We start from the raw sequence: 110,864 nt of genomic DNA on the forward strand, positions 1-110,864 counted from the left end.
GTCTGCGTCACGTGTTCCTCCAGGTGGTCTCGGGGGGGGCCCCCCCCCCCGCGCCGGTTGTGGCATGATGAGCCCGTCACGCCGTGATCGTGGAGAGCCACTGGTTCCAGCCCTGAGGTCGTAGGGGAAGACGTACCTCAACCGGAACCAGGAGGGTCGACATGAGTGGTGCCAGCACCCGCGGTGTCATTTTCGTGCACTCTGCGCCCCGTGCGCTGTGCCCGCACATCGAGTGGGCGGCGGGGACGGTCCTCGACGGACGCGTCACCCTGGAGTGGACGGAGCAGCCTGCCGCGCCCGGACTCTTCCGCGCCGAGTACTCGTGGGCCGGGCCCGTGGGCACCGGGGCACGTCTCGCCTCGGCGCTGCGCGGCTGGACGCACCTGCGCTACGAGATCACCGAGGACCCCGCGCCCGGCATCGACGGCGGCCGCTGGTCCCACACCCCCGAGCTGGGGATCTTCCACGCCCAGACCGACGCCCACGGCAACGTCGTCGTCCCCGAGGACCGCATCCGCGCGGCGCTGGAGTTCGCCGCCGACCCCGCCCGCATGCGGCACGAGATGAACCTCGCGCTCGGTCAGGCATGGGACGACGAGCTCGAGCCCTTCCGCTACGCCGGCGCCGGCGCCCCGGTCCGCTGGCTCCACCGGGTCGGCTGACTCCCGCCACCCTCTCGACGCGCGAGTACGCACGAACGGTCACCCTGGCTCCCTGCGACGGGAGCCGGAGTGACCGTTTGTGCGTACTGGGCGAAGAAGGGGGGCGCCGGCGCGGGGCGCCCGCCGCGTCAGGCGTTGCGCAGGGCCAGGGCGACGTTGTGGCCGCCGAAGCCGAAGGCGTTGTTGACGCCGACGACGTCGCCCGAGGGCAGCTCGCGGGGCGTGTCGCGGACGAGGTCGATCTCGAGGTCCGCGTCCATCTCGGTGACGTTGATCGTCGGGGGAGCGGTGCGCTCCTTGATCGCGAGGACGGTGAAGATCGTCTCCAGCGCACCGGCGCCGCCGAGGAGGTGGCCGGTCATCGACTTCGTCGCTGAGATGGTCACGTGGTCGGCGTCCGAGCCCAGGCCGCGGCGGATCGCGGCGGCCTCGATGCCGTCACCGACGGGGGTGGACGTCGCGTGGGCGTTGACGTGGACCACGTCGCGGCCGGTGACCCCGGCGTCCTCCAGCGCGAGGCGCATGGCGCGCTCCTGCCCGGCGCCGGTGGGGTCGGGCGGGGCGATGGCGTACGCGTCGGACGTCATGCCGACGCCGCAGATCTCGGCGTACACGCGCGCGCCGCGGGCGGCGGCGTGCTCGGCGCTCTCCAGGACGACGATCCCGGCGCCCTCGCCCATGACGAAGCCGTCACGGGTGGTGTCGTAGGGCCGCGAGGCGCCCGCGGGGTCGTCGTTGCGCGTGGACAGCGCCTGCATCTTCGCGAAGGCGGCGAGCGGCATCGGGTGGATCGCGGCCTCGGTGCCGCCGGCGACGACGACGTCGGCGCGGCCCGAGCGGATCATCTCCACGCCCATGGCGATCGCCTCCGCGCCCGAGGCGCAGGCGGACACGGGGGCGTGGGCCCCGGCGCGGGCGCCGACCTCGAGGGAGACGTACCCGGCGGGGGAGTTGGGCATGAGCATGGGCACGGTGAGCGGCATGACGCGACGTGCGCCGCGCTCCTTGACGGTGTCCCAGGCGTCGAGCAGCGTCCACACGCCACCGATCCCGGAGGAGACGACGGCGCCCAGGCGCTCCGGCTCGACCTCGGGAGCGCCGGCGTCGGCCCAGGCCTCGCGCGTGGCGATGACGGCGTACTGGGCGCTGGGGTCCATCTTGCGGGTCTCGTTGCGCGCCAGGACGTCGGCGGCGGGCACGGCGAGCTGGCCGGCGAAGGTCACCGGGATCTCGTAGCGCTCGGACCAGTCGTTCTCGAGGGTGCGCACACCCGAGCGTCCGGCGAGCGCACCGGCCCAGGTGGAGGGCACGTCGCCGCCCAGCGGCGTGGTGGCTCCGAGCCCGGTGACGACGACGGTGGGGGTGGCCATGACAGCTCCTCGGGTGTGGCGGGGGTGGGGGACGACCCGGGCGGCAGCGCCGCCCCGATCGACTCGGTCAGGCGTTCTGGGCGCCCTGGATGAAGGAGACGGCGTCCTGGACGGTCGCGAGGTTGGCGACCTCCTCGTCGGGGATGCGGACCTCGAACTTCTCCTCGGCCAGCGTCACGATCGTCATCATCGACAGGGAGTCGATGTCGAGGTCGTCGGTGAAGGACTTCTCCGGGAGGACCGCGTCGACCGGAAGGCCGGTCTCCTCGTTGACGATCTCCGCCAGTCCAGCCAGGATCTCCTGCTCGCTGTAAGCCATGCGCGTTGCTCCAATTCGGTGTGGGTTGGTCGAGAAACAGTGTGGTCTACGACGTGCTCGTCGCTCCGGGCGACGCGCCCGTCACGGCAGGGCCACCACCTGGGCGGCGTAGGCGAGACCGGCGCCGAAGCCGATCTGCAGGGCCAGCGCGCCGGACTCCACCGCACCCTCCCGCTGCAGCCGCTCGGTCGCGAGGGGGATGGAGGCGGCGGAGGTGTTGCCGGTCTGGGCGATGTCACGCGCGATGACCACGGTCTCGGGCAGCCCGAGCTGCTTGGCGAGCTGGTCGATGATGCGCATGTTGGCCTGGTGGGGGATGAACACCTCGATGTCCTCCGGGCGCAGCCCCGCGGCCTCGATGGCCTCCTTGGCCACCTTCGCCATCTCGAAGCTCGCCCACTTGAACACCGTGGGGCCCTTCTGGCGCAGCGTCGGCCACGAGGTGTCGGTGCCGTCGCGGAAGGTGAGCCAGGAGTGGGTCTGGTAGATCGCGTCGGCCTGACCGCCGTCGGAGCCCCACACCGTGGGGCCGATGCCCGGGGTGTCGGACGGGCCGACGACGGCGGCGCCCGCGCCGTCGCCGAGGATGAAGGAGATCGTCCGGTCGGTCGGGTCGATGAAGTCCGACATGCGCTCCGCGCCGACGACGAGCACGTACTCGGCGGTGCCGGCGCGCACGAGCGCGTCGGCCTGGGCGATGCCGTAGCAGTACCCGGCGCACGCGGCGGAGATGTCGTAGGCCGCGGCCGGGGTCGCGCCGATGCGGTCGGCGATGATCGTCGCCAGCGCGGGCGTCTGCTCGAGGTGGGTGACGGTGGCGACGATGACGGCACCGAGCTGGGAGCCCTCGATGCCCGCGGCGGCCAGCGCCTTGCGGGCGGCCTCCTCGGTCATCGCCGCGATGGTCTGCTCCTCGGTGGCCCGGCGACGCTCGATGATCCCCGTGCGCTGCTGGATCCACTCGTCGGAGCTGTCGATGGGCCCGACGATGTCGTCGTTGGGCACGACGTTCTCGCCGCGTACACCGCCGATGCCGAGGATGCGCGAGTAGGTGGTGGGCTGCGCCGAGCGCAGGGTGGGACGGGTCATCGGGAGCCTCCGTGCTCGCGCACCAGCTCGCGGGCCGCGTCGATCTGGTCGGGGGACTTCAGGGCGAGGGTCTGCACGCCGGGCAGCGTACGTCGGGCCAGGCCGGTGAGGACACCGGCGGGCGCGAGCTCGATGACGGCGGTGACGCCGAGGTCGAGCATGGTCCGGCAGCACAGGTCCCAGCGGACGGGCCGGGCGACCTGCGCGACGATGCGCTCGAGGGCGTCGTCGCCGGAGGTGACGGCGGCGCCGTCGGCGTTGGACAGGAGGGTGGCGCTCGGCTCGGCCGGCGCGATCGCCGCGGCGGCCGCGCGGACCTGCTCGACGGCGGGGGCCATGTGCTCGGTGTGGAAGGCGCCGGCCACCTGGAGCGGGACGACGCGGGCCTTGGCGGGCGGCGCGTCGGCGAGCGCGGTGAGCTGCTCGAGCGTGCCCGCGGCGACGACCTGCCCGCCGCCGTTGACGTTGGCGGCGGTGAGCCCGTGGGCGGCGAGCGTCGCCTCGACCTCCGCGGGGTCCCCGCCGACGACGGCGCTCATCCCGGTGGGCGTGACGGCGGCGGCCGCGGCCATCGCCCGTCCGCGCACCCCGACGAGCGTGAGCGCGTCGGCGGCGCTCAGCGTCCCGGCGACGGCCGCGGCGGCGAGCTCGCCGACGGAGTGGCCCGCGGTGACGCCGACGGCGCCGGTGTCCTCACCGAGCAGGGCCTGCAGCGAGAGCAGGGACGCGGCGACGATGAGCGGCTGCGCGTACTGCGTGTCCCGGATCGTCTCGGCGTCGGCCTGGGTGCCGAGCTGGCGCAGGTCCACCTGGGCGGCGTCGCTGAAGGCCTCGAGGGACGCGTCGAGAGCGGGCAGCTCGAGCCAGGGGCTGAGCATGCCGGGGGCCTGGGCGCCCTGACCGGGGCAGAGGATGGCAAGCACGGATTCCACTCTGCCAACAAAACGACGCCCGTCCACGCCTACGACGCCTACCAACTCGTTTCCGAGGCCTTGTGGAGTGTCCACAAACCCGGGGCTCCGGCGTCGTCGGGGTGCGACGCCGGTCACACGCCCGAGTGGTCACCCGCCCCCGCGGAGAGCCGGCCGACGACGAGCGCCACCTGGAGGACGAAGGCCTCGCGGGGGACCGTCGCGTCCCAGCCGACCACCTGGGAGATGCGGCGCAGACGGTAGCGGACGGTGTTGGGGTGGACGTACAGCGCCCGGGCGGCGGCCTCGAGGGAGCGGCCCTGGGCGAGGTACTCGCCCAGGGTCTCCAGGAGCGGGCCGCCCGAGGTGGCGAGGGGCCGGTAGATCTCGGTGATGAGCGTGCGCCGCGCGAGCGGGTCGCCGTTGACGAGGCGTTCGGGCAGCAGCTCGTCGGCCTCGACGAGCTCGGGCGCGTCCGGCCACGCGGGGGCGGCGATGAGGCCGGCGAGGGCGGCGCGGGCCGAGCGTCCGGCGTCGGCGATGTCGGCCACCTGCGGGCCGATGACGACGGTGCCCGGGCGCAGGCGCGGCATGAGGGAGTCGGCGGCGGCGCGCAGCTCCTCGCCGCCGAGGACGACGACGAGCCGGTCGCCCTGGATGCCGACGAGCGCGTCGTGGGCGGCGCGGCGGCAGGCACGGCGCAGCTCGGCGGTGCTGCGCTCGTCGAGCGGGCCGCGGGTGGTGCCGACGAGGACGACGGTCGAGCCGGTGCCCGACCACCCGAGCGCGGAGGCGCGCGAGCGGAGGGACGCGTCGGTGTCCCCGCGCACGAGGGAGTCGACGACGAGCGCCTCGAGCCGGGCGTCCCAGGCGCCGCGCGCCTCGGCCGCGCGGGCGTAGACCTCCGCGGCGGAGAAGGCGACCTCGCGGGAGTAGCGCAGGACGGCGTCGCGCAGGTCGCGCTGCTGGCCCGGGGCGGCGAGCTGGACGGCGTTGTCCTCGACGACCTCGACGACGAGCCGCACGAGCTGGAGCGTGTGCTGCAGGGAGATGGAGCGGGTGAGCTCCGGCGGCGCCGCCCGGAAGATCTCGGCCGCGTTGTAGGTGGCCGCCGAGGAGCTCTCGTACCAGGTGATGAAGGCCGCGATGCCGGACTGGGCGACGAGCCCGATCCACGAGCGGTCCTCGGCGGCGAGCTCGCGGTACCAGGGGATCTCGGCGTCGAGGCGCTTGAGCGCCGCCGAGGTGAGCAGGTCGGTCCCGCCGCGGAGACGACGGACGACGTCGGAGCTGTCGTGCGCGTCGGCGGAGGTGCTGCCAGGGACCATGGGCCAGAGCATAGGGGAGCGCTTGTGGGAAGCCGACAAGAGCGCCCGGCTGGTGAGAAACGGTGGCCGATGTGGCCGCCGGTGACGCCGTCGGCGTGAGGGGAGAGGCATTCGCCAGTAGGGTCGAGGACATGGCTCTTCTCGCGCGACTGAAGGCGCTGCTCACCCGGCGCAGCCCGATGCGGCGGCCGGGTACCCGGCAGGCCACCACCGCTGCCCGCAGCGAGGACCTCCCACAGGAGGCCACCCTGCGCGCCAAGCTGGTGGACGACCCCAACGACATCCAGGCGTTCCGGGAGCTCGCCGAGCTCGTCCGCCGCCGCGCCGACTCGGTGGAGCCGGTCGACCCGCTCATCGCCGAGCACGAGCGGGCGGAGCACCACATCGGCGCCGACGTCGCCATCTGGGCGCTCGCCGAGGAGCTCGCCGGCAGCCCGCGGGCCTGGTACCCGCTCATCGAGCTCGCCCGCCTGTCCCTCCACGACGACCACGAGGGGGCGATGCGCCGTCTCAACGCCGCCTGCGAGCGGGAGCACACCGGTCTCGCGCTCGCCGAGGGCGTCCGCACGCTCCGCGAGGCGGAGCTGCCGGGCGACGGCCTGGGCCTCGGCGTGGGCCAGTGGTCCCCGCGCGACCACGTCCCCGAGGCCGGCCGGCAGATCGTGCTCGCCGCGCTGGACGCCGAGCGCCCGCTCGACGCGCGCCGCCACCTCGAGGAGCTCAAGTCCCGCGACGACGCCGAGACCCGCGCCGTCGTCACCGAGCTCGAGCCCCGCGTCGCGGCCGCCGAGCGCCTCTGACAGGCGGACGCACCGCCCCCCACCCCTAACGCCGAGAGCCGGATTCCTCCCTGGAGGAATCCGGCTCTCGGCGTTAGGGGTGGGGCTGGAGGAATCCGGCTCTCGGCGTGCATGGGAGGGGCGACGCGGCGGGACATCGGTCCCTCCTGTGCCACCTCCCGTGCTGCTTGACTGGTGGCATCACCACATCCGGTGCACACCCCGAGGGTCATCACCCCCGGCCCTCGGCCACCCGAGGAGGATCCATGCCAGACACGATGCGCGCCGCCGTCGTCCCCGAGCTCGGCCGGCCGCTGACCATCGCGGACGTCCCCGTCCCCACCCCCGGCCCCTACGAGGCGCTGGTGAAGGTCGACTACACCGGCGTGTGCCACACCGACCTCCACGCCGCCCACGGCGACTGGCCGGTCAAGCCCGTCGCCCCGTTCATCCCCGGCCACGAGGGCGTGGGGACCGTCGTCGCCGTCGGCGACCGCGTCGAGCGCGTCAAGGTCGGGGACACCGTCGGCAACGCGTGGCTCGCCAGCGCCTGCGGCGAGTGCGAGTACTGCCAGACCGGCTGGGAGACGCTGTGCGAGTCCCAGCAGAACAGCGGCTACTCCGTCGACGGCTCCTTCGGCCAGTACATGCTCGTCGACTCCCGGTACTGCCCCGTCATCCCCGACGGCGTGGACCCGGCCGCCGCCGCGCCGATCCTCTGCGCCGGGGTCACCGTCTACAAGGGCCTCAAGGTCACCGACACCAAGCCCGGCGAGTGGGTGCTGGTCTCCGGGATCGGCGGGCTCGGCCACATCGCCGTCCAGTACGCCGTCGCCATGGGGCTGCGCGTCGCCGCGGTCGACGTCGACGACAGCAAGCTCGAGCTCGCCCGCCGCCACGGGGCGGAGGTCGTCGTCAACGCCCGCACGAGCGCGGACCCGGCCGCGGAGATCAAGGCCGCGACCGGGGGTGTGCACGGCGCCCTCGTCACCGCCGTCAACGCCCACGCCTTCCCCCAGGCCGTCGGGGCGCTGCGCCGGGGCGGCACGGTGTCCCTCGTGGGCCTGCCGCCGGAGCAGTTCCCGCTCGACATCTTCACCACCGTGCTCTTCGGCCTCACGGTGCGCGGCTCGATCGTCGGGACCCGCAAGGACATGGCCGAGGCGCTGGACTTCTTCGCCCGCGGCAAGATCAGCCCCACCTACACAATGCGGCCCATGGCGGAGATCAACGAGATCTTCGCCGAGATGGAGGAGGGCCGGATCGACGGCCGCGTCGTCATGAGCATGGCCGAGTAACCGACCCGCATACGCCGAGAGCTGGATCCCGCCCGGGCGGGATCCAGCTCTCGGCGTATGTGCGGGGACCCAGAGAAGCGCCGAGCGCTGAGCTGTTCCAGGAACAACTCAGCGCTCGGCGCTTCCTTGTGTGGTGCGGGGGACCTAGGAGTCGCCGCCCGCGGTGCCGGACTCACCGGCGTTGACGTCGGACAGGCGGTAGCGCTCGGCCGCCTGACGCGGGATGTCGGCGTCGATCGTGCCCTGGGCCGCGAGGGCCTGCAGCGCCTTGACCACCATGGAGTGGGAGTCGATGAGGAACTGGCGGCGGGCTGCCGGGCGGGTGTCGGAGTAGCCGAAGCCGTCCGCGCCGAGGACGTGGTAGTCGCCCGGCACCCACTGGCGGATCATGTCCGGGACCATGTGGTCCCAGTCGCTCGAGGCGATGTACGGGCCGCCGGCGTCACGCAGCTTGGTCGTGACGTAGGCCTCGCCGTGGTCGCCGCCCGGCTCGAGCAGCCGCTGGCGCTCGACCTGGAGGGCCTGGCGGCGCAGCTCGCCCCAGCTCGTCACCGACCACACGCCGGCGCGCACGCCCCAGTCCTCGGCGAGGATCTCGCGGGCGTGCATCGCCCACGGGACACCCACGCCGGACGCCATGAGCTGGACCCACGGACCGTCACCCTCGGAGGGGACGATCTGGTGGATGCCCTTGAGGATGCCCTCGACGTCGACGTCCTCCGGCTCGGCCGGCTGGACCATCGGCTCGTTGTACACCGTGAGGTAGTACATGACGTTGGGGTCGCGCGGGTCGTCGGCGCCGTACATGCGCTGCAGGCCGTCGCGGACGATGTGGCGGATCTCGTAGGCGTAGGCCGGGTCGTAGTTGACGAACGCGGGGTTCGTCTGGGCGAGCACGAGGGAGTGCCCGTCCATGTGCTGCAGGCCCTCACCGGCCAGCGTGGTCCGCCCGGCGGTGGCGCCGATGACGAAGCCGCGGGCCAGCTGGTCCCCGGCGGCCCAGAAGGCGTCGCCGGTGCGCTGGAAGCCGAACATCGAGTAGAAGATGTAGACCGGGACGAGCGGCTCGCCGAGGGTGGCGTAGGACGTGCCGACGGTCTGGAAGACCGCGGCCGAGCCCGCCTCGTTGATGCCCATGTGCATGATCTGGCCGGTCTCGGACTCCTTGTAGGAGAGCATGAGGTCGGCGTCCACGGCGGTGTAGTTCTGGCCGTGGGTGTTGAAGATCTTCGCGGTCGGGAAGATGGCGTCCAGGCCGAAGGTGCGGGCCTCGTCCGGGATGATCGGCACGATGCGGTTGCCGATCTGCTTGTCCTTCATCAGCTCCTTGAGGAGCCGGACGAAGGCCATGGTCGAGGCGACCTCCTGCTTGCCCGAGCCGCTCTTGAGCACCTCGTAGGGCTTGTCGTCGGGCAGGGGCAGGGTGCCCTTGTCGCCGCGGCGCTCGGGGACGAAGCCGCCCAGCGCCTTGCGGCGCTCGAGCATGTACTGCAGCGCCGGGTCGTCGTCCTCGGGGCGGTAGTACGGCGCGTTGTACGGGTCCTCGAGCTGCTCGTCGGGGATCGGGATGCGCAGGGCGTCCCGGAGCATCTTGAGGTCCGTCGTCTTCATCTTCTTCATCTGGTGCGTGGAGTTGCGACCAGCGAAGCTCGGGCCCAGGCCGTAGCCCTTGACCGTCTGCGCGAGGATGACCGTGGGCTGCCCGGTGTGGTCCATGGCGGCCTTGTAGGCGGCGTAGATCTTGCGGTAGTCGTGGCCGCCGCGCTTGAGCGCCCAGATCTCGTCGTCCGTCATGTCCTTGACGAGCTCCTTGGTCCGCGGGTCGCGGCCGAAGAAGTGCTCACGGACGTAGGCGCCGTCGTTCGCCTTGTAGGTCTGGTAGTCGCCGTCGAGCGTCTGGTTCATGAGGTTGACCAGCGCGCGGTCCTTGTCGGCGTTGAGCAGGGAGTCCCACTCGCGGCCCCACAGGACCTTGATGACGTTCCAGCCGGCGCCGCGGAAGAAGGCCTCGAGCTCCTGGACGATCTTGCCGTTGCCACGGACCGGTCCGTCCAGGCGCTGCAGGTTGCAGTTGACGACGAAGGTGAGGTTGTCCAGGCCCTGCTGGGCGGCGAGCTGGAGCATGCCGCGCGACTCGGGCTCGTCCATCTCGCCGTCGCCGAGGAAGGCCCACACGTGCTGCTGGGAGGTGTCCTTGATCCCGCGCTCGTGGACGTAGCGGTTGGTGAAGGCCTGGTGGATGGCCTCGGCCGGACCCAGCCCCATGGACACCGTGGGGAACTCCCAGAAGTCCTTCATGAGGCGCGGGTGCGGGTAGGAGGGCAGTCCGCCGCCGGGGTGCGAGTGCTCCTGGCGGAAGCCGTCGAGGTCGTCCTCGCTCAGGCGGCCCTCGAGGTAGGCGCGGGCGTAGTTGCCCGGCGCGGAGTGGCCCTGGAAGAAGATCTGGTCGCCGCCGCCGGGGTGGTCCTTGCCGCGGAAGAAGTGGTTGAGGCCCACCTCGTAGAGCGTGGCGATCGAGGCGTAGGAGGAGATGTGGCCTCCGACGGCGACGCCGGGACGCTGGGCGCGGGTGACCATGACGGCGGCGTTCCAGCGGATCCAGCCGCGGTACTTGCGCTCGGCGGCCTCGTCGCCCGGGAAGTACGGCTCCTCGTGGACGCCGATGGTGTTGACGTAGGGGGTGGTCATCGGGGCCGGCACGGCCACGTTGCGCTGACGCGCGCGACGCAGCAGGTTGAGCAGCATGTACCGGGCGCGGGGGCCGCCACGCTCGTCGATGAGCCCGTCGAGGGACTCGAGCCACTCCTGGGTCTCAGCAGTGTCGATGTCCCTGACCTGGCTCAGCAGACCGTCGATGAGCGGTCCAGATCCGTCCTGTGGACTCACACGTCCTCTTTCCCTCAGGCGTCGGCGCGCCGACGCGCGTGGCTGGTGCTCGGTATCAACCAGACTAGGCCCATTCTGGCGCCCGGTGGCAGTCGAAACCATTGCCTGGGGCGTGCACTGCTATGACCTTCGCAACAGGCGCTGACGCGACGCGGGGCGGTTCGTCTGGGATTGGGAACGTCGCGGCAGTAGCGTTGTGCCCGTCCCCACGTCCGGTGGGGTGGATCGGCGCGATCGAGCGCCACCGAGATGAGAGTGGGAGTACACGTGGCAGCGACCGCTGGCCCTGATGCCGGCAGCCGGTTCGGCTTCAACCCCGGGCAGGAGATTCAGGAGTTCGGGTACGACACCGACGTCGACGAGGCGGTCCGCTCGGCCGTCTCGGACGTCACGGGGACGGACCTCGTGGACGAGGAGTACTCCGACGTCGTCGACGGCGCCATCATCTGGTGGCGCGAGGACGACGGTGACGAGAGCGACCTCACCGACCTCCTCGTCGACGCCCTCGACAACCTGGACGACGCCGGGACGATCGTCGTCCTCACCCCCAAGCCGGGCCGTGGTGGCCACGTCGGGCCCGCCGTCGTGGAGGACGCCGCACGCACGGCCGGCCTCCAGCCGACCGGTTCCGTCGGCGCCGGGGCCGACTGGAACGGGCTGCGTCTGCTCGCCCGTGGTCGCGGTCGCTGACCGGGCGCCAGTCCTCGAGCTGCCCGACACGCACGGCACGCCCGTGCGTGTCGGCGGTGTGCGCCCGCGACCCCAGCTCGTCGTCTTCCTCCCCTTCGCGTTCTCGCGGGTGTGCGGCGGTGAGCTGCGCGCGCTCGTCGAGGAGCCGGTCGGCGGCGCGGACGTCGTCGCCGTCACCTGCGACCCCGTCTTCACCCTGCGCGCGTGGGGGGAGCAGGAGGGCGTGACCTTCCCGCTGCTGTCGGACTTCTGGCCGCACGGGCAGGCCGCGCGCGCCTTCGGCGTGCTCGACGACGCGTCCGGCGCCCCGCAGCGGGCCACCTTCCTCCTCGACGACGACGGTGCCGTGGCCTGGTCCGTGCGCTCGCCCGCCGGGGTGGCGCGGTCCGTCGCCGACTACCGCGCCGCCGTCGCCGCGCTCGCGGGGTAGCGCGCTCGCCGACAGTCGGATCCCGCCCACCGCCGTCGGCGACCGGGCGGGCAGCACGCTCGCCGACAGCCGGATCCGGCCCACCGCCGTCGCCGCGCACCCGGGGCAGCACGCTCGCCGACAGCCGGATCCGGCCCACCGCCGTCGGCGCGCACCCGGGGCAGCACGCTCGCCGACGGCCGGGTCCCGCCCACCGCCGTCGGCGCGCACCCGGGGCAGCACGCTCGCCGACGGCCGGGTCCCGCCCGCCGCCGTCGGTGACAGGGCATGATGCCGACATGGCACACCAGCGGGTCAGGCAGCTACGGGTCGTCGTCGAGGCGGAGGACTACGACGAGGCGGTCCGGTTCTTCCGGGACGTCCTCGGCATGGACGAGCAGGCGGCGTACGCCGAGGGCGAGGACGACCGCGTCGCCATCCTCGACGCCGGCCGGGCGACGCTCGAGATCGCCTCGCCCGCACACAAGCGGGAGATCGACCGCGTCGAGGGCGTGACGGAACCCAGCCCGGGAATCCGCCTCGCCTTCGAGGTGGACGACTCACCGGCCGCGACGGCCGAGCTCTCCGCGGCCGGCGGACGGGTGGTGGCCGAGCCGGTGATGACGCCGTGGCGGTCGGTGAACTCCCGCCTGGAGGCACCGGCCGGGCTGCAGATCACCCTCTTCCAGGAGACCGAGACGCTGGAGGAGCGCAGCGCGCGCGAGGGCTTCGGCACGGACGAGCGGCCCTGACCAGTACGCTTGCCCACGCAGCCGCTCGGCTGCGTGGGGCCTGTAGCTCAGTTGGTCAGAGCGCCGCGTTTACACCGCGGAGGTCGTCGGTTCGAGGCCGGCCGGGCCCACCGTCACGGGGCGAGGCGCCAGCCGGGCCGACACCCGCGCGGTGAGACGCTCCAGGGGCCCCCTCCCGACCAGGAGGGCCCAGACCGTGCACCCGAGGAGCAGACCGGCGGCGAGGGACCAGAACAGGAGCGGCGGCTGGCTCCATCCGCCGGGCCCCGTCACCGCCCAGATGGCGACGACGTGGGCCGTGTACGCCGTCAGCGGCATCGTCCCGACCGCGGCGACCGGCAGGAGGACGTACCGCAACGCCTCGCCCGTGAGGAGCAGGAGGCCGACGAGTGCGAGGGCGAGCCCGCCCGAACCGAGGATCTCCATCGTCCCGCCGGAGTGCGGGCTGCTCGAGAGGAACGCGCTCCGCATGGTCCCGCCGACGTCAGCGGAGGCGACTGCGTCGGCATAGGTCGCCCACCCGCTGCCGTCCTCCTCGAAGGCGAGCTCGTCACCTGCGACGTCGGTGTAGTCGTCCTCCGGGTAGCAGGAGAGGTACCCGTCGCCGTAGTCCTCGCACACCAGGCCGGTGAGGTCCGCCTCGTCACCGGGGACCACCTCGGGCTCGTACCACTCGTCGAGGACAGCCGACTCGCTCCCCGACGAGAACCAGCTGCTGTCGTCCCCGTACTGGTCCTCACCCCAGAACCCGCCGACGGTGTAGCCGACCGTGGACAGCACGACCCCTGCCGCCAGGGCGAGGGCGGCGGTCCTCCTCCGCGTGACGTCGAGCCGGCCGAGGGCGAGCCCGGCAAGCATGAGCGCGGTCCACACGACGATGGAGTAGGTGCCCTCGAGGACGAAGGTGATCCCACTCCCGAACGACGACGGTGCGAGGGCCATGAGCCCGCCGACCAGGGCGGGTCCGGCGACGGCCAGGCTCGCGGCCCAGACCAGGACGCTGGACACGCGCATGCCGACGAACAGGATCGCGACCGCGTACACGGCTCCGTAGAACGTGAGGATCACCGCGATGCTCGTGCCGAGGAGCTCCAGGACGAGGCCGACCACGAAGATCACCAGGCCGCGCGCGACCAGTCGCAGGCGCGCGTGCGCCAGCGCGGCACCGGTCGGGACGCGGGTGCGGCCGGTCATGATCGCGATCGAGATGCCCGCCAGCAGGGCGAACAGGATCGAGGAGCGTCCGTTGACGAGCTCCACCCACGTGGAGGGGGCGTCCCAGCGCAGCTCACCCGGGAGGGCCGCGGTGTGCGCGGCCGCCATCCCGAGCACCGCGATCCCGCGGGCGATGTCGAGGGCCACGACCCTCGGGGCGCGGCCGAAGGTGCGGAGCCTGCCCGCTCGGGGGTGCGCTGCCGGCGGTGCCAGCGATGTCACGAGCGTGTCGGGTCGAGGGGGCAGGGGAAGGGTCGTCGTCATGACTGGTTCCTCGGGCTGGAGCAGACAAGGGGTGGGTCTGCACCGACCTGTGGTCGAGGTCGGGCACGTCCCTGTCACGTGAGTTCCGGATGTTCGGCCGGGCGAACGTGCGCCCGGGCGCGCTCCACCGGAACGCGCAGGTCCAGCCGTGGTCACAGACTGCGCACACAGTACTGCCGAGCGGCACGTCGCGGTGCCACTCGAGCGCCCGCCCACGACCACGGCGCGTCGCCGTCCAGCCGCCGTCAGCGCCGACCCGCGTGGGCGTACCTCCCGGCGAGGAGGGCGCACGCCTCGCGCAGCTCGGCGGGGGCGACGTCGTCGACGTCGGTGTCGAAGCGACCGAGCGAGGCGGCTACTGCGGTCCACGACCACGAGCCGACCGACACCCGGCAGCGGCCGTCGTCCAGCGCGACCACCGTGCCGGCGCCGATGAAGGGGGCGACCTCCTGCGCCGGGAGGGCGAGGGTGGCCTCCCCGCGGCAGCGCCAGTCGCTGCCGCCGACCGCACCGCGGAAGGTCCCCGTCAGAAAGGTCGTGACGTCCCCGCCGGGCAGTGGCCGCGGCGTGAAGGGCACGCCCGTCCGCGTCCGTGGACGGAGCCTGTCGAGCCGGTAGGTGCGCCAGTCCTCCCGGTCGAGGTCCCACGCGACGAGGTACCAGCGCCCCGCGGAGCTCACCACGTGGTGCGGCTCGGCACGGCGCGGGGGCCGGTCGTCGTCGCCCGCGCCGTAGTCGAAGCGCAGCACCTCGTGGCGGTGGGCGGCGGCGCTGACGGCCACGAGCACGGCCGGGGCGACGGCGGGCGCGCCGGCCGGGCGGCCGAGGGCGGTGACGTCGACGGCGTCGACCCGGTGGCGCAGGGCTGCCGGCATGAGCTGGCGCACCGTCGCCAGGGCCCGCGACGCGGCGTCGTCGGCGGCGACGCCGCCTGCCGAGGCGGTGCGCAGCGCGACGGCGAGCGCGACGGCCTGGTCGTCGTCGAAGAGCAGGGGCGGCAGCTCGGAGCCCGCCTCGAGCCGGTACCCGCCGTCGGGGCCCATGACGGCCGTGACCCTGTAGCCGAGCTCGCGCAGGCGCTCGACGTCGCGGCGCACGGTTCGCGGGCTCACCCCCAGGCGCTCGGCCAGGTGCTGCCCGGGCCAGTCCCGTCTCGTCTGGAGGAGGGACAGCAGCTGGAGCAGCCGGGACGTCGGCGTCGTCATGCCTCCACGGTAGGGGAGGCGGAGGACACGATCTGACCGCTACAGGTGACAGCGTGGGCGACGTCCCCGCAGCGGGGACTCGACACACCAGAAGGAGTCACCATGACCGTCGCCGTCACCCCCCACCTCAACTTCCGCGGCCAGGCGCGCGAGGCGCTCGAGCACTACCGGACCGTCTTCGGCGGCGAGGTCGTCACCGTCACGCACGCCGACACCGGCCGCCCCGTCCCGGCGGGGGAGGAGGGCAACATCAGCTGGGGCCAGCTCGTCTCCACGGCCGGCGTGCGCGTCATGGTCTACGACGTCCCGTCCATGGACGCGTGGGACCCGGGCACCGTCCCGTTCTACGTCTCGGTGCGCGGCACCGACGCCGAGGAGGTCCGCGGCTACTGGGAGGCGCTGGCCGCCGACGCCACCGTCGTCGTGCCCCTCGCGCCGTCCCCGTGGGCGCCGCTGTACGGCATGCTCACCGACCGCTTCGGGGTCACCTGGGTGCTCGACGTCGAGATGGCGTGGGCGAACACCTGAGCGCACGAGCGGGCCGTGGCCACCGCGCGGGGTGGCCTCGGCCCGTCGTCGTTCAGCGGCCGAGGAGGCGGGCGAGGAGGCCGCTGTCGGCCTTCTCGTGGCCCTGGCAGCGCTCGGCGGGCGGCACGTCACGCATGACGTCGTCCACGTGCTCGCCGCAGCCGGCCCAGGTCGTCTTCTGGCAGGTCGTGCAGGTCACCGGTCGGCACATCGGGGGTTCTCCTTTGGGTGGTGGTGGTCAGGCGAGGGACAGGAAGAGCTTCTCGAGCTCGCCGGTGGTGAGGCCCTCGCGCTCCTGCGTGCTGTCGGGGTCCACGAGGCACTCCTCCATCGCCGTGGCGACGATGGCGAAGCCGGCGCGGTTGAGCGCGTGGGTGACCGCAGCGAGCTGGGTGAGGACGTCACGGCAGTCCGACTGGCCGTCGACGGCGGCGATGACGCCGTCGAGCTGGCCGCGCGCACGACGGAGGCGGTTGAGGACACGGCGCCGGGCGGCGTCGTCGGGGGTCTTCACGGGTGGTCTCCCTCTGCTCAGGCGGGCTGGTGGACGCGGGGGGCGAGGAGCGTGCGGGCACGCTCGCCGAGGACGGCGCGCAGGGTGAGTGTGCCGCCGGACAGCGACGCGGAGTCGAACCCGGCCTGCGCCAGGACGCGGTGGGCGATGGCGGAGCGCACGCCCGAGGCGCACATGACGCGCACCGGGCGGCCGGCCGCGGCCTCCCGGACCTCGTCGAGGCGCCCGCGCAGCTCGGTGTGCGGGACGTGGAGGGCGCCGGGCAGCATGCCGGTCGCGACCTCGCCCGCGCTGCGGACGTCGAGGACGAGCGAGCCGGCGAGGACGTCGTCGACGTCGCGGGCGTCCCACAGCCGCAGCGTGCCGTCCAGGACGTTCGCGCCGACCATGCCGACGAGGTTGACCGCGTCCTTGGCCTGCCCGTAGGGCGGGGAGTAGGCGAGGTCGAGGTCGATGAGGTCGGCCACCTCCGCGCGGTGGCGGATCGCGGTGGCGAGGACGTCGATGCGCTTGTCGGCGCCGTCGGTGCCCACCGCCTGCGCGCCGAGCAGGAGGCCGTCCTCCTCGCGGACGTGGACGACGAGGTGGATCTGGTCGGCGCCGGGGAAGTAGCCGGCGTGCTGGTTCGGGTGCAGGTGGAGGGTGCGGTAGGTGATCCCGGCACCGTCGAGGGCCGCGCGGTTGGCTCCCGTCATCGCCGCCGTCAGCCCGCCGACGCGGACGATCGCCGTGCCGAGCGGCTGGGGGACCGGGCGGGCCGTGTGCGGGCGCAGGATGTGGTCGGCGACGAGGCGGCCGGCCCGGTTGGCGGGTCCGGCCAGGGCCACCGGGCGGCGCACACCCGTGACCGGGTCGGTGCTCACGGTCGCGTCACCGACGGCCCACACGCCGGGCAGGGACGTGCGGCCGTGCTCGTCGACGACGACAGCGCCGCGCTCGGTGGCCACACCGGCGCGCTCGAAGGTCGCGGTGTCGGGGCGGACGCCGACCGACAGGACGACGAGGTCGGCCTCCAGACGGGTGCCGTCGGTGAGGACGACGACGTCGTGCTCAGCGCCGGGGACGACCTCCTGGGCGCCGGTCCCGGCGTGGACGGTGATCCCGAGCCGGCGCAGCTCCTCGGTGGCCAGCCACGCGAGCTCCGGCTCGAGCGGCGGCAGGACGTGCGGTGCGAGCTCGACGAGCGTGGTGTCCAGGCCCTGCGCGGCGAGCGCCTCGGCGGCCTCGACGCCGATGAAGCCGGCTCCGAGGACGACGGCGCGGCAGGCGCCCCCGTCGACCTGCCTGCGCAGGGCGACGGCGTCGTCGACGGTGCGCAGGGTGCGCACGCGCGGGGAGTCGAGGCCGGGCAGCGGGGGACGGACGGCACGGGCGCCGGGGGACAGGACGAGCGCGTCGTAGCCGATGCGCTCCTCGCCGCGGGCGGTGCGCACGACGACCTCGCGCGCGTCGGCGTCGAGCCCGACGACCTCGTGGCCGGGGCGCACGTCGAGGTCGAGAGCCGCGCGCAGCCGCTCGGGTGTCTGGACGAGGAGGTCGTCGGCCTCGGCGATCTCGCCGCCCACGTAGTAGGGCAGACCGCAGCTGGCGAAGGAGACGTGCTCCCCGCGCTCGAGGACGATGATCTCCGCGCTCTCGTCGAGCCGGCGCGCGCGGGCGGCGCAGCTCATGCCGCCGGCGACGCCGCCCACGACGACGATCCGGGTGGGGGAGGAAGTGGTCATGTGACGACGATATACCCCCAGGGGTATCCGGTTGTCGTCGGTGGGGCATGACGTCCGCCACGTCCCCGTCGAGCCGGCCGTGCGGCCCGAGCCGTGGGACGGGGAGGCCGGGCGGACCAGGATGCGAGACGTCCCCGCGGACGAGACCGGGCCGGTGAGGGCAGGGACGAGGATGGGCGCAGCGGCCAGGCCGGCCGCGAGACGTGCCCAGCCACCGAGAGGCCGCACCATGAGCGTCACCGACGAGCTCCTCCGCAACGCCGAGGCCTACGCCGCCGGCTTCACCAAGGGCGACCTGCCGATGCCGCCGGCGCGTCACGTCGCCGTCGTCGCCTGCATGGACGCGCGGCTCAACCCCTTCGGCCTGCTCGGGCTGGAGGAGGGTGACGCCCACGTCATCCGCAACGCCGGAGGGGTCGTCACCGAGGACGAGGTCCGCTCGCTCGTCATCAGCCAGCGGCTCCTCGGGACCCGGGAGATCATCCTCATCCACCACACCGACTGCGGCATGCTCACCTTCACCGACGACGAGCTCAAGGCCCAGATCGAGGCCGACACGGGCATCCGCCCGCCGTGGTCGCCCGAGTCCTTCCGCGACCCCGCCGAGGACGTGCGCCAGTCCCTCGCCCGGATCGCCGCGAACCCCTTCGTCCCGCACAAGGACCAGGTCCGCGGCTTCGTCTACTCGGTCACCGACGGGACGCTCACCGAGGTGGAGTAGAGCGACGGCGAGACCGGCAGGACTAGCCTCTGGTCATGACCCGCACGGTGGCGGAGAAGATGGGTGTGCGAGCGGGATCCCGCGCGCACGTCGTCGGGGCGCCGGAAGCGGCGCTCGCCGCACTCGACCTCCCCGAGCTCGACCACGCCCAGGGCGGCGACCTCGACTACGCCCACCTCTTCGTCACCCGCCAGGACGAGATGCGCGCGGCCTTCCCGCCGCTGCGCGACCGGCTGGCCCCGGGCGCCACGCTGTGGGTGTCGTGGCCCAAGGGTGGGCGGCTGGGCACCGACCTCACGATCAGGTCGGTCATCGCCATCGGCTACGACCTGGGCCTCGTCGAGAGCACCTGCCTGCGCGTCGACGACACGTGGTCGGCCCTGAAGTTCACCCGTCCCAAGCCCGGGAAGGCGTACGCCAACAGCTACGGCACCCTGCCCGGCGGCTGAGACCGCCCGCTCAGCCGGCCAGGCGGTCCGCCCAGCGCCGTCCGGCGTCACCGCCCCACGCGTCCCAGGCCACGCGTCCGGGGGAGGGGAAGCCGGGCGTGTTGCCGCGGAAGCCGGGGGCGTCGCGGTCGACGACGTGCCGGGCGAAGTAGGCGTGCATCTTTGCGAGGTCCTCCTCGCTCACGTCCTCACCGCGCGCGAGCTGGTAGGCGCGGCCGCGCCCGACCTCGGTGAAGCCCTTGCCCGCCCTGCCCTCCTCGATCCAGCGGACGGCCCTGGCGGCGGCCTGCTGGACGCCCTTGGGTGGGGTGGCCACGGCTCAGCCCTCCTTCGTCAGGGCCTCGGGCCGGTGCGCGGCCCGCTTCTCGCTCTTCTCGGACTCGACGATGTGCATCGGCTCGTCCTCGCTGGCGGTGAAGTGCTGGCCCGCCAGCTGGAAGTCCTTCGTGCGGGTGTCGACGACGACGCCGTGGGTGACCCCCTGCGGCGTGTTCCACGAGACGCGGTCGCCCTGGGACAGTGCCATGGTTCCTCCGTTCCGTCGGGGCGACCACGGTGGCACAGCGACCGGCCGCCGGCACGCCCGCGAAGGCGCGCCGGCGGGTGACGTGCCACCGTGTCCAGGCCGAGAGGTGCAACCGACACGTCAGGGAGAGCGGATGAGCGAGGAACGACGCCGAGAGCTCGGCGAGAGCGACTTCCCCGTGGAGCAGGAGCTCAAGGACGCCTTCGACAAGGTGATGGACGAGGGCGCCCAGCGGTTGCACCGCACGATCCGCTCGGTCCTCATCACCGGGCTGTTCGGCGGGATGGAGGTGGGCCTGGGAGTCATGGCCTTCCTCGCCGTGCTCCACGAGACCGACAACCACCTCCTCGCCGGGCTCGCCTTCGGTGCCGGCTTCATCGCCGTGCTCCTCGCGCACAGCGAGCTGTTCACCGAGGACTTCCTCGTGCCGGTCATGGGGCTGGTGACGCGCCAGGCGAGCTTCTGGCAGCTCGTCAAGCTGTGGGTGGGGACGCTGCTGGCCAACCTCGTCGGCGGCTGGGCCTTCATGTGGATCGTCGTGCAGGCCTTCCCGCAGTGGTGGGGCACGCTCGAGGAGTCCGCCCGGCACTTCGTCGACGCGCCCTTCACGCTGCAGACCGTCTGCCTCGCGGTGCTCGGTGGCAGCACCATGACGTTGATGACCCGCATGCAGAAGGGCACGGACTCCGACATCGTCCGGGTCGTCGCGGGCCTCACCAGCGGCTTCCTGCTCGCCGGGCTGCAGCTCTTCCACTCGATCCTGGACTCGCTGCTGATCTTCGGCGCCATCCACGCGGGGGCGGACATCGCCTTCCTCGACTGGCTCGCGTGGTTCGGCTACACCGTGGTGTTCAACGTCGTCGGCGGCATCGTCCTCGTGACCGCGCTCCGCGTCGTGAGGTCCAAGGAGCTGGTCGTCCACTTCCGCGAGCGGGCGCCGGAGGACCCGGACTCCGCACACGAGCGCTGACCACGGCTGGAGCACGACGGCGCCCGACCGCCACCGGTGGCGGGTCGGGGCGCCGGGTGGCTCACCAGCGCGGGTGGATGGACTCCCGCAGGTCGCGGTCGTAGATCGTGCGGACCACGTCGTCGAGCTCGGCGGGCAGCTCCAGGGAGCCGGCCGCGGCGTTGGCCCGGGCCTGCTCGGGGTTGCGCGCACCGGGGATGACGGAGGAGACGCCGTCCTGGGAGGCGGCCCAGGCGAGCGCCACCTGCGCCGTCGTCGCCTGCGGGACGAGGAGGCGGGCGACCGAGGCGAACTCGGTGGCGGCGCGCACGCCCGTCTCGAAGTCGACGCCGGAGAAGGTCTCACCGACGTCGAAGGCCTCGCCGTGGCGGTTGAAGCTGCGGTGGTCGTTCTCCGCGAAGGTCGTCTCGGGGGTGTAGCGGCCGGACAGGAGGCCGCTGGCGAGCGGCACCCGGGCGATGATCCCGACGCCGGCCTCGCGGGCCGCCGGCAGCACCTGCTCCAGCGGCTTGAGGCGGAAGGCGTTGAGGATGATCTGGACGGTCGCGACGTTCGGGCGCGCGATCGCGGCCAGCGCCTCCTCGACCTTCTCCACGCTCACGCCGTAGGAGGCGGTGACGCCGTCCTCGACGAGCGTGTCGAGGTCGTCGAAGACGCGGTCGATGCCGTACACCGCGGTGGGCGGGCAGTGGAGCTGGACGAGGTCGAGGGTGTCGACGCCGAGGTTGCGGCGCGAGCGGTCGGTCCACGCCCGGAAGTTGTCCATCGAGTAGTTCTCGGGCTCCTGCGGCAGGCGCCGGCCCATCTTCGTCGCGACCGTGACGTCCGTGCCGGGGTTGGCGCGGCGCCACTGGGCGACGATCGACTCGCTGCGGCCGTCACCGTAGACGTCGGCCGTGTCGAAGAAGGTGACGCCGGCCTCCGCGGAGGCGTCGAGGACGGCGAGGGCGTCGGCCTCTGCGACGTCCCCCCAGTCCGCGCCGAGTTGCCAGGTGCCGAGTCCGACGGCCGAGACGGTACGGCCGGTACGGCCCAGGGTGCGCGTCTGCATGCTTCTCCTTCGATGCGGGTGGAGGGTTGCCTCCAGGCTACCGGCGCCCCTGCGATGTGCTCGTGGCGGCGCTGTGGTGGGATGGCGGTGTCGGCGCAGTTCCGGCGCCGCCGGCCCCCGGGCCGCCCCGTGTGCGAAGGAGAGACCCATGCCCAACCCCGTGGTCAACAAGGCGAGCACCGAGTGGAAGGGCGAGCTGTTCACCGGCTCCGGCACCACCACCCTGGAGACCTCCGGCAAGGCGACCTTCGACGTCGCGTGGCAGTCCCGCGGTGAGCAGCCGGGCGGGACGACCACCCCGGAGGAGCTCATCGCCGCGGCCCACGCGACCTGCTACGCCATGCAGTTCTCCAACATGCTCAAGGAGAACGGCACCCCGCCCACGCAGCTCAACACGAGCGCCGCGGTCACCTTCGTCGCCGGTACCGGCATCACCGGCATCGAGCTCACCGTCCGCGGGACCGTCGAGGGCATCGACGCCGGGAGCTTCGACGAGCTCGCCCGCAAGGCCAAGGAGACCTGCCCGGTGAGCCAGGCGCTCGCCGGCACGGAGATCACCCTCGCCGACGTCCAGCTGGCCTGACCGACACCTCACTTCCCAGCTGCGCAGCCGGAAAAGGGACGTGTGCGCGAGACGTTAGATTGCTCCACCTGCCGGAGCAATCTAACGTCTCCGCGCCACGTCTCCCCGTGGCCCGTCCGCGGCGGCCGGTGGCACCGGACGGCACGTGGTGTGCCGGCGAACGGGCATGTCGCCGCGGCCCACGGCGCGTGGCGGGGGACGTCGGCGGGCACCGATAGCCTGGGCGGATGGCGAGCACCCTGACCGTGGCCGACGTCGTCGGCCTCCTCGAGCAGCGATACCCGCCGCGGACGGCGGAGGGCTGGGACGCCGTCGGGCTCGTCGCCGGTGACCCGGACGCACCGGTGCGGACGGTGATGTTCGCCGTCGACCCCGTCCAGGCGGTGGCCGAGGAGGCGATCGCGGCCGGCGTGGACCTCCTCGTCACCCACCACCCCCTCTACCTGCGCGGGACCACCTCGGTGGCCGCGACGACGCCGAAGGGCCGGGTGGTCCACGACCTCGTCCGCGCCGGCTGCGCGCTGTACACCGCGCACACCAACGCCGACTCCGCCGCCGGGGGAGTGGCCGACGCGCTCGCCGACCTCCTCGACCTGCGCGAGCGCCAGCCGCTCACCCCGCACGGCGGCGCTGCGCTCGACACACTCACCGTGTTCGTCCCGCGGGAGGACACCACCGCCGTGCTCGACGCGCTCGCCGCGGCCGGTGCCGGCGACATCGGCGACTACGACCGCTGCGCCTTCACCGTCGCCGGCCAGGGCACCTTCCGCCCCGGCGCGGACGCCAACCCGACGATCGGGGAGCGGGGGGAGGTCGCCGAGGTGGCCGAGGACCGCCTCGAGATGACCCTGCCGCGCGAGCGCCGCGCCGCCGTCGTCGCCGCACTGCGCGCCGCCCACCCCTACGAGGAGCCCGCCTTCTCCGTCGTCGAGCACGCCACCCACCCGGCGGGGACGGGCATCGGCCGCATCGGCACCCTGCCGACGCCGACGACGCTGCGCGCCCTGGCCGAGCGCGTCGCCGCCGTCCTGCCCGCCACCGCGCAGGGCATCCGCGTGGCCGGGGACCTCGACGCCGAGGTGAGCCGGGTCGCCGTGTGCGGCGGCTCGGGCGACTCGCTGCTCGGCACCGTGCGCTCGCTGGGCGCCGACGTCTACCTCACCGCCGACCTGCGCCACCACCCCGCCTCCGAGGCGCTGGAGGCGGGTCCGCCGTACCTCGTCGACGCGACCCACTGGGCCAGCGAGTGGCCCTGGCTGCCCGTCGCGGCGGCCCGGCTGGAGGAGGACGCGCGCGAGAGCGGCGCGACCCTCCGCACCCACGTGAGCACGATCGTCACAGACCCGTGGACGCTGCGCCTCGGCGCCCCCGACAATGGCACCACGACCGACAACGAGGGAGTCACCCCGTGACCACAGCCCCGGTGGCCGACCAGCGCCGACTGCTCGACATCCAGACGCTCGACACGCGCGCCGCGAAGCTGGCCCACCAGCGCCGCAGCCTGCCCGTGCTCGAGACGATCGCCGAGCTCGAGGGCCGGCTCGAGGACCTGCGCAGCGCCCAGGTGGAGGAGCGCACCGTCGTCGGTGACATCCGCCGCGAGGTCGCCAAGGCGGAGTCCGACGTCGAGCAGGTGCGCCAGCGCGCCACCCGCCACCAGGCGCGCCTCGACTCCGGCGCCGTCTCCGCCAAGGAGGCCCAGGCGCTGCAGTCCGAGCTCGAGCAGCTCGCCCGCCGCCAGGGCGACCTCGAGGAGACCGAGCTGGAGGTCATGGAGCGCCTGGAGGAGGCCGAGGCCCGCCTCGCCGAGCTCGGCGAGCAGGAGGCCGCCATCGCCGCGGACATCGCCCGGCACGTCGCGGCCCGCGACGCCGAGTGGAGCACCATCGACGGCCAGCTCGAGTCGGTCGCCCGGGAGCGCGCCGCCGCCGCGGAGCGGACCGACGCCGGTCTCCTCGCCCTGTACGACCGTGTCCGGGAGCGCACCGGTGGCCTGGCGGCCGTCGCGCTCTACGGGTCGCGGACCGAGGGCACCCAGCTCGACTTCTCGCTCACCGAGCTCGACGCCATCCATGCGGCGCCCGCCGAGCAGGTCGTCCAGCACGAGGACTACGGCTACATCATCGTGAGGATGGAACCGAAGTGAGCCAGGCCAGCCTCTTCGACGCCGAGCCCCTCGCCACCGCGGCGGAGGGCACGGCCGAGCGGGGGCTGGTCGCCTCCGGTCGCGTCCTCGTCGTCGAGGCCGACGGCGGCTCCCGTGGCAACCCCGGCCCGGCGGGCTACGGCGCGCTCGTCCGCGAGGGCGAGTCCGTCCTCGCCGAGCGGGCCGAGTACCTCGGGGAGTGCTCGAACAACGTCGCCGAGTACAGCGGCCTCATCGCCGGCCTGCGGGCGGCCGCCCGGATCGACCCGACGGCGCAGGTGGAGGTCCGGATGGACTCCCGGCTCGTCGTCGAGCAGATGTCGGGCCGCTGGAAGATCAAGCACGCCGACATGCGGCGCCTCGCCGACGAGGCCCGCGCCATCCTGCCCGCCGGACAGGTCACCTACACCTGGGTCCCGCGCGCCGAGAACGGCGCCGCCGACGCGCTCGCCAACGCCGTCATGGACTCCCGCGGCACCATCGCCACCGACCACACCGACGGCGCACCGCCACCCGGGAGCGCAGGTCCGGTCGACAGCTCAGCTGTGACCGGAGACCCCCTTCCCGCCGACAGCTCAGCTGTGACCGGAGACCCCCTTCCCGCCGACAGCTCAGTTGTTACTGGGAGCCTCCCCGCCTCCTCCGACGACGACGACGACGAGGAGCCGCCGGTCCCCGACGTCGACACGGAGGCGCCCTCGCTCGCGGACCCCGACGCGATCACCCTCGTCCTCGTCAGCCCGGGCTGGACCCCGCGCGACGGCGAGGAGGACCCCGAGCTCACCGACGAGGGGATGGAGCTGGCGGGTGCCGCGGCCGCCGTCGTCGACACGATCGGCTTCACGCTGTGGCCGCACCTGGCCCGTCCGAGCGTGCTCCTCGCCTCCCCGCTCGTGCGGGCCCAGCAGACCGCCGAGCTCATCAGCGAGGTCGCCGACCTCGGCATCCCCACCGTCGACGACGACTTCGCCGCCGCCGCGCCCGGCGAGTCCCGCGCGGAGGTCGCGGTGCGCGTCGAGCGGGCGCTGGCCCGGCTGGACGAGACCTGCGGCGGCTGCACGGTCGTCGTCGCCGCCCACGCCGACGTCATCGCCGCGGTCATCGGCACGGTCGTCGAGGCACCCACCGAGGCCTGGGACGTGTTCCGCATCGCGCCCGGCACGATCAGCGTCGTGCGCCGGTGGAGCGGACGCGGCGAGGTCCACGTCATGGGCTGCCCGGCGCAGCTGGTGGGCACCGAGGTCGGCTAGACTCGGCGGGCGGATGAGTCGGCCAGGCGGTCGCGGCGCCCCTCGGGGCGACGAGGAACGTCCGGGCTCCGCAGAGCAGGGTGGTGGGTAACGCCCACCCGGGGTGACCCGCGGGACAGTGCCACAGAAAGTAGACCGCCGTCGCAGCCTCCGGGCCGCGGCGGTAAGGGTGAAAGGGTGGTGTAAGAGACCACCAGCGTGCCGGGTGACCGGTGCGGCTAGGTAAACCCCACCCGGAGCAAGACCAGACAGCAGGCGCCTGAGGGCTGCTCGCCCGAGCCTGCGGGTAGGTCGCTGGAGGCGTGCGGCAACGTACGTCGTAGATGGATGGCCGCCACCGCGGACCGGCAACGGGCCGCGGGACAGAACCCGGCGTACCGGCCGACTCATCCGCCCTGCGGGCCGGTCCGCGACCACGCAGCGACGCGTCGTCCACAGGTCTCCCCCGTGCTCGCGTCGTCCACAGGCCGCGCTCCGGCGGCCACGCGCGTCGGCGGGCCGCGACATCCTGGGTCTCACCGGCGGTCTGTCCGCCGTGATCCGCAGGAGGTCCCATGCGAGTCCGCCCAGCCACCGTCACGGTCATCGCCCTCGTGCTCGTGCTCGCCGGGTGCGGTCCCGGACCCGAGCCCCCGTCGGAACCGCCGTCCCCGACGTCGAGCCCGAGCCTCAGCGTCGAGCCGCCCACGACTCCGCAGCCAGAGCCGGACACCGCCGCCGGTCCCGAGGGGCCGACCCTGCCGCCGGAGCTCGCCGCACGCATGCCGCCCGAGGAGGAGATCGACGGCCTGGTCCTGGAGGCCGAGGCGGCCTACGTCGACCACCGTGCGGCGTACGACGCCGCGGCGAGCACGGGGTTCACCGACCCCGACCTGGTCGAGACGCTCTTCGCCACGGCCACCGGTGACGTCCTCGACGCCCTGGAGGCGGAGGCCACCGCCCTCGCCGGGGTCGGCCGGGTGGTGGACGGTCGCGCCGAGGTGCTCGGCACGGAGCTGCACTCACTCCTCGTGCCGGAGGAGGACGGCACGGGGTTCGGTGTCGCGCTCGGCGTGTGCCTCCACATCGAGGGCGCCCTGGAGGAGAGCGACGGCTCCGTGGTCTACGAGCTCGACGGCGAACCGGTCCATCTCGTCGTGCGGCTCACCGTGCACGAGGGGACCTGGCGCGTGGCCACCCAGAGCGTCCAGGAGGGCCCGTGCCCCGAGGGACTCGGTCCGTGACCGCGGTGGGTGCTGCAGTGAGCGGGACGCTCGGCCGTCGTGGTCCGCGCGCCGCACGCGCGCCGCGCTGCGGGCGCGCGACGGCACGCACCCGCGACTACCGTCGACCACGAGCACCGCCTGGACCGGGGAGGAGACATGCGCACGGACCTCGTCCAGGACGCCGCAGCGACCGTGGTCGCCGGCGTGGGCGCCTCCTGGGTGATGAACCGGACGACGACCGCCTTCCAGTCACGGCAGTCCGCGGAGTCGAGGCGACGGGAGGAGGAGGCGAGCAGCGACGTCGCCTACGCGGCGCTCGTGCAGCAGGCTGCGGGCCTCGTCGGCAGACGGCTCAGCCAGGGGGCGGCGGAGCGGCTCGGCCTCGCCTTCCACTACGCCATGGGGACGGTCCTCGTCCCCGGCTACGTCCTCCTGCGCCGTCGGCTCGGGCTGCGGCCGGTGGCGGCGGGGCTCACCCTGGGCCTGTCCGTCTCCGTCGTCGTCGACGAGGTCGCCAACCCGCTCGTGGGCTCCGCGGCGCCGCCTCAGGACTACCCGCTCGCGTCGCACCTGAGAGGGCTGGTCGGGCACATCGCCTTCGGGCTCGCCGTGCCCGCGCTCTACGAGGCGACCACAGCGGTGCTCCGCCGGCTCAGGCGTCCTTGACGGCGGTGATGCTGTAGGTGGTGGGCACCTTCTGCCGCACCGGTTCGGGGAAGGCCCAGTCCGGCCCGACCGGCTCCATGAGCGGGTGCCCGAGCCACGGGCACGTCTGCTGCTCCCCGAAGCTCGTGAGGCACAGGCCCGCACCCAGCAGCGCCTCGATGACCTCGCTGAGGGAGTGCGGGTACTCGTAGGTGCGCGGGTGGGCGATCGCGCGGTCGTCACCGGTGTAGGACGTCTCCTCGTCCCACACCTGCGCCAGCCCGGTGGGGAAGTAGCGGTAGCGCACCTCGAGGAGGTCGTCGCGTGCGTCGTCGAGCGTGTAGAGCATCGGGTGCCCGTCCCGGACGAAGAACGTGCCGCCCGGGCGCAGCAGCCGGGCGACGCTGCTCGCCCACGCCGTGAGGTCGCGCAGCCACGTGAGCACGCCGATGCTCGTGTAGACGACGTCGAAGTCGGCCGTGACGGCGTCGGCCGCGTGCTGGGCGTCCGCCTCGACGAAGGTGGCCTCCAGCCCGCAGCGGTCGGCCAGGTCGCGCGCGATCTCCAGGCTGCGCGGGGACAGGTCGACGCCGGTGACCCGGGCTCCGAGCCGGGCGAGCGACAGCGTGTCCGTGCCGACGTGGCACTGGAGGTGCACGACGTCCAGGCCGCGCACCGTGCCGCCCGGCAGGTGCGGCCCGAGGATGGCGAGGTCGTCGCGGGCGACGTCGCTGATCCGCTGCGGGTCGGCGACGAAGCCGGGAAGGTCGTACATCGCGGAGGCGGCGTGGATGTCGGCGCGGTCGTCCCAGTTGGCCCGGTTGGCGAGCAGGGCGTCCTCGGGATCGACGCCGACGTCAGCGCCCGCCAGGGCGTCGGAGGGCCGGTCGCCGGCCGGCGGCAAGGTGCTCATCGCCGGGACGGTACAGCCACGGTGGCCAGCCACCCAGCGGTTTTCGCCGCCCGGTGGCACAGGCCTCGCACGACCTCAGCGCGCACCGGCCGGCGCGGTGAACCGGGCGAGCGTCACCACGTGCTCGCCAGCGTCGTCGTCCAGCTGCGTCCACGCGAGGAAGGGCCCGCCGCAGACGGTGGTCCCGTCCCCGGGGACCGTGGGCAGCGCGCTCACCTCTCCGGTCGCGGGGTCGAAGACGTAGGTCGTGGACGGCCCGTCGGCGGGGGAGGCCGCCCACACGACGCGCTCGGCGCACACCGCGAGCGACCAGGGCACGACGCTCGTCCCAGGCACCGCGAGGAGGCGCTGGACCTCCGGCCCCTCGGTCGTGCCGACGAAGACGTCCGCCTCGTCCGTCCAGGCGACGACCTCCCCGCCGCCGGCGGCGAGCTCGAGGACCGGGGCGCCGTCGAGCTCCACGAGGGTCCGAGCGTCGCCGCCCGGCGTGACGTGGTCGATGCTCGTCCCGGCGGCAGGCTCCTGCGCGTCGCCGTCCTCGTCCACGCCGACGACGTCCCTGTCCTCCAGGCGCAGCGTGACCCAGCCGTCGGCGACGCCGGCGGGCATCGTCGCGAGCTCCGCCTCGACCCGCAGCTCCCCGCCGGACACCGGCACGGACACGAGCCGGGTGCGCAGGGTGCCGTCCTCCCGCGCCTGCACCGTCTCCCAGCCGACACGGTCCCCGGACGCGGTGAGGCGCGGGTGGCCCGCGAGACCGGCCCGCTCCGTGTCGGGGACCACCTGCTCCGAGCGGGCCAGGAGCACCGGGGCACCGCCCGCGCTCGCGAACACGCGCCAGTCGGTCGTGCCGACCTGCACGCCCGTGGTCTCGTGCCACGCCGGGGACTCCCCGGCGAAGGTCCCGCTCACCACCTGCCGGTGCGCGTCGCCGGCGACGAGATCCTCCGTGCTCCCCAGGGGGTCCAGCCCGTCCTCGGTCCACAGGTGCACCGGCGTCGTGGCGAGCAGCTCGAGCGCGCCGGCGTCGAAGGAGCCGGGGGCGAAGGTCGAGACGAGCACCTCCCCGGACGGGGAGACGGCGCTGGGCGTGACGGTCGGGTCCTCGCCCTCGCGGTAGGACAGGGTGCGGACGACCTCGACACCGGCCTCGGGGGCGTCCTGCGGCGCCGGGAGGCTCAGCTCGGTGACTGACAGCGGGGACCCGTCCGGCCCGGAGAAGCCCGACGCGGCCGGCGCCGCGCTCCGCTCCGGGGCGACTGCCGCCGGCTCCGCGCCGTCACAGGCGCTGACAGCGAGGACGGCGAGCGCCCCCAGGGCCACCAGGCGGTGTCGTGGCACGTGCTCCCCCTGTCGTCGGGGCGCCGGCGGCGCCTCATCGGCACAGTAGTGCTGCGAGCGCGCCGCAGGGGCCGGTTCACGACGGCGGCCTGCAGCCGGCCCACCTCGACGCCGACGGCCGGCGCGGTGCGGGATACGTCCGCGTGGGCGTCCCGCGCTGTGTCACGATGAGCCGCACCGACCCCCCACCGGCAGGAGCTCACGTGACGAGCGACGTCGCCCACCGCCCCGCCGAGCCGCGCACGGGCTCCCCGGTCCTCGAGGTCACCGGTCTCGTCCGCCGCTTCGGTGACCTCACCGCCGTCGACGGCGTCTCCTTCCGGATCGCGCCGGGGGAGACCTACGGGCTGCTCGGCCCCAACGGCGCCGGCAAGACGACGACGATCTCGATGGTCGCCGGCCTCCTCGCGGCCGACGACGGCGAGGTGACCGTGGGCGGGCGCCGCATGGGGCCGCGGGAGGTGGAGCCCAAGCGCTACCTCGGCCTCGTCCCCCAGGACCTCGCGATCTACCCCGAGCTCACGGCCCGGGAGAACCTCCAGTTCTTCGGGCGCCTCCACGGCCTGGGCGGCGCGGCCCGCAAGCGCCGCACCGCCGAGGTGCTCGACCTCATCGGCCTCACCGACCGCGCCAAGGACCAGACGAAGGAGTTCTCCGGCGGGATGAAGCGCCGGCTCAACATCGGCATCGGACTGCTCCACAGCCCCGAGCTCCTCATCCTCGACGAGCCCACCGTGGGCGTGGACCCGCAGTCCCGCAACGCGATCCTCGAGTCCGTCGAGGCGCTGTCGACCGAGGGCATGGCCGTCCTCTACACGACCCACTACATGGAGGAGGCCGAGCGCCTCTGCGACCGCATCGGCATCATCGACGCCGGTCGCATCCAGGCCGAGGGCACCCGCCAGGAGCTCATCCGGATCATCGGTGAGCTCGACGAGATCCGTCTCGTCGGCACCGGGGACGCCGCCGCCGCGGCCACCGCGCTGCGTGAGCTGCCCGCCGTCGAGAGCGTCGTCGCCGAGGGACGCGCCCTGGTCCTCCACCTGCGCGAGGCCCCGACGGCGGTGGCCGGGGTCGTCACGACCGCCGGCCGCAGCGGGATGGAGCTGTCGGACGTCGAGATCACGCGCCCCGACCTCGAGTCGGTCTTCCTCCACCTCACCGGCAAGGCACTGCGGGACTGACATGCGACCGCTCCTCACCATGGCCGCCAGCGACCTGCGCCAGCGCGTGCGCGACCGCTCGGTCCTCATCATGGGCGTGCTCGTGCCGGTGGCCCTCATGTTCGTCATGAACCTCGTCTTCTCCGGCAGCGACGCCCCCGAGCTCGGGGCCGTCACCGTCGCGGCCGCCGTCCCCGCCGAGGACGAGCTCGCCGCCACCCTCCTCGCCACGCTCGAGGAGATCGAGGACTTCGAGGTGACCGTCGAGCCCGTCGCCGCCGACGACGTGCGTCCGCTCGCCGAGTCCGGTGACGCGGCGCTCGGGATCGTCGTGCCCGAGGGCTTCGGGGAGGCCGTCACGGCGGGTGAGCCGGTCACGGTCGAGCTCGTCGAGGGCGACGGCGCGGGGCTGGAGACCGACGTCCTGCTCCTCGTCGTCCGCGGCGTCACCGAGCAGATGACCGCCGGGACCGTCGCCACGCATGCCGGCGCCGCCGTCGGGCTCCCCGACGAGGCGGTGGGCGAGGTGGGCCGGCAGGTGGCCCAGGCGCCCCCCGCCGTCACGACCGTCGAGGGCACGACGGCGACGGAGCAGCTGGACCCGGCCGCCACCACCGTGGCCGGGCAGGCCGGCCTGTTCCTCCTGTTCACCGTGGGCTTCGGCGTGCTCGCCCTCGTCAACGAGCGTGAGCAGGGGACACTCGCGCGGCTGCGGTCGATGCCGATCCGCCCGGGCCTCATCGTCGGGGCCAAGGCGCTGTCGAGCTACGTCCTCGGGGTCGCCTCCACCCTCGTCCTCCTCACGGCCGGGACGCTGCTGTTCGAGGTGGACTTCGGCTCCGAGCCGGTCGTCCTCGTCCTCGTCCTCAGCGTCGTCGCGGCGGCCACCTCGCTCATGTTCGTCGTCGCCCGGGTGGCGCGCACCGCCGAGCAGGCCGGGGTCGCGCAGGCGATCCTCGCCGTCGTCCTCGGGATGGCCGGCGGTGCGTTCTTCCCCATCGCGGCGGGCGGGCTGGCCGCCACGCTCCTCGACCTCAACCCGGTCTCCGCCTTCACCCGCGCGCTCGGCATCACGGCCGGCGGCGGGGGACTGGCCGACGTCGCCGGGCCGGTGGGCATGATGCTCGCCTTCGCCGCCGTGCTCGCGCTGCTCTCGCGGCTCGTGCCCGACCGCGGGGTGACGTCATGAGGGCGCCGCTGGCGATCGCCGGCACCGAGCTGCGCCGCTTCGCACGGGACCGCTCGAACATCTTCTTCGCGCTCATCTTCCCGCTGCTCCTCGTCGTCGTCATCGGGCTGCAGTTCGGCGGCGGCGGACCCTCGGGCCGGGTGGCCCTCACCGGCAGCGGCGGCGAGCTGAGCACCGCGCTCACGGCCGAGCTCACCGACGCCGGCGGCACGGTGACCGCGACCGACCCCGAGGAGATGCGCGAGCTCGTCGCCCGCGGCCGGGTGGACATCGGCCTGCTCGTCGACGCCGACGCCGAGGAGGCCTTCGCGGCCGGCGCCCCCGCCGAGGTCGAGCTCATCTCCTCCTCCGACGCCGGCTCCCCGGCGGCCGCCCAGCTCGTGCGCACCGCCCTGCAGACCCTGTCGCTGGACCGCGCCCAGCTCACCGCTCTGGCCGACGCCGGCGTCCCCGCGGCCGAGGCGGACGCCGCGCTCGCCGAGGCACGGGAGGCGGTGGCCCCGGTGGAGCTGCGCGCCGTCGACGTCGACGAGATCGCCCAGGAGCTCGGCGGCCTGGGCCAGTTCGACCTCGGCGCCGCGACGATGGTGCTGCTCTTCGTCTTCCTCTCCACGCTCGGCAGCGCGGTCACCCTCATCCAGTCCCGCCGCCTCGGCGTCCAGGGGCGGGTGCTCGCCGCGCCGGTGTCCGGCGCGCAGGCGATCCTCGGCCAGGTCCTCGGCCGGTGGGTCATCGCGAGCTTCCAGGGCCTGTACATCATGGTCGCCAGCGTCCTCATCTTCGGCGTCGACTTCGGGGACGTCGGCCTGGCGCTGCTCATCGTCCTCGTCTTCGGGCTCGTGGCCACGGGCGCGGCCATGGTGCTCGGCTCCCTCATGGACCACGAGGGCGCGGCCAACGGGGTGTCCGTAGGACTGGGGCTCGTCCTCGCCGCGCTCGGCGGGTGCATGTTCCCCCTCGAGCTCATGCCCGACACCCTGCGCACCGTCGCCCACGCCACCCCGCACGCCTGGGGCTACGAGGCCTTCGCCGAGATCCAGCGCCACGACGGCGGCCTGGCCGACATCGCGCCCCAGCTCGGCGTGCTCGCGGCGATGGCCGTGGTCCTCATCGTGCTCGGCGCCTGGGCGCTGCGCCGCAGCGTCGCCCGGGCCATGTAGCCGGCGCCGGGCCCGCGTAGCATCGGTCCATGGCCGAGGACTCCGTGCGCGTGGACAGCTGGTTGTGGGCGGTGCGGATCTTCAAGACCCGCAGCCAGGCCCAGGCCGCCTGCCGCGGCGGGCACGTCCGCGTCGACGGTGACCGTGCCAAGCCCGCGACGCTCGTCGGCGTCGGCACCCGGGTGGTCGTGACCGGCGGGCCGCTGGAGCGCACCGTCGTCGTCCAGCGGCCGCTGCGCAAGCGCGTCGGCGCTCCGGTCGCCGCCCAGGCGATGATCGACGAGACCCCGCCGCCCCCGCCGAAGGTCGAGCAGGCGGCCGTCCCGGTCCGTGAGCGCGGCGCCGGCCGACCCACCAAGCGCGAGCGGCGCGACCTCACCCGGCTGCGCGGCTACTAGGGGGAGTTCTCCCCATGGGGAGAACCGTCCCGGCGCGCCCGGGTGCGGTAGAAATGTCGCAGCACGTCCCGACGGCGCGAGCCGTCCCGACTCGAGGATTGGCAGGACATGCCCGACGTACAGGTAGACACCGAGCTTCTCAAGGAGGCCGGTGCACAGCTTCGCAACGTCGTCGAGACCTTCACCTACGCGAAGGACGACGCCCACGCGCTCGCCGACCACGTCGGCCACGGCGGCCTGGCCAAGCGCGTGCGGAACTTCGCCGACAACTGGCAGAGCCGCCGCCAGGACATGCTCGAGACCATCGGCACGCTCGGGGACGTCTCCGAGGGCGTGGGCATCGCCTTCGAGGAGTGGGACGCCGAGCTCGCCCGGGCGATCACCGTCGACGTGGAGACCACGGCCGGTCCGGTGGTGGCACCGTGACCGACTGGAGCCCGCTCGGCTGGTACGAGAACCCGGTCCCGGGATCTCCCGACCTCGTCGAGGACGGGGCGGCCGCGATGGCCGACGTCGCGACGACCATCTCCGAGGCCGCCAAGAACCTGCGCAGCATCGCCGACTCCGAGGGCCAGGTGAGCCTCGCCGTCGACGCCTTCCGCGAGCGTGCGCTGGAGGTGGCCGGGCAGATCGAGCTCGTCCACGACCGCTACTCCGGCGCCGCGGACGCACTGTCCGGGTACGTCGAGCCCCTGCGGTCGGCGCAGAGCCTCGCCCGTGAGGCCCTGGAGGAGGCGACGGCGGCCCGCACGGCGCTCATGACCGCGGAGACCGACGTCTTCAACGCCGAGCAGAGCCTCGCGTACACCGAGCCGGACGACATGGACCGCGCCAACGAGACGCTCAGCGACGCCTACACGGCCCGCGCCGGGGCGCAGCAGGCCCTGGACGACGCCGTCACCAAGCTCAACACGGCGATCGGGAACCGCGACACCGCCGCCGAGAGCGCGATGGCGCTCATCGACGAGGCGCTGGAGGCCAACGGCCTGGACGACAGCGGCTGGCGCCAGTTCCTCAACAAGAACGCCGAGCTCCTCGACGGGATCGCCAAGGGGCTCGCCATCGCGGGTGCTGCGCTCGCGGTGGTCGCCATGTTCATCCCCGGCGTCAACATCCTCGTCGGTCTCGGCATCGGGCTGGGAGCGGCCGCGATCAACTTCGCCCTCGCCGAGAACGGCAACAAGGGCTGGGAGGACTTCGCGTGGGACGTCGTCGGGCTCGCCACCCTCGGGGCCGGCAAGCTCGTCGGTGTCGCCATGCGCGGCCGGGCCGCCGCCCGCGCCGCCCAGGTGAGCAGCAGCCGCTCCAACGTGCTCGCGGGACCGGCTGTCCCGCGCGGCCGGACGATGCCCCACGGGCGCCACCGTCCCGGCGGGCGGGCACGCAACCGCCAGCGCAGCCAGCGCATGGCGGCGGGACGCCAGGCGCAGGCGGCCGAGTACGCGCAGATGACGTCCCGGCCCTCGTGGAGCGTCCTCCAGCCGTCCTCGATGATGAGCGCCGCGCGGCACAACATCTCCCAGAACGGCTGGAACGTCCTGCGCGCGGGAGGCGGCGACGCCTACCAGATGTCCTACTACAACGCGATGCGCGCCCCCGGCATGGGAGGCGGTCAGGCGGCGGCCGGCATGTCGCAGATGGCCACCGTCAACGGCACCCTCGCCAACGCCGCGACGGCCCACACCCTCATCGGGGCGGACCTCTCCGGCTTCCCGCGCCCCGGCGCGGACTGGGTGGGCGGGCAGCTCGACTCGCTCATCAGCGACCAGCCGCTCCAGGACGACGTGACGAGCCGCCGGTGACCCGCGCCCTGCGCCGGCTGCTCGCCACGCCCACCCGCCAGTTCCAGGTGGTGGGCGTGCTCGTCGTCGCGGTCTTCGTCTGGGTGTCGCTGCCCGTGCACGCCGGCTCCGCGTGGCTGCCGCGCGGTGGGCTCGCGGAGACCTTCGCGGACCTCACGGCGGGGGACCTCACCACCCGCTTCGTCTCCTTCTACCTCTACCTCGTCGTGTGGGGCGGCATCGTCGCGAGCTGCGCCCTGGCCGTGTGGGGCGCCGCGCTCGGGGTCCACTCGGCCGTGGGTGCCTGGCGCCAGGCCGTCACCGGCGGGGTCCCGAGCGGTGAGGACCACGTGCCGCCGATCCTCGCGTTCTGGGGCTCGGTGGTGCTCGGGGTGCTCACCCACCACGTCTCGGCCAACGTCGCGCCCGTGAGCACCGCGCCGTTCTGGGACGACGTCTACGGCGCATCCCTGCCGGCCGTGCTCCTGTGGGCGGCCACCGCGCTGCTCACCGCCCTCGCGGCGCTGCACCGCGCCGTCTTCAGCCGCCAGGGCGAGCGCGAGCGTGAGCGGCGCCGCGCGGAGGGACGGGAACGGGCCGCCGAGCGCCGTGCCGCCGCGAAGGACGCCCGCCGCGTGGGGCGGGACGGACGATGACCGCCACCGCCCAGCAGGGCCGCTTCACCCTCGTGCTCCCGCCCGGATGGTCACGCATCCCCCTCGGGACCGGCTCCGTCGCCGCCGTCCGCGCCGTCGTCGACCGTGCGGTGGCCGGCCTGGACGACCGGCGCGCCGTCGACGTGCGCCGCCGTCTCCACCAGCTGCTCAGCGAGCAGGTGCAGGCGGCGCGCGCCCAGTCCGGCGTCGAGCTCTACCTGCCCACCGAGCAGGTCCACGGCATCAGCGTGCCCGCCTCCGTCGTCGTCAGCCTGCCGCCGGTGGGGTCCGACGCGGACCCCATGGACCTCCTCCTCGCCGTCGCCGCCAGGCGCCCGGGCGCCCAGGTCGTCGACGTCGGCGGCAAGCCGGCCGTGCGGACCGAGGAGCGCCAGGCGTCCGCCCCGCTCGGCGAGTCCTTCGCGGAGACGCAGGCCGCCGCCCGGCAGATCGTCCACTTCCTCGCCGACCCCGACGACCGCAGCCGCTACGCCGTCGTCTCCGCCACCGTCCTGGAGTCGACGGCGGAGGGGGGCGCCGCCGTGGCGGACGCCGTCACCGAGCTCGTCGACGCCCTCGTCTCGACCTTCCGGTGGGTGGGCTGATGCGCACGCTCGTCCTGGGCGTCGACCCCGACCCCGAGCTGTGGGTGCGGGTGCCCTCGCGCTACCCCGACGACGACGCCGCCACCCCCGAGGAGTGGGCCCGCACCGTCGCCGTCGAGCGGGGCGCCGACTCCGCCGAGCTGCTCGAGCGGCTCCTCCTCGACCTCGCCCTCAGCGAGCAGCGGACCGCGGACGGCACCGCGTACCTCTACCTGCCCCCCGACGGGGCCCCGATGCAGAAGGTGCGGCTGCGCGCGCTGCCGACGGCCGAGCTCGGCGCGGCGCTGCCGGGCTCGCCGCTGGACACCGCCGAGGACACCGTCGAGGCCGAGCACCTCGGCCGGGGCACCCGCAGCATCGTCGCCGGACTGGCGCACGAGAGCACCGCGGACCTCCTCGTCACCGTCGTCTACCGGTGGGACGTCGAGTGGGTGAGCGTCCTGCTCACCATGGCCACCCTCAACCCCGGAGAAGCCGTCGCGATGATCGAGACCCTGGACGAGCTGGCCCACGACATCTGGGTCGAGGACGAGAGCGGGGAGCTCGTGACGGTGACGGAGGCGGCCGGTGCCTGAGCGTCCGGACGAGAAGGCGGGCAAGCTGCCCTACGACGTGGCGGCCGCGGCCGTCCGCGCCGGGGATACGGCGTACCTCACCGACGACGAGAAGGACATGGTCGGCGCCGGCGGGGGCGGGTGGACCATGGCCGCGCTGTTCCTCGGCATCTTCGGGCTCGGCCCCCTCGGGCTGGTGGCGGGCGTCTACGCGCTGCGCCAGCAGCGGACGTCCTCGTGGCTGGCGACCGTGGGCATGCTCCTCAGCGGGGTCCACACCGTCCTGCTCGCGCTCGCCCTCGTCCTGGCGGTCGCGACCGGCTAGCGCCTCTCCGCGCCCAGCCGCGCCGCCTGCGCCACGTGCTCGGCGCGCACCCGCGGCTCGCCCAGCCGCGCGTCGAGCGGGTCGACGCCGGCCGTGAGGTCGTCGAGGTAGCGGTGGTCGGCGTCGATGCGCCGGCTCGCCTCCGCGCCGTCGGCCACCCGCCCGTGCCCCGGCACGACGACGTCGCAGCTGGCCACGACGTCCGCGAGCCGCTGGAGGGACCGGCGGTAGGCGTCCACCGCGTCGTCGTCGTCGTCGAGGAGCGGCACCTCGACGTCGGAGAGCATGTCCCCGGCCACGAGCACGCCCTCGCCGGGCAGGTGGAGGCTCGCGTGCCCCGGCGCGTGACCGGGAGTCGCGACGACGGCGGCGCGCAGGCCCGTCCACGGCAGCTCGGTCGTGTCCGGCGGCAGGGGCGTCGTCCCGCCGACGACGTCCCACCGGTGGCCGGGCAGGTCGCGGGCCGCCTGCGCAGCGAGCTCCTCGTCCGTGCTCGCGACGGCGGCCCCGGGCGTGGCCCAGCGCGGCACGTCCGGCAGCGCCTCGGACCACAGCACGTGGTCCCAGTGCGGGTGGGTGGAGAAGGCGGCGGCCACGTGCCAGCCGCGCCCGGTGAGCTCGCCCTGGAGCGAGACGAGGTCCGCGGGGGTGAGGGCGGGGTCGACGAGGAGGCACGCGCCGTCGTCGGCCACGACGACGCTCGAGGTGGTGAGCCAGGTGGGGGAGGTGGTGACCCAGACGCGCGCGGAGACCTGCTCGAGCACGTCAGCGGTGGTTCGCGGCCGCGAGAGCGGCGGCGCCGACGATCCCGGCCTGGTTGCGCAGCGCGGCCGGCACGATCGGCGCCTGGAGCTCGAGCAGGGGGAGGAACTGGTCGGACTTCTTGCTCACGCCGCCCCCGACGACGATGAGGTCGGGGGAGAAGAGCATCTCGATCGTCTCGAAGTAGCGTTGCAGGCGCTTGGCCCACTTCGCCCACGACAGGTCCTCGCGCTCGCGGGCGGAGTCGGCGGCCCGGCTCTCGGCGTCGTGCCCGTCGATCTCCAGGTGCCCGAGCTCGGTGTTGGGCACGAGGGTGCCGTCGACGATGAGGACCGAGCCGATCCCGGTGCCGAGGGTGGCGACGAAGACGACGCCGTCCACCCCCTTGGCCGCGCCGTAGACGGCCTCGGCGTACCCGGCGGCGTCGGCGTCGTTGACGGCGACGACGCGGCGGCCGATCGCCTCGCTCATGAGCGCGGGCACGTCCACGCCCTGCCACGACTGGTGGAGGTTGGCGATGAACGGCACGACGCCGTGCTTGATCGGGGCGGGGAAGGTGAGGCCGATCGGCACGTCGGGGGCGAGGTCGAAGCCGGCGACGAGCTCCTCGACGACGGCGGCCACGGCCTTGGGTGTCGACTTGGCCGGCGTGGGGATGCGCACCCGGTCGCCGATGAGCTCACCGGCGGCGAGGTCGACGGGCGCGCCCTTGATCCCGGACCCGCCGATGTCGATGCCGAAGGCGGTGGGCGTGCTGGGCGTGGGCATCTCGACTGCTCCGGGGGTCGACGGCGGGAGGCGGTTCGGAGCCTACCGCCAGGCCGTCACGCCGGCTGGTCGAGCGAGGCGCGCCACGCGTCCAGCCCCTGCTGGACCTCCTCGTCCGTGCGGTGCTCCACGCGCGTCATGAGCGTCCACCGCACGCCGTAGGGGTCCTGGACGGAGGCGAAGCGGTCCCCGGTCACCGCGAAGTCCGCCGCCTCCTCCCGCACGCGTGCCCCGCGCTCGCGGGCCAGGGCCAGCGCGGCGTCGACGTCGGGGACGTAGACGGCGAGGGAGAAGCTCGCGTCGTCGCTGCCGGGGTCGCCGGCGACGGCGTGGAACTGCGGGTTGGGGTCCATGACCGTCATCCGGCCGTGGCCGAGGTCGAGCTCGCAGTGCCACACCGAGCCGTCCGGCCCGTCCATGCGGGTGACGACCCGCGCGCCGAGGACGGCGCGGTAGAAGTCGATCGCCTCGTTCGCCGGGGAGACGACGACGAGCGGGCTGAGGGAGGTGTAGCCCTCCGGGAGGTGTGTGCTCATGCCCCCAGCCTCCCTAGAGTGCTGCGCGTGGGGCTTGAAGATCCGCGCCAGGGTGGCGACGGCGCCGTGCTGTGGCCGGCGGCGGGCACGGACGTGTTCGACACCGGCCGCCTGCCCCTGCCGGCGCCGCTCGACGAGGTCGCCGCCTACTACTGGTGGGTGACGTGGCGCCGCGCGGAGCGGGTGCCGTTCCGGCAGCAGGTGCTGTCCCACCCGGTCACCCACCTCACGGTCGAGGCCGCCGAGGGCGGCGTGCTCCACGGCCTGCCCGTCCCCGCCGCGCTCGTCCACGGCCTCGTCACCCGGGTGTTCACCGTCGACCTGCCCGTTGCCGGCCGCGTGGCCGGGATCGCGTTCCACCCCGGCGGGCTGGCCGCCCTGCTCGGGCGCGGCGTCGGCGACCTCACCGACGCGGTCGTGCCCGCGGGGGAGGTGCTGGGCGACGTCGTCGGCCCCCTCACCCGCGACGTGCTCGGCGAGGACGACGACGGCGCCCGCCGCGACGTCGTCGTCGGCCACCTGTCCGGGGTGCTCGCGCCACGGCTCGACGCGGTGCGCGCCGACGAGGGCTACCGCACGGTGCGCGAGGCGGTGGCGCTCATGCGGCACCGGGAGCACGTGACGCTCGCGCCGGTGGCCGCGGAGCTGCACGTGTCGGTCCGCACGCTGCAGCGGCTCTTCGCCCGGTACGTCGGTGCTTCCCCGCTGTGGGTGCTGCGCCGCCACCGGCTGCAGGACGCCGTCGCTGCTCTCGACGCGGGGGAGGGGCAGGACCTCGCGGCGCTCGCGGCCTCCCTGGGCTTCGCCGACCACGCGCACCTCACGCGGGCCTTCACCGCCGTCGTCGGCGTCCCGCCCTCGCGCTACCGCAGCGGGTAGGGCGGCCCGGCGTCCGCCCCGCCGTCTGGGACGCACATCCGGTCCACCGAAGGGTGGCGGGAGGTGCGTCCAGGGGACCGGAGGGGCGTCCCAGGCGAAGGGGGAGCGGGACTACGGCAGGGTGAGGATCTCGGCGCCGTCGTCCGTCACCAGGACCATGTGCTCGAACTGGGCGGTGCGGCCGCGGTCGGTGGTGACGGCGGTCCAGCCGTCGTCCCACAGGTCCCACTCGGGGGAGCCGAGGGTGAGCATGGGCTCGATGGTGAAGACCATGCCCGGCTCCATGACCTCGTTGTGCTCGGGAGCGGCGTCGTAGTGCGGGACGATGAGCCCGGAGTGGAAGGCACGGCCCACGCCGTGGCCGGTGAACTCCCGGACCACGCCGTAGTCGAAGCGCTTGGCATAGGCCTCGATGACGCGGCCGATGACGTTGATCTCGCGGCCGGGCTTGACGGCCCGGATGCCGCGCTCCATCGCCTTGCGGGTGCGCTCGACGAGCAGGCGGGACTCCTCGTCGACGTCGCCGACGAGGAAGGTCGCGCTGTTGTCGCCGTGGACGCCCTCGCGGAAGAGGGTGATGTCGACGTTGACGATGTCCCCGTCCTTGAGCACGGTGCTGTCGGGGATGCCGTGGCACACGACCTCGTTGACCGAGGTGCACAGACCCTTGGGGAAGCCGCGGTAGCCGAGGGACGAGGGGTAGGCGCCGTGCTCGAGGGCGAACTCGTGACCGATGAGGTCGAGCTCGTCGGTGGTGATGCCGGGGCGGACGGCGGCACCGACGTGCGCCAGCGCCTGGGCGGCGAGGCGGGCGGTGCGGCGGATGCGCTCGACGGTCTCGGCGTCGTTGACCTCGCTGCCCGTGAAGGGCTCGGGCTCGGGCCGGTCGACGTACTCGGGGTGCTCGACGGAGGTGGGGACCGGCCGCCGCGGGGAGATCGTTCCGGGTGTCAGGGTGCCCAGCGGGGCGCGATCGGCAAGCATGGGACGAGTCTACGTACGGCCCGACGAAGGAGGCGCCATGGCCAGTGTCAACGAGCCCGCGGAGGACCGCGAGGACCGCATCGAGAAGGTGACCAAGCCGCACGACCTCGGTGAGTACTACCTCAACACCCGCACCGGGGAGATCGAGGAGGGCAAGGTGTCCGGCTCGCTCAACCGCATGGGCCCCTACCCCTCGCGCGAGGCGGCGGCGGAGGCCTACGAGAACGCCGCGAACCGCAACGAGGCCTGGGACGAGGCCGACAAGGCCTGGAACGACGACGAGTAGCGCCGCCCCGCGCGTCGCCGCCCGCTGAGCTCCCCGGTTCTCCTCCGAGCTCCCGCCTCGCAGCGGGTCTCGCCGAGGGGAACCGGGGAGCTCACGTCCGTCGGCGTGCCGCTACTCGGCGAAGGTGTGCTCCGGGCCGGGGAAGGTGCGCTCGCGCACGGCCCCGGCGTAGGTGCGGGTCGCGGTGTACAGCGCCGCCCCGACGTCCCCGAACTTGCGGGCGAAGCGCGGCGCCCACGCCGTCATGCCGGCCATGTCGGTCCACACGAGGACCTGGCCGTCGCAGCCCGGTCCCGCGCCGATCCCGATCGTGGGGATGTGGAGCACCTCGGTGGCGCGCTCGGCCACCGGGGCGGGCACCATCTCGAGGACGACGGCGACGGCGCCGGCCTCCTGGAGGGCGACGGCGTCCTGGACGAGCCGCTCGGCGGCCTCGTCGCCGCGGCCCTGGACCCGCGCGCCGCCGAGGCTGTTCTCCGACTGCGGCGTGAAGCCGAGGTGGCCGACGACGGGGATCCCGGACTGGGACAGCAGGCGCACGTGCTCGGCGATCCGCTCCCCGCCCTCGAGCTTGACGGCGTGCACCCCGCCCTCCTTGAGCATCCGCGCCGCCGAGGCGAAGGCGTGCTGCGGGGAGGCCTCGTAGGAGCCGAAGGGCAGGTCGGCGACGACCATCGCGCGGTGCGCGGCACCGGTGACGGCGCGCGCGGCGGGGATCATCTCGTCGAGCGTCACGGGGATCGTCCCGTGCAGGCCGAGCATGGTGTTCCCGATGGAGTCCCCGACGAGGAGCATGTCGATGCCGGCCTCGTCGAAGATCCGCCCGGTGACGGCGTCGTAGGCGGTGAGCATGGTGATCGGCTCACCGCGCTCCTTCATCTGCGCGAGGTGGTGGACGCGCACCCGCTTCGGCACGGGCACGCCGCCCGGCGTGCCGCTCGCGGCGGGGGTGGAGGCTGGGGTCTGCTCGCTCATCGTCGTTCGTTCTCCAGGTGGGTGTACCGGTGCCCCGACCCTACGCGCCCCGCACCCGCGCGGCCCCACGCACGGCCGGCCGCGGTCAGCCCCCGGTGAGGGGACCGGGGTCGTCGGGGACGTCGACGGCGTGCTTGAGCAGGGCGAGACGGTCGACCACCTCCAGGGCCCGTTCGTGCGTCGCGGCGAGCACGACGGGTGCCGCCGTCCCGGCCCGGTAGGACTGCAGCCAGCGGGCGGCCATGACGCACCAGCGCATGCCGGGCTCGAGGCCGGGGAAGGCGAGCTCCGGGCGCGCGGTGACGAGGTCGTTGCCGAGCTGCCGCTGGTGCTCGAGGAACTCGGCGCTGACGACGACGCACACGCTGTGACCGCCGGGGTGGCCGGCGCTCGGCACGCAGCTGCCCGTCCGGTAGTACCCGGTCACCGGGTCCGTCCCGCACTCCTCGAGCGGTCCGCCCAGGACGTTGCGCTCCGTCATGCCTCGATGATGGCAGGACGGCGGTCCGCGGGCAGGGCACTCACCGTCGTGCGTCCTGTGCCAGGATCACCGTGGACCCGGCCCGACCGTCGAAGGAGACCTCCCATGCCCGTCCTCACCGACCTGCTCGCCGCGCTGCGGACCGGCGCGGTGGAGGTCGTCGACCTCACCGCGCCCCTCACCTCGCAGACGCCGATCCTCGAGCTGCCCGAGCAGTTCGGCCAGACCGCGCGCTTCGAGCTCGAGGAGATCTCCCGCTACGACGACCGCGGGCCGGCCTGGTACTGGAACAACTTCCGCACCGGCGAGCACACCGGCACCCACTTCGACGCCCCCAACCACTGGGCCAGCGGCCGGGACCTCGCCGACATCGCCTCGGTGCCCGTCGGGGCGCTCGTCGCGCCCGCCGTCGTCCTCGACGTCACCGCGCAGGTGGCCGCCGACCCCGACTTCCTCATCGAGCGCGAGCACATCGACGCCCTCGTCGCCGAGCACGGCCCGCTGCCCGAGGGCGGCTGGCTGCTGTGCCGCACCGGCTGGTCGGCGCGCACGAGCCAGGAGGACATGATCAACCGCGCCGACGACGGCCCCCACAGCCCCGGCATGTCCGTCGAGGCGGCGCGGTGGGTCGCGGAGGAGAGCCCGCTGCAGGGCATCGGGGTGGAGACCGTCGGGACGGACGCCGGCGCGGCGGGCGGCTTCGACCCGCTCTTCCCGTGCCACCACTTCCTCCTCGGCAACGGGAAGTACGGGCTGTCCCAGCTGCGCAACCTCGACCGGCTGCCGGTGACCGGCGCGATGGTCGTCGCGTCCCCGCTCAAGATCGAGGGCGGGTCCGGGTCTCCCACGCGCGTCCTCGCGCTCGTCGAGCACTAGCCGTGGTGCGCGTAGCGGAGGTCGTCGGACGGACGCTCGTGGCGTGCGGGGTCGACCACGTCTTCGGCGTCGTCGGCTCGGGCAACTTCCACGTGACCGGCGCGATGATCGACGCCGGTGCCCGGTTCGTCGCGGCGCGGCACGAGGGCGGGGCGGCGACGATGGCCGACGGCTACGCGCGCACGGCCGGGGCTCCCGCGGCGCTCACCGTCCACCAGGGCTGCGGGCTGACGAACGCGCTCACCGGCATCGCCGAGGCGGCCAAGTCCCGCACCCCGCTCGTCGTCCTCGCCCCCGAGGCCGTCACGCTCACCTCGAACTTCCACGTCGACCAGGAGGCGCTCGCCTACGCCGTCGGCGCGGTGCCGCTGCGCATCACCGACCCGGCCACGGCCGCGGAGGAGACGGCCGCCGCCGTCGCCATGGCGTGCCACGAGCGCCGCACCGTCGTGCTCAACCTGCCGCTCGTCGTCCTGGACGCGGAGGTCGAGGAGACCCCGCTGCCCGGGCCGAGCGTCCCACCGCCCGCCCGGGCCGTCGCCCAGGGCGACCTCGAGCGCCTCACCGCCGCCGTGCGGGCCGCGCGCCGGCCGGTGTTCGTCGCCGGGCGCGGCGCCCGCTCCGGGCCGGCCCGTGACACGCTCGTCGCGCTCGCCGACACGTCCGGCGCGCTGCTGGCGACCTCCGCCGTCGCCAAGGGGCTCTTCCACGACCAGCCGTGGTCCCTCGACGTCTCCGGCGGCTTCTCCTCCCCGCTCGCCGCCGAGCTCATCGCCGGCGCGGACCTCGTCGTCGGCTGGGGCTGCGCGCTGAACATGTGGACGATGCGCCACGGGCGCCTCATCGGGCCGGGCGCCACCGTCGTCCAGGTCGACGACACCCCCGAGGCGTTGGGCATGCACCGCGAGCTGAGCTTCGGCGTCGTCGGGGACGTCGCGGCCACCGCCCGCGGGGTCGAGCGGCTCCTCGGCAGCCACCGCAGCGAGGGCTACCGCAGCGAGGAGCTGCGCGAGCGTCTCGACACCGGGCTGCGGTGGCGCGACGTGCCGTACACCGACACCTCCGACGGCGAGCGGATCGACCCGCGCACCCTCACCTCCGCGCTGGACGACCTCCTGCCGTGCGACCGCGTCGTCGCCGTCGACTCCGGCAACTTCATGGGCTACCCGGCGATGTACCTCGAGGTCCCCGACGAGGAGGGCTTCTGTTTCACCCAGGCCTTCCAGTCCATCGGCCTGGGCCTGGCGACGGCGATCGGTGCCGCCCTCGCCCGCCCCGACCGGCTGCCCGTCGCGGCCCTCGGGGACGGCGGGGCCCTCATGGGGGCCGCCGAGCTCGACACGGTGCGCCGCCTGGGGCTGCCGATGGTCGTCGTCGTCTACAACGACGACGCCTACGGCGCCGAGGTCCACCACTTCACCGGTGAGGACCACGCGACGGTCACCTTCCCGCCCACGGACATCGCCGCCGTCGGCGCCGGCTACGGCTTCGAGGCGGTGACGGTGCGCGGGGTCGAGGACCTCGCGGCGGTCCGCGCCTGGGTCGACGGGCCGCGGGACCGGCCGCTGCTCATCGACGCGAAGGTCGTCGCCGACGAGCCCGCGTGGTGGCTGGCGGAGGCCTTCGGGCACTGACGCCGGCCGTGGGACGATTGGCGCACCCACGTCAGCAGGAGGACCGATGGATCGCGCAGAGCTCGCGACGTCCGGCGGCACGCGCGCCGCGATCGCCCAGGCCGTCACCCGCCACGCGGAGGCCGTGGTCTCCCTGAGCCGCGAGATCCACGAGTGGCCCGAGCAGGCCTTCACCGAGCACCGGGCGGCCGGGGCCATCACCGCACTCCTCTCCCGCGAGGGCTTCACCGTGAGGCACGGGGTGGCCGAGATGCCCACCGCCTTCACCGCCACCACGGGGCAGGGGCCGCTCACCGTCGCGCTCTGCGTCGAGTACGACGCCCTGCCGAACGTGGGCCACGCCTGCGGGCACAACCTCATCGCGGGCGCCGGCGTGGCCGCCGCGCTCGCCCTGCAGCCCGTGGCGGCCGAGCTGGGGCTGCGCGTCGTCGTCGTCGGCACCCCCGCCGAGGAGCACGGGGGCGGGAAGGTGCTGCTCCTCGAGCGCGGCGTCCTCGACGACGTCGACCTCGCCCTCATGATTCATGCCCTGCCCGCCGGCCACGGCTTCAACCCGCAGGGCACGACGACGCAGGCCGTGGGCCGCTACCGTGCCACCTTCAGCGGGCGCGGCTCCCACGCGGCCGCCGCGCCGCACCGCGGGATCAACGCGGCCGACGCCGCCGTCGTCGCGCAGGTGGCGATCGGGCTGCTGCGCCAGCAGATCCCCGGCGACCACCGCGTCGCCGCCGTCGTCGCGCACGGCGGGGACGCGACGAACATCATCCCCGAGACCGTCATCGTCGACTTCGAGTGCCGCGCCTTCACCATGCCCGAGTACGAGAGCCTGCTCGAGCGGGTGCGCCGCTGCTTCGAGGCCGGGGCGCTCGCCACCGGCGCGACCCTCCAGATCGCGCCCACCGAGCCGGTCTACGAGCCCCTCGTCCACGACGACGTCCTGTGCCGCCACTGGGCGGGCGCACTCGAGACGATCGGCTACGACGCCACCCCGGGCAGCGGACCGCGCGGCGGGTCCACCGACATGGGCAACGTCTCGCGCGTCATCCCCTCGATCCACCCGTGGGTCAGCCTGCCGAACACCGAGGCCCCCATCCACACCGCCGACTTCGCCCGCGCCGCCGACGAGGACGCCGCCTACGACACCATGCTCGACGCCGGGACGGCGATGGCCCTGACCGTCGCCTCCGTGGCGGCGTCGCAGGAGGACGTCGCCGCGCTGCGCGCGCGTCGCGCCGAGCTCGCTCAGGCGGCCGCCGGAGCCATGTAGAGCACCTCCCAGATGTGGCCGTCGGGGTCGGTGACGGCCGCGCCGTACATCTCCTCGCCCTCCGGGCCGGCCATCTCCGTCGGCTGCACCGGGTAGGTGTGCCGGGCGCCGCCGTGGGCGAGGGCCGCCGCGACGAAGGCGTCGGCCTCCTCGCGGGTCTCCATCGACAGGCAGCTGATGAGCTGGGTGGTCGCGCGGGGGTCGGCGATGGGCGTGGTGACGAAGTCGGCGAAGCGGCTGTGGTCCAGCGCCATGACGAAGATCGTGGGGGAGACGACGACGCACAGGCAGTGCTCGTCGGAGTACGTCTCCTCGACCGCGAAGCCCAGGCCCGTGTAGAAGCGGCGCGTCGCCGCGAGGTCCCGAACGGGCAGGTTGACGAAGATCATGCGGTCCATGGCGGTGTCCTCCTCGGCGGGCGGCACCGTGCCGCCTCACCCATGACCGACCCCGGCCGCCCCCGGAACTCGTCTCGGGCGCCGGCGATGAGTTCCGCCGTCGTCGCCGGTCGGTAGCGGGGAGGAGAGAGGAGCACCCCGTGCCCGAGATGAGTACCTGCCTGTGGTTCGACACCGAGGCCCTGGAGGCCGCGGAGCTGTACGTGTCCGTCTTCCCCCGCTCGGAGGTCCTCGAGGTCGTGCGCTGGGACGAGAACAACCTCGAGCTCACCGGGCAGCCGCTGTCGGTCACCTTCCGGCTCGACGGGCGCGACTTCGTCGCCCTCAACGGCGGCCCCGGACGGCCCTTCACCGAGGCGGTCTCCATCATGGTCGGCTGCGCGGACCAGGCGGAGGTCGACCACTACTGGTCGCGCCTGCTCGCGGGCGGGGGCCGGGAGTCGAGGTGCGGCTGGCTCGCCGACCGCTACGGGCTGTCGTGGCAGATCGTGCCCACCCGGCTGCTCGAGCTCATGAACGACCCCGACCCCGCACGCGCCGGCCGGGTGGCCGCCGCGATGATGCAGATGGTCAAGATCGACCTCGCGGAGATCGAGCGGGCGGCCGCATGAGCACCGTCGTCGGCACCCGTCGGACAAGGCCCGGAGGGGTGACAGCCGCCGACGGCGGGCTCTACCGTCGGGGGATGGCCGCCTCACAGACCGAGCAGCCGACGACGGCGCTCGCCGACGCGCCGCCGCAGCGCCCCGCCGCCACGGCGGGGGACGTCGCGGAGCTGCTCGAGCCGCTGCGCCGCGAGATCCTCGCGCACTGCTACCGGATGACCGGCTCGGTGCACGACGCCGAGGACCTCGTGCAGGAGACCTACCTGCGGGCCTGGCGGGCCTACCACGGCTTCGAGAACCGCTCCTCACTGCGGACCTGGGTGTTCCGCATCGCGACGAACGCCTGCCTCACCCACCTCGAGGGCCGCAAGCGCCGCCCGCTGCCCACCGGCCTGGGCGCGCCGGCCGCCGACCCGCACGAGCGGCCGCTGCCGGAGGCCGGCGTCTCGTGGCTCGAGCCGATGCCCGACGACCTCCTGTGGTCCCAGGGCCAGCCCGACCCCGCCGCGCAGGCGGTGAGCCGCGACAGCGTCCGGCTCGCCTTCGTCGCCGCGCTCCAGCACCTCACCGCCCAGCAGCGCGCCGTGCTCCTCCTGCGCGACGTGCTCGCGTGGCGCGCGCGGGAGGTCGCCGGGGCGCTGGACCTCACCGTGGCCGGGGTCAACTCCACCCTGCAGCGGGCGCGCGCCCGCCTCGCGGACGTCGACCCGGAGGAGCCGCCGCGGCTGCCCGACGACGAGCGCCGCCGGGCCCTGCTGCGCGCCTACGTCGCGGCCTTCGAGGCCTACGACGTCGCCGCGATCGTCGACCTCCTCGCCGCCGACGTCGTGTGGGAGATGCCGCCCTACCCCGAGTGGTACCGCGGTGCGGGGGCGGTGGGCACGCTCATCAGCCGGTGGTGCCCCGCCCAGCGCGCCGGCGACATGCGGATGCTGCCGACCTCCGCGAACGGCGAGCCCGTCCTCGCCCTCTACATGCGCGAGGACGACGGCGTGCACCGCGCCTTCCAGCTCCAGCACGTCGTGCCCACCTCGGACGGTGTGGCCCGGGTGACCGCCTTCTTCGGCCCCGAGCTCTTCGCCCACTTCGCCCTCCCGCCGGAGCTGCCCCCGAGGTAGGGGACGGCGTTGCCGCCCCGGGACGCCCCACGCCCGGCGGCTCCTGCCGCGATCACCTCCACCTCCTCTGGTTCGGACCTCCGGTACTCCGGAGGCGTGCCGGAGGTGCGTCGAGATGCCCGGAGGGGCGAACCAGGCGGGGGGATGGGGATAGCCGGGGGTCCTCGACTCCCTCCAGGTGATGCGCCGCCACCTCACCGACGGGAGACGTGTGCGGGAGACGTCAGATTGACCCACCAGGTGGATCAATCTGACGTCCCGCGACGAGGTCCCCTCCTGCGGGTGAGCGACCGGTTCTCGTCGGCTGGTCGCGGGCTCAGCCGGCGGTGCGCGGGGCGTACATGATGACGGCGACGCCGGCGAGGCACAGGAGCGCGCCGGTGACGTCCCAGCGGTCGGGGCGGAAGCCGTCGACGACCATGCCCCACACGAGCGAGCCCGCGACGAACACCCCGCCGTACGCCGCGAGGATCCGCCCGAAGTTCGCGTCCGGCTGCAGGGCGGCGAAGAAGCCGTAGATCCCCAGCGCCACGACGCCCGCGCCGATCCACACCCACCCGCGGTGCTCGCGCACGCCCTGCCAGATGAGCCAGGCGCCGCCGATCTCGAAGAGCGCGGCGCCGCCGAAGAGCGCGACCGAGCGCAGCAGGTCCACGGCTCAGCCCGTGAAGGGCAGGACCGGCAGCCCGGGCACGTCCACCGCGGCGGCGTAGACCGAGCCGGCGCCCGGGGTGTCGTCGCCCTCGCGTGAGGTCGTGACGAACAGGTCGGTGAGGCTCGGCCCGCCGAGGGTGCAGGCGGTGACGCCGGGGACCGGCACCTCGACCGTCTCGAGCAGCTCACCGTCGGGGGAGTAGCGGCGCACCTGGCCGGCGCCGTTCATCGCCACCCAGAACGTGCCCTGGGAGTCGACGACGAGACCGTCACCCACGCCGTCGTCGTCCTGGAAGGAGACGAGCGGACGGCGCCCGCTCAGCACCCCGCCGTCGACGTCGAACACGTCGATGCGGCCCGGGCCGCTGTCGGCGTAGTAGGCGAGGGTGTGGTCGGGGGAGAAGCCGAGGCCGTTGGAGACCGAGACGGGGTCGAGGACGACCTCCGTGCCGCCGTCGGGCATGACGCGGTAGAGGCGCCCGCCGTCGTCCGAGCCGTCCCACGCCATCGAGCCGACGTAGAGGCTGCCGTCCGGGGCGGCGCCGCCCTCGTTCATCCGCTCGTTCTCACGGTCGGTGAGCCGGATCGAGCGGGTGGGCTCGGCGGTGACGTCGTCGGCCAGGGCGATGCCCTTCTCGGTGGCGACGACGTAGCCCCCGTTCGCGCGCGGGCGCACCATGGCGGCGACCTTGCCGACGGTGATCCGGTCGACCTCGCCGTCGTCGCGCAGGGTGAGGACCCCGCCGGCCAGCATGTCGACGAAGCGCAGCCCGCCCCACTCGAGGGACCACACCGGCCCCTCGCCGTGGAAGGTGACGACGTCGGTGATCCGCTCCACGTTTCGCATGCCGCCAGTCTTCCCGACACCGCCGCCCTTGTCAGGGCGTGCCCACGCCAGGGGCTACCGTGGCGCGGTGAAGCACCGCCTGCTCGACGTCCGCCCGCTGCGCGTGAGCCCGGCGTACCGGCGGCTGTGGCTGGGGACCTCGCTGTCCGCGGTGGGCGGGCAGATCGCGTCGGTGGCCGTCCTCTTCCAGGTCTGGGAGATGACGCACAGCCCGGTGTGGACCGGCGCGGTGGGACTCGCCCGGGCGGTGCCGCTCGTCCTGCTCGGGCTCGTGGGCGGGGCCCTCGCCGACTCCGTGGACCGCCGCGTGCTCGTGCGGTGGACGATGCTCGCCCAGCTTGTCGCCGCCCTCGGCCTCGCCGCCCAGGCGCTGCTGCGCGTGGACTCCCTCGGCCTCCTGCTCCTCCTCGTCGCCACCCAGGCGGGCTTCGGGGCGCTCGGTGCCCCGGCCCAGCGCACCTTCCCGGTCCGGCTGCTCGGCCGCGAGCTCGTCGCCGCCGGGATCGCGCTCCAGCACCTGAGCTTCCAGGCCGCGATGCTCGTGGGGCCGGCGCTCGCCGGTGTGGTCCTCGGGCAGTGGGGGCTGACCCCGGCCTACCTCGTCCAGGCGGTCGCCTCGCTCGCCGCGCTCTACGCCGTCGTGCGGCTGCCCGCGATGCCGCCCACCGGGGCGCCGAGCGGACGCGGGCCGCGCGCCGTCGTCGAGGGGATGCGGTACATCGCTCGCAGCCGGGTGGTGAGCGGCCTGTACGTCACCGACCTCGTCGCCACCCTGCTCGCCATGCCGATCGCCCTGTTCCCCGTCATCAACGAGGAGCGCTTCGGCGGGAACCCGGAGACGCTCGGCCTCTTCCTCAGCGCGGTCGCGGTCGGTGGCGTGCTCGCCGGCTTCGCCTCCGGCACCGTCACCCGCTCCGACCGGCCCGGCGCCGTCCAGCTGTGGGCGGCCGGGACGTGGGGCGCGGCGCTGGCGGTCTTCGGGATGGTGGGGCCGCTGTGGTCGGCGCTCGCGGCGCTCGTCGTCGCGGGAGCGGCCGACACGGTCTCGGTCATCTCCCGTGGCGCTGCGGTCCAGCTCGCGACGCCGGACAGCCACCGTGGGCGGGTGACCTCGGTCGAGCACGTCATCGGCGTGGCCGGGCCGGAGATCGGCAACTTCCGCGCGGGCGTCGTCGCCGGGGCCACGAGCGCGGCCTTCGCCGCGACGTTGGGCGGGCTCGCGTGTCTCGTCGGGATCGTCGTCGTCGCCGCGACCAACCGCGAGCTGCGCCGCTTCCGCATCAGCCGCGACATCCCCACCCCCGACGACGCCGCATAGCGTCCCCGCCTCGGGGCGAGTTGGCCCCGCCCACTTTCGCCGAGAGCGGGATTTCTCCAGGGCAGGGTCGCGGAAGAATCCGGCTGTCGGCGGAGGGGTGGTACTCCGTTTGCGCAGAGAGCTGGATCTCTCCAGGGCAGGGTCGCGGAGGAATCCGGCTGTCGGCGCATGTGGTGGCGGGTCGGCGCGCGCCTACGATCGGACGGTGAGCGGCGAGACCCTCGAGATCGAGACGACGCACGGGCCGGCGCGGGTGCACCTGCACGGCGCCCCGGGCGCCCGCGGACTGCTCGTGCTCGGGCACGGTGCCGGGGGCGGGGTCGAGGCACCGGACCTGCGCACCGCGACCACGGTCGCGACCGGGCTCGGGTGGGGCGTCGCACTCGTCGAGCAGCCCTACCGGGTGGCCGGCCGCCGGGCGCCCGCGCCCGCGAAGCAGCTCGACGCCGCATGGACCGACGTCGTCCACCACCTGCTCGCCGGCCCCGGCGCGGGTCTCCCGCTCGTCCTCGGCGGCCGCTCCTCGGGTGCGCGGGTCGCGTGCCGCACGGCCCTGCCGCTCGGCGCCGTCGGCGTCCTGTGCCTGGCCTTCCCGCTCCAGCCGCCGGGGAAGGCGGAGCGGCCCAGCCGGCTTCCCGAGCTCGACGGCGCGGGCGTGCCCACCCTCGTCGTCCAGGGCGAGCGTGACGCCTTTGGGGTGCCGCCGGAAGGACCCGGCCGGAGCGTCGTCGTCGTCGCCGGGGACCACAGCCTGAAGAAGGACCAGCCCGCCATCGGCGAGGCCGTCCGCACCTGGCTCACCGGGCTCGCGCCGTCGGCGTGAGATGCCCGCTCGCCCGCCTCGGGTGAGACTCGTCGGGAAGCCGACGGAAGGACGTGCCATGCCCATCCACGTGGAGCCGGGGACGATCGTGCTCTACTCCGACGTCGCCTGCGGGTGGGCCACCCTGGCCCTGCACCGCTTCTACGCGGCCCGCGCCGAGGCGGGGCTGGAGGAGGAGGTGCGGGTGGACCACCGCCTCTTCCTCCTCGAGGACGTCAACGCCTTTCCGCTGCCGCTCGACTTCGTCTCCGGCGAGGTACCGGTCTTCGCCGATCTCGCCCCCGACTTCGGCTTCCGGACGTGGCAGGGCAAGGAGTCGGAGTGGCCCGTCACCACCCTGCTCGCCAACGAGGCCGTCCACGCCGCGAAGGCGCAGGGCCCCGCCGCCTCGGAGGAGCTCGACCTCGCGCTGCGGCGGGCGCTGTTCGCCGAGAGCCGCACGGTGAGCATGCTCCACGAGATCCTCGACGTCGCCGGCTCCTGCCCCTCCGTGGACGCCCACGCGCTGCGGGAGGCGCTCGACGACGGCCGCGCGCGCGGGCCGATGATGCGCGACTACCGCACCCACCGCGAGGACGTGCAGGGCAGCCCGCACTTCTTCCTCGCCGACGGCAGCGACGTCCACAACCCCGGCATCGAGTTCCACCTCGAGGACGAGGTCCCCGTCGTCGACAGCGACGACACCGGCGCCATGGCCGCGCTCGTGCGGCGCGCCGCCGGCCATTGACCAGCCCGAACCGTGAAGGAGACCGTCATGAAGCTCGGCTACAAGCTCGCCGCCGAGGCCTACGGGCCGCAGGAGCTCATCCGCCAGGCCGTCCGCGCCGAGGAGGTGGGCTACGACTTCGTCGAGATCAGCGACCACTTCCACCCGTGGCTCGACAACCAGGGCCACAGCCCCTTCGCCTGGTCGGTCCTCGCCGCCATCGCCGCGCGCACCGAGCGCATCGGCCTCGTCACCGGCGTCACCTGCCCGACCTTCCGCTACCACCCGGCCGTGATCGCGCAGGCCGCGGCGACGACGGCGCTCATCTCCGAGGGCCGCTTCACCCTCGGCCTGGGCTCGGGGGAGCGGCTCAACGAGCACGTCGTCGGCAAGCCGTGGCCCTCCGCGACGGAGCGCCAGGCCATGCTGCGCGAGGCGCTGGAGATCATCCGGCTGCTGTGGCAGGGCGGCTACCAGAGCTACGACGGGCGCTACCTCCAGCTCGAGGACGCGCGCATCTTCGACCTGCCCGAGGAGCTGCCGCGCATCGCCGTCGCCGGTGGCGGTCCGCAGGCGGCGCGCCTCGCCGGGGAGCTCGCCGACGGGCTCTTCGTCACCGAGCCCGACCCCTCGCTCGTCGAGGCCTTCCGCGACGCCGGCGGGGACGGCCCGCTCTACGCCGAGGCGCCGCTCGCCTACGCCGCCACCGAGGACGAGGCCGCCGCGCACGCGTTGGAGACCAGCCGCTGGGCGCTCACCGGCTGGAAGGTGATGTCCGAGCTGCCCAACCCGGTGAACTTCGACGCCGCCGCGGCGACGGTCCGCGAGGAGGACGTGCGCGAGCAGTTCGCCTGCGGTCCCGACGTCGAGCGGCACCTCGCGACGATCCGGCAGTTCACCGACGCGGGCTACGACCACGTCGTCGCGATGAACGTCGGCCCGGACCCGGACGCGTTCCTCGACTTCTTCGGCTCCGAGCTGCGGCCGCGCCTGCTGGGCTGAGGGGGACGCCGGCGCGGGGCGGCCGGGGTCCGTCGGCGGGAGGTGTCGCTGAGCCGCACCGAAGTCCGCGACACGCCCGCGACACGCCGGGACAGGTGTCGCTCAGGACGCGTGCCGCGGGCTTCGGTGCAGATCAGCAGCACTCGCGACGGCGGTGGGCCCTCAGGGCTCGACGTCGTCCGCGTCCTCGTCCCCGGCGCCGGTGAGCACGCGCTCACCCAGTGCCGTCTCGAGGCTCTCGAGGAGGAGGTAGACGACGCCGGCGAGGAAGGGTGCCAGTGCCCACACGGCCGGGTGGGACAGGAGCGTGCCGGCGAGCCAGGTCGCCCCGAGACCGCCGAGGACCGACACGAGGTTGAGGCTCGTGCCGACGGCCAGGACGTTGCTGCGGTGCTGCGGCATCGGCCGCCGGAAGCCGCGGGAGAGCACCGCCTCGAGCAGGGTGAAGGACAGCACCGCGCCGGTGGCGAAGAGGAAGATCGTCCCGACGTCCGGGGTGCCCTCGGTCACCTGGAGCATCCCGAAGCTCACGGTGACGAGGATCGAGAAGCCGAAGGTCGTACTCTCCCGGCCCACCGTGCTCCGCAGCCCGCGCACGACCGTGCTGCTGCTCCGCCCGTCCTCGTCGTCCTTCGCCATCCCGCGCTCCCTCCCGTCGACCGCTGCGAATGACGGCAGGCTCGCACCGATCACGCCGTGCCGCCCGCCGGCCGCACCGGACGTGGGGAGGACCGTCGGACGGGCTAGGCGACCCGCGCCGTCGTCAGCGGCCGCTCGAGCGGGGAGCCGCCGCCCACGGGGAGCTCGAAGCTGCTCGGCACCGGGAAGTACCGCTCGAGGAAGTCGCCGAGGAGCTCGCCCCGGCCCACCTCACCGACGGCGGGGGAGTCGTTGAGGCAGAAGACGTCGAACTCGCGGCGCCGCAGCAGCCGGCGCAGCCGCGCGGCGGCCCGCGGGTGGGCGAGGTCGAGGTAGAGGTACGCCAGGCGCCCCGGCACGGACCTGCCCAGCGCGTAGGCGTAGTAGTGGTGCAGCGCCGAGCTGATCGACAGGTCGTCCGGGTGGCGGAAGGTCGAGGCCGCGACCTGGGCGAACAGCGCGGGGTGCTCGGCCTCCATGTGCTGGAGCACCGAGCGCAGCTGGGGGTGGGGCGTGTGCTGGAACAGGTGGGTCACCCGCCGGCCGAAGACCTCGGCGATGAGGGCGCGGTTGTTCTTCGCCGCGCTCGTCACGGGGGAGTCGTCGGGCTGGTGCCCGCGCGCGTCCATGAGGGCGGAGGAGGTGAAGAACGTCGCCAGGCCGTTGCCCTGGAAGAACAGGCTCGGCGACACGGGCCGGCCGAAGAACACGTCGTCGTTGAGGTAGAGGTACTGCTCGGCGAGGCCCGGGATGTGGTGCAGCTGGGACTCGATGGCGTGGGAGTTGAACACCGGCAGGACGCCCGGGTCGGTGAAGATGTCGCGGTGGTCCACGACGCGCAGCCGGGGGTGGTCGGTGTCGAGCCAGTCCGGCACCTGCCCGGCCGTGACGACGTGGACGCGGCGCACCCACGGGGCGAACATCTCGAGCGAGCGCAGGGAGTAGCGCAGCTCGTCCTGCGAGCGGAACCGCGCCGTGTGCGTCGCCTCGGGGGTGTGCCGCTGGTCGGCGGGCACCCCGAGGGCGGCGAGCCGCGCGGCGTTCCACTCCGGGTCCTCACCGTCCACCCACGTGTAGACGACGTCGATCGGGCCGGTGGGCTCGAGCAGGTGCGGCAGCGGGCCGACGTCGACCGACCCGGTCTCGGTGGCCTGCCGCCACTGCGCGGCGTTCAGGTGCGTGGTCCAGGTCTGGCGCCGCGGTGCGACGAGGGTGCCGTGGGTCTCCGAGGGGAGCTCGCCGGGCCCGGTGGGCGTGGAGACCGCCTCCGGCCACGTCTCGACGTCGACACCCACCTCGGGCCCCATGAGCGGGCGTGCCGGCCCTGGGACGTCGCGGAAGACCCGGAACCCGTCACGGGTGGCCACGGCGCGGGCGAGGCGGCGGGTACGGAGGGCGCGGGGACGGGCCCCGCGCGCGTCGAGCGGCACGACGCGCCAGGTGCCGTCCAGGCCGGCGGCGAGGGCGGCGACGGCCCGGGCACGGTCGCTGCGGCGGACGACGACGGCGGCCGGCTTGCCCGCACCCGCGGGCATGACGGTCGCGCCGACCCCGGCCGCGCGCAGCACCGCGAGCACTCGTTCGCGGCGCGCGGCCTCCTCGGTCGCGCTGTCGTAGCGGCCGACGTCGGCCGGCCCGTCGGCGCGGCCGCGCGCCGCCACGGGGGCGAGGGGACGCGCGTCCGGGCCGGGGCGGCGGCCGAGCGTCTGGACCCGGGCGACCCGGCGCGCGAGCCCGGCGCCCAGGCGCCGAGGGAGGGCGGAGACGACGCGGCTGCCGAGCACCGCGGCCCGGTCACGGGCGCGCTCCCGGCGCGAGACGGTGTCGCGGTAGAGCAGCAGCTCGTTCCCGACGGCGTCCACGGTGCGCTTGAGCTCGTGGGCGCCGGGACGGCCGTGGTCCTCCACGACGAAGGACGGGTCGAGTCCGGCGAGCGCTCGAGTACGTCGGGGCACGGGAACCGCCTCTCTTGTTGTCGGTGCGCGCGGTGAGCTCGGCCCGTCGGGCGTGCTCGAACCGCGGCGCGGTGGGGGGCCGGGCGGTGGTTCCGCGCGGGACGCCGGGCGACCGCGCGCTCCTTGCGCTGCGGGTCCGCTCCGTGCCGGCCGTCGCCGGCAGGTACCGGCGGGGAAAGGGTCAGTATAGCCCCACGGACTGGTCATCCCTCGGTACGGCGTCGTCGTCCGGGAGGAGCGTCGTGCTGCCCGTAGGCTGTGGGGCGGGCTCGGGAGCCCGTGGCCGGTCAGTCGTGGAATGGGTGAGGCATGTCGTCAAAGGGTGCTGCGCGCAGCCGGGGTCAGCAGCTGGCGTGGATGGTTCCGACGGCGCTGGTGGCGCTCGTCGTCGTCGTGCTCGTCGCGCGGTGGCTGCGTGAGGTGCCGGCGGTGACCGGCTTCGTCACCGACTACCCGGGCACCACCGAGCTGCCGGAGACGGCGCCGGTCGGGCTGCCCGCGTGGGTGGGCTGGCAGCACTTCCTCAACGCCTTCCTCCTCGTCTTCATCGTCCGCAGCGGCTGGCTCATCCGCACCACCCAGCGCCCCAAGGGCCACTGGCAGCCGAAGAAGGCCGCCCGCGGGAAGAAGCCGGTGCGCATCAGCCTCAACCTGTGGCTCCACCTCGCCGCGGACCTCCTGTGGGTGCTCAACGGCCTCGTCTTCGTCGTCCTCATCGTCGTCACGGGCCACTGGATGCGGCTCGTCCCGACGAGCTGGGACGTCTTCCCGAACGCCCTGTCCGTCGGCATCCAGTACCTCTCCCTGGACTGGCCGGCCCACGGCAGCTGGGTCAGCTACAACGCCCTGCAGGTGCTGTCCTACTTCGTCACCGTCTTCGTCGCCGCGCCGCTCGCCCTCGTCACGGGGCTGCGGATGTCGCCGGTGTGGCCGGCGAGCTGGCGCTTCGTGCCGATGAGCCTGGCCCGCGCGCTGCACTTCCCGCTCATGGTCTACTTCGTCGCCTTCACCGTCGTCCACGTGACGCTCGTGCTCGCCACGGACGCGCAGGGCAACCTCAACCACATGTTCGCGGCCCGCAACGACGGCAGCTGGCTGGGCCTCGTCTACTTCGGCATCGCCCTCGCGCTCATGGTGGCGGCCTGGGTGGTGGCCAAGCCGGTCTTCACCCAGCCCGTCGCCGCGCTCACCGGGAAGGTCACGCGGTAGCGAGGACCACCCGGCCGCGCGGGGTGTCGAGGACCGCGCGCAGCGCGACCCTCGGCCCGGCGGTCACCGTCAGCGGCGCGCCGAGCGCCGCGAGCATGCGGGTCGCCGCGGCGACGTCCGGGGCCTCGGCCGAGAGGTCGAGCAGGGTGAGCGCCGGCAGCCCGCCCTGCGCGGGGTGCGGCGTGTCGCGCCAGTCGATGAGGAAGGGGCGGATGCCGCCGGCGCCGGGCGTCATCCGCCAGCGCAGCAGCCGTCCGTCCGGCGTCGTGCGCTCGGTGGCCCGCACCTCGCCGACGTCCACACCCGCGGCCGCAGCGTCGCGGACCGTCTCGTCGAGGTCCGCCGGGCGGACGGCCCACGTGTGCAGCGAGGGCTCACGCACGTGCCCGACGCCGAGACCCACCCGGTCCGCGGGCAGGCCCTGCTCCGGGTCGGGCCCGATGAGCTCGAGGTAGGTCCGGCGCGGGCCGGTCGTGCCCGGCACGTCGAGGGCGAGGAGGTGGTTGGCGGTGCCCAGCCCCGGGTGGGCGCCGCCGCGCACGGCCTCGACGCCGGTGAGCCCGGCGAGGTGGGCGACCCCGTCGGCGAGGTCGGGGACGGCCCACAGGAGGTGGTCGAGGGTGGCGGGGACGGTCATGGTTCTCCTCCGGTCGTGCGTAGGCTGCTCATCGATGACTCCTGATCCTGCCCGTCGTGTCCTGGTCACCGGCGCCGCGCGCGGCATCGGCCGCGCCGTCGCCGAGGCCCTCACCGACCACGAGCTCGTGCTGACCGTACGCCGCGACGAGGACGTCGCGCGCCTCGCGACGGAGCTGCCGGACGCCCGGGTCCTCCTCCTCGACCTCGCCGACGCGTCCGCCATCGCCGAGCGGGTCGCCGGGACCGAGGTGGACGCCGTCGTGCACTGCGCGGGCGTCGAGGGGGTGGCCCCGGCCGCGGAGCTCGACCCGGACCGGCTCGCGGCGGTCCTGGCCGCGAACCTCGCCGGACCGGTCGAGCTCACCCGCGTGCTGCTGCCGGGGCTGCGCCGCCGCGGTGGGCACGTCGTGTTCGTCAGCTCCACCGCGGTGCTCGGCGCCTTCCCGGGCTGGGCCGCCTACGCGGCGTCCAAGGCCGCGCTGCGCGCGTACGCGGACACGCTGCGGGTGGAGGAGCCCGGTGTCCGGGTCACCAGCGTCCTGCCCGGCCGGACCGACACGGGGATGCAGCGCCGCATCCACGAGCAGGCCGGCCGGGACTTCGACCCGGCGACGGCGATGGCGGCGGCCAGCGTGGCCGCCGCCATCCGGTCGGTGCTCACGGCGCCCGGGGACGTCGAGATCCCCGAGCTCGTCCTCACCCCGTTCACCCCTCCGGGCGGATGAAGATCTCCTCGTAGTTCGGCTCCTCGCTGATCATCCCGTGCTCGACCGCGGCCGCGGCGATCACCTTGACGCTCTCCTCGTCGAGCCCGGGGGCGAAGACGTGGAGGTTCGTCTGGTCGACGAGCTCGGCGTCGATCTGGAGGTTCTCGACGATCGTCTCGCGCACCCGGTCGGGGTTCTCCGTGGCGAACTCGTTCGAGCGGTCCATCGCGCGCTGGAACGCCGCGACGACCTCCGGGTTCGCCTCCGCGAAGGCCCCGCTGGTGATGTAGTAGCCGATCGTCGTGTCCGGGAAGGACTCGACGAAGTTCGAGATGAGCGGGGTGAACCCCCGGCTCTCGGAGATCGCCCGGTGCGGCTCGACCGACCAGATCGCGTCGACGTCCCCGCGCTCGAGCGCGGCCGGCATGTCGGAGTAGTTCATCGGGGTGAACTCGACGGCCGAGGTGTCCACGCCGTTGTTCTCCAGGGCCACCTCGATCGTGAGGTCACCGAGGTTGTTCACGGAGTTCACCGCGATGTTCGCGCCCGCGAGGCCGGCGACGTCGGTGATCTCGCTGTCGGGCAGGACGAAGATGCGGGACGTGTCCGCCTCCGGGTCCGCTCCCACGGCGCAGCAGTTGGCGACGAACTTGACGTCGAGCCCCTGGTCGATGGCCTGGAGGTCGCTCACGGCGTTCGCGTAGCCGATGGGGCTCTCCTGGTTGACGACGGAGGGCACGATGGCCGAGCCGGCCTCGGCGATGCGGACCTCGACGTCCAGGCCCTCCTCCTCGAAGAAGCCCTCCGCGACGCCGAGGTGCAGCGGGCCGGCGTCCATCGTCGTGATCTGCATGACGGTGAGCGGGGTGAGGCCGTCCTCGCCGGCCTCGAGCTCGTCCCCGCCGCCGCCGCACGCGGCGAGGAGCAGGGCGGTGGTCGCCGCCAGGGCGAGGGTGGTCGTGCGCGCTCTCATGGTGTTCCTCCGTCAGATGACGTACTCGGGGCTGGTGGGTCCGTCCACGTCACGCACGCGGTTGCGGATCTCGGCGAAGACCTCGGAGCGCAGCTGGCTGAAGCGCGGCAGCTCCTTGGTGGCGATCTGGTCCCGCTCGCGCGGCAGGTCGATGTCGACGACCGTCGTGATGCGGCTCGGGGACTTGGACACGACAGCGACGCGGTCGCTGAGGTAGACGGACTCGTCGACGTCGTGGGTGACGAAGACGACCGTCATGCCGAACTCCTCGCGGAGCGTGAGGACGAGGTCCTCGAGGTCCGCGCGGGTCTGGGCGTCGACCGACGCGAAGGGCTCGTCCATGACGAGCACCTCGGGCTGGTAGGCGATGGCGCGGGCGATGGCCGCGCGCTGCTGCATGCCGCCGGAGAGCTCACCGGGGTGCTTGCGGGCGGCGTCCCCGAGCCCGACGTCGGCGAGCGCCCGGGCGGTGCGCTCGGCGATCTCCGCCTTGGCCAGGCCCTGGGCCCGCAGCGGGAGGGCGACGTTCTTCTCCACGCTGTACCAGGGCAGCAGCGAGCGCGAGTAGTCCTGGAGGACGACGGCGAACTCGCGCGGCACGCCGCTCACCGCGCGTCCCTGGTACTCGACGGTCCCGGACGTGGGCTCGAGCAGGCCGGTGAGGCAGCGCAGCAGCGTCGTCTTGCCCGCCCCCGAGGGGCCGACGATCGTGAAGAACTCGCCGGCGGCGACGTCGAAGGTGATGTCGTCCAGGGCGCGGAAGGAGCCGTAGTCCTTGGCGAGCCGGTCGACGTGGAGGATCGGTGGTGTCTGTGTCATCTCAGGCCCGGTGGTAGCGACGGTCGGTGAGGCGCTCGACGGCGCCGAAGAGCAGGTTGAGCACGAGGCCGAGGATCCCCAGCAGGAGGATCGCCCCCCACACGGCCACGATGTTGAAGCTGGTCTGCGCGGTCCACAGGACGAACCCGATGCCGATGCGGCTGCCGGTCATCTCGCTGGTGACGACGAGGATGAGCGCGAGCGGGATCGCGATGCGGATGCCCGCTGCGGCGCGCGGGTAGATCGCCGGGGCCACGACGTGGAGCTGGCGGAACCAGCCGGTGATCCCGAAGCTGCGGGTGGTGTCGAGCAGCGTCGCGGGCAGCTGCCGGCAGCCGTCGATGACGTTGAGGAGGATGGGGAAGAAGCAGCCGAGCGCGATGATGAAGATCTTCATCGACGTCCCCAGCCCGAAGAGCACCATGGCGAAGGGGATGAGTGCGGTGGCGGGGATCGCGCGGACGAACTCGAAGGTCGGGGCGACCGCCCGGTCCAGCCACCGCACCTGGCCCACGAGCATGCCGAGCCCGATCCCGAGGACGACGGCGACGGAGAGTCCGACGGCGAGGTTGCGGACGCTGTCGAGGAGGTGCTCGGTGCCGGCCCCGCCGAGCCAGTACTCGAGGAGGTTGTCCAGCACCTGCGGCAGCGGCGGGTAGTAGGGGTTGGTCGAGCCGGCCGACGTCGCCCACCACACGGCGAGGGCGAGCACCGCGCCGAGGAGCCCGAGCAGGGTGCGGCGGTTCATCGGCGGGCCCCCTGCCAGCCGACGACCCGCCTGGCCAGCACGGTGAGGACCGTGTTGATCGCCAGGCCGACGATGCCGATGACGACGACGTAGGCGTACATCCGGGTGAGGTCACCGGCGCTGCGGGCGAGGTTGAGCCCCTGGCCCAGGCCCGGCACGCCGCCGAGGAGGATCTCGCTGGTCACCGTGATGATGAGGGCGGTCGCCGAGGCGATCCGCACGCCGGTCACCAGCCCGGGCACCATCGCGGGCAGCGTGAGCCAGCGGACCGTCTGCAGCCGGGAGAGGTTGTACGCGCGGGCGGTGTCGCGGGCCACCGGGTCGACGGCGCCGGTCGCGTAGATCGCGGCGACGAGCATCTGCCACACGGCGGCGTAGGCGGCGAGGAAGACCGCGCCGTCGCGGGCGCCGCCGATGGTGAGGACGACGAGCGGGATGAGCGCGATCGAGGGGATGGGGCGGAGGAACTCGACGACGGGCGTGAGGAGCCACTGGACCCAGCGTACGCTGCCGAGCAGCATGCCGACGACCGTCCCGAGCACGACCGCGATCCCCAGCGAGACCGCCCACCCGACGAGCGTGCTGCCGATGTCGGCCCACAGCGCCGGGCCGGCGAGGAGCCGGCCGAGGGCGGCGAGCACCTCGGTGGGCGGCGGGGCGTAGCTGCGGGGCAGGACGTCGGTGACGGAGAGCATCTGGAGGAGGGCGAGCAGGCCGACGACGACCGCCGCCGGCAGGGCCACGGCCTGCAGCCGCGACTCGCGGCGCGCCGTCGTCACGGCCGTCACGGGGCCCCCAGGAGCCGGACGGCGCGGGCGGCGAGGCCGTCGCGGTCGGCCTTGTTCGTGCTCGAGAGCGGGATGTCCTCCAGCACCCAGACCCGGCGCGGGTGGGCGAAGGGCTCGAGGTGCTCGAGGACGTGCGCCTTGAGCTCCTGCTCGCCGGCCTGCGTGCCGGGCCGGAGGGTGACGAAGGCGACGGGCTTGGCGCCCTTGACGTCGTCGGGGACGGGCACGACGACGGCCTGGTCGACGGCGGGGTGGGACTCGAGGACCTGCTCGACCGAGCGCGGGAAGACGTTCTCGCCGCCGGAGGTGAACATGTCGTCCTCGCGGCCGGCGAAGAAGTAGAAGCCGTTCTCGTCGACGCGGAAGACGTCGCGGGTGTGGTGGAAGCCGTCGGGGGTGACGGGCACGGCGACGTCGGGCCGGTTGTGGTAGCCGGTGAGCAGCGCCGGGTTGCGGATCTCGAGCACGCCGCGGCCCTCGACGGGCCGCCCGGCGCCGTCGACGAGCCGCAGCTCGACGGCGGGGTTCGCGACCCCGACCGAGCCGTCGGGCGTGGGCAGCCCGCCCGGGTGCGGGGCGAAGACGACGGGCCCGGACTCCGTGGTGCCGTAGCCGAAGGCGATCTCGGCGTTGGGGAAGGTCGCCCGGAGCTGGTCGAAGAGCGCCGGGGCCGCGGGCGCGGAGCCCATGTAGATGCCGCGGACGGAGGAGAGGTCGCGGCCCTCGAGCAGCTCGGGCCGCTGGAGGAGCATGGCGAACATCGGCGGCACGCCGCTCAGCTCGGTGACGCGGTGGGAGGTGAGCGCGTCGACGAACAGGCCGGGCCGGAACCCCGGCAGGAGGACGATCGTCGCCCCGGAGGCGAGCGAGCGCTGGGAGTTCGTCAGCGCGTTCATGTGGTAGAGCGGGGCGGAGATGAGCACGCGCGTGCTGCCCGGCTCCACCGTCCGCGCCGTCTGGTCGATGACCCACAGGTGGCTCGCCTGGGAGAGCAGCACGCCCTTGGGGCGGCCGGTCGAGCCCGAGGTGTAGAGGATCATCGCCGTGTCACCCGGCTCGGGCACCACGCTGGTGAAGGACGACGGCGGGGCGGGGGTCCCGAGGTCGAGGATCGGGACGTCGGTGGTGACCAGGTCCCGCGTGTGGTCGTCGACGAGGAGCAGCGTCACCGCCGCGTCCTCGAGGACGTAGCCGAGGGTCTCGGCCGGCATCTTGTGACTGACCGGGACCGGCACGCCGCCGGCGCGCTGGACCGCGTAGAAGGCGACGAGCCACTCGGGGGAGTTGTGGGCGAGGATCCCCACGGTCTGGCCGGGCCGGAGGAGGGCGTGCAGCTGCGCGGCCCGGGACTGGACCGCGGCCTCGAGCTCGCCGTAGGTGAGGGTCGTGCTGCCCTCGTCGGTCACCCCGATGACCGCCGGGGTGTCGGGGCGGTCGCCGATGATCCGGTCGCCCTGGTTGCGACTCATGAGCGCGGTCCCTCCGTCGTCGTGCTCGGCGCGAAGCTCGCGTAGGTCCCGCGGCCCACGGCCACCTGTTTGCCGGCGCCGTCGAGCACCTCGGCCTCCGCGACGGTGAGCGAGCGGCCGAGCTTGACGGGCCGGGCGACGACGAGGAGGTCGCCCGGCGCGGCCGCCCGCAGGAAGTGGGTGGTGAAGTCGATGGTCGGCGCGGGGGTGCCCTGGCTCGCGACGAGCGCCCAGTCCGCGGCGAGGTCGAGCAGGGCGGCGAGGATGCCACCGTGGGTGACCCGTGCGGTGGTGCCGTTCTCCCACTCCTCGCGCCAGGTGGCGCTCAGCCGCAGCTCCTCCGGGCTCACCGAGACCACGCGCAGCCCGAGCCACCGGTGGAAGGGGGAGGTGAGGATGCGCTCCTCGAGCTCGGCCGCGGTGATCACTCCCCGCTCCAGGGGGTGACGACGACCTTGCCGAGGACCTCGCGGTCGCGGACCTTGCGCAGCCCCTCGACGGCCTGGGACAGCGGCAGGACGTCGCTGACCGGCGGGTCGATCGTGCCGGCCGCCACCATGGCGAGCAGGGCCTCGAAGTCCTCGGTGCCGAAACCGTTGGAGCCGATGATCTGCAGCTCGAAGGACCAGATGTAGCGCAGGTCCTCGACGGGGTCGAAGCCGGCCGTCGCGCCGCACACGAGGATGCGCCCGCCGAGCTTCGTGCTGCGCAGCGTCGGGTGCCAGGTGTCCCCGCCGGTGAAGTTGATGACGACGTCCATGCCGGTCTCGTCGCTCCACCGGGCCGGCTTGCCGTAGTGCTCCTTGACCCACTGGTAGAAGTCGACCTCGCGGTAGTTGAGCACCTCGTCCGCGCCGATCTCGAGCAGCCGCTGGGCCTTCTCGTCGGAGCCGGCCGCCGCGACGACGTGCGCGCCGAGCTGCTTGGCGAGCACGATCGACGCGGTCCCCACGCCGCCGGAGGCACCCAGGACGAGGACCTTGTCCCCGGCGTGGATGGCGCCCTTGCCGACGACCATGCGGTGTGCCGTCCCGTACGCGACGGGCAGCGCCGCGGCCTGGACGTCGGTGACGCCGTCGGGGATCGCGATGAGCTGGGTCGCCTCGACGAGGCTGTACTCGGCCATTCCGCCGTCGCGCTGCTCACCCATGAGCTTCCCGGCGGAGTCGAGCGGGTGGACGAGCACGCGGTCGCCGGGCCGCCAGCCCGTCACGTCGTCGGCCACCTCCTCGACGACGCCGACGACGTCGAGGCCGATGACCACGGGCAGCGGCAGCCGGATCCCCGGCATCCCGGTGACCGTGAAGATGTCGTGGTAGTTGAACGAGCTCGCGGTGACACGGACGACGACGTGCCCGGCCACGAGCTGGGGGCGGGGGTAGTCGTCCTCGAGGCGGAGCGCGTCGAGCTCCCCGTGCTCACGGAGCACGAGGGCACGCATCGTCTGGGTCAAGGCCGGGGTCCTTCCTGAAGGCTGCTGCTGCACACGTCGGACGTGAGAGAGGGCGACAGAGAGGTCGGCAGGCGGTCGTCTGGGCGGCCGGGTGCCGTGTCGCCTAGGACCGACAGATCATCGTGTGCACCCGCGCGAGGTCGATGTGCCTCCGCGAGGTCAGGTGCAGTCGGTACATGTCCACCATGGTCCCACAGCGTCCGAGCCGCGACAGCGCCGGGTCCAGGCGACGAGACGGTGGCCCGGGCGGCTGCTCGCTGTCCGGGCACGTCGTCGGGCTGGGGTCGGTCATGCTCCGTGCGACGGTACCGGTCGTGACGGCCGCCCTGGCGGGGTGCCCGCGGTCATCGTCAGGCTGCGCCGCAGCTCACGGACCGCATCCGGGAATGCGGCGGCGGGGTCCGTGGTTGGAGCAGGTGACCGGCCCGGTTTCACACCCCCGGGCTCCAACACGAGCCGCTTTGAGCGGCCACTCGCCGTGAGGCGGTTGGCCGGGCCGGTCGCCACTACTCGCAGCCCACGCCGTCACCGTCGCGGTCGAGGTGGCTGCCGTAGCCGGGCTGGCCCACGCGGACCGGTGCGGCGCCGGCGTTGCGGGCCGCCGTGCAGTTCTCGTAGTAGGCGCTCCCGCCGGATCCCGACGACGTCTCCTCGGCCTCCGCGGCGCGCTCGGCCGCCTCCTCGGCGCGGGCGGCCTCCTCGGCCTCCCGCGCCGCCTCCTCGGCAGCCGCGCGCTCGGCCTCCTCCTCGGCTGCTCGGCGCTCCGCCTCCTCGGCCGCGCGCCGCTCGGCCTCCTCGCGCGCGACGCGCTCCTCCTCGGCGGCGCGCTCGGTCGCGATCGTCTCCTCGACGGCGACGACGCGCGCGTTCCACTCCTCGACGTCCTCGCGCAGCGTCCAGTGCTCACCGGTGTAGGCGACGAGCGGGAAGGCCGTGTCGTCGCCGTCGAGCAGCGTGAGGAGGGCGGCGCCCGTGGCGGCGGCAGCGGCCGCCTCGGCGGACCAGCCGTCGAGCTCGGCGATCGTGCCGGCCCCGACGGCGGCCTCCAGCTCCGTCACCTGCTCCCCGTAGGCGAGCACCTGGGCGGGCACGGTGCACCCGACGGTCTCGGAGGACAGGCCCAGGCCCTCGACCTCGGCGGCCCGCTGGGCGGTGAGGACCGCGTCGTAGAAGCGCCGGTTGGGCTCCTGGACGACGGCGACGCCCAGTCCGGTCCGCGCGATCTCCTCGTTGACGAGCGAGCCCTCCTCGAGGACGCCGGCGAGCAGGTGGCCGGCGTCGTCGTGACGCTCCTCGTCGAGCTCGAGGTCCACCTCGGTCCCGGCCGGGAGCCGCTCGGTGAGGAAGGCGGTGGCCTCGTCGCGCAGGCACTCCTCGGGGGTGGCGACGTTGAGGAGGCGCACCCGCTGCTCCTCGCCGTCGACGACGACGTCGATCGTCTCGCCGTCCACGACGGCCGCGACCGTCGTCACCGTCTCCGGGCTGCCGGCCACGGCGGCGCCGCCGGCGAGGAGGAGGGCCGCCGTGACGACGCCGATGCCGACCTTGTGGTCGCGGAGGAACGTGAGGGCGTCGGACATGGCGGCCTTCCGGGAGGGGCGCGGCGGGCACCGGTCGTGCGGCCGCATCACCCGCACGATCGGCGGCGTGGGCGGTGAGATGAGGAGTCACCGGCGAGCCGCTCGGACCTACCCTGCAGGCGTCCCCGCCGCCGTCCGCAGGAGCGCCCACGTGATCGATCTCGTCGTGTCCCAGGGCCGGGTCGCCGACCGTACCGCCGGTGCCATCCCCGGCGCCCTGCTCACCGCCGAGGCCCTCGCCGAGCGGACCGGCCGCGCGCTCCGGGTGGTCGGGGAGCCGTCGGCGGCACTCACCGACGACTGGAGCGAGGCGCTGCCCGCCGCGGCCGCCACGCTCACCGGCCTGCGGGACGCGGTCGCGGAGAGCCTCGCGGCAGGACGCACCCCGGTCATGGTGGCCAACACCTGCGCGGCCAGCCTGGCCACGCTGCCCCTCGTCGCGCGGCACCACCCGGGCGCCGTCGTCCTGTGGATCGACGCGCACGGCGACTTCAACACCCCGGCCACGACGTGGTCCGGGTACCTCGGCGGCATGGTCGTCGCGGCGGGGTGCGGGCTGTGGGACAGCGGCCACGGCGCCGGGCTCGACCCCCGCAACGTCGTCATCGTCGGTGGCCGCGACATCGACGACGCCGAGCAGGAGCTCCTCGACGCGCACGGGGTGCGGGTGCTGGACCCCGGGGCGAGCACGCCCGAGCGGGTGAGCGAGGTGGTCGGGGACCGCGAGGTGTGGATCCACATCGACTGGGACGTCCTGGAGCCGGGCCCGGTCCCCGCCGCCTACCGGGTGCCCGGCGGCCTGCTCCCCGCACAGGTCGGCGCGATCCTCGGGGCGCTGCGGCCCGAGCAGGTCGCCGGCCTGGAGATCGCCGAGCTCGAGGCGACGGGCACACCGGCGGACGCGAGCGCCGTCGCCACGATCCTCGCGACCGTGGAGCCGCTGATCAGCGCCCTGTGAGTCATGTGTAGCGTGCGGGCATGTCCCGCCAGCTCCACCTGCTCCTGGCCACCGCCAAGCCGCGCCGCTCCATCGGCCTCGACGTCCTCGCGCCGTCGACCACCACCCTGCGGGTGCTGCCCACCGACCTGGACCTCTACCTCCACGTCAACAACGGCACCTACCTGCAGATGATGGACGTGGCCCGCAGCAACTACATCGCCGACCTCGGCGGCTTCCCGCGCCTGAACGAGAAGCGCTGGTACCCGGTCGTCGCGGCGTCGACGATGACCTACCGCCGCTCCCTGCGGCTGGGGGACCGGGTGGAGATCGCCACGCGCGTCGTCGGCTGGGACGAGCGGGTCGTCTACCTCGAGCAGGTCTTCACCCGGCGCGGTGAGCGCTGCGCACGCGGCGTCGTCGCCGGGCGCTTCCTCACCCGCGGCTCGGGGGAGCGGGTGCCCGCGCCGCAGGTCGTCGCGCACCTCGCCGGGGCCGAGCTCGCCTCGCCGGAGATCCCCGACGACGTGCTGCGCTGGGCGCGCGCCGTCGACGTCGCCCACCGCGGCGCGTGACATCGCCCACGCCGAATGGACGCGGCACGGCCGGGGTGCAGGGGTAGGGTGAAGGCGTCGCGGTGGTCAGCCGACCGGGTTGTTCCGGTGGTGGACCTGCTGCAGCGAGACTCTCGGCGAGACTGGACCATCTGACGTCCGTCGCCCCGGGTGCTGCGTGCGGGCCTCCCGCCGCGATGTGTGTCGTCACTCCGGAGGAGGAGTCAGTGGCTCGAGGAGCCCAGCGCCCGTCGGGCGCTCGCCGTACTGCCCCGCGCAGCACGCAGAAGCGCAAGCACCAGGACAACAGCGGGATCATCCCGGTGCTCGCCCGCGCCGTCCGCGAGGTCGAGGGTGCGGTCAAGCGCGAACGGGTGGTCCCCTCCACTCGCACGAAGTTCCAGGCCATCGCGCTGCTCGTACGCGAGGAACGTGCCCGCCTCAAGGCGGACACGACGCTCAACGAGGCCCGCCGCGGCGAGGAGCTCAAGCGCCTCGACGGCATCGCCACCATCCTCGCCGTCACCGCCGCCCGCGACCCGCGCCTCCTCGCCCTCATCGCCGACGAGGCCGTCGTCTCGCCCGAGGCCCGCGAGCTGCGCCGCGAGATGCTCCTCGAGGCCGGCTTCGACGTCCCCGAGGAGGAGGAGCCCGAGGCCGCGGAGGCCCGCGAGCCCTCCGCCGTCGAGCAGCGCCAGGTCGTCCCGCAGGCCGTCATCTCCCGCCAGATGTCCAACCCCTTCCTCGAGCCGGACTACGACGCCGTGCGCAAGCCGCCGGCCCGTCCGCGCCGGCTCGCCGGCTGGGAGCTCATCGAGCCGCTGCTGCGCTCCTTCGAGTACGGCGGCGAGGCCGCGTGCATGACGCTGCCCCCGCCGAACGGCACCCGCGTGCCGCCCGGGCTCAAGCTCATGCCCCACCAGTCCCGCCTCGTCGAGGCCGCCGCCGAGGGCCACCGCACCTTCCTGCTCGCCGACGAGCCGGGCCTGGGCAAGACCGCGCAGGCGCTCCTCGCCGCGCAGGCCGCCGACGCCTACCCGCTCCTCGTCGTCGTGCCCAACGTCGTCAAGACGAACTGGGCACGCGAGGCGGAGCGCTGGACGCCCGCCCACCGCGCCACGGTCGTCCACGGCGACGGCGAGGACATCGACGCCTTCGCCGACATCATCGTCATCAACTACGAGATCCTCGAGCGGCACGTCGGCTGGCTCGGGAGCCTCGAGCTCGGCGTGCGCGGGATGGTCGTCGACGAGGCGCACTTCATCAAGAACAAGAAGTCTCAGCGCTCCCAGCACGTCCTGGGCCTGTCCGCGCAGCTGCGCTCGCGCCCGTGGGCCCCGCTCCTCATGGCGCTCACCGGCACCCCGCTCATCAACGACATCGAGGACTTCACCGCGATCTGGCAGTTCCTCGGCTGGATCGACGAGGAGAAGCCGCTCGGGGACCTCATGGAGGCGCTCGAGGAGACCGGCCTGGTGCCCTCGGACCGCGGCTTCTACGCCGCCGCCCGCAGCGCCGTCATCGAGCAGGGCATCGTGCGGCGCCGCAAGATCGACGTCGCCGCCGACCTGCCGGCCCGTCGCATCGCCGACGTCTTCGTCGAGCTCGACGACGCCGCGGGCCGCTCGATCCGCGACGCCGAGCGGGCCCTGGCCCGCCGTCTCGTCACCCGGTACCAGAAGGCGCTGGAGGTGCGGCACGGGGAGAACGTCGTCGAGGGCATCGACCACGAGCTCGTCCGGCAGGTCGCCGTGTGGGAGACGACGAAGACCTCGGAGAAGAAGTCCGAGGACAACGTCTTCACGATGATGCGCAAGCTCGGTTCGGCCAAGGGCGGGGCCGCGGCCGACTACGCCGCCCAGCTGGCGCGCAACGTCGGCAAGGTCGTGTTCTTCGCCAAGCACATCGACGTCATGGACGCCGCGGAGGAGCTCTTCACCCAGCGCGGCATCCGCTTCGCCTCGATCCGCGGGGACCAGACCTCCACCGCCCGGCAGCGCAACATCGACGCGTTCACGAACGACCCCGAGGTCTCGGTCGCGGTGTGCTCGCTCACCGCGGCGGGCGTGGGACTCAACCTCCAGGTGGCGTCCAACCTCGTGCTCGCCGAGCTCTCGTGGACCGACGCCGAGCAGACCCAGGCGATCGACCGCGTCCACCGCATCGGCCAGCCCGAGCCGGTGACCGCGTGGCGGATCATCGCCGCCCAGACCCTCGACACCCGCATCGCCGAGCTCATCGGCTCCAAGGCGGGCCTCGCGGCCCGGGCCCTGGACGGCTCGGACGAGGAGGTCGTCGCGGACGTCCAGGTGGAGATGCTCGTCGCGCTGCTCACCGACGCGCTGACCCCCGCCCCGGCCACCGTCTGACCCGGGCCGCCGGCCGGGGGAGACCCGGCCGGCCGGCCGGTCAGGTGCGGCGCAGGACGACGGCGGTCGCGTCGTCGTCGGAGTGCGGGTCGCGGACGGCGGTGATGAGCGCGTCGAGGTCCCCGGCGACCGGCCCGCTGAAGGCGTGGCGCAGCCGCTCCAGCCCCTCGGGCAGGGGCTGCCCGCGCCGCTCGACGAGGCCGTCGGTGAACAGCACGATGCCGCCGCCGTGCGGGATGTCGACGACCTCGGTGGCCGGTTCCCCCCGGCCGTAGCCGATGGGCAGGGCGCCGGGGTCGGTGTGCCAGGCGGCGCTGCCGTCCGCGCCCAGGAGGAGCGGGGGCAGGTGCCCGGCGCGCACGTACTCCATCCGGCCCGTCACGGTGTCGACGACGGCGAGGAGCAGCGTGGCCATCTCCCCGGCCATCGTCCGCTTGGCGAGCGTGTCGAGGCCGAGCGTGGCAGCGGCCGCGGAGCTCTCGCGGACGAGCAGCGCCCGCAGCCCGTTGCGCATCTGCCCCATGACCGAGGCAGCCGGCATGCCGTGCCCCGCGACGTCCCCGACGGCGATCGCGAGCCGGCCGTCCGGCAGGCACAGGGCGTCGTACCAGTCACCGCCCACGCGTCCGCCGTCGCCCGGCGCGTAGCGCGCGTCGATCGACCAGCCCGCGGCGCGGGGGAGGCTGGTGGGCAGCGAGGAGCGGTGGAGGATCTCGGCGGCGCGGCTGTCGGCCAGGCCGCGCAGGTAGAGCGCCTCGACGGCGTGGCGCCGCAGCAGGGTGGCGGTGTCGACCTGGTCCTCGGTCCACGGCAGGCTCGAGCCGCGCACGACCTCGCGCCACCGCTCGAAGGACTTGCGCGGGGACAGTCGGACCTCGTCGCCCTCGAGGCGGGCGATGGCCTTGTTGTGCGGGTCGCCGCCCCAGTCGACGGCGGTCGCGACCTCGCGGCGCAGCCAGACGATCGCGTCGCCGTCGGCGAGGTTGACGACGAGGGCGCCCGCGTACGGGCTGCCGGGCACCGCGCCGCCGAGGGAGTCGGTGGCGACGAGCTCCTCGCCGGTGCCGGCGGCCCAGCGGAGCAGCGCCTCGGCGTCGTCGGGCTCGATCCCGACCCGGGCGGTGCGGCCCTGGGCCCGCACGACCACGCCGTCGGCCGCCATGAGCGACAGGAGGGCGGGCTGCTGGACGAGCGCCTCGGTGAGCGGCAGGTCCTCGTCGCGGCTCGCCGCGACGAGGCCCGCGAGGTCGCGCGCCACCCGCCGGGCGGCGGTGATCCGGTCCTCCTCGACCTGGGCGATGAGGCGCAGGGAGAGGACCGAGCCGAGGAACTCCGCGGCGGCACGGGCCCCGTAGGAGGGGGCGTGCGGGCCGGAGTAGTGGTGGCAGGCGATGAGCCCCCACAGCGTGCCGTCCTTGAGGAGGGAGATCGACATCGAGGCCGTCACGCCCATGTTCTGGAGGTACTCGACGTGGATCGGGGACACCGAGCGCAGCGTCGCGTAGGTGAGGTCGAGGGCGGCGCCGGTGACGGGGTTGAGCTGGGGCACCAGCGGGCTGGGGGTGTAGCCGATGTCCGAGATGAGCCGGATCCAGTTGAGCTCGTACAGCGCCCGCGCCTGGGCCGGGATGTCCGTGGCCGGGTAGTGCAGGCCGTGGAAGGCGTTGAGGTCCGGGCGCTTGGCCTCGGCGACGACCTCGCCGTTGTAGTCGGCGTCGAAGCGGTAGACCATGACGCGGTCGAAGCCGGTGAGGTCGCGGACCTCACGGGCGGCGACGTCGTAGAGCTCCGCGAGGGAGCGGGCCCGGTTGAGCTCGCCCAGGCTCCCGCGGACGAGCTGGAAGGTGTTGGCGTAGGCGAGCGGCCGCGGCCCCTCCGCCGGCTCGAGCTCGAGGACGAGCAGCTGCTCCGCGCCGGGCGGGTGGTGGACGATCGCGTCCCAGGCACCGCCGTCGGGCAGGTGGACGAGCACGGGGTTGCGGTCGCGCACGTCGCCGGGCAGGCGGACATGGGCGGCGACGACGGCGGCCGCGCTCGCGCCGACGACCTCCTCCAGGGTCCGCCCGACGACGTCGTCAACCTCGCGGGCGAGGAGCTCTGCGGTGCTCGCCGAGGCCTGGACGACGACACCGTCGTGGAGGGCGAGAAGGACACCGCGCGGCTGGACGGACCCGGGCACGTGGATCGGCTCCCGCGCGCAGTTGTCGAGGTCGACGGGGACGTCCGCGGCCAGCGTCAGGTCATCAGTCATGCAGGTCTCTCTCCTCACGGCGTGAGCCCTCAGTCTGCCAGGGCAAAGCCCTCACGCTGACGGCCCGCGCCCCCCACACTGGGTCCACGCTCGGACCCGCGGAAGGGGAGACATGGACGAGGAGCTGCAGGAGACGCCCGTCGTGGCGGTCGAGGTGGACCGGCGGCCGGAGCCGTGCGCGAACTACCTCGTGGGAGGCCTGTCCGTCACGCTCGTCGGCCTCGGGGCCCTCGTGTACGGCTTGTACGTGTACGCCGGCCTCGACGGCATGCCGGGACATGTCGGTCTGCTGGTGCTGGGAGCGATCATCACGGTGACCGGGGTGTCGCTGCTCCTTGCCGGCATCTCCCGCGCCGCCGTGGCCCTGGACTACCTCGTCGACGCCCGGCGGCCGACGACCCTGTTCCGCGACGACCCCGGCCTCACCGCCGAGCGCTGACACCCCGCCGCCGCGCCGCACGGCCGCGAGTCGACGTTCTCGCCTGCCCGCCTCGCGCGGCCGAGCCGACGTTCTCCTTCGACGCCCGTCTCAGCCGATCGCGGCGAGGAGCTCGGAGCAGGCCTGCTCGCAGGCGCGGCACGCCTCGGCGCAGATCCGGCAGTGCTCGTGGTGGTCGGCGTGGGAGGCGCACTCGTCGCCGCACGTGCGGCACACCTGGATGCACGCCTGGAGAAGAGCGCGGGTGACGTCGGCGTTGTACGCGGTCTGCCGGGACAGTACCCGCGCGGTGGTGTCGCAGAGGTCGGCGCAGTCGAGGTCGGTGCGGATGCAGGCACGCATCTCGGCGACCATCTCCTCGCTCAGGCACGCGTCCGCGCAAGCGGTGCACGTCTGCGCGCAGGCGACGAGCGCGTCGATCGTGCGCGCCAGGAGCTCGGGGTCGACGCCCGTCCGGGCAGGTGAGCTGGCGATCATCTCGGCGGTCCTCATCGCGTCCTCCTGTGGTCGGGTCGGGGAGCGCGGGGGTCGCGCGCCCGTTCCTCGACGCTACAAACCACTCCGGTCGGCCGCACCTGCGCGCTACGGTCGAGCTCCACGGCCGCAGCCGGCGGCACGCTGGAGGGTTAGCGATGGTGCGCAGCAGTCGGAGGCTTGCGGGGTGTCTCGTGCTGGTCGCGATCTCGGTCGCGGCGTGTGCCGAGGACACGGTGGTGTCGGGCGCGCCCGCGTGCGAGGCCCCGAGCCTGCGAGTGGAGCCCGCAGCGGTGGCCCGCGGCGAGGAGCTGACCTTGAGCGGGACCGCGTTCATGGACGGCTGTGCGGACAACTGCAGCGTGGACGAGGACACAGGGCACCAGTCGTGCGAGGCGGCGTCGCCCTACCGCGGCATCACGGTCGAGCTCCTTCCCGACGACGGTGAGCCCGTGGAGCTCACCCGGGTCGACGCGGACGAGGACGGCGCCTTCACCGTCGCGGTCACCGTGCCGGCCGACGCGCCCGAGGGCCGGGCGTCGGTCACCACGGACGTCGTCTCCGGTGAGCCCGTCGAGGTGACGATCCGCCCGTGACGCTCCCGGCGTACGGTCACCCCCGGGCGGCCTCCATCTCCTCGATCACCGCGGGAAGGACCGTGATGAGGACCGGGGAGGCGTAGAAGGTGTCGCCCTCACGGGTGACGATGCCGATGTCCTCGAGGGCGAGGAGGTCGTCCCGGACGGCGAGCCGCAGGTCCTCGTAGTCGTCCTGCTCGTCAGTGGCCTCGGGGACGGGCAGCCCGTCCGGGGCGACGGCGGACATGAGCGCCATCGCGGTGAGCGGAGGCGCGATCGCCGCGGAGACACCGTCCTGCTCCTCGAAGAATGCGCCCAGGGTCGTGGCGTAGAGGATGCGGCCGGCGACGACCCGCTCCTCGGGGGCGGCGTCCGGCCACGCCCAGGGCGCGACTCCGGCCGCGGGGACGAGCCGACCGTCACGGAGGGCGAGGAACCCGCCGCCGACCAGGCCCGCGACGAGCGCGCTGACCGGCGGGGCGTCCCACGTGGTCTCGACGTCGGCCCCGGCGTCGCAGCCGAAGTGCCCGAGCAGCTCGAGCGTCGTCGCCCGCCCGAAGCCCTCGTCCGGGTCGAACGGGTGCGCGGGTCCGACGGCGCGCATGAGGATGTCGGCCCGCCGCATGAGCGGCGCGTCGACGAAGAGGGCGTGCTCGTCGACGTCGGCGAGCACGGCCTCCATCGTCTCCTCGTCCGGCATCCGGTCGAGGAACGGCGGCAGGAGGACGTCGTCGTCGAGGTCGTCGTCCTCCTCGACGTCCTCCCGCCAGAGGCCGTCACTAATCATCACGCGCTCCTCCAGCGGCAGGGCGTTGTACATCTCCATGTACGCCGCCAGCTGAGCCGGGTCCGAGACGTCCACACCCTGCTCCACCGCGTAGTCGACGACGTTCGCCCCCAGCGTCTCCCCGGCGGGCGGTCGGCGGTGCTCCGGGCGTCGCGCGGCCGGCTTACGAGGGCGGCGCTTCTTCTTCGGCATGCCCCTCAGTGTGGCAGCCGCCACCGACACCAGCGGAGCAAGCGTCGCGGAGGAATCCGGCTGTCGGCGAGGGGGAGGGGGAGGGGGGCGCGGGCGGGAGCCCTCAGTGGGCCGCGGTGGCGGGGACCTCGTTCGCCGGCTTCCTCACGAGGAAGGAGAACGCGACGGCGACGACGGCCAGTGCCGCGCCGCAGAGGAACGCGTCGTGGATGCCCCCGGCCTGCGCCTCGACCGCGCCCAGGCCCTCGGTGACGCCCGCCGCGGTGCGCGTGGTCATCACGGTGATGAACAGCGCCGTGCCGGCGCCGCCGGCGAGCTGCTGGAGGGTGTTGAGGATGGCGCTGCCGTGCGAGTACAGCGCCGGCTGCACCGAGCCGAGCGCCGAGGTCATGAGCGGGGTCATGAGGAATCCGAGGCCCACGCTGAGGAGCACGTGGATCCCCACGACGTGCCAGGTGGCGCTGGTCGCGGAGAGCAGGGTCATGAGGCTCAGCGCGGTCGCGACGATGACGGAGCCCGGGATGACGAGCGGGCGCGGCCCGATGCGGTCGTAGAGCCGGCCCACGAGCGGGGCGATGAGGCCCATGGTGAGCCCGCCCGGCAGGAGGACGAGCCCGGTCTGCAGCGTCGTCAGCCCCATGACGTTCTGGAGGAACATCGGCAGCAGGATGAGCGTGCCGAACAGTGCGCCCATCGAGATGAGCATCATGAGGAGGCTGACGGTGAAGGTGCGCGAGCGGAAGGGACGCAGGTCGAGCAGGGCGGCGTCCTGTCGCTGCAGGCCGAGCTGGCGCCGCGTGAACAGTGCGAGGGACACCGCGCCGATGACGAGCGGGACCGCCGGGGAGACCGCCGCCCCGCCCTCGGTGGCCTCACCGATGCTGCTCAGCCCGTAGATGAGTCCGCCGAAGGCGGCGGCGGAGAGCACGATCGACAGGACGTCGACGGGGACGGCCCGCGGCGTCGTGATGTTCTTGACGAGCGAGCCACCGACGACGAGCGCGATCGCCGCGACCGGCAGCACCGTGAGGAACATCCAGCGCCAGCCGAGGTTGGCGAGGATGAAGCCGGAGAACGTCGGCCCGACGGCGGGCGCGACGGCGATGACGATCGAGATGAGGCCCATCGTCCGGCCGCGGCGGGAGACCGGCACGAAGGTGAGCACGGTGGTGATGAGCAGCGGCAGCATGACGGCGGTGCCGCTGGCCTGGACGACGCGCGCGGCGACGAGCACCGGGAACACCGGGGCGACGGCGGCGAGCGCGGTGCCCGCGGTGAAGGTGCCCATCGCGGCGAGGAAGACCGAGCGGGTGGAGAAGCGCGTGAGGATGAGGCCGGTCGTCGGGATGACGACGGCCATGGTGAGCATGAACGCCGTCGTCAGCCACTGCGCGGTGGCCGCCGTGACGGTGAACTCCTCCATGAGCCGCGGGATGGCCACGCTCATGACCGTCTCGTTGAGGATCATGACGAAGGAGGCGACGAGCAGGATCCCGATGACGAGCTTGATCTGCCCGGGGATCGTGTCCTCCGCCTCGGTGATGGTGGCGGGGGTGGTGCGCTCGTCGACGCTCATGGGCAGCTCCTGGGACGTGGTTCGGACGTACGCGGTCCCACGGCGCACGGTCGCTCCCGCGGGGGCAACCTCGCGCACCGGCGGCCGAGTCTATGTCGAACAAGCGAGTGGGACGGAGCCTTTATTCCGTGCTCCGTCCCACGCGGCCCAGGCTGGTGTCAGTCGAGCTGGACGGTGCCGGAGTCCCCGCCGTCGTAGCGCTCACCGGCGACCTTGGACTTGATCATGCTGTAGAGCTGGACGACCTTGCCGCCGGGGGTGTCCCAGTACTGGGCGGCGTGGGTGTCCACCTTGAGCAGGACGACGCCGGGAGTGTCGGGGCCGTCGGGGAACCACGCCTCGACGAAGCTGTTCCACAGCTCCTCGGACTTCGCACGGTCGCGGACGACGGACGCGTTCCCGGTGACCGAGACCCACGAGTCGCCGGAGCTGAAGGAGACGTTGACCGCCGGGTTGGCGGCCACCTCGGAGACGGCGTCGGAGCGGTCGTCGGCGAAGAACCACAGGTCGCCGTCGAACTCGACCTCCTGCAGGCCCATCGGCCGGCTCACCAGCCGCCCGTCGGCGTCGACCGTCGTGAGCATGGCGATGCGAGCGTCCTTCATGAGCTCGGCGACCTTCTTGATTCCCTCGTCAGTCATGTGTCCTCCTCGTGGGCAGCCGGCCCTCACGGCCGGGACCTTCCCACCGAAACACGCGCTGCCGGGCCGCGCGACCGGAGGTGGGCTACGCCGTCGTGAGGTGCTCGCGCACCGCCGCGGCGACGGCGTCCGGGTCCAGCCGGTGGTCGGCGCCCGCCACCACACGGTGCCGGCCGCCGGGGAAGGCCTCCCCGACGGCGACGGCGGAGGCACGGAGCATCGGCCACGTCCCCTCCCCGTGGAGGGCCAGGACGGGCACGTCGACCGGCCCGAAGGCGGCCACCTCCGGGTAGCGACGCGACAGCGCGGTGTCGTAGACGGTGCTGGCCGCCAGCGCCTCGCGCTCCGCCCAGTCCGGCAGCCGGCGCATCTGCGCCACCACCTCGGCGGGCAGCCCGACGGCGGCGGTGAGGAACAGGGCGGCGGCGTCGCCCCGCCGGCCCTCGCCGATGAGGGCGTGGAGCTGCTCGGGCAGGTCGGGCGGCGCGGACAGCGGGAAGCCCGGGGTGGCGAGCGGCGGCTCGAAGACGACGACCCGCGCCACGGGCAGGCCCGTCGCCGCGGCGGCGAGCGCGAGCAGCCCGCCGGAGGAGGAGCCGATGACGCTCACGCCGCTCCCGCCGTCGTCGTCCGCCTCACCGAGCGCCGCCTCCACCACCGCGGCCAGGTCCGCCAGCTCCCGCTCGACGGCGCCCTCGACGCCGGGGGAGCTGTCCCCGCTGTGCCCGCGCGAGCGCCGGTCGTAGACGGTGGTCCGGAGGTCGCCCGCCAGCGCGAGGGCCAGCGGCAGCGCGGAGGAGTGCTCGCTCAGCGCCCCGTTGACGACGACGGCGGGCGGCCCCTCGCCGACGCTCCGGCAGGCGATCGCCGTCCCGTCCTGCGACGTCACGTGGTCCACGGGGCTCCCCTTCCTCGAGGCAGCCGCCCGGCACGGCCGGCTGCCGTGGTCGGGGCACAGCCTGCCACCGGCCCGTCCGCGACGGAAGGGGTGACGCATCACTCGTCTCACGGGCCCGGTCCGGGCGGCGGTGCGGGGGCCCGCGCTCGTAGTGTTGACAGCGAGCCGTCACGCCGTCGGCCGCGTGCCCGTCCGCCGCGGCCGCGTGCCCTCCCGGCCGGCTCTCTTCCGCGTCACCGAGGAGTCTGCCTGTGCCCATCGCCATCCTCGCCCTCGCGCTCGGCACCTTCGGGATCGGCACCACCGAGTTCGTCATCATGGGGATGCTGCCGATCGTCGGTGCGGACCTGGGCGTGGACGTCCCGACCGCGGGGCAGTACGTGTCCTCCTACGCGATCGGCGTCGTCGTCGGTGCGCCGCTCCTCACCGCGCTGACCGTGCGCCTGGCCCGCCGCTGGACCCTGGTCGGCCTGCTCGTCCTCTTCACGCTCGGCAACCTGCTGTCCGCGCTCGCCCCCACGCACGAGGCGCTGCTCGCCACGCGCTTCCTCACCGGGCTGCCGCACGGCGCGTTCTTCGGGGTCGGGGTGCTCGTCGCGGCCTCGCTCGTCGCCCCGGGCCGCCGCGGCCGGGCGATGGCCACGGTGGTGCTCGGCCTCACGGTCGCCAACGTCGTCGGCGTCCCGGCGGGCACCTTCATCGCCCAGCAGCTCGGGTGGCGCTGGACCTTCGCCGCGATCGCGCTCGTCGGGGTCGTCGCGACGGTCGCCGTCGGCGTCCTCGCCCCGCGCGGGGAACGGGACACGACCGCCGCCGGCTCGCTGCGCGCGGAGCTCGCCGCCTTCGCCCGCCCGCAGGTGCTCCTCACGCTCGCCGTCGTCATCTTCGGGCTGGGCGGCCTGTTCGCCAGCTACAGCTACGTGACGCCGATGCTCACCGACGTCGCGGGGCTCGCGGAGTCCTCGGTGCCGTGGGTGCTCGTCCTCGTGGGCGTCGGCATGACGGCCGGCTCCTTCCTCGGCGGGCGCATGTCCGACCGCAGCACCCTCGCGACCCTCGCCGGCGGTCTCGTCGTCGTCATCGCTGTGCTCCTCGCCCTCACCGCGTTCCTCGACAGCCCGGCCGTCGCCGTCGTGCTCCTCGTCCTCCTCGGCTTCGGCAGCCTCGCCCTCGGCCCGGCGATCCAGATGCGGATCGTCGAGCAGGCCGGGGGTGCGCCGACCATGGTCTCCGCCGGCGTGCAGTCCGCCTTCAACATCGCCAACACGATCGGCGCGTGGCTGGGCGGCGCCGTCATCGCCGCCGGTGCGGGCCTGCGTGCCCCCAACCTCGTCGGTGCGGCGCTGGCCGTCGTCGGCCTGGTCATCCTCGGCGCCTCCGCGCTCCTCGAGCTGCGGCAGCGCCGGACGACGACGACGGCGCAGCCCGAGCCGGTCCCGGCCGCGGCGTAGCGCTCGCCTCAGGCGGGCAGCAGCCAGTCGTTGGGGGCGAAGAGCTCGTAGTGCACCCGTGCCGGGGGCACGTGGGCCTTGTCGAGCTGGTCCCGCACCGCCTGGAGGAAGCCGCTGGGGCCGCAGACGAGGATCTCGGCCTCGGGGTCGAGCGTGACGGCGCCGAGGTCCATGAACCCGGTCCGCGCCCCGGGGGCGGTGCCCTGCTCGAACCACGTGTGCAGCTCGGCGCGGGCCAGCCGGCCCACCACCGCGCGCAGCTCGTCGACGAGAGCGGCGTCGTCGGCGTCGCGGTCGGCGTGCAGCAGGGTGACCGGCCGGTCGGCCTCCCGGTCGGCGAGGTGGTGGAGGATCCCGAGCATCGGGGTGAGGCCGATGCCCGCCGACACGAGGACGACCGGCCCGCTGCCGGCCTGCTCGACCGTGAGGTCGCCGAAGGGCAGCGTCACCTGGAGGTCGTCACCGGCGTGCAGGTTCGCGTGCAGCCACGTGGAGACCTCGCCGGCCGGGTCGCCGGCGGTGGGGGCGACGCGCTTGACGGTGATCCGCCACCGCCCGGTGCCGGTGGGACCGGACAGGCTGTACTGACGCAGCTGGCGGGCGCCGTCGGGCAGGGGCACGCCGACGGAGACGTACTGCCCAGGCACGAAGTCCGGGAGCGGTCGGCCGGTGTCGGGCGAGGCGAGCACGAAGGAGGCGACGTCGGTGGACTCCTCGACGCGCTCGACCACCCGCGCGGTGCGGAAGACGTCACCGGGCGCGACGCCGGCGCCCGCGTAGAGGTCCTCCTCGAAGGCGATGAGCGTGCGCGCCATGATCCAGTAGACCGAGTCCCACGCGGCGGCGACCTCGGCCGTGACGACGTCGTCGCCCAGCACCTCGACGATCGCCGCGAAGAGGTGCTCGTGGACCACCTGGTACTGCTCCGGCGTGATGCCGAGGGAGGCGTGCTTGTGCCCGATCCGCTCGAGGAGCTCGCGCGGGCTGGGGGAGTCGGGGGTGACGAGGAGGGTGGCGACGGTGGCGACCGAGGCCGCGAGCGCCTTCTGCTGGGCGCCCTGGGCCTGGTTGCCGCGGTTGAAGGTGTCGCGCAGCAGCTCCGGGTGGGCGGCGAACATCCGGCGGTAGAACGTCGGGGCGATGTCACCGATCCTGCTGCCCACCAGCGGCAGGGTGGCCGTGACGACGGCCTCGTGCTCCGGGCTCAGGCGCTCCTCGACGGTGGCGGTCGGGATCTCGAGCTGTGCGGTCATGGTGTCCCCTCGTGTCGTGTCCGTGGCGACAGCGAGAGGCGGTGCGGCCGGCAGCCCCCCGGTGCCTCCCCGACCCTAGGGACGTGCGTGCGTGCCCGAGCCGGGACCAAGGTCCTCGCACGCCGGCGGGGCGGCGCCCGTCGATAGGGTGGTGACGCGGCCGGCGCAGGCCGCGGTGTCGACCCAGGGGAGTGACCGGCATGACCGCAGCGACCACCACCGTCCGCGTCCCCGACGGCGACATGCCCGCCCACCTGTGGCTCCCGCCGTCGGGAACCGGGCCGGGTCTTGTGCTGCTGCAGGAGATCTTCGGGGTGTCGGGGTACATCCGCTCGCGCGCCGCGGACCTGGCCGCGCTCGGGTACGTCGTGCTGGCGCCGGAGCTGTACTGGCGCGCGGAGGGGAGCGTCGACGAGTCGAGCGAGGAGTTCCTCGAGCAGGGCATGGCGCTGGCGGCGCAGCTGGACTGGGAGACGACCGTGGCCGACGCCGCCGCCTCGGTGGGGGCGTTACGCTCGCGGCCGGAGGTGGCCGGCGGCGTGGGGGTGCTCGGCTTCTGCTTCGGCGGGGGCGTGGCCTTCAACGTGGCGGCCGTGACGGACGTCGACGTGCTCGTCGCCTACTACGGCTCCGCGCTGCCGCAGCTGCTCGGCCTCGCGGGCAGCGTGAGCGCGCCGAGCCTGCACCACTTCGGCACCGCCGACGCCTACATCCCGATGGTGACGGTCGAGGAGATCCGCACGGCGGTCGCCGGGCCCGAGGTCGAGCTCCACCTGCACGACGGCGCGGGCCACGCCTTCGACAACCCGAACCCGCTGTTCCACCACGAGCGGGCGAGTGCGGACGCCTGGCGGCTCACGACCGAGTTCCTCGCCCGGCGCCTGCCCGTCTGAGCCTCGCACCTGACTGCTCCACAGAGCGGCCTGGTGTCCTGGCCTCGCGGCGGCCTGTGGAGGGCGGCCGCACCGGCCATCGACCGCGAGCGATCCTCGGTGTGGCACCGCAGCCGCGGGCCGGGACCGAGGGGAGAGACCCATGGCAGAGACGCCGATGGAGGAGATGGAGCCGTGGGAGCGCGACGTCGGGTTTGCCCTCGAGGAGCCGGTGACGGTGTGGCCGCGGCGCCCTGCGCCCGCGCGTGAGCAACCGCCGAACGCGGGGCAGCCGTGGACGGACGCGGAGTACGAGGAGATCCTCGCCGCCGCCCGGGAGGGCGTCACCGACATGGACCACGTCGCCACGCGGCTCGGGCGCTCGCGGAACCCGACGCTGATGAAGGCGAGACGGCTGCTGCCACCGGCCGAGCGCTCGGCCCCGCCGGACCGCGTCATGCGGATGCTGCGCGAGCACCTCGAGGAGCCGGACTACGACTGGGAGCGGGTCACCCTGGAGGAGCTGCCGCCGCGGCCGGTCATCAACCCGCCCGCGCTCACGGGGATCGCGGGGGTGGACCGGGAGGACCTCGTGCGGATCTGCTACGCCCTGGCGCTCGCTGGCGGCGTGGCGGGTGAGGACCTCATGTCGCGGGTGACGCGAGAGGTGCTCAAGCGCGGGCTGACGTTCGCGCTCATCGAGCTGCGGGTGGACCGGCTGCTGCACCTGGGGGCGGAGGTCACGTGGGACGAGGCCCGTGCCGACGCCGGTCGCTGGGTCAACACCGTCCTGTCGCCGGTCGCGCCCGAGTGGCCCTACCTGGAGGAGGAGCACGTCGTGCCGCCCTACTGGTGAGCGGCGGCTGCGGCGGGGCGCTGCGCCGTCGTCCATGATGGACCGAGCCCCCGCCCGACCGACCGACGGAGCCCTCGCCGTGAAGATCCTCCTGCCCGACTCGCTGCCGCTGGACCCGACGCTGCCCGACGGCGTCGACGCGGTCACGTACGACGCGTCGCGTCCCGTGCCGCCCGAGCACCGTGACGCGGAGGCGCTGGTCGTGTGGGGCGGCTCGCGGGAGCACCTGGCGGAGGTTGCGGGGGAGATGCCCAACCTGCGCTGGGTGCAGTCTTTGGCTGCCGGGCCGGACTCGGTGCTCGCCGCGGGTTTCCCCGACGACGTCGTCATCACCTCGGGTGCCGGGCTGCACAGCCCGACGGTCACCGAGCACGCGCTCGCGCTGGTCCTCGCGCTGCTGCGGCGTCTGCCGCAGGCGGCGGAGGCCCAGGCCGCGCACCGGTGGGACCGCCGCATCGGCGGGGTCCAGCCGCTGCACCCGGAGGGCGCGGTCACCACGCTCATCGGGGCGCGGGTGCTCGTGTGGGGCTTCGGCAACATCGGGCAGACCCTGGCACCGGTGCTGAAGTCGCTCGGCGCGACGGTGCGCGGCGTGGCGAGGAGCGCGGGGGAGCGGGCCGGCTTCGAGGTGGTCGCCGAGGAGGACGTCGAGGCGGAGCTGGCGCGGACGGACGTGCTCGTCATGATCCTGCCGTCCACGCCGGCGACGGACAAGGCACTCGACGCGCGGCGGTTCGCCGCGCTGCCGGAGCACGCCTACGTCGTCAACGTCGGGCGCGGCTCCACCGTCGACGAGGACGCCCTGCTCACCGCCCTCACCGACGGGTCGATCGCCGGCGCCGCACTGGACGTCACCGCCGTCGAGCCACTGCCCGAGGACTCGCCGCTGTGGGACGCACCGAACCTCGTCATCACCCCGCACGGGGCGGGTGGCCGGCCGGTGGGTGCCGACGAGCTCGTCACCCACAACCTGCGCGCGCTCGTCGAGGGCCGGGAGCTGCGCAACGTCGTCGAGCGGTAGTGCCTCAACCTTCCGCTCGGCCTGCCGATAGATCGGAGGACGAGGGGAGACAGGTATGGACGGGGTGCTCTCGATCACCCAGCGGATCGCGGGGATCCAGGCGCAGCTGACGGCACTGTCGACGCCGCCACCGGCGACCGTGGACACCTCCGGCATCTTCGACCGGCTCTTCTCGCAGGCGGCCGGGGAGTTCGCGCCGGTCACCGCAGCCGCGGCCCCTGCTGTCGCCGCTCCGACCGGTGTGCTCAACGCCCAGGGCGTGCCCGCCGACCTCGCGATGTACGACAACGGCAAGATCCCGGCGCAGGCGCTGGCCCCGATCGGCACGACCGGTCACAGCATGTGGGCACCCGCGGCGGCGAACTTCGAGAAGCTCCTCGCGGACGCCAAGGCCGACGGCGTGGACATCGGCATCAACGACTCCTACCGCACCTACGAGCGGCAGGTCGAGCTCGTCGACCGCCTCGGGCTCTACAACGACGGCGGGCTGGCCGCGGTCCCGGGCACGAGCAACCACGGCTGGGGCCGGGCGGTGGACCTCCACCTCAACGGCGAGGCCCTCACCTGGATGCGCGCCAACGGTGAGAAGTACGGCTTCGTCGAGGACACCCCCCGTGAGACCTGGCACTGGGCCTTCTACCCCGACCGGGTGCAGTCCCCGTAGCCCCGGGCGATCGCCTACCGTGGCCGGATGAGCGTCACACCCGATCTGCAGCCCGTCCTGCCCCCGCACGAGGTCCGACTGGGCCTGGACACCTTCGGCGACATGACCGTCGACGAGGACGGTCGTCCGCGCACCTTCGGCCAGGTGCTGCGCGAGGTGGTGGAGCAGGGCATGCTCGCCGACGAGGTGGGAGTGGACGCCATCGGCCTCGGTGAGCACCACCGGGACGACTTCGCCATCTCCGCGCCCGAGATCGTGCTCGGCGCGATCGCCTCGCGGACGAGCCGGATCCTGCTCGGCACCGCCGTGACGGTGCTCAGCTCCGACGACCCCGTCCGCGTCTACGAGAAGATGGCGACCCTCGACGGCGTCTCCGGCGGTCGCGCCGAGGTCACCCTGGGCCGCGGCTCCTTCACCGAGTCCTTCCCGCTGTTCGGGCTCAACCTCTCCGACTACGAGCGGCTCTTCTCCGAGAAGCTCGACCTCTTCGCGCTGCTGCGCAGTGAGGAGCCGGTCAGCTGGGAGGGGACCCTGCGCGGTCCGCTGCGTGACGCCCAGGTGTACCCGAAGACCGAGGCCGGGACGCTGCGGACGTGGATCGGCGTGGGTGGGTCGCCGGAGTCGGTGGTCCGCGCGGCGCGGTACGGCTTCCCGATGATGCTCGCCATCATCGGTGGGGAGCCCTCGCGCTTCGCGCCCTTCGCCGACCTCTACCGCCGGGCGCTGACGGAGCTGGGCCGGCCCGAGCTCCCCGTGGGCGTGCACGCGCCCGGCTTCGTCGCCGCGACCGACGAGGAGGCCCGCGAGCTGATGTTCCCGCACTTCAAGGCGAACCGTGACCGCATCGGCGCCGAGCGTGGCTGGGGGCCCACCACCCGTATGCAGTTCGACATGGAGGTGGAGAACGGGGCCGTGTTCGCCGGCTCGCCCGAGACCGTCGCCCAGAAGATCGCCAAGACCGTGCGCCAGCTCGGGCTCAGCCGCTTCGACCTCAAGTACAGCAACGGACCGATGCCCCACCGCCACAGCCTCGAGGCGATCCGGCTGTACGGCACCGAGGTGATCCCGCGGGTGCGGGAGCTGCTCGCGGGCTGAGGGATCGCGGGGGCTCGTCGCTCGCCGCCACGCGTCGCGCGTCGCGTGTCGCGCGTCGCCACTCGCTGGCGCTCGCCGTCGCTCGCTGGCGCTCGCCGTTGCGCGCCCTGCTCGCCGTCGCTCGCGTCGCTCGCGCCGCTCGCGCGCGCTGCTCGCCGCCGCTCGCCGGTGGCCCGTGTTCGGGGGCGAAGGCCGGGGGCCGACGTCAGTGTCCGGTCAGAACGGAGGCTCGTCGTCCGCGCCCCACGCCTGGTCCGCCTCGCCGTCGCCGCACTCCGGCAACGAGCGCTGAGGCAGCGGCGGTGGCGTCCATCCGCCCGTCACGGCGCTTCCTGCGGCGACCTCGGCCAGGACCGTGTCGACCACCTCGGCGGGCACGCTCCTGCCGGTCCGTCGCATCTCCTTGCCGATGCGACGCAGCCCTGCTGCGGTCTCGCGCGGCATGGTGACGACGGTGCCGTCGGTGCGCCGCAGGTAGCCGTGGCCGGTCATGGTGGTCCAGGCGTAGGTGCCGTCTGAGGCTCGCGCGACGGTGAACCCGCCCTGGCTCTTGACGGCGTGGACGCGGGTGCACTGGGGACCCAGGTTCCACACCGAGGTCTCCCCACCGTCCTGCCACTCGTGGATGTGGTCGAGCTGGCAGTGACGGGCCGGGGTCGAGCAGCCCGGCTCGATGCACGTCCGGTCGCGCTCGCGGACGAGGTCCGCCATGGCGGCGGGCGGCTCGTACCGGGTGCGGCCGACGTCGAGCACCTGCCCGGTCACAGGGTCGCTCACGATCCGCCGCCACTGGCCGCCGGCGGCGAGTGCCCGGGCGACCTCCGGGGCGATGGGGCCGTAGCCCTCGAGCTCGGCGACGGGCTCGGGATCCCGCTCGAGCGCGTTGCGTGCCGGAGCGTTGAGGTCAGGCAGTGCCACGGCGAGCGGGACGTTGAGGCGGACCTCGACGGGCAGCCCGCCGATGGTGCCGAGGCGCACCGCGGGGAGCCGACCACCGGGCAGACGCTGCCCCGGGACCGGCGGCGCCGCTCCGTAGGGCACTTCGGTGCCCTTCCCTCGTCCGGCTCGCTTGGCGCCAGGAGCTGCCTTCGCCCCTGCGGGCAGACCTGGCCCCTCGGATTCGGGGGCTGAGTCGTCTGCGGGCACACGAGGGCCCTCGGAACCGGGAGGCCGATCGGCCGCACGCCTCGCTGGCACATCAGCGACGGCTCCGGTTGGCTCCGCCGCGCCGCCGGCGCCGTCGTCAGTCTCCGCGGCCGCCGACGGGGCGAGCTGCTGCTCGGGCAGTACCCCGATGTACCCGTTGGCGAGGGCGCCGTACGCCATGAGCGAGAAGGCATCGGCACGCAGCTGGTCGATGGTGCGGCCGTCGCCCGCGTGCTTGGCGGCGCGGGCAGCGCTCTCGAGCGTGAGATCGACCGCGACGGCGTCGGCCGCGGGCAGGACGGCGGTCATGCTCGCCATGCCGTCGGGCAGCGCCCGCGGGTGGTAGACCGTGCGCTTCTGACGTGCGGCCCGGTGACGCGCGTCCGCTTCCTCGGGGTCGACGGAGATGACCGCCTTCTCGAGGTCCTCCTTGAGCTGGCGGAGGGTACGGCCGGGCGCCGTCTCGATGACCTCCCACTGAGCGGCGAGCGCGACCTCCGGCGGCAGACCATCGAGCGTGGTGAAGATGACCTGCGCTCGCGGGTAGTCGATGAGGCCCTGCTCCAGTGCCTCACCCGTGGCCTCCAGCAGGTTGCCGAACGCCCGACCGCTGGCGGCCATCCGGGTCGCGGCGACCTTGCTCATCTTCAGCCGCATCGCGAGCTCGTGGCCGGCGAGGCACTCGCCCCGGGTTCGGCCGCGCAGGGTGCCTGGCCAGTCGGGGTTGAGCGCCGGTCGCTCAGCCAGTTCCGCCGCCACCTGTGCGGCGTGCGCCGCGGCGTACGACTCCATCCGCTTGTACGCGGCGGCCAGCTCCACGAGCGAGTACTCGTCCACCTCCGCCGGATCGATCGCGGCGAGCAGGATGCCCAGCCGCGGCCCGGGAGGCAGGGGAGCGAGGTAGTCACCGAGGGCCCCCTCCACGGGAAGCAGCTCGGCGAGGCGGTCGGTGGGCCAGGAGGTCGACCCCGTGGGGCCGAAGAGCTCGTCGGCCGCGTTGGGCACGGGGAGAGGGGCGGTGGGGGCCTCGGGCACCGGCTTCCAGTCGCCGGGCAGCATCTCCTCGAGGTGCTCGGCCGGCGCGGGAGCGATCGCGTCAGGCTGCCGTTCCGGCTCGGTCCCGTCCCCCTCGAGGTTCATCTCGTCACCTCCCCGTCACGGCGAGAACCCCACTACTCGAACCCTCTCACCGACCACTGACATCCGGCGGTGGGGTCCCCTGGACAGGGATGGCTAGGGCCGACGGCGTGTGGCGGGCGGGTGCGGGTGGCGACGGCGGGTGGTGGGCGGGTGCGGGTGGCGACGGCGGGTGGTGGGCGGGTGCGGGTGGCGACGGCGGGTGGTGGGCGGGTGCTGGTGGCGACGGCGGGTGGTGGGCGGGTGCGGGTGGCGACCGCGGCCGGCGACCGCGGCCGGCGGGTGCAGACGGTGCCCGGGTCCCGACGACGACCGCCGGGTGTCCCGCCACCCCGACCCCCGCCGTCGGCCACCACCCGGCTCGCCGGTGTCAGTCCCCAGTGCCACGATGTGTCCCACCTCGTTCTGCACCGTTGCCGAGGGGAGCTGTGATGGGCCGGACAGGACTGGCGAGGGCTGCCGGACTCGCTGCTGCCGTGAGCGCAGCAGCCGCGCTGGCAGGGTGCGCCGCGTCCGCGGACGAGCCGGTCGAGATCGTCTTCTTCCAGTTCAAGCCCGAGGCCACGGCGTTCTTCTCCGATGTCGCCGCCCGCTTCCAGGAGGAGAACCCGGACGTCCGGGTGACGGTCGACAACGTGCCGAGCGCGGAGACCGCGATGCGGATCCGGCTCGTCAAGGAGGACCCGCCCGACGTCCTCACCTTCAACGCCAACGGCACCTTCGGGGAGTTCGCCTCGGCCGGCGTCTTCCACGACTGGGCCGGCAGCCCTCTCCTCGACGGCGTCCAGGAGGCCTACGTCGAGGTGGTCCAGGCACTGGGCGCAACCGAGCCGGGCGCCGTGAACGGCATCCCCTTCGCCGCCAACGCCTCCGGTGCCCTCTACAACGTCGAGCTGTTCGAGGAGCACGGCCGCGAGGTCCCCACCACGTGGGAGGAGCTCCTCGAGACGGCGGAGTACTTCGAGGGCGAGGGCATCGTGCCCCACTTCGCCATGCTTGCCGACGCCTGGACCGCCCAGGCCCCCATGGCACCCCTCACCGCCCAGACCCAGCCGGAGAGCTTCTTCGAGGACCGCTTCGCCGGGGAGGCGACCTTCCAGGAGGGCTGGCGGGAGGCCTTCGAGAAGCAGGCCGAGCTCTTCGAGCTCACCCAGCCGGACCCCGCCGCCTACGGCTACGAGCAGGGCACGCGTGCCTTCGCGGCGGGCGACGCCGCGATGCTCCTCATCGGCAGCTACGCCGTCCCCCAGATCCGCAGCTTCGAGCCGGACTTCACCGTCGGGTCCTTCGCCCTGCCCGCCACCGACGACCCCGAGCAGACCACGCTCGTCTCCGGTGTCGACATCGTCCTCGCCGCCCGCGCCGACGGTCCGCACCAGGAGGAGGTCGAGCGCTTCCTCGAGTACCTCCTCCAGCCGGACGTCGTCCAGGAGTACGCGGAGCAGCAGGTCGCCATCCCCACCCTCCAGGACCAGCAGAACGACGACCCCGCCCTCGCCGGCATCCAGCCGTACATCGACGAGGGACGGATCGTCGGCTTCACCGACCACCAGTTCATCCAGGCGATCCCGCTCGGCCCGCTGCTCCAGCAGTTCCTCCTCGACGGGAACCTCGACGCCTTCCTCTCCGAGCTCGACGCCAACTGGGACCGGGTGGCCGAGCGCCGCACCTGGGGCCTCGGGGCGGTGGAGGAGCAATGAGGAACGACGGCCGGAAGATCGACCGCGCCTACTACTGGATGGTCCTGCCCGCCTTCGTGCTCTTCTTCGTCCTCCACACCATCCCGGTGCTCCAGGGCATCTTCTACAGCTTCACCGACTCACCCGGCTACGGGACGTGGAGCTTCGTGGGCCTGTCGAACTACGCGGCGCTCTTCCAGGACCCGCGCGTCGTCGACGCCTACCTCTTCACCTTCCGCTTCGCGATCGTCACGACGATCCTCGTCAACGTCATCGGACTGGCGATCGCCCTGGGCCTCAACGCCCGCATCAAGCTGAAGAACACCCTGCGCGGGATCTACTTCATCCCCTACGTGCTGGCCCTGCTCGTCATCGGCTACGTCTTCTCCTACCTGTTCAACTTCTCCCTGCCCTCCGTGGGGCAGGCGCTGGGCATCGACGCGCTGAGCAGCTCGCTGCTCGCGGACCCGGAGCGGGCGTGGATCGGGATCGTCGTCATGACGGTCTGGCAGGGCGCCGCCTTCACGATCATCATCTTCCTCGCAGGCCTGCAGACCGTTCCCGAGCAGCTGTACGAGGCCGCCGCCCTCGACGGCGCCACCCGCTGGCGGCAGTTCTGGAGCATCACGCTGCCGATGATCTGGGGCTTCTTCACGATCAACGTCGTCCTCGCGCTGAAGAACTTCCTCCAGGTCTTCGACCAGATCATCGCGATGACCGGCGGCGGCCCCGGCACGTCCACCGAGTCCATCGGCGTGCTCATCTACCGCGGCGGCTTCGAGGGCGGCGAGTTCGGGTACCAGACCGCGAACGCCGTGATCTTCATGATCGTCATCGTCGCCTTCGCCTTCTTCCAGCTGCGCATCCTGCGGCGTGAGGAGGTGTCGGCCTGATGTCCGCGGACGCCGTCACCATGCCCCCGCCGCGCGAGCGTCGTCGACGACGGCGCAAGCCCAGTGGCGTCAACTGGTGGCTCACCGCCCTGCTCCTCGTCCTGTCCCTCACGGTCCTCGTCCCGCTGTACTTCACGGTGGTGACGGCGCTCAAGACGCCCGACCAGCTCGGCGGCACCGGCTTCGCCCCGCCCACCGAGTGGGCCTGGGGCAACTTCGCCGAGGCCTGGCGGACGATCGACTACCCGGCGCGGCTGCTCAACACCGGGCTCATCACGGTGGGCGCCGTCGTCCTCACGCTGCTCACCAACTCGATGGTCGCCTACGCGATCGCCCGCCAGATGCACCGGCGCCTGTTCAAGGCGCTGTTCTACTACTTCATCGCCGCCCTGTTCATCCCGTTCCCGGTGCTCATGCTCCCCGCGGCGAAGCAGGCGGCGATCCTCGGGCTGGACAACCAGGCCGGCCTCATCCTGCTGTACACGGTCTACGGGCTGTCCTTCAACGTCTTCCTCTACACCGCCTACGTCCGCTCGATCCCGGCCGAGCTGGAGGAGGCCGCCCGCATCGACGGCGCGAGCACGTGGGGCGTCTTCTGGCGGGTCGTCTTCCCGCTCCTCGCGCCGATCAACGCGACCGTCGGCATCCTCACCTGCGTGTGGGCGTGGAACGACTTCCTGCTCCCGCTCGTCATCCTCTCCGACCCCGACGCCGCCACCATCCAGCTCGCCCAGTACGTCTTCCAGGGCCAGTTCTCCGCCGACTACACCCTCGCCTTCGCCTCCTACCTCATGGCGATGGCGCCGCTCCTCGTCGTCTACGTCGTCGCCCAGCGATGGGTGATCTCCGGGGTCACGCGCGGCGCGATCAAGTAGCCGCGCCTTCGGCAGCGGACGACGACGACGGCGGCCGGGTCAGCCCGACCAGCTCGGCGCTGCGGTCCCACAGCCGGGCCGCGAGACCGGCGTCGGAGGCCTGCGGGTTGGTCCTCGCGACCCTGCCCTTCTCGTAGTACTCACCGGACACCCAGTCGCGTCCCGGGGTGCCCTCGGCGAGGTCGACGAGGAGCCGGGCACCCTGCTCGGGACCGACGACGCCGCTGAGGTACCGCAGGGGCGTGCGGTACACGAGCCGCATGAGGCTGGTCGTGTCCGAGGCGAAGTTCGTCCGCACGACCCCGGGGTGGAAGGCCGCCGCGGAGACGCCGTGGGACGCGAAGCGGCGGTGGAGCTCCTTGGTGACGAGGATGTTGGCGAGCTTCGCGTCGCCGTAGGCCTTCCTCGCGAAGTACCGCGCCTCGTTGTCGAGGTCGTCGAGGTCGATCTTCCCGAAGAGCCGAGCGGCGGCGCTCGAGGTGGTGACGACCGACGCGCCGCTCGCCGTCAGCGTGTCCATGAGGAGGTTGGTGAGCAGGAACGGGGCGAGGTGGTTCACCTGCAGGGTCTTCTCGAAGCCGTCGACAGTCCGCGTCCTGTCCCCGAAGATGCCGCCGGCGTTGTTCGCCAGGACGTCGATGCGTGGGTAGGTGCTCGCGAGGGTGGCCGCGAGGGAGCGGACCTGGGCGAGCTCGGTGAAGTCCGCGAGGAAGTGGTCCGCCCCCAGCTCATCGGCAACCGCCCGGGTCTTCTCGGCGGACCGGCCCACGAGCGCAACGGTGTGCCCGTCCGCGACGAGTCGGCGAGCGGCCGCCGCCCCGATCCCGTCACTGGCACCGGTGAGGACGATGGTCTTGCCCGGCATGTGGCCTCCGAAGGCGTGGGGAGCGTGCTCGACGGTCGATCAGGGCCTCATCGAACAGTCGGTCCGTGCCCGCCGCCAGCGGAGGACGACGTAGACGAAGGTCGAGCGCCGTCTGGTCGAACCTCTCTTCAGCCGGGGCAGGTGCCCGCCGAAGACTGGTACCAGGCGGATGCCCCAGCGCACCGCTCACCCGGGTTCCGAGCCTTGCCTCAACGTGAAAGGAACTCCCATGTCCGTTGCACTCACCGATCTGCCCGCGCAGCTCTCGACGACGCTGGTCGAGAAGCAGCACCAGCTCATCGACACGGCCAAGAACCGGTTCGACGACGCCGTCGTGCGCTACGACGCCTGGTTCCTCGTGTTCGTCGCCGTCCTCCTCGCGCTCGGCTTCGTCCTCGTCGCCGGTGCCGCGATCTGGTGCCTCACCCAGGCGGGTGGGCGCAAGTTCACCGGCGGCATGACCTGGAAGAACGGCTTCTCGCTCTGGATCGAGTGCCGGTGACCTAGCCACCGGGCCGGCGGCAGCACCCTCGGTGCCGAAGGCGCTGCCGCCGGTCCACCCCACCCACACCCAAGGAGGCCGCGCATGAGCAACGTCCTGGAGGTCCGTGACCTCACCTACTCCTACGACGGCGTCGTCAACGCCGTCGAGCAGGTGTCCTTCGACGTGCCCGCGGGGCGCATCGTCGGCCTCATCGGCCCCAACGGGTCGGGGAAGTCCACCCTCATCAAGAACGTCTTCGACCTCCTCAAGGCGCAGTCGGGACGGATCACCGTCAACGGCAACCAGCACACGACGATCGAGGCCAAGCGCGACGCCGTCTACCTCTCGAGCAACGACTACCTGCCGGAGTTCCTCAGCCCGCGCGAGTACTACACGATGCTCGGCAAGCTCTACGGCGTGCGCCTCGACCACGACCGGGCGCGCGCCTACTTCCGCGACTTCTCCATGCCGGGCCGCTACGACGACCTCATCTCGGGCTTCTCCCACGGCATGCGCAAGAAGACCCAGCTCGTCGGCGCGCTCGTGCTGCGCCGCCCCCTCACCGTGATCGACGAGACGCTCAACGGCGTCGACCTCGAGGCCATGCGCATCGCCGAGCGCGAGCTGCGCGCCCTCCACGAGGACGGCCGCGCGGTGCTCCTGTGCAGCCACGACCTCACCCTGCTCGAGCGGCTCACCGACGACGTCGTGTTCCTCGACCTCGGCATCCTCGTCCTCGACGGCCCCACGAAGGAGCTCGTCCGCGAGGGCGGGTCGCTGGAGTCGATCGTCTTCGCGCACATCGAGTCGGAGGTGAGGTAGGCCGTGCGCCTGTCCCACGCCCTCGTCGTCGCGCGGATGCTGCTCGCGTTCTTCGGCCGGCGCGTCCTCAGCGTCGGGGCCCTGCGCCTGCGGTCGGTCCGCTTCGCGGCGCTGGGCACCGCCGTCGTCCTCCTCGTGTCCCTCACCGCCGTCGCCCGGCAGTTCCTCCAGCCCTACGCGGCCGACCGGGAGGTGTGGGACCTGCTGTTCTCGACGTCCACGGTCTCCCTCGTGCTGTGGGTGATGGTCGCGTTCATCTTCGTCAAGGTGCTCTTCCTCAGCTCCGACGGCGTGCTCGAGCTCACCTACCAGCTCCCGTTGACGAACAAGGAGCGCTCGGTCGCCTTCCTCCTCTTCGAGGCCGCCATCACCCTGGGCGTGGCGCTCGCGACGGCGGTGCCCGTGATGACGAGCGCGGTGCTCCTCGTCGGCCCCTCCGCCGTCGGGCAGATCCTCACCTCGATGCTCCTGCCGATCGTCGTCGCCTACCTCGCGCTCAGCCTGTGCCACGTCGTCGCGACCCGGCTGCTGTCGGCGATGCGCACTCGGCCCGTGGCGGACCTGCTCGCGCTGCTCGGCATCTTCGCGCTCATCGTCGTCTACGCCGGCCGGATGACCGACCTCATGTGGCACATGACCGACTCCGCGGCGAACGGCTCCCTCGTGTGGCCGACGGCGATCGCCTGGCTCGCGCAGCGCGCCGGCCTGGGAGCCGCGCTGGCCGCCGTCGCCGTCGTGTGCGCCGTGCTGCTCGTCGCGATCGTCCACGTCATGCCGAGCCGGCACCTCGGCACCGCGAAGTACCTCGACCTGCGCCTCCCGCGCCGGGTGGCCGCCCACCTCACGCCCTACGACTGGTGCCTGCTGCGCAGCCAGCACACCTTCATCGGGACGGTCGTGGGGGTCGCGCTCTTCGGCTACCTGCTCGCCGAGACCGACCTCAACCCGCTGTGGAGCCTGTGCACCCTCACCATCGGCGGGCTGTACCTGTTCAGCGCGACCGCGCCGCTGCGCGCGATGACCGGGCAGCGGCAGCCGGCGTGGCGGATCTACCTGCTCTCGCTGCGCCCCCAGCTGCTCCTCATCGGTGCGGTCGGGGCGCCGGCGCTGCTGCTCGCGGCGGCGTTCGGACGGGCCGAGGGCACCGTCGTCGTCGTGCTCGGGGCACTCATCAGCGCCGCGCTCACCACCTGTCTCGGGATCATCGTCCCGAGCGAGAAGGACAACCCGCTGGCGGCCTTCGTCGGGCTCGCGGCCACCGCGGTGGTCCTCACCCTCATCGCGCTGGGGCTCGGGATGCTCCAGCTGCCCGTACCCGCCGGTCTGCTCGGCGCCACCGCCCTGTTCGTCGTCTACGCGATCGAGGGCATCCGTCAGGACGAGAAGAGGAGACGCAATGAAGAAGGCAATGCTGGTCATCAACTCGGTCGTCGGAGGGACGCTGCTGACGCTCGCCGTCGTCGTCCTCTCCCTGCTGTTCCTCATGTTCTCGGTGGGTGAGGGGCTCGGCCGCCGCGAGGGGCTGTTCGGCTCCCTCTACTTCGAGGCGACGAGCGTGAGCGGCGGCGTGGACGCGACGATGGGCGTCAACAACACCGTCGGCATCGTCGGCGTGCTCCTCGTGTGCATCGCGCTCATCGCCCTCGTGCAGCTCGCCTACCTCGGGCTCAAGCGGTACCGCGCGGAGCTCATCCGCGAGCGCGCGCAGCCGAGCGGCAGTGCCTGACGTCCGGGTCCACCCGCGCGAGGAGGTGCCGGTGTGGGCGGCCGCGCGGCTCGTCGTCGTTCAGGTCTGGCCGCTCCTGGCGCTCGCCGGGCTGTCCGTCCTCGCCTCCGCCGTGGTGGCGGTGACGACCGGCGGCCTCGCCACCGCCCAGGCCGCGTGGTGGTTCGTGCGGGTCGCCGTGCTCGGGCTCGTCGGCTCCTTCGTGCTCCACGAGACGATGCACCTCGTCCTGGTCCGGCGGGTGGCGACGGTACGGCTCGTCGTCGTGGCCCGGGCGGGGTGGCGGGTGTCCGTCACGCCCGTCGGGGCGATGACGCCGCGTCAGGTGGCGACGACGGCGCTCGCCGGGCCGGGGTCGTGCGTGCTCCTCGGGCTGGTGCTGCTGCCGGTGGACGCCCTCGTCGCCACCGTCCACCTCGCCCACGTCGTCCAGCTGCTCCCCGTGCTCGGTGACGGCCGGGCGCTGGTCCACGCGGCACGGGGCCGCGGCCTCGTGGACGACGACGACGGCGCCCTCGTCAGTCCGTCCCCGTCGCCACCGGGCGGGCCGGGTCGGTGATCCAGTGGGACCACGAGCCGGGGTAGAGGGCAGCCTCGAGCCCCGCCTCGTGGGCGGCGAGCACGAGCTGGGCCGCCGTCACGCCCGAGCCGCAGTAGGCGGCCACCGGGCGGCCGGCGTCCACGCCCGCCTCGGCGAGCAGGCTCCGGAGCTGCGCGGCGGGCAGGTAGCGGCCGTCCGCGTCGAGCAGCCGGCTCGTGGGCAGCGACCGCGCGCCGGGGATGTGACCGGCCACCGGGTCGACCGGCTCGACCTCGCCGCGGAAGCGCTCGGCGGCCCGGGCGTCGAGGAGGACGCCGTCGTAGGGGAGGAGCTCCTCGGCCGTCACCGTCGGCATCGTGGACGACGACGGCGGCGCTGCGGCCTGCGTCGGCCCGTCACCTGCCGTCGTTGGCACCTCACCGGCGGGGCTGCCAACTGCCGTCGTCGTCACCTCACCGGCCGGGCCGCCGTCCGTCGTCGGCACCTCACCCGACTCGAGCTCACCACCCGCGGCGACCCAGGCCGGGAGTCCGCCGTCGAGCACGCGCACGTCCTCGTGCCCGAGCCAGCGCAGGCACCACCACGCGCGCGCGGCCGCAGCCGCGACCCCGCCGTCGTACGCGACGACGCGGCGCCCGGGCCGCATGCCGAGGCGCTCCATCGCCGCGGCCAGTGCCTCCCGCGGCGGCAGCGGGTGGCGGCCGCCGGTGCCGGGCGGGCCCGCGAGGTCGGCGTCGAGGTCGCAGAAGACGGCACCCGGCAGGTGCCCGGCGACGTAGCCGGCGCGGTCGGGGCCGGCGAGCGTCCACCGGACGTCGAGCAGCAGCGTGTCGCCACGCTCGGACAGCAGCTGCTCGGGGCTCACGAGTGCGGTCATGGCACCAACTCTTCCACGCGACCGCCCGTCCGAGCGGCCAGGTGCGCGCCCGCCCGCCATGATGGACGGCAGGTGTCCGCTGCCGCGGCGCCCACGCTCGGAAGGGAAGTCATGGCTGAGACGGTCCACGCCGCCCGCGAGGAGATCCGCACCCTGCTCGTCCTCGGAGCCAGCGGTGACCTTGCCGGCCGCCTCCTGCTGCCGGGCCTCGGTCGCCTGCTCGCCACCGGACGCGCCCCGGAGCTGCGGCTCGTGGGCTCCGGCGTCGAGGACTGGGACGACGCGCAGTGGCGCAAGCGGCTCACCGAGGCCTTCGCCGTCCAGCCGAGCATCGAGATGGCGCCGTGGGAGGCCTTCCCCTCCCTCGCCCACGAGCCGGGCGAGGAGACGCTGCGACGCCTCGAGCGTGAGTCCGTCTACGTCCAGGCCGACGTCACCCGGGCCGACGAGCTGCGCGGGGTGCTCGAGCAGTGCGAGGGACCCATCGGGATCTACTTCGCCCTGCCGCCCGCCGTCACCGAGCGCGCCTGCCTCGCCCTCGAGGAGATCGGGCTGCCCGAGGGGACCCGACTCATCATCGAGAAGCCCTTCGGGACGGACGGGGAGTCCGCGCGGCGGCTCAACGCCGTCGTCGGCAGGCTGGTGCCCGAGGAGGAGGTGCACCGCGTGGACCACTTCCTCGGCAAGAGCACCGTCCTCAACATCCTCGGGTTCCGCTTCGCCAACCGGATCTTCGAGCCCATCTGGCGCGCCACGCACGTGGAGAGCGTCGAGATCGTCTACGACGAGGACCTCGCGCTCGAGGGACGCGCCCGCTACTACGACGGCTCCGGTGCGCTGCGCGACATGATCCAGAGCCACCTCCTCCACGTCCTCGCGCTCGTCGCCATGGACCCGCCCACCACGCTGGGGGACCGCGACGTCCGCGACCGCATCGCCGAGGTGCTGCGCGCCACGCGTGCGGGCGAGCCCGAGGAGTACAGCCGCCGCGCTCGCTACGGCGCGGGCCGCATCGGCGTCCGGGAGGTCCCGGCCTACGCCGAGGAGCCCGGTGTCGACCCCTCGCGGGAGACCGAGACGCTCGCCGAGGTCACCGTCTTCATCGACAACTGGCGGTGGAAGGGCGTGCCCTTCACCCTCCGCAGCGCCAAGGGCATCACGCCCACCCGCAAGGAGGTCGTCGTGACCTTCAAGCCGGTCCCGCACCTGCCCGTCGGGCTGGAGGGCACCTCCCAGCCGGCGCGGGTCCGCATCGGCCTGGGCCCGGAGTGCCTGGACCTCGAGCTCGACGTCAACGGCTCCGGCGACCCGTGGTCCCTCGACCGCGTCACCCTCTCGACGACCTTCGGCGGGGCGGAGCTGCCCGCGTACGGCGAGGTCCTCGCCGGCGTCCTCGAGGCCGACCCGCTCCTGTCCGTCCGCGGTGACGTGGCCGAGGAGTGCTGGCGCGTCGTCGAGCCGGTCCTCGCGGCGTGGAGCGAGGGGCGGGTGCCGCTGGGGGAGTACCCGGCCGGCTCGCCCGCCACCGCGGCGACGGCGAAGGCGGAGACTTCTGTCATTCCTTGACGGCCAGGTACGCCGTCGTTAATGTCCGACTCAACGGGGGGCCTTGCGAGGCCAAAGTAGGCCGTTGCCGTGTGGTGATGTCGCCGCACGGCGGCCGGGCTGTGCACCCCGGAATGTCGGCAGTCCGCATGGGGGTGTGGAACCTGGTGTCCTCGACGTCTTTTCCCGCGTCCCCGCGTTCTCGAGGGGGTGAACGGCGCTTTCTTCTCACCGTGGAGTTGACCACGCAGGCCTGAGCAGAAGAGGACAAGACATGCAACGTTCCGCAGTACGTGACAGACGCAGGATCGCGGTGGTCGGGGCCGCCGGCGCCGCACTCCTCGCCTCACTGGTGGCGACGCCGCCGTCGGTGGCGCAGGTGCAGGAGGCGGCGGTGAGCGGGCTCGAGGTCGAGCAGGAGATGGGCTTCGCCACGCTGACGTGGGAGCCGGTCCCCGGGATCACCGAGTACCAGATCGAGCGCACGCCGGTCGACGAGAGCAACGAGCCGGTCGGCGAGCCGGTCATCACCGGCATCTGGCGGCCCAACCGCCAGGTCGACCAGAGCGTGCCCGCCTTCGCCGACGCGAACTTCGACCCCGGCGACCGCTTCCGCTGGCGCGTGGGCATCGAGGGGGACTTCTCCGAGCCGGTCTACGACACCACCCTGCCGCAGTGGGGCGACCTCGACGTGCCCGGCGAGGGTCTGCGCACCGGCTGGGAGCAGACCTTCGGCGAGCGCTTCACCACGGACGTCGAGGAGGCCGAGTACACCGAGGAGCTGGACGAGCTGAGCGACCGGGTCCGCGTCGTCGAGATCGGACGCACGCTCCAGGACCGGCCGATCAACATGTTCGTCATCGGCTACCCCAACCCGCCGGAGACGGCGGAGGGGGTCGCCGCCGGCAAGACGGCGCTGGTCAACTGCAACGTCCACGGCAACGAGCCGTCCTCGCGCGAGGCATGCCTCATCATGGCGCGCCAGCTGGCCTTCGGTGAGGACGAGCGCACGCTCGACCTCCTGTCCGAGGCCACCATCCTGCTCGTCCCGTCGATCAACGCCGACGGGCGCGCCCTCAACCGGCGCGGCAACGCGACCGGCCAGGACCTCAACCGCGACTTCTCCCTCCTGCGCCAGCCGGAGACCTTCGCCTTCACCGCGATGCTGCGCGACTACCAGCCGGACGCGGCCTTCGACGGCCACGAGTACGGCAACAACCAGGCCGGTGACCTGCCCATCCTCTTCTCCCGGCACCTCAACGTCCCCGAGGTCGTCCACCTGCAGAGCAAGGACCTCGTGGAGAACTGGCTCTACGAGCGCGGCTCGGAGGACGGCTGGTGGTTCTGCCCCTACGGCTGTGAGGGCGGCAGCACGGTGGGCCAGAGCCAGGAGACGATCCTGCGCAACACCCTGGGACTGAAGAACATCGTCGGCGTGCTCCTCGAGGCCCGCAGCTCCGGCGGGGAGACCCGTCCTGCCGACGGCGGCTCCCAGACCCCCGAGGCCCGCAAGCGCAAGACCTACTCGGCGATGTACACCTTCGAGCAGTTCTTCGACTACTTCCACGCCAACAAGGAGCAGATCGAGGCGGCGGGCGAGCAGGGCCGGCAGGAGCAGGCCCGCAACCGCGGGGACATCGTCTTCCGCGGGTCCTACACCGTCGAGCCGTTCCCGGCCCCGCACCCCGGTGAGGCACCGCCCAACCCGGAGATCCCGGGACCCGAGCAGATCCTCTCGGCGCCGGTCTGTGGCTACCTCCTCACCGAGGAGCAGTACCGCGGCGTGCGGGAGGACAGCCCGGAGGGCTTTGCGACGACGCTCGAGGACCGCATCGAGGCGCACGGCTGGCGGGTCCAGGAGCGGGCACGCGGGTACATGGTGCCGCTCACGCAGGAGCAGCGCGGGCTCATCCCGCTGCTCCTCGACGGCCAGGCCGCCGAGCCGTGGACCAGTGCCCAGCGGCTCTACGGTCCGGCGAACGCCCGCGTCACGCTGCCCGACAGTGCGTGCGGGAAGGTGACCGAGCCGCCGTCGCGTCGTCACCCGACGACGGCGGAGCTCAGCTACGCCGGCGACTGACAGCTGCGGAGACGGCCGGCGCGCCTCGGGGACTCGTTCCCCGGGGCGCGCTGCGCTGTCCTAGGACGGGTACTCCGCGCGGGTGAGGTCGCAGGAGTCGGTGATGAGGAAGCGCAGGATCTCCTCGTCGACGTCGTCGAGGCGCCTGAGGTAGAGGCACGCGTTGCCCGGCTTCCAGGGGCCCAGCCTCGCGAGCTGCTCGGGGTAGCGCTCCTGGTAGCCGCCGATGAGGTAGACGACGAGGTTCGCCTTGCGCGGGCTGAACGCGGCGAGCGGGGCGTCGCCCTCGCGCCCGGACTCGTAGACGTAGTGGTAGCTGCCGAAGCCGATGATGCTCGGCCCCCACATCACCGGCTCCTCGCCCGTGACGTCCCGCATGATGTCGACGAGACGCGCGGCGTCCGCCCGGCGGGTGGCGTTCTCGACGCCGGCGATGAACTCGCGCGGGTCGACGTCGGTGGGCTGCATCGTGCGACTCCTTCGGCTCCGGTGCCGCCACGATAGTCCGCCCCGGGCGGCGCCTGGCAGGGGGCCGCCCGGGGCGGGGCCTGGTGCTAGCGGGCGAGCGCCTCGGCGATGGGGGTGTCGCCGTCGGCGAACTCGATCATCTTGCCGACGGTGGCGGGCTCGTCGAGGGCGGCGACGATGACCCGGGCGACGTTCGCGCGCGAGGTCTTGTGCTCCCCGCCGTCGTCCGCCGTCACGAGGTCGATCGAGCCGGTGGGCTCGTCGAGGGTGAGGGCGCCGGGGGCGACGATCGTCCAGTCGAGGCCCGAGTCGCGCACGTGGTCGTCGGCGTCCGCCTTGGCCTGGGCGTAGGTGTAGAAGGAGTTGTCCTCCGGCACGCCGTGGTCCTGGCGCGCGCCGACGAAGGACACCATGACGAAGCGGCGCGCCCCGGCGAGCTTGGCGGCGTCGACGGTGCAGATGGCGGCGTCGCGGTCCACCGCCCACGTGCGCTCGGGGCTCCCGCCGCCCGCACCGGCGCTCCACACGACGGTGTCGGCGCCGCGCAGGACGTCGGCGAGCTCCTCGGTGGAGAGGTGCTCGACGTCGGCGACGACGGCGCTCGCGCCGGTCTGCTCGACCTCCTCGCGGTGGTCGGGGTTGCGGAAGACGCTGGTGACGGCGTCCCCTCGCGCGGAGAGCAGGGGCGCCAGCAGGAGCGCGACCTTGCCGTGGCCGCCGATGATCGTCACGTTCGCCATGGGGTTCTCCTCCGGAGGTGCGGTGATGGGTGAGCCCTCCACGCTAGGTGGGCCGGGCCGTCCGGTCGCGTCGAAGGTCGGGCTACTCGACTGCCAGGACAGCCTCGGCCGGCCGGCCACGTGTCGCACGCCAGGCCGGCAGGAGCATGGCGGCAAGGGTGAGGAGCACAGTGAGGGTGACCGTCACGACGTAGATCCACGGAGATCCAGCAGGGATCACGGAGCCGAGGCGCTCCTCGCTGACGGGCACGACGATCGCGGCGGCGGCCGCGGTGCCGAGTGCCACGCCGCTGAGGGCGACGATCGCGCCCTCCAGGCCGACCATCCTCATGACCTGGGCGCGGGTCGACCCCGCGAGCCGCTGCAGACCGAACTCGCGACGTCGGGCGCTCACGCTCGACGCGAGGGTGTTGACGACCGTGATGGCCGCGTACCCGCCGACCATGAGCACCATGATGTAGATCGCGACGTTGGCGGTCCTCTTCTGCTCGTCGTACTCCGCGAGGAGGACGTCCCGGCCCGACACAGTGAGGCCGCCCTCGTCCGCCGCCCACTCGGTGAGGAGCGCCTCGAGCTGGGCGGGGCTGGTCCCGGCGTCCGCGGTGACGAGGATGCGCGTGGGCACCCCCTCGGTCGTGTGCTCGGCCAGGACGTCGGCGGGCAGCAGGAGGGTGTCGTAGTCGTCCGGCGCCGAGAACAGCGCGACCACCTCGACGTCGGTGGCGGTGTTGTCACCCATGCGCAGGGTGATGGTGTCGTCGACCCCGACCCCCAGCGTGGCGGCGTGCTCGTCCCCGATCGCGATCGTGTCGCCCTCGAGCGCGGCGAGGCTGCCCTCGGTGACCTCGACGGGCGTCGTCGCCGCGGCGCCCTCGGCACTCACACCCTGGAGGGTCCAGCCCTCGTTCATCGGTGAGCTGTCCTCAGGACTCTCGATGAACCCGAGACTGTCGACGTACTCCGAGGCACCGGCAGCTCCGGGCAGGTCACCGATCCGCCCCGCGACGCCGGGGTCGACGCCGTCCTCGGCGCTCACCACGGCGTCCGCGACGAGGTTGTCGGCGAACGCCTGCCGGTCGGCGTGGTCGCTGGTCGACTGGAGGTACAGCAGACCGGTCGACACCGTGGTCAGCAGGATGACCGGGGCCATGACGGCCGCCATCCGACCGCTGCGTCCGCGGGCGTTGAGCACGGCGAGCTCGCCCGTCACACCACCCAGCGCACGGACGGGCCACTGGACCACGAAGGTCGTCACCTTGGTGAGCACGGGCGCGAGGAGCGCGGCGCCGATCGCCAGCAGGATCACCGCCGGCGCGCCGGTCGCCGGCATGAGCGGCCCGCTCATCGCGGTGACGGTCACCGTGGTCAGCACGAGGCCCGCCGCGAGGACGACCACCGCCAGCAGCAGCCGGCCGCCGGCCATCACCCTGCCGTTGACGGCGACCTCCGCGAGGGCCTGCGTCGGCCTGATGCGTGCCGCCCGCCGTCCGGCACTCGTGGCCCCGGCCAGGGCGGCGAGGATCGCGACCGCCGTCGCCGCCACGGTCGGGACCCAGCCCTGCTGGAAGACGACGTGGTCGGACGCGATCCCGCGGGCCGCCAGCTGGTCGAAGACGAAGCCACCGAGGAGCTGTCCCGGGACGTAGGCGGCGGCGGTGGCGACCAGGGACAGCACGAGGGTCTCGCGGACGATCAAGCGGCGCAGCTGGCGCGGGGTGGCGCCGACGGCGCGCAGCAGGGCCAGGTCACGCTGGCGCTGGGTGATCGACAGCGCGAGCATCGACGCCACCCCGAAGATCGACACGAGCAGGGCGAAGGCGGTGAGGACCCCCGCGAGGGCCATGACGGTGGTCCCGCTCGCCGCCGCGTCCCGGAGCTCGGCCCGCCCGCGCTCGTCGCCCACGAGAGTGACCGTCCGCGCGTCCAGCACGGAGTCGATCCGGTCCCGCAGCTCCTCGACGTCGGTCCCCGGATCGGCGGTCACGCCGATCGCGTCGACCGTCCCCGCCGGGGGATCGCCCTCGAAGACGTGGCTCTCCGTCGCACGCACTCCCGGCAGTGCCGAGATCGCCGCCTCGAGCCCGGCGTCGACACGGACCCGTTCGGGCAGGGTCGGCGGCTCGTCGGGGTCGCCGCCGGAGTCGTGGTAGGCCTGGTCGCCGGCGACGACGACGTCGGCCGAGCTCAGCTGCTGCGGCGGCACCGCCGTGCGGATCCCCGTCTCGATGAGCCCGCCGCAGGCCATGACGATGGCCGCGGCGAAGAACATGGCCACGAAGGCCGCGACGAACAGGCCGGCGCGGAACCGCAGGGTGCGGAGGACGAGCGTGAGCATCAGCGCTGCCCCTCTCGGTTCGTCCCGGCGCGCGAGAGCGGCCGCTCGTCGGTGAAGGCTCCGAGACGGGTCATCCGCTCGGCGACCGACTCGGCCGTCGGCGCGCGCAGCTCGCCGGCCAGCCTGCCGTCCGCGAGGAACAGGACCCGGTCGGCGTACGAGGCCGCGACGGGGTCGTGCGTGACCATGACGATCGTCTGGCCCGCGTCCTGGGCGGACCGCTGGAGCAACGCGAGGATGTCCCGTGCGGTCCTCGTGTCCAGTGCACCGGTCGGCTCGTCGGCGAAGATGACGGCGGGGTCGGTGATCAGCGCCCGCGCGATGGCGACGCGTTGCTGCTGGCCGCCGGAGAGCTCCGAGGGGCGGTGGTGGCCCCGCGTGCCCAGGCCGACCTGGTCCAGCGCCGCCGACACCCGGCCCGCCGCCGGCCGGCGGCCGGCGAGCCGCAGGGGGAGCGTGACGTTCTGCCGCACGGTGAGGACGGGCAGGAGGTTGAAGGACTGGAAGACGAAACCGATCCGCTCGCGGCGCAGCGCCGTCAGCTCGGTCTCGTCCATCTCGCTGAGCTCGTGGTCCTCGAGGAGGACCGAGCCCGACGTCGGCTGGTCGAGCCCGGCAGCACACTGCAGCAGCGTGCTCTTGCCCGAGCCCGACGGGCCCATGATCGCGGTGAACGTCCCTCGGCCGAACCGAGTCGTGACGCCGTCGAGGGCCACCACCTCGTTGTCACGCCTGCCGTAGACCTTGCGGACGGCCGTCAGCCGTACCGCGTCGGTCATTACTCCGGTGTTCTGCAACGTCTCGTCCTGCCACTCCGTCGTCCGGCCCGGTGCCGAACGATCCAGTGACAGCCTGTCGACGGCCGACGGGCCACACATCGTCCGTGGACACCGTTCGGCCCTGGTGCGGGCGGACCAGTGACCACGGCGACCTGGTGCGAACGCACCAGGCCCGACTCCGGTCGCGGCCCGGTGCGGTCCCGTACGGTGAGGACGTGGTTGCGTGGGTGGACGTCGACGACGAGGCGCTGGCACACGCGCCGGGGGTGCTGTGACCGACGGCGGTGGTGCTGCGCCGCCGCACGCCGGAGCGTGGTGGCGGGAGGGGGCGGTCGTCGCGGTGGCCTTCGGGCTCTGCCTGCTCGGCGGGGTGCTGCAGGTCGACGACACGGCGGCACCCCCACCGCTCGCGGCGTACGTCATCGCGGCGGTGTCGTCGGCGGCGCTGCTCGCGCGTCACCGTGCGCCGGTCGTCACCATGGTCCTCACCACGGTGTGCGGGATGCTCGCTGCGCCGGCGGGCCTGCTGCTGACGCCGCTCGTCGTGGCGCCTGCCGTCGTCGCCGCCCACACGCTCGGCTCGCGGACCGAGGCGCGTGCGCTTGTCGTGCTCCCCGCAGCGTCACTCCTCGTCGTGCTCGCGCCCTTCACGGAGAGCCAGTTCTCGTGGGAGGACGCCAGCAGGCTGGTGACGGTGGCTGCCGCACCGCTGGTCGCGGTGGTCCTCGGCCGCTCGGCGCGCCACAGGCGGGCGTACCTGGCGTTCGTCGAGGAGCGGGCACTGCGGGCCGAGGAGGCCCGTGACAGCGAGGCGCGTACGAGGGTGGCGGAGGAACGGGTCCGCATCGCCCGGGAGCTGCACGACCTCGTGGCCCACCAGATCACCTTGGCCAACGCCCAGGCGAGTGTTGCCGCGCGACTCCTCGACACGCGGCCGGGCCAGGCCCGCGAGAGCCTGGAGGAGCTCGTGGGGACGACCCGTCAGGCCCTCGACCACCTGCGGGCCACGGTGGGCCTCCTGCGCGACCGCGACGAGACCCCGGCACCCACCGAACCGGCCCCCGGACTGCGCGGGCTGGAGGTGCTGGTGGAGTCCTTCCGCCGCGCGGGGCTGGAGGTCTCGGTGCAGCACACGGGCAGTGCCCGGCCGCTGCCTCCCGCCGTCGACCTCACCGCCTACCGCATCGTCCAGGAGGCGCTGACGAACGTCACCAAGCACTCCGCCGCCCACAGCGCCCGGGTACGGCTGACCTGGCACCACGACCGGCTGGAGGTCACGGTCACGGACGACGGCCCCGAGGCCCGCACGCCCGTGGACCGTTCTCCCGGCTACGGGCTCGTGGGACTGCGCGAGCGCGCCGTCTCGGTGGACGGGCGGCTCACCGTGGGTCCGCGGCCAGGAGGAGGCTTCCTCGTCACCGCCCACCTGCCGCTCACGGCCACCGGGTCACTGGTGGGTGGTCCCACCGAGAACGCGAGGAGGGAGAGTCGATGACCGACGGATCCGCTCAGGACGCCGGGGCGACCGGCCCCGCGCCGGGAGCCGGGGTGCGGGTGATCCTCGCCGACGACCAGGCACTGCTGCGTGGCGCCTTCCGCACCCTGCTCGACAGCGCCGATGACATCACCGTCGTCGGCGAGGCGGGAGACGGCAGGGAGGCGGTGGCCCTCGCCCGCCGGCTGCGGCCTGACGTGGTGCTCATGGACATCCAGATGCCGGTCATGGACGGTCTGGCCGCCACGGCGGAGATCTGCGCGGAGCCCGGGCTGCGTGCCACCCGCGTCCTCATCCTCACCACCTACGAGACCGACGAGTACGTGGCGCAGGGGCTGCGTGCCGGGGCGAGCGGCTTCATCGGCAAGGGGATCGACACCGACGGGCTGCTGGACGCGGTGCGGACCATCGCCGACGGCGAGACGCTGCTCTCGCCCGCCGCGACCCGCTCGCTCGTCGCCCGCTTCCTCGCCACGCCCGCGGAGGGACCACCGCGCGAGCCCGGGCGGCTCGAGGCGCTCACCCCGCGCGAGCGCGAGATGGTCGCGCTCGTGGCGACCGGGCTGTCCAACGTGGAGATCGCTGACCGCATGTACCTCAGTCCCTTCACGGTCCGTGCCCACGTGCAGCGCGCCATGACGAAGCTGGACGCACGCGACCGCGCGCAGCTCGTCGTCATCGCCTACCAGACCGGTCTGGCCCGCGCCGACCACGGCGACGACGGCGGTCCGACCTGACGCGTGCTCCACCTCCCCGGACCGTGCCTGTTCACGTCGGCCGGGCGCCTCACGAGATCGTTACCTGTCTGTGATGAAGTCGAGGGCCTGGGAGGAGCAGATGTAACACGGGTCACCTACGGTGCTTGGCAGGGCATCACACCGGTGCCCGTGCTCGAGATCTGAGGGGGATCCCCGTGACAAGACCAGTCACCCGGCCGACCGGCGCGCAACGCTGCGCCCGTGTCGGCCTGAGCGTCGGCACCGTGGCAGCGCTCGCGCTGACGCTCGCCGCGCCCGCCGCCGTCGCCGACACCGGCGACACCGAGTTCCTCGGCACGGCGTCGGACCTCGGCGTCCAGACGCCCAGCGTGGACGCCGAGCTCACCAGCGAGTTCGCCTCCTCGCCCACCGGGGCGTGGTTCGTCGAGCTCGACCAGCGGCCCGCCACCAAGGGCGGCAGCACCGCGCGCATCGAGCGCGCCCAGCGCAGCTTCGTCGCCGAGGCCGAGTCCGCCGGCGTCGAGCTCGAGGTCCGCCACGAGTTCTCCACCCTGTGGAGCGGCGTCTCGGCGGACATCGACGACGAGGACATCGACAAGGTCGCCGACCTGCCGCAGGTCCGCGCCGTCTACCCGGTGCTGCCCGTCGCCGCGCCCGACCGTCCGGTCGCCGCCCCCGAGCTGTGGAGCGCCCTGTCGATGACGGGCGCGGACATCGCCCAGAGCGAGCTCGGCTTCGACGGCGAGGGCATCCGCGTCGGCATCATCGACACCGGCGTCGACTACGACCACCCCGACTTCGGCGGTGCCGGGGTCGACGGCGAGACCAGCTTCCCCTCCGACAAGGTGGTGGCCGGCTACGACTTCGTCGGGGACGACTACAACTCCGACCCCGAGGACCCGAACTACCAGCCGGTGCCCATGCCCGACGCCGACCCGGACGACTGCAACGGCCACGGCACCCACGTGGCCGGCATCGTCGGCGCCGACGGTGACGTCCTCAACGGTGGTGTCCGCGGCGTGGCCCCGGGCGTCGAGCTCGGCGCCTACCGCGTCTTCGGCTGTGAGGGCTCCACCGAGTCCGACATCATGGTTGCCGCGATGGAGCGGGCGCTGGACGACGGCATGGACGTCGTCAACCAGAGCATCGGCTCGGCCTTCTCCACCTGGCCGCAGTACCCGACGGCGGTGGCGAGCGACAACCTCGTGGACGCGGGCGTCGTCATGGTCGCCTCCATCGGCAACAGCGGCGCCTCGGGCACCTGGTCCGCCGGCGCCCCGGGCGTGGGGGAGGACGTCATCGGCGTCGCCTCCTTCGACAACGTGTCGGTGACCGCCTCCGTCGTCGAGATCGACGGCGAGGAGCACCCGTACTTCCCGGCCACCGGCTCACCCGAGCCGCCCACCGAGGGCTCGCTGCCGCTCGCGCGGCTCGGTGACCCCGGGACGGCCGCGGCGCGTGCGTGCCCCGACATCACGGCTGACCTCGACGGCCATGCGGTGCTCATCGAGCGCGGTGCGGACGCCGCTGACCCGGCCTGTGACGCGAGCTTCTACGCGAAGGCGCTCAAGGCGCAGAACGCCGGTGCGGCCGCCGTCGTCATCTACAACAACGTGCCGGGCGTCATCAACCCGACCGTCGCGGGGACCCCGCCGATCACCATCCCGGTCATCGCGATCTCGCAGGCCTCCGGCCTGGCCGCGGACGCCGCGGTGGTCGACGGCGGCGCGACGCTCACCTGGACCGACGAGATCGGCACCGCCCCGAACCCGACGGCGGGCCTCATGTCGGACTTCAGCTCCTACGGGCTGGCGGCCGACCTCACCCTCAAGCCCGACCTCGGCGCGCCCGGTGGCAGCATCTACTCCACCTACCCGCTGGAGGAGGGGGAGTACGCGACGATCTCCGGCACCTCGATGGCGGCCCCGCACGTGGCGGGCGCGGCGGCGCTGTTCCTGCAGGCCCGCCCGGACACCGACGCGCACGACGTCCGTGACCACCTGCTCAACACGGCCGACCCGGCCACCTGGTCCGGTGCGCCGAACCAGGGCTACACCGAGCCGGTCCACCGCCAGGGCGCGGGCATGCTCGACATCGACGACGCGATCCTGTCCGCGGCCACGGTGACCCCGGGAAAGCTCTCGCTGGGCGAGTCCGAGCAGGGCGCGGTCACCCGCGAGCTCACGGTGACCAACGACGGCGAGGAGGACGTGACCTACGAGCTGTCCTCGACGAGCGCGATCGCCACGGCCGACGACCCGGACGACCCGGGCTTCTACGACGGTGACGCCCGCGTGGTCATGCCCGACGAGCTCACGGTCCCGGCGGGCGGGGAGGCCTCCTTCGAGGTCGCCATCAGCCCGGCGGAGGACCTCGAGCAGGCGCAGTACGGCGGCTACGTCGTCCTGACGCCGGAGGAGGGCGAGCCGCTGAGCGTGCCCTTCGCCGGCTTCGCGGGCGACTACCAGGCGCAGCCGCTGCTGGAGAACCTCGGCGACATCGACCTGCCGGCTCTCGGCCAGATCGACGAGTGCGACCGGTTCCTCGGCATCGAGTGCGCGGCCGGCGGCGTGTGGAACCTCGCCGACGGCGGCACCGTCTACACGCTGGCCGACGGCGACGTGCCCACGGTGCTCGTCCACCTCGAGCACCCGGCGCAGTCGCTGACGTTCACCATCTACCGGCCGATGCCGGAGGGCGCGAGCACGCAGGCCGTCGAGCGGCAGGCGGTCGCCCGCTACGAGGAGCACATCGGCCGCGACTCGGGCACGTTCACCGCGTGGACCTGGGACGGGACGCGCTCCACGAGCGGCGGGGGCCGCAGCCCCGTGCCGGACGGGCACTACGTGCTCGAGGTCGAGGTGCTCAGCGCGCTCGGCGACGCGGACAACCCGGACCACGTCGAGACGTGGTCGACCCCGTCCTTCGTCATCGACCGCGACGGCGACGGCGAGGTGCCGCCGCTGGAGCCGGAGGAGCCGGTCGAGCCGGGGCCGGCGCCGCAGCAGTACGGGTTCTTCCTCAACGACGGCTGGGACGGCAAGCCCGAGCACGTCTTCCAGTACGGCCGGCACACCGACGAGGTCCTCATCGGTGACTGGGACGCGGACGGGACCGACACGATCACCGTGCGCCGGGAGAACCGCTTCTACGTCAACAACGCCCCCCGGGGCGGGGACGCGGACAGCGTGTTCACCTACGGGCGTCCCGGTGACGTCGTCCTCGTGGGCGACTGGAACGGCGACGGCCGCGACACCCTGGCCGTGCGCCGCGGGTCG

Annotated in this window: 113 protein-coding genes, 1 tRNA gene and 1 other RNA gene (1 of these 115 cut by a window edge); 65 read left to right on the forward strand and 50 right to left on the reverse strand. The window is 73.6% G+C overall.

The window, feature by feature from the left end:
• Positions 1-161 precede the first annotated feature (161 nt).
• Complete coding sequence (locus H9624_RS00955; protein ID WP_251838040.1) at positions 162-662, forward strand: DUF3145 domain-containing protein; 501 nt, start codon at positions 162-164, stop codon at positions 660-662.
• Positions 663-790: 128 nt separating this feature from the next.
• On the opposite strand, the gene fabF is transcribed toward H9624_RS00955, so the two are convergent.
• The 5 genes from fabF to H9624_RS00980 form a co-directional block, all read right to left on the reverse strand.
• Entirely contained in the window at positions 791-2,032 is a 1,242-nt protein-coding gene (gene fabF / locus H9624_RS00960; protein ID WP_251838041.1) for a beta-ketoacyl-ACP synthase II, read from the reverse strand.
• 67 nt (positions 2,033-2,099) lie between these two features.
• Positions 2,100-2,351, reverse strand: a complete 252-nt coding sequence (locus H9624_RS00965) for an acyl carrier protein (RefSeq protein ID WP_152191752.1) — start codon at positions 2,349-2,351, stop codon at positions 2,100-2,102.
• Between the two features lie 81 nt (positions 2,352-2,432).
• Positions 2,433-3,440 (reverse strand): beta-ketoacyl-ACP synthase III, encoded by a 1,008-nt coding sequence (locus H9624_RS00970; RefSeq protein ID WP_251838042.1) that lies wholly within the window; start codon positions 3,438-3,440, stop codon positions 2,433-2,435.
• Positions 3,437-4,363: an ACP S-malonyltransferase gene (locus H9624_RS00975; RefSeq protein ID WP_251838043.1), complete on the reverse strand. Its 927-nt coding sequence runs from the start codon at positions 4,361-4,363 to the stop codon at positions 3,437-3,439. Before H9624_RS00975 ends, H9624_RS00970 begins: the two co-directional genes overlap by 4 nt.
• Positions 4,364-4,485: 122 nt before the next feature.
• A complete protein-coding gene (locus H9624_RS00980) occupies positions 4,486-5,679 on the reverse strand; it encodes a PucR family transcriptional regulator (RefSeq protein WP_251838044.1) in 1,194 nt (397 codons plus the stop codon).
• 131 nt (positions 5,680-5,810) lie between these two features.
• Between H9624_RS00980 and H9624_RS00985 the strand changes: the two genes are divergently transcribed.
• Both H9624_RS00985 and adhP read left to right on the forward strand, forming a co-directional pair.
• Positions 5,811-6,479, forward strand: a complete 669-nt coding sequence (locus H9624_RS00985) for a hypothetical protein (protein WP_251838045.1) — start codon at positions 5,811-5,813, stop codon at positions 6,477-6,479.
• Positions 6,480-6,724: 245 nt separating this feature from the next.
• Positions 6,725-7,756, forward strand: coding sequence for an alcohol dehydrogenase AdhP (gene adhP, locus H9624_RS00990; RefSeq protein WP_504740223.1), 1,032 nt, complete (start codon positions 6,725-6,727; stop codon positions 7,754-7,756).
• Positions 7,757-7,900: 144 nt separating this feature from the next.
• Here adhP and aceE read toward each other — a convergent pair whose 3' ends face one another.
• Positions 7,901-10,642: a pyruvate dehydrogenase (acetyl-transferring), homodimeric type gene (gene aceE / locus H9624_RS00995; RefSeq protein ID WP_251838046.1), complete on the reverse strand. Its 2,742-nt coding sequence runs from the start codon at positions 10,640-10,642 to the stop codon at positions 7,901-7,903.
• A 249-nt stretch (positions 10,643-10,891) separates the two neighbouring features.
• Here aceE and H9624_RS01000 point away from each other — a divergent pair, with 249 nt between their 5' ends.
• The 4 genes from H9624_RS01000 (at position 10,892) to H9624_RS01015 (ending at position 12,603) form a co-directional block, all read left to right on the forward strand.
• Positions 10,892-11,332, forward strand: coding sequence for a DUF3052 domain-containing protein (locus H9624_RS01000; RefSeq protein WP_286010648.1), 441 nt, complete (start codon positions 10,892-10,894; stop codon positions 11,330-11,332).
• Positions 11,316-11,762 (forward strand): redoxin domain-containing protein, encoded by a 447-nt coding sequence (locus H9624_RS01005; protein ID WP_251838048.1) that lies wholly within the window; start codon positions 11,316-11,318, stop codon positions 11,760-11,762. Before H9624_RS01000 ends, H9624_RS01005 begins: the two co-directional genes overlap by 17 nt.
• A 278-nt stretch (positions 11,763-12,040) precedes the next feature.
• Complete coding sequence (locus H9624_RS01010; RefSeq protein ID WP_251838049.1) at positions 12,041-12,493, forward strand: VOC family protein; 453 nt, start codon at positions 12,041-12,043, stop codon at positions 12,491-12,493.
• 36 nt (positions 12,494-12,529) lie between these two features.
• Positions 12,530-12,603: transfer RNA gene (locus H9624_RS01015), tRNA-Val, on the forward strand.
• Here the strand turns inward: H9624_RS01015 and H9624_RS17025 are convergent.
• A complete protein-coding gene (locus H9624_RS17025) occupies positions 12,563-13,972 on the reverse strand; it encodes a heparan-alpha-glucosaminide N-acetyltransferase domain-containing protein (protein ID WP_372435116.1) in 1,410 nt (469 codons plus the stop codon). The two genes, H9624_RS01015 and H9624_RS17025, sit on opposite strands and share 41 nt — an antisense overlap.
• Positions 13,973-14,217: 245 nt before the next feature.
• Complete coding sequence (locus H9624_RS01020; RefSeq protein WP_251838050.1) at positions 14,218-15,177, reverse strand: helix-turn-helix transcriptional regulator; 960 nt, start codon at positions 15,175-15,177, stop codon at positions 14,218-14,220.
• 102 nt (positions 15,178-15,279) lie between these two features.
• Here H9624_RS01020 and H9624_RS01025 point away from each other — a divergent pair, with 102 nt between their 5' ends.
• Positions 15,280-15,705, forward strand: a complete 426-nt coding sequence (locus H9624_RS01025; RefSeq protein ID WP_251838051.1) for a VOC family protein — start codon at positions 15,280-15,282, stop codon at positions 15,703-15,705.
• A gap of 52 nt (positions 15,706-15,757) precedes the next feature.
• Here the strand turns inward: H9624_RS01025 and H9624_RS01030 are convergent, their stop codons facing one another.
• The 3 genes from H9624_RS01030 to H9624_RS01040 are packed head-to-tail and all read right to left on the reverse strand — an operon-like array spanning position 15,758 to position 17,943.
• A complete protein-coding gene (locus H9624_RS01030) occupies positions 15,758-15,916 on the reverse strand; it encodes a DUF8730 family Cys-rich protein (protein ID WP_504740224.1) in 159 nt (52 codons plus the stop codon).
• A gap of 27 nt (positions 15,917-15,943) precedes the next feature.
• Positions 15,944-16,219, reverse strand: coding sequence for a metal-sensitive transcriptional regulator (locus H9624_RS01035; protein WP_251838052.1), 276 nt, complete (start codon positions 16,217-16,219; stop codon positions 15,944-15,946).
• A 17-nt stretch (positions 16,220-16,236) separates the two neighbouring features.
• A complete protein-coding gene (locus H9624_RS01040; protein ID WP_251838053.1) occupies positions 16,237-17,943 on the reverse strand; it encodes an FAD-dependent oxidoreductase in 1,707 nt (568 codons plus the stop codon).
• A 229-nt stretch (positions 17,944-18,172) separates the two neighbouring features.
• Between H9624_RS01040 and H9624_RS01045 the strand changes: the two genes are divergently transcribed.
• Positions 18,173-18,664 carry a beta-class carbonic anhydrase gene (locus H9624_RS01045; RefSeq protein WP_251838054.1) on the forward strand — a complete coding sequence of 164 codons (492 nt, stop codon included), beginning with the start codon at positions 18,173-18,175 and terminating at the stop codon, positions 18,662-18,664.
• A gap of 35 nt (positions 18,665-18,699) precedes the next feature.
• Positions 18,700-19,113: a hypothetical protein gene (locus H9624_RS01050; protein ID WP_251838055.1), complete on the forward strand. Its 414-nt coding sequence runs from the start codon at positions 18,700-18,702 to the stop codon at positions 19,111-19,113.
• 10 nt (positions 19,114-19,123) lie between these two features.
• Here the strand turns inward: H9624_RS01050 and H9624_RS01055 are convergent, their stop codons facing one another.
• Both H9624_RS01055 and H9624_RS01060 read right to left on the reverse strand, forming a co-directional pair.
• Positions 19,124-19,429 (reverse strand): hypothetical protein, encoded by a 306-nt coding sequence (locus H9624_RS01055; RefSeq protein ID WP_251838056.1) that lies wholly within the window; start codon positions 19,427-19,429, stop codon positions 19,124-19,126.
• A gap of 3 nt (positions 19,430-19,432) precedes the next feature.
• Positions 19,433-19,639 carry a hypervirulence associated TUDOR domain-containing protein gene (locus H9624_RS01060; protein WP_251838057.1) on the reverse strand — a complete coding sequence of 69 codons (207 nt, stop codon included), beginning with the start codon at positions 19,637-19,639 and terminating at the stop codon, positions 19,433-19,435.
• A 133-nt stretch (positions 19,640-19,772) separates the two neighbouring features.
• Here H9624_RS01060 and H9624_RS01065 point away from each other — a divergent pair, with 133 nt between their 5' ends.
• On the forward strand, positions 19,773-20,609 hold the full coding sequence (locus tag H9624_RS01065; protein WP_251838058.1) for a formate/nitrite transporter family protein: 837 nt from the start codon (positions 19,773-19,775) through the stop codon (positions 20,607-20,609).
• A gap of 61 nt (positions 20,610-20,670) precedes the next feature.
• On the opposite strand, the gene H9624_RS01070 is transcribed toward H9624_RS01065, so the two are convergent.
• Positions 20,671-21,660, reverse strand: coding sequence for an aldo/keto reductase (locus tag H9624_RS01070; RefSeq protein ID WP_251838059.1), 990 nt, complete (start codon positions 21,658-21,660; stop codon positions 20,671-20,673).
• Positions 21,661-21,808: 148 nt separating this feature from the next.
• On the opposite strand from H9624_RS01070, the gene H9624_RS01075 reads away from it, so the two are divergent.
• From H9624_RS01075 to H9624_RS01105, 7 genes are all read left to right on the forward strand, one after another.
• On the forward strand, positions 21,809-22,243 hold the full coding sequence (locus tag H9624_RS01075; protein WP_251838060.1) for an OsmC family peroxiredoxin: 435 nt from the start codon (positions 21,809-21,811) through the stop codon (positions 22,241-22,243).
• A 227-nt stretch (positions 22,244-22,470) separates the two neighbouring features.
• Complete coding sequence (locus H9624_RS01080; RefSeq protein WP_251838061.1) at positions 22,471-23,655, forward strand: Nif3-like dinuclear metal center hexameric protein; 1,185 nt, start codon at positions 22,471-22,473, stop codon at positions 23,653-23,655.
• Positions 23,652-24,389: a zinc ribbon domain-containing protein gene (locus H9624_RS01085; protein WP_251838062.1), complete on the forward strand. Its 738-nt coding sequence runs from the start codon at positions 23,652-23,654 to the stop codon at positions 24,387-24,389. The genes H9624_RS01080 and H9624_RS01085 overlap by 4 nt, the downstream gene beginning before the upstream one ends.
• A 65-nt stretch (positions 24,390-24,454) precedes the next feature.
• Positions 24,455-25,639, forward strand: a complete 1,185-nt coding sequence (locus tag H9624_RS01090) for a histidine phosphatase family protein (protein ID WP_251838964.1) — start codon at positions 24,455-24,457, stop codon at positions 25,637-25,639.
• A gap of 14 nt (positions 25,640-25,653) precedes the next feature.
• Positions 25,654-26,032: RNase P RNA component class A (gene rnpB / locus H9624_RS01095), an RNA gene on the forward strand.
• Between the two features lie 161 nt (positions 26,033-26,193).
• Positions 26,194-26,862: a hypothetical protein gene (locus tag H9624_RS01100; RefSeq protein WP_251838063.1), complete on the forward strand. Its 669-nt coding sequence runs from the start codon at positions 26,194-26,196 to the stop codon at positions 26,860-26,862.
• Positions 26,863-27,000: 138 nt separating this feature from the next.
• Positions 27,001-27,510, forward strand: a complete 510-nt coding sequence (locus H9624_RS01105; protein WP_251838064.1) for a DUF1440 domain-containing protein — start codon at positions 27,001-27,003, stop codon at positions 27,508-27,510.
• Here the strand turns inward: H9624_RS01105 and H9624_RS01110 are convergent.
• Together H9624_RS01110 and H9624_RS01115 are read right to left on the reverse strand one after the other, a co-directional pair.
• Complete coding sequence (locus tag H9624_RS01110) at positions 27,497-28,402, reverse strand: class I SAM-dependent methyltransferase (RefSeq protein ID WP_251838065.1); 906 nt, start codon at positions 28,400-28,402, stop codon at positions 27,497-27,499. The two genes, H9624_RS01105 and H9624_RS01110, sit on opposite strands and share 14 nt — an antisense overlap.
• Before the next feature lie 75 nt (positions 28,403-28,477).
• The gene (locus H9624_RS01115) at positions 28,478-29,743 is read right to left on the reverse strand and encodes a hypothetical protein (protein WP_251838066.1); all 1,266 of its coding nucleotides are present in this window, start codon (positions 29,741-29,743) and stop codon (positions 28,478-28,480) included.
• Positions 29,744-29,946: 203 nt separating this feature from the next.
• Between H9624_RS01115 and H9624_RS01120 the strand changes: the two genes are divergently transcribed.
• The 10 genes from H9624_RS01120 (at position 29,947) to H9624_RS01165 (ending at position 37,574) form a co-directional block, all read left to right on the forward strand.
• Positions 29,947-30,927 carry an ABC transporter ATP-binding protein gene (locus tag H9624_RS01120; protein WP_251838067.1) on the forward strand — a complete coding sequence of 327 codons (981 nt, stop codon included), beginning with the start codon at positions 29,947-29,949 and terminating at the stop codon, positions 30,925-30,927.
• 1 nt (position 30,928) lies between these two features.
• Complete coding sequence (locus tag H9624_RS01125; RefSeq protein ID WP_251838068.1) at positions 30,929-32,095, forward strand: ABC transporter permease; 1,167 nt, start codon at positions 30,929-30,931, stop codon at positions 32,093-32,095.
• Positions 32,092-33,255, forward strand: a complete 1,164-nt coding sequence (locus tag H9624_RS01130) for an ABC transporter permease (RefSeq protein ID WP_251838069.1) — start codon at positions 32,092-32,094, stop codon at positions 33,253-33,255. Before H9624_RS01125 ends, H9624_RS01130 begins: the two co-directional genes overlap by 4 nt.
• A gap of 29 nt (positions 33,256-33,284) precedes the next feature.
• Positions 33,285-33,653 carry an RNA-binding S4 domain-containing protein gene (locus H9624_RS01135; RefSeq protein ID WP_251838070.1) on the forward strand — a complete coding sequence of 123 codons (369 nt, stop codon included), beginning with the start codon at positions 33,285-33,287 and terminating at the stop codon, positions 33,651-33,653.
• Positions 33,654-33,761: 108 nt separating this feature from the next.
• Entirely contained in the window at positions 33,762-34,079 is a 318-nt protein-coding gene (locus H9624_RS01140; protein ID WP_251838071.1) for a hypothetical protein, read from the forward strand.
• The gene (locus H9624_RS01145) at positions 34,076-35,455 is read left to right on the forward strand and encodes a putative T7SS-secreted protein (protein WP_251838072.1); all 1,380 of its coding nucleotides are present in this window, start codon (positions 34,076-34,078) and stop codon (positions 35,453-35,455) included. The genes H9624_RS01140 and H9624_RS01145 overlap by 4 nt, the downstream gene beginning before the upstream one ends.
• On the forward strand, positions 35,452-36,090 hold the full coding sequence (locus tag H9624_RS01150) for a hypothetical protein (RefSeq protein ID WP_251838073.1): 639 nt from the start codon (positions 35,452-35,454) through the stop codon (positions 36,088-36,090). The genes H9624_RS01145 and H9624_RS01150 overlap by 4 nt, the downstream gene beginning before the upstream one ends.
• Entirely contained in the window at positions 36,087-36,695 is a 609-nt protein-coding gene (locus H9624_RS01155) for a hypothetical protein (protein WP_251838074.1), read from the forward strand. Before H9624_RS01150 ends, H9624_RS01155 begins: the two co-directional genes overlap by 4 nt.
• Complete coding sequence (locus tag H9624_RS01160) at positions 36,695-37,270, forward strand: hypothetical protein (protein ID WP_251838075.1); 576 nt, start codon at positions 36,695-36,697, stop codon at positions 37,268-37,270. Before H9624_RS01155 ends, H9624_RS01160 begins: the two co-directional genes overlap by 1 nt.
• Positions 37,263-37,574: a hypothetical protein gene (locus H9624_RS01165; protein WP_251838076.1), complete on the forward strand. Its 312-nt coding sequence runs from the start codon at positions 37,263-37,265 to the stop codon at positions 37,572-37,574. The genes H9624_RS01160 and H9624_RS01165 overlap by 8 nt, the downstream gene beginning before the upstream one ends.
• On the opposite strand, the gene H9624_RS01170 is transcribed toward H9624_RS01165, so the two are convergent.
• The 3 genes from H9624_RS01170 to H9624_RS01180 are packed head-to-tail and all read right to left on the reverse strand — an operon-like array spanning position 37,571 to position 39,640.
• Complete coding sequence (locus H9624_RS01170) at positions 37,571-38,338, reverse strand: MBL fold metallo-hydrolase (protein ID WP_251838077.1); 768 nt, start codon at positions 38,336-38,338, stop codon at positions 37,571-37,573. The genes H9624_RS01165 and H9624_RS01170 overlap by 4 nt on opposite strands.
• Position 38,339: 1 nt before the next feature.
• Positions 38,340-39,104 carry a polyphosphate--glucose phosphotransferase gene (gene ppgK / locus H9624_RS01175; RefSeq protein WP_251838078.1) on the reverse strand — a complete coding sequence of 255 codons (765 nt, stop codon included), beginning with the start codon at positions 39,102-39,104 and terminating at the stop codon, positions 38,340-38,342.
• A gap of 56 nt (positions 39,105-39,160) precedes the next feature.
• Positions 39,161-39,640, reverse strand: a complete 480-nt coding sequence (locus H9624_RS01180) for a VOC family protein (protein ID WP_251838079.1) — start codon at positions 39,638-39,640, stop codon at positions 39,161-39,163.
• A gap of 27 nt (positions 39,641-39,667) precedes the next feature.
• Between H9624_RS01180 and H9624_RS16765 the strand changes: the two genes are divergently transcribed.
• Positions 39,668-40,519, forward strand: a complete 852-nt coding sequence (locus H9624_RS16765) for an AraC family transcriptional regulator (RefSeq protein ID WP_251838080.1) — start codon at positions 39,668-39,670, stop codon at positions 40,517-40,519.
• A 111-nt stretch (positions 40,520-40,630) separates the two neighbouring features.
• On the opposite strand, the gene map is transcribed toward H9624_RS16765, so the two are convergent.
• A complete protein-coding gene (gene map, locus H9624_RS01190) occupies positions 40,631-41,503 on the reverse strand; it encodes a type I methionyl aminopeptidase (RefSeq protein ID WP_251838081.1) in 873 nt (290 codons plus the stop codon).
• A gap of 37 nt (positions 41,504-41,540) precedes the next feature.
• Between map and H9624_RS01195 the strand changes: the two genes are divergently transcribed.
• Positions 41,541-41,789, forward strand: coding sequence for an SPOR domain-containing protein (locus H9624_RS01195; protein ID WP_251838082.1), 249 nt, complete (start codon positions 41,541-41,543; stop codon positions 41,787-41,789).
• 111 nt (positions 41,790-41,900) lie between these two features.
• On the opposite strand, the gene panB is transcribed toward H9624_RS01195, so the two are convergent.
• Together panB and H9624_RS01205 are read right to left on the reverse strand one after the other, a co-directional pair.
• A complete protein-coding gene (gene panB, locus H9624_RS01200; protein WP_286010651.1) occupies positions 41,901-42,764 on the reverse strand; it encodes a 3-methyl-2-oxobutanoate hydroxymethyltransferase in 864 nt (287 codons plus the stop codon).
• An 85-nt stretch (positions 42,765-42,849) separates the two neighbouring features.
• Positions 42,850-43,245, reverse strand: coding sequence for a DUF2237 family protein (locus tag H9624_RS01205; protein ID WP_251838083.1), 396 nt, complete (start codon positions 43,243-43,245; stop codon positions 42,850-42,852).
• A 105-nt stretch (positions 43,246-43,350) separates the two neighbouring features.
• Here H9624_RS01205 and H9624_RS01210 point away from each other — a divergent pair, with 105 nt between their 5' ends.
• The 3 genes from H9624_RS01210 to H9624_RS01220 are packed head-to-tail and all read left to right on the forward strand — an operon-like array spanning position 43,351 to position 47,022.
• Complete coding sequence (locus H9624_RS01210; RefSeq protein WP_251838084.1) at positions 43,351-44,121, forward strand: cyclase family protein; 771 nt, start codon at positions 43,351-43,353, stop codon at positions 44,119-44,121.
• Positions 44,122-44,126: 5 nt separating this feature from the next.
• The gene (locus H9624_RS01215; RefSeq protein WP_251838966.1) at positions 44,127-45,755 is read left to right on the forward strand and encodes a thiamine pyrophosphate-binding protein; all 1,629 of its coding nucleotides are present in this window, start codon (positions 44,127-44,129) and stop codon (positions 45,753-45,755) included.
• A 46-nt stretch (positions 45,756-45,801) separates the two neighbouring features.
• Complete coding sequence (locus H9624_RS01220; protein ID WP_251838085.1) at positions 45,802-47,022, forward strand: M20 family metallopeptidase; 1,221 nt, start codon at positions 45,802-45,804, stop codon at positions 47,020-47,022.
• On the opposite strand, the gene H9624_RS01225 is transcribed toward H9624_RS01220, so the two are convergent.
• The gene (locus H9624_RS01225; RefSeq protein WP_251838086.1) at positions 46,998-47,420 is read right to left on the reverse strand and encodes a VOC family protein; all 423 of its coding nucleotides are present in this window, start codon (positions 47,418-47,420) and stop codon (positions 46,998-47,000) included. The two genes, H9624_RS01220 and H9624_RS01225, sit on opposite strands and share 25 nt — an antisense overlap.
• Positions 47,421-47,569: 149 nt before the next feature.
• Between H9624_RS01225 and H9624_RS01230 the strand changes: the two genes are divergently transcribed.
• Positions 47,570-48,031 carry a VOC family protein gene (locus H9624_RS01230; protein ID WP_286010728.1) on the forward strand — a complete coding sequence of 154 codons (462 nt, stop codon included), beginning with the start codon at positions 47,570-47,572 and terminating at the stop codon, positions 48,029-48,031.
• 74 nt (positions 48,032-48,105) lie between these two features.
• The gene (locus tag H9624_RS01235; protein ID WP_251838088.1) at positions 48,106-49,143 is read left to right on the forward strand and encodes a sigma-70 family RNA polymerase sigma factor; all 1,038 of its coding nucleotides are present in this window, start codon (positions 48,106-48,108) and stop codon (positions 49,141-49,143) included.
• A gap of 316 nt (positions 49,144-49,459) precedes the next feature.
• Here H9624_RS01235 and H9624_RS01240 read toward each other — a convergent pair whose 3' ends face one another.
• Both H9624_RS01240 and H9624_RS01245 read right to left on the reverse strand, forming a co-directional pair.
• Positions 49,460-49,798, reverse strand: a complete 339-nt coding sequence (locus H9624_RS01240) for a YnfA family protein (RefSeq protein WP_251838089.1) — start codon at positions 49,796-49,798, stop codon at positions 49,460-49,462.
• Between the two features lie 3 nt (positions 49,799-49,801).
• On the reverse strand, positions 49,802-50,644 hold the full coding sequence (locus H9624_RS01245) for an SMP-30/gluconolactonase/LRE family protein (RefSeq protein WP_251838090.1): 843 nt from the start codon (positions 50,642-50,644) through the stop codon (positions 49,802-49,804).
• 67 nt (positions 50,645-50,711) lie between these two features.
• On the opposite strand from H9624_RS01245, the gene H9624_RS01250 reads away from it, so the two are divergent.
• From H9624_RS01250 to H9624_RS01265, 4 genes are all read left to right on the forward strand, one after another.
• Complete coding sequence (locus H9624_RS01250; protein WP_251838091.1) at positions 50,712-51,962, forward strand: MFS transporter; 1,251 nt, start codon at positions 50,712-50,714, stop codon at positions 51,960-51,962.
• Between the two features lie 205 nt (positions 51,963-52,167).
• Positions 52,168-52,785 carry an alpha/beta hydrolase family protein gene (locus tag H9624_RS01255; RefSeq protein WP_251838092.1) on the forward strand — a complete coding sequence of 206 codons (618 nt, stop codon included), beginning with the start codon at positions 52,168-52,170 and terminating at the stop codon, positions 52,783-52,785.
• A 58-nt stretch (positions 52,786-52,843) separates the two neighbouring features.
• Positions 52,844-53,512 carry a DsbA family oxidoreductase gene (locus H9624_RS01260; protein WP_251838093.1) on the forward strand — a complete coding sequence of 223 codons (669 nt, stop codon included), beginning with the start codon at positions 52,844-52,846 and terminating at the stop codon, positions 53,510-53,512.
• A 27-nt stretch (positions 53,513-53,539) separates the two neighbouring features.
• Positions 53,540-54,493, forward strand: a complete 954-nt coding sequence (locus H9624_RS01265; protein WP_251838094.1) for a TIGR03557 family F420-dependent LLM class oxidoreductase — start codon at positions 53,540-53,542, stop codon at positions 54,491-54,493.
• A gap of 162 nt (positions 54,494-54,655) precedes the next feature.
• Here H9624_RS01265 and H9624_RS01270 read toward each other — a convergent pair whose 3' ends face one another.
• The gene (locus H9624_RS01270; protein ID WP_251838095.1) at positions 54,656-55,132 is read right to left on the reverse strand and encodes a hypothetical protein; all 477 of its coding nucleotides are present in this window, start codon (positions 55,130-55,132) and stop codon (positions 54,656-54,658) included.
• Positions 55,133-55,236: 104 nt separating this feature from the next.
• Positions 55,237-57,087 carry a stealth family protein gene (locus H9624_RS16770; protein ID WP_251838096.1) on the reverse strand — a complete coding sequence of 617 codons (1,851 nt, stop codon included), beginning with the start codon at positions 57,085-57,087 and terminating at the stop codon, positions 55,237-55,239.
• A 357-nt stretch (positions 57,088-57,444) separates the two neighbouring features.
• On the opposite strand from H9624_RS16770, the gene H9624_RS01280 reads away from it, so the two are divergent.
• Positions 57,445-58,296: a cytochrome b/b6 domain-containing protein gene (locus tag H9624_RS01280; protein WP_251838097.1), complete on the forward strand. Its 852-nt coding sequence runs from the start codon at positions 57,445-57,447 to the stop codon at positions 58,294-58,296.
• On the opposite strand, the gene H9624_RS01285 is transcribed toward H9624_RS01280, so the two are convergent.
• On the reverse strand, positions 58,286-58,933 hold the full coding sequence (locus H9624_RS01285; protein ID WP_251838098.1) for a VOC family protein: 648 nt from the start codon (positions 58,931-58,933) through the stop codon (positions 58,286-58,288). The two genes, H9624_RS01280 and H9624_RS01285, sit on opposite strands and share 11 nt — an antisense overlap.
• Positions 58,934-58,967: 34 nt before the next feature.
• On the opposite strand from H9624_RS01285, the gene H9624_RS01290 reads away from it, so the two are divergent.
• Positions 58,968-59,660 (forward strand): SDR family oxidoreductase, encoded by a 693-nt coding sequence (locus H9624_RS01290; RefSeq protein WP_251838099.1) that lies wholly within the window; start codon positions 58,968-58,970, stop codon positions 59,658-59,660.
• On the opposite strand, the gene H9624_RS01295 is transcribed toward H9624_RS01290, so the two are convergent.
• From H9624_RS01295 to H9624_RS01330, 8 genes are all read right to left on the reverse strand, one after another.
• Entirely contained in the window at positions 59,641-60,615 is a 975-nt protein-coding gene (locus tag H9624_RS01295; protein WP_251838100.1) for an ABC transporter substrate-binding protein, read from the reverse strand. The genes H9624_RS01290 and H9624_RS01295 overlap by 20 nt on opposite strands.
• Positions 60,616-60,627: 12 nt before the next feature.
• Complete coding sequence (locus H9624_RS01300; RefSeq protein WP_251838101.1) at positions 60,628-61,434, reverse strand: ABC transporter ATP-binding protein; 807 nt, start codon at positions 61,432-61,434, stop codon at positions 60,628-60,630.
• 1 nt (position 61,435) lies between these two features.
• A complete protein-coding gene (locus H9624_RS01305; RefSeq protein WP_251838102.1) occupies positions 61,436-62,182 on the reverse strand; it encodes an ABC transporter permease in 747 nt (248 codons plus the stop codon).
• Positions 62,179-62,970 carry an ABC transporter permease gene (locus H9624_RS01310; protein WP_251838103.1) on the reverse strand — a complete coding sequence of 264 codons (792 nt, stop codon included), beginning with the start codon at positions 62,968-62,970 and terminating at the stop codon, positions 62,179-62,181. Before H9624_RS01310 ends, H9624_RS01305 begins: the two co-directional genes overlap by 4 nt.
• Positions 62,967-64,439 carry a class I adenylate-forming enzyme family protein gene (locus H9624_RS01315; protein ID WP_251838104.1) on the reverse strand — a complete coding sequence of 491 codons (1,473 nt, stop codon included), beginning with the start codon at positions 64,437-64,439 and terminating at the stop codon, positions 62,967-62,969. Before H9624_RS01315 ends, H9624_RS01310 begins: the two co-directional genes overlap by 4 nt.
• Complete coding sequence (locus H9624_RS01320) at positions 64,436-64,867, reverse strand: PaaI family thioesterase (protein ID WP_251838105.1); 432 nt, start codon at positions 64,865-64,867, stop codon at positions 64,436-64,438. The genes H9624_RS01315 and H9624_RS01320 overlap by 4 nt, the downstream gene beginning before the upstream one ends.
• On the reverse strand, positions 64,864-65,892 hold the full coding sequence (locus H9624_RS01325; protein ID WP_251838106.1) for a zinc-binding dehydrogenase: 1,029 nt from the start codon (positions 65,890-65,892) through the stop codon (positions 64,864-64,866). The genes H9624_RS01320 and H9624_RS01325 overlap by 4 nt, the downstream gene beginning before the upstream one ends.
• Positions 65,893-66,398: 506 nt before the next feature.
• Positions 66,399-67,472, reverse strand: a complete 1,074-nt coding sequence (locus H9624_RS01330; RefSeq protein ID WP_251838107.1) for an excalibur calcium-binding domain-containing protein — start codon at positions 67,470-67,472, stop codon at positions 66,399-66,401.
• A gap of 151 nt (positions 67,473-67,623) precedes the next feature.
• On the opposite strand from H9624_RS01330, the gene H9624_RS01335 reads away from it, so the two are divergent.
• From H9624_RS01335 to H9624_RS01345, 3 genes are all read left to right on the forward strand, one after another.
• A complete protein-coding gene (locus H9624_RS01335) occupies positions 67,624-68,430 on the forward strand; it encodes an arginase family protein (protein ID WP_251838108.1) in 807 nt (268 codons plus the stop codon).
• A 20-nt stretch (positions 68,431-68,450) separates the two neighbouring features.
• On the forward strand, positions 68,451-68,984 hold the full coding sequence (locus H9624_RS01340) for an acyl-CoA thioesterase (protein WP_251838109.1): 534 nt from the start codon (positions 68,451-68,453) through the stop codon (positions 68,982-68,984).
• A 206-nt stretch (positions 68,985-69,190) separates the two neighbouring features.
• Positions 69,191-71,332, forward strand: a complete 2,142-nt coding sequence (locus H9624_RS01345) for a DEAD/DEAH box helicase (protein WP_251838110.1) — start codon at positions 69,191-69,193, stop codon at positions 71,330-71,332.
• 40 nt (positions 71,333-71,372) lie between these two features.
• On the opposite strand, the gene H9624_RS01350 is transcribed toward H9624_RS01345, so the two are convergent.
• Positions 71,373-73,583 (reverse strand): SpoIIE family protein phosphatase, encoded by a 2,211-nt coding sequence (locus tag H9624_RS01350; RefSeq protein ID WP_251838111.1) that lies wholly within the window; start codon positions 73,581-73,583, stop codon positions 71,373-71,375.
• A 112-nt stretch (positions 73,584-73,695) separates the two neighbouring features.
• On the opposite strand from H9624_RS01350, the gene H9624_RS01355 reads away from it, so the two are divergent.
• The gene (locus H9624_RS01355; RefSeq protein WP_251838112.1) at positions 73,696-74,022 is read left to right on the forward strand and encodes a hypothetical protein; all 327 of its coding nucleotides are present in this window, start codon (positions 73,696-73,698) and stop codon (positions 74,020-74,022) included.
• A 90-nt stretch (positions 74,023-74,112) separates the two neighbouring features.
• Here H9624_RS01355 and H9624_RS01360 read toward each other — a convergent pair whose 3' ends face one another.
• Entirely contained in the window at positions 74,113-74,514 is a 402-nt protein-coding gene (locus tag H9624_RS01360; protein WP_251838113.1) for a four-helix bundle copper-binding protein, read from the reverse strand.
• A 299-nt stretch (positions 74,515-74,813) separates the two neighbouring features.
• Here H9624_RS01360 and H9624_RS01365 point away from each other — a divergent pair, with 299 nt between their 5' ends.
• Positions 74,814-75,092 carry a hypothetical protein gene (locus H9624_RS01365; protein ID WP_251838114.1) on the forward strand — a complete coding sequence of 93 codons (279 nt, stop codon included), beginning with the start codon at positions 74,814-74,816 and terminating at the stop codon, positions 75,090-75,092.
• Between the two features lie 16 nt (positions 75,093-75,108).
• Here H9624_RS01365 and H9624_RS01370 read toward each other — a convergent pair whose 3' ends face one another.
• From H9624_RS01370 to H9624_RS01385, 4 genes are all read right to left on the reverse strand, one after another.
• Positions 75,109-76,053, reverse strand: coding sequence for a hypothetical protein (locus H9624_RS01370; RefSeq protein WP_251838115.1), 945 nt, complete (start codon positions 76,051-76,053; stop codon positions 75,109-75,111).
• Positions 76,054-76,156: 103 nt separating this feature from the next.
• Entirely contained in the window at positions 76,157-77,629 is a 1,473-nt protein-coding gene (locus H9624_RS01375; protein ID WP_251838116.1) for an MDR family MFS transporter, read from the reverse strand.
• Positions 77,630-77,787: 158 nt separating this feature from the next.
• Positions 77,788-78,270, reverse strand: a complete 483-nt coding sequence (locus H9624_RS01380; RefSeq protein ID WP_251838117.1) for a pyridoxamine 5'-phosphate oxidase family protein — start codon at positions 78,268-78,270, stop codon at positions 77,788-77,790.
• Positions 78,271-78,355: 85 nt separating this feature from the next.
• On the reverse strand, positions 78,356-79,168 hold the full coding sequence (locus H9624_RS01385) for an alpha/beta fold hydrolase (RefSeq protein ID WP_251838118.1): 813 nt from the start codon (positions 79,166-79,168) through the stop codon (positions 78,356-78,358).
• Positions 79,169-79,419: 251 nt separating this feature from the next.
• Here H9624_RS01385 and H9624_RS01390 point away from each other — a divergent pair, with 251 nt between their 5' ends.
• A complete protein-coding gene (locus tag H9624_RS01390; RefSeq protein ID WP_251838119.1) occupies positions 79,420-80,619 on the forward strand; it encodes an MFS transporter in 1,200 nt (399 codons plus the stop codon).
• Between the two features lie 8 nt (positions 80,620-80,627).
• On the opposite strand, the gene H9624_RS01395 is transcribed toward H9624_RS01390, so the two are convergent.
• Positions 80,628-81,872, reverse strand: a complete 1,245-nt coding sequence (locus tag H9624_RS01395) for a globin domain-containing protein (protein ID WP_251838120.1) — start codon at positions 81,870-81,872, stop codon at positions 80,628-80,630.
• 200 nt (positions 81,873-82,072) lie between these two features.
• Here H9624_RS01395 and H9624_RS01400 point away from each other — a divergent pair, with 200 nt between their 5' ends.
• From H9624_RS01400 to H9624_RS01420, 5 genes are all read left to right on the forward strand, one after another.
• Entirely contained in the window at positions 82,073-82,765 is a 693-nt protein-coding gene (locus H9624_RS01400) for a dienelactone hydrolase family protein (protein WP_251838121.1), read from the forward strand.
• A gap of 142 nt (positions 82,766-82,907) precedes the next feature.
• Entirely contained in the window at positions 82,908-83,600 is a 693-nt protein-coding gene (locus tag H9624_RS01405) for a hypothetical protein (RefSeq protein ID WP_251838122.1), read from the forward strand.
• Positions 83,601-83,679: 79 nt separating this feature from the next.
• Positions 83,680-84,621, forward strand: a complete 942-nt coding sequence (locus H9624_RS01410; protein WP_251838123.1) for a phosphoglycerate dehydrogenase — start codon at positions 83,680-83,682, stop codon at positions 84,619-84,621.
• 55 nt (positions 84,622-84,676) lie between these two features.
• The gene (locus tag H9624_RS01415) at positions 84,677-85,285 is read left to right on the forward strand and encodes a M15 family metallopeptidase (RefSeq protein WP_251838124.1); all 609 of its coding nucleotides are present in this window, start codon (positions 84,677-84,679) and stop codon (positions 85,283-85,285) included.
• Between the two features lie 27 nt (positions 85,286-85,312).
• Entirely contained in the window at positions 85,313-86,380 is a 1,068-nt protein-coding gene (locus H9624_RS01420) for an LLM class flavin-dependent oxidoreductase (protein ID WP_251838125.1), read from the forward strand.
• Positions 86,381-86,596: 216 nt separating this feature from the next.
• On the opposite strand, the gene H9624_RS01425 is transcribed toward H9624_RS01420, so the two are convergent.
• Positions 86,597-88,666, reverse strand: coding sequence for an HNH endonuclease (locus tag H9624_RS01425; protein WP_251838126.1), 2,070 nt, complete (start codon positions 88,664-88,666; stop codon positions 86,597-86,599).
• A gap of 473 nt (positions 88,667-89,139) precedes the next feature.
• Here H9624_RS01425 and H9624_RS01430 point away from each other — a divergent pair, with 473 nt between their 5' ends.
• The 3 genes from H9624_RS01430 to H9624_RS01440 are packed head-to-tail and all read left to right on the forward strand — an operon-like array spanning position 89,140 to position 92,110.
• Positions 89,140-90,363 (forward strand): ABC transporter substrate-binding protein, encoded by a 1,224-nt coding sequence (locus H9624_RS01430; protein ID WP_251838127.1) that lies wholly within the window; start codon positions 89,140-89,142, stop codon positions 90,361-90,363.
• Positions 90,360-91,235: a carbohydrate ABC transporter permease gene (locus H9624_RS01435; protein ID WP_251838128.1), complete on the forward strand. Its 876-nt coding sequence runs from the start codon at positions 90,360-90,362 to the stop codon at positions 91,233-91,235. Before H9624_RS01430 ends, H9624_RS01435 begins: the two co-directional genes overlap by 4 nt.
• Positions 91,235-92,110 (forward strand): carbohydrate ABC transporter permease, encoded by an 876-nt coding sequence (locus tag H9624_RS01440; RefSeq protein WP_372435080.1) that lies wholly within the window; start codon positions 91,235-91,237, stop codon positions 92,108-92,110. The genes H9624_RS01435 and H9624_RS01440 overlap by 1 nt, the downstream gene beginning before the upstream one ends.
• Here the strand turns inward: H9624_RS01440 and H9624_RS01445 are convergent.
• On the reverse strand, positions 92,103-92,975 hold the full coding sequence (locus tag H9624_RS01445; protein WP_251838129.1) for an SDR family NAD(P)-dependent oxidoreductase: 873 nt from the start codon (positions 92,973-92,975) through the stop codon (positions 92,103-92,105). The genes H9624_RS01440 and H9624_RS01445 overlap by 8 nt on opposite strands.
• Positions 92,976-93,204: 229 nt before the next feature.
• Between H9624_RS01445 and H9624_RS01450 the strand changes: the two genes are divergently transcribed.
• The 5 genes from H9624_RS01450 (at position 93,205) to H9624_RS01470 (ending at position 96,566) form a co-directional block, all read left to right on the forward strand.
• Complete coding sequence (locus H9624_RS01450) at positions 93,205-93,477, forward strand: hypothetical protein (protein WP_251838130.1); 273 nt, start codon at positions 93,205-93,207, stop codon at positions 93,475-93,477.
• Between the two features lie 84 nt (positions 93,478-93,561).
• Complete coding sequence (locus H9624_RS01455; protein ID WP_251838131.1) at positions 93,562-94,281, forward strand: ABC transporter ATP-binding protein; 720 nt, start codon at positions 93,562-93,564, stop codon at positions 94,279-94,281.
• Positions 94,282-94,284: 3 nt separating this feature from the next.
• Positions 94,285-95,781 carry a hypothetical protein gene (locus H9624_RS01460; protein ID WP_251838132.1) on the forward strand — a complete coding sequence of 499 codons (1,497 nt, stop codon included), beginning with the start codon at positions 94,285-94,287 and terminating at the stop codon, positions 95,779-95,781.
• Positions 95,678-96,007 (forward strand): hypothetical protein, encoded by a 330-nt coding sequence (locus tag H9624_RS01465; protein WP_251838133.1) that lies wholly within the window; start codon positions 95,678-95,680, stop codon positions 96,005-96,007. The genes H9624_RS01460 and H9624_RS01465 overlap by 104 nt, the downstream gene beginning before the upstream one ends.
• Positions 96,000-96,566, forward strand: a complete 567-nt coding sequence (locus tag H9624_RS01470; RefSeq protein ID WP_251838134.1) for a hypothetical protein — start codon at positions 96,000-96,002, stop codon at positions 96,564-96,566. Before H9624_RS01465 ends, H9624_RS01470 begins: the two co-directional genes overlap by 8 nt.
• Here H9624_RS01470 and H9624_RS01475 read toward each other — a convergent pair.
• Complete coding sequence (locus H9624_RS01475) at positions 96,526-97,425, reverse strand: sulfurtransferase (RefSeq protein WP_251838135.1); 900 nt, start codon at positions 97,423-97,425, stop codon at positions 96,526-96,528. The genes H9624_RS01470 and H9624_RS01475 overlap by 41 nt on opposite strands.
• Before the next feature lie 111 nt (positions 97,426-97,536).
• On the opposite strand from H9624_RS01475, the gene H9624_RS01480 reads away from it, so the two are divergent.
• Positions 97,537-98,991, forward strand: a complete 1,455-nt coding sequence (locus H9624_RS01480) for a glucose-6-phosphate dehydrogenase (protein WP_251838136.1) — start codon at positions 97,537-97,539, stop codon at positions 98,989-98,991.
• 292 nt (positions 98,992-99,283) lie between these two features.
• Positions 99,284-101,050: a M14 family zinc carboxypeptidase gene (locus tag H9624_RS01485; RefSeq protein WP_251838137.1), complete on the forward strand. Its 1,767-nt coding sequence runs from the start codon at positions 99,284-99,286 to the stop codon at positions 101,048-101,050.
• Positions 101,051-101,110: 60 nt separating this feature from the next.
• Here the strand turns inward: H9624_RS01485 and H9624_RS01490 are convergent, their stop codons facing one another.
• The 4 genes from H9624_RS01490 to H9624_RS01505 all read right to left on the reverse strand — a co-directional run bounded on the left by H9624_RS01490 (position 101,111) and on the right by H9624_RS01505 (position 105,372).
• A complete protein-coding gene (locus H9624_RS01490) occupies positions 101,111-101,518 on the reverse strand; it encodes a DUF1801 domain-containing protein (protein ID WP_251838138.1) in 408 nt (135 codons plus the stop codon).
• 86 nt (positions 101,519-101,604) lie between these two features.
• Positions 101,605-102,258, reverse strand: coding sequence for an SDR family oxidoreductase (locus H9624_RS01495; protein WP_251838139.1), 654 nt, complete (start codon positions 102,256-102,258; stop codon positions 101,605-101,607).
• An 82-nt stretch (positions 102,259-102,340) separates the two neighbouring features.
• Complete coding sequence (locus tag H9624_RS01500) at positions 102,341-104,593, reverse strand: ABC transporter permease (RefSeq protein WP_251838140.1); 2,253 nt, start codon at positions 104,591-104,593, stop codon at positions 102,341-102,343.
• Positions 104,593-105,372 carry an ABC transporter ATP-binding protein gene (locus H9624_RS01505; RefSeq protein ID WP_251838141.1) on the reverse strand — a complete coding sequence of 260 codons (780 nt, stop codon included), beginning with the start codon at positions 105,370-105,372 and terminating at the stop codon, positions 104,593-104,595. Before H9624_RS01505 ends, H9624_RS01500 begins: the two co-directional genes overlap by 1 nt.
• A gap of 271 nt (positions 105,373-105,643) precedes the next feature.
• Between H9624_RS01505 and H9624_RS01510 the strand changes: the two genes are divergently transcribed.
• From H9624_RS01510 to H9624_RS16320, 3 genes are all read left to right on the forward strand, one after another.
• Positions 105,644-106,867 (forward strand): sensor histidine kinase, encoded by a 1,224-nt coding sequence (locus tag H9624_RS01510; RefSeq protein WP_251838142.1) that lies wholly within the window; start codon positions 105,644-105,646, stop codon positions 106,865-106,867.
• Positions 106,864-107,604, forward strand: coding sequence for a response regulator transcription factor (locus H9624_RS01515; RefSeq protein WP_251838143.1), 741 nt, complete (start codon positions 106,864-106,866; stop codon positions 107,602-107,604). Before H9624_RS01510 ends, H9624_RS01515 begins: the two co-directional genes overlap by 4 nt.
• Before the next feature lie 176 nt (positions 107,605-107,780).
• Positions 107,781-110,864, forward strand: the 5' portion of a protein-coding gene (locus H9624_RS16320; protein WP_307784907.1) for a S8 family serine peptidase. Its footprint extends 432 nt past the window's final position; 3,084 of the gene's 3,516 nt are visible here — the first part of the coding sequence; the start codon lies at positions 107,781-107,783; its stop codon lies off the right edge, out of view.

This window comes from Oceanitalea stevensii (assembly GCF_014837105.1).
Lineage (GTDB): Bacteria > Actinomycetota > Actinomycetes > Actinomycetales > Actinomycetaceae > Oceanitalea > Oceanitalea stevensii.

Bases quoted from the DNA above. Each gene is read 5' to 3' on its own strand.
- H9624_RS00955 (WP_251838040.1), top strand. From the start codon at position 162: ATGAGTGGTGCCAGCACCCGCGGTGTCATTTTCGTGCACTCTGCGCCC.
- fabF (WP_251838041.1), bottom strand. From the start codon at position 2,032: ATGGCCACCCCCACCGTCGTCGTCACCGGGCTCGGAGCCACCACGCCG.
- H9624_RS00965 (WP_152191752.1), bottom strand. From the start codon at position 2,351: ATGGCTTACAGCGAGCAGGAGATCCTGGCTGGACTGGCGGAGATCGTC.
- H9624_RS00970 (WP_251838042.1), bottom strand. From the start codon at position 3,440: ATGACCCGTCCCACCCTGCGCTCGGCGCAGCCCACCACCTACTCGCGC.
- H9624_RS00980 (WP_251838044.1), bottom strand. From the start codon at position 5,679: ATGGTCCCTGGCAGCACCTCCGCCGACGCGCACGACAGCTCCGACGTC.
- H9624_RS00985 (WP_251838045.1), top strand. From the start codon at position 5,811: ATGGCTCTTCTCGCGCGACTGAAGGCGCTGCTCACCCGGCGCAGCCCG.
- adhP (WP_504740223.1), top strand. From the start codon at position 6,725: ATGCCAGACACGATGCGCGCCGCCGTCGTCCCCGAGCTCGGCCGGCCG.
- H9624_RS01000 (WP_286010648.1), top strand. From the start codon at position 10,892: ATGAGAGTGGGAGTACACGTGGCAGCGACCGCTGGCCCTGATGCCGGC.
- H9624_RS01010 (WP_251838049.1), top strand. From the start codon at position 12,041: ATGGCACACCAGCGGGTCAGGCAGCTACGGGTCGTCGTCGAGGCGGAG.
- H9624_RS17025 (WP_372435116.1), bottom strand. From the start codon at position 13,972: ATGACGACGACCCTTCCCCTGCCCCCTCGACCCGACACGCTCGTGACA.
- H9624_RS01020 (WP_251838050.1), bottom strand. From the start codon at position 15,177: ATGACGACGCCGACGTCCCGGCTGCTCCAGCTGCTGTCCCTCCTCCAG.
- H9624_RS01025 (WP_251838051.1), top strand. From the start codon at position 15,280: ATGACCGTCGCCGTCACCCCCCACCTCAACTTCCGCGGCCAGGCGCGC.
- H9624_RS01030 (WP_504740224.1), bottom strand. From the start codon at position 15,916: ATGTGCCGACCGGTGACCTGCACGACCTGCCAGAAGACGACCTGGGCC.
- H9624_RS01040 (WP_251838053.1), bottom strand. From the start codon at position 17,943: ATGACCACTTCCTCCCCCACCCGGATCGTCGTCGTGGGCGGCGTCGCC.
- H9624_RS01045 (WP_251838054.1), top strand. From the start codon at position 18,173: ATGAGCGTCACCGACGAGCTCCTCCGCAACGCCGAGGCCTACGCCGCC.
- H9624_RS01050 (WP_251838055.1), top strand. From the start codon at position 18,700: ATGACCCGCACGGTGGCGGAGAAGATGGGTGTGCGAGCGGGATCCCGC.
- H9624_RS01060 (WP_251838057.1), bottom strand. From the start codon at position 19,639: ATGGCACTGTCCCAGGGCGACCGCGTCTCGTGGAACACGCCGCAGGGG.
- H9624_RS01065 (WP_251838058.1), top strand. From the start codon at position 19,773: ATGAGCGAGGAACGACGCCGAGAGCTCGGCGAGAGCGACTTCCCCGTG.
- H9624_RS01070 (WP_251838059.1), bottom strand. From the start codon at position 21,660: ATGCAGACGCGCACCCTGGGCCGTACCGGCCGTACCGTCTCGGCCGTC.
- H9624_RS01075 (WP_251838060.1), top strand. From the start codon at position 21,809: ATGCCCAACCCCGTGGTCAACAAGGCGAGCACCGAGTGGAAGGGCGAG.
- H9624_RS01080 (WP_251838061.1), top strand. From the start codon at position 22,471: ATGGCGAGCACCCTGACCGTGGCCGACGTCGTCGGCCTCCTCGAGCAG.
- H9624_RS01100 (WP_251838063.1), top strand. From the start codon at position 26,194: ATGCGAGTCCGCCCAGCCACCGTCACGGTCATCGCCCTCGTGCTCGTG.
- H9624_RS01105 (WP_251838064.1), top strand. From the start codon at position 27,001: ATGCGCACGGACCTCGTCCAGGACGCCGCAGCGACCGTGGTCGCCGGC.
- H9624_RS01110 (WP_251838065.1), bottom strand. From the start codon at position 28,402: ATGAGCACCTTGCCGCCGGCCGGCGACCGGCCCTCCGACGCCCTGGCG.
- H9624_RS01125 (WP_251838068.1), top strand. From the start codon at position 30,929: ATGCGACCGCTCCTCACCATGGCCGCCAGCGACCTGCGCCAGCGCGTG.
- H9624_RS01130 (WP_251838069.1), top strand. From the start codon at position 32,092: ATGAGGGCGCCGCTGGCGATCGCCGGCACCGAGCTGCGCCGCTTCGCA.
- H9624_RS01135 (WP_251838070.1), top strand. From the start codon at position 33,285: ATGGCCGAGGACTCCGTGCGCGTGGACAGCTGGTTGTGGGCGGTGCGG.
- H9624_RS01140 (WP_251838071.1), top strand. From the start codon at position 33,762: ATGCCCGACGTACAGGTAGACACCGAGCTTCTCAAGGAGGCCGGTGCA.
- H9624_RS01155 (WP_251838074.1), top strand. From the start codon at position 36,087: ATGACCGCCACCGCCCAGCAGGGCCGCTTCACCCTCGTGCTCCCGCCC.
- H9624_RS01160 (WP_251838075.1), top strand. From the start codon at position 36,695: ATGCGCACGCTCGTCCTGGGCGTCGACCCCGACCCCGAGCTGTGGGTG.
- ppgK (WP_251838078.1), bottom strand. From the start codon at position 39,104: ATGCCCACGCCCAGCACGCCCACCGCCTTCGGCATCGACATCGGCGGG.
- H9624_RS01180 (WP_251838079.1), bottom strand. From the start codon at position 39,640: ATGAGCACACACCTCCCGGAGGGCTACACCTCCCTCAGCCCGCTCGTC.
- map (WP_251838081.1), bottom strand. From the start codon at position 41,503: ATGCTTGCCGATCGCGCCCCGCTGGGCACCCTGACACCCGGAACGATC.
- H9624_RS01195 (WP_251838082.1), top strand. From the start codon at position 41,541: ATGGCCAGTGTCAACGAGCCCGCGGAGGACCGCGAGGACCGCATCGAG.
- panB (WP_286010651.1), bottom strand. From the start codon at position 42,764: ATGAGCGAGCAGACCCCAGCCTCCACCCCCGCCGCGAGCGGCACGCCG.
- H9624_RS01205 (WP_251838083.1), bottom strand. From the start codon at position 43,245: ATGACGGAGCGCAACGTCCTGGGCGGACCGCTCGAGGAGTGCGGGACG.
- H9624_RS01210 (WP_251838084.1), top strand. From the start codon at position 43,351: ATGCCCGTCCTCACCGACCTGCTCGCCGCGCTGCGGACCGGCGCGGTG.
- H9624_RS01220 (WP_251838085.1), top strand. From the start codon at position 45,802: ATGGATCGCGCAGAGCTCGCGACGTCCGGCGGCACGCGCGCCGCGATC.
- H9624_RS01225 (WP_251838086.1), bottom strand. From the start codon at position 47,420: ATGGACCGCATGATCTTCGTCAACCTGCCCGTTCGGGACCTCGCGGCG.
- H9624_RS01230 (WP_286010728.1), top strand. From the start codon at position 47,570: ATGAGTACCTGCCTGTGGTTCGACACCGAGGCCCTGGAGGCCGCGGAG.
- H9624_RS01235 (WP_251838088.1), top strand. From the start codon at position 48,106: ATGGCCGCCTCACAGACCGAGCAGCCGACGACGGCGCTCGCCGACGCG.
- H9624_RS01245 (WP_251838090.1), bottom strand. From the start codon at position 50,644: ATGCGAAACGTGGAGCGGATCACCGACGTCGTCACCTTCCACGGCGAG.
- H9624_RS01260 (WP_251838093.1), top strand. From the start codon at position 52,844: ATGCCCATCCACGTGGAGCCGGGGACGATCGTGCTCTACTCCGACGTC.
- H9624_RS01265 (WP_251838094.1), top strand. From the start codon at position 53,540: ATGAAGCTCGGCTACAAGCTCGCCGCCGAGGCCTACGGGCCGCAGGAG.
- H9624_RS01270 (WP_251838095.1), bottom strand. From the start codon at position 55,132: ATGGCGAAGGACGACGAGGACGGGCGGAGCAGCAGCACGGTCGTGCGC.
- H9624_RS01280 (WP_251838097.1), top strand. From the start codon at position 57,445: ATGGTTCCGACGGCGCTGGTGGCGCTCGTCGTCGTCGTGCTCGTCGCG.
- H9624_RS01285 (WP_251838098.1), bottom strand. From the start codon at position 58,933: ATGACCGTCCCCGCCACCCTCGACCACCTCCTGTGGGCCGTCCCCGAC.
- H9624_RS01290 (WP_251838099.1), top strand. From the start codon at position 58,968: ATGACTCCTGATCCTGCCCGTCGTGTCCTGGTCACCGGCGCCGCGCGC.
- H9624_RS01295 (WP_251838100.1), bottom strand. From the start codon at position 60,615: ATGAGAGCGCGCACGACCACCCTCGCCCTGGCGGCGACCACCGCCCTG.
- H9624_RS01300 (WP_251838101.1), bottom strand. From the start codon at position 61,434: ATGACACAGACACCACCGATCCTCCACGTCGACCGGCTCGCCAAGGAC.
- H9624_RS01305 (WP_251838102.1), bottom strand. From the start codon at position 62,182: ATGAACCGCCGCACCCTGCTCGGGCTCCTCGGCGCGGTGCTCGCCCTC.
- H9624_RS01315 (WP_251838104.1), bottom strand. From the start codon at position 64,439: ATGAGTCGCAACCAGGGCGACCGGATCATCGGCGACCGCCCCGACACC.
- H9624_RS01330 (WP_251838107.1), bottom strand. From the start codon at position 67,472: ATGTCCGACGCCCTCACGTTCCTCCGCGACCACAAGGTCGGCATCGGC.
- H9624_RS01340 (WP_251838109.1), top strand. From the start codon at position 68,451: ATGTCCCGCCAGCTCCACCTGCTCCTGGCCACCGCCAAGCCGCGCCGC.
- H9624_RS01350 (WP_251838111.1), bottom strand. From the start codon at position 73,583: ATGACTGATGACCTGACGCTGGCCGCGGACGTCCCCGTCGACCTCGAC.
- H9624_RS01355 (WP_251838112.1), top strand. From the start codon at position 73,696: ATGGACGAGGAGCTGCAGGAGACGCCCGTCGTGGCGGTCGAGGTGGAC.
- H9624_RS01360 (WP_251838113.1), bottom strand. From the start codon at position 74,514: ATGAGGACCGCCGAGATGATCGCCAGCTCACCTGCCCGGACGGGCGTC.
- H9624_RS01370 (WP_251838115.1), bottom strand. From the start codon at position 76,053: ATGCCGAAGAAGAAGCGCCGCCCTCGTAAGCCGGCCGCGCGACGCCCG.
- H9624_RS01375 (WP_251838116.1), bottom strand. From the start codon at position 77,629: ATGAGCGTCGACGAGCGCACCACCCCCGCCACCATCACCGAGGCGGAG.
- H9624_RS01380 (WP_251838117.1), bottom strand. From the start codon at position 78,270: ATGACTGACGAGGGAATCAAGAAGGTCGCCGAGCTCATGAAGGACGCT.
- H9624_RS01395 (WP_251838120.1), bottom strand. From the start codon at position 81,872: ATGACCGCACAGCTCGAGATCCCGACCGCCACCGTCGAGGAGCGCCTG.
- H9624_RS01400 (WP_251838121.1), top strand. From the start codon at position 82,073: ATGACCGCAGCGACCACCACCGTCCGCGTCCCCGACGGCGACATGCCC.
- H9624_RS01405 (WP_251838122.1), top strand. From the start codon at position 82,908: ATGGCAGAGACGCCGATGGAGGAGATGGAGCCGTGGGAGCGCGACGTC.
- H9624_RS01415 (WP_251838124.1), top strand. From the start codon at position 84,677: ATGGACGGGGTGCTCTCGATCACCCAGCGGATCGCGGGGATCCAGGCG.
- H9624_RS01420 (WP_251838125.1), top strand. From the start codon at position 85,313: ATGAGCGTCACACCCGATCTGCAGCCCGTCCTGCCCCCGCACGAGGTC.
- H9624_RS01425 (WP_251838126.1), bottom strand. From the start codon at position 88,666: ATGAACCTCGAGGGGGACGGGACCGAGCCGGAACGGCAGCCTGACGCG.
- H9624_RS01435 (WP_251838128.1), top strand. From the start codon at position 90,360: ATGAGGAACGACGGCCGGAAGATCGACCGCGCCTACTACTGGATGGTC.
- H9624_RS01440 (WP_372435080.1), top strand. From the start codon at position 91,235: ATGTCCGCGGACGCCGTCACCATGCCCCCGCCGCGCGAGCGTCGTCGA.
- H9624_RS01445 (WP_251838129.1), bottom strand. From the start codon at position 92,975: ATGCCGGGCAAGACCATCGTCCTCACCGGTGCCAGTGACGGGATCGGG.
- H9624_RS01450 (WP_251838130.1), top strand. From the start codon at position 93,205: ATGTCCGTTGCACTCACCGATCTGCCCGCGCAGCTCTCGACGACGCTG.
- H9624_RS01455 (WP_251838131.1), top strand. From the start codon at position 93,562: ATGAGCAACGTCCTGGAGGTCCGTGACCTCACCTACTCCTACGACGGC.
- H9624_RS01465 (WP_251838133.1), top strand. From the start codon at position 95,678: ATGAAGAAGGCAATGCTGGTCATCAACTCGGTCGTCGGAGGGACGCTG.
- H9624_RS01475 (WP_251838135.1), bottom strand. From the start codon at position 97,425: ATGACCGCACTCGTGAGCCCCGAGCAGCTGCTGTCCGAGCGTGGCGAC.
- H9624_RS01480 (WP_251838136.1), top strand. From the start codon at position 97,537: ATGGCTGAGACGGTCCACGCCGCCCGCGAGGAGATCCGCACCCTGCTC.
- H9624_RS01490 (WP_251838138.1), bottom strand. From the start codon at position 101,518: ATGCAGCCCACCGACGTCGACCCGCGCGAGTTCATCGCCGGCGTCGAG.
- H9624_RS01495 (WP_251838139.1), bottom strand. From the start codon at position 102,258: ATGGCGAACGTGACGATCATCGGCGGCCACGGCAAGGTCGCGCTCCTG.
- H9624_RS01500 (WP_251838140.1), bottom strand. From the start codon at position 104,593: ATGCTCACGCTCGTCCTCCGCACCCTGCGGTTCCGCGCCGGCCTGTTC.
- H9624_RS01505 (WP_251838141.1), bottom strand. From the start codon at position 105,372: ATGACCGACGCGGTACGGCTGACGGCCGTCCGCAAGGTCTACGGCAGG.
- H9624_RS01515 (WP_251838143.1), top strand. From the start codon at position 106,864: ATGACCGACGGATCCGCTCAGGACGCCGGGGCGACCGGCCCCGCGCCG.